This is a genomic window from Streptomyces sp. NPDC057702, assembly GCF_042799315.1.
In the GTDB taxonomy this organism is placed as follows: domain Bacteria; phylum Actinomycetota; class Actinomycetes; order Streptomycetales; family Streptomycetaceae; genus Streptomyces.
This window is the reverse complement of the sequence record NZ_JBHVJC010000015.1, coordinates 31,131-145,389: the sequence shown is the minus strand read 5'-3', so window position 1 is coordinate 145,389 and position 114,259 is coordinate 31,131. Positions and strand designations below refer to the sequence as shown.

Here is a 114,259-nt window from a genome sequence, read left to right as displayed (position 1 = left end):
CTCGGCCGCCGCCTTCGCCGGCGCCATGCTCGCCGTCGCGCTGGTCTTCGTCCTCGGCCAGACCGGGGGCCGCCTCGCCCCCACCCGCCTGGTGCTCTCCGGTGTGGCCGTGGGCTACCTCTTTCTCGCCGGCACCAGCTACCTCCAGCTCCAGGCCACGCCCACCGAGTTGCGCTCGGTCATGTTCTGGATGCTGGGCAGCGTCGCGGGCGCCCAGTGGGGTCAGCTGAGCCTGGTCAGCACCGTCGTGCTGACCAGCACGGTGTTCCTCTCGCTCTTCGGTCGCCAGCTCAACGCGCTGCTGGCCGGTGACGAGTCGGCCACCGCGCTCGGAGTGGACGTCCACCGGCTGCGGGCCGTGCTGCTCGTGCTGTCCTCGTTGCTTACCGGCACCGTGATCGCCGTGGCCGGCGGCATCGGTTTCGTTGGCCTGATGATTCCCCACCTGGTCCGGCTGGCGGTCGGCGCGGATCACCGCAGGCTGCTGCCGCTGGCGGCGGTGGTCGGGGCCATCTATCTCGTGGTGGTCGATCTGTTGTCGCGCACTGTTAACCGGCCAAATGAGTTGCCGCTGGGGATCCTTACCGCCCTTTTCGGGGCACCCTTCTTCCTGTGGCTGCTGCGTCGTAACAAGACGTTGGATGCCTCGTGAGTCGCGTGATGCGATCCAGGGCCGCCTGCCTGCCCCGGGCATGCGCGCCCCCGACCCCGGCCCGGCCGGCGGCCCCCGAGCGGGGAGCCGTACGGGCCTCGGCGAACGGGAGCCACCAGCTTGGACACCGTATGAGGAGCGTGAGGCCATGAAGCTCACCGTGGACGGGCTCCACGTCACCCTCGACAACCAACCCATCCTGCGCGACGTCAGTCTCGACGCCGAGCAGGGCGACATCGTGGGCCTCATCGGCCCCAACGGCAGCGGCAAGTCCACGTTGCTGCGCGCCGTCTACCGCTCGCTGCGCCCGGCGCGGGGCGTGGTGCGGGTGGCCGGCGACGACGTGTGGAAGCTGCCCGCCCGCACCGCCGCCCGACGTACCGCCGCCGTCCTCCAGGACGGCAACAGCAACGCGGCGGGCCTGTGCGTCCAGGAGATCGTCGCGCTGGGCCGCACCCCCCACCACGGGCTGCTCGGCCGCGACGGCACCGAGGACCGCCGGGCGGTGGAGGAGGCCATGGACGCCTGTGGCGCCCGTCCGCTGGCCGAGCGGGACTTCAGTTCCCTGTCCGGCGGCGAACGTCAACGTGTGCTGCTGGCCAGGGCGTTGGCCCAACAGCCGAAGCTGCTCGTGCTCGACGAACTGACCAACCACCTCGACATCCGGGCCCGGTTCGAACTCCTGGACCTGATCCGGGGCACCGGCACCACCACCCTGGCCGTCCTGCACGATCTCGACCTCGCCGCCCGGCTCTGCGACCACCTGGTGGTCCTGAACGACGGCGTGGTCGCGGCGGCCGGCCGGGTGCTCGAAGTCCTCACCAGCGACGTGCTCCGCGAGGTGTTCGGCGTGCGGGCCGTCGCGGAACGGCACGCCGACGGCGTCATCCGCATCACCTACGGCGCCGACCCGCTGGCCACTGGCCACCCGCCGGTGGCCGAGTCCGTGGCGGCGGCGGGGGAGCGCACGGCGCCACAGCCGGTCACGCCGGAGACCTCACCGTCCCTGGCGCCGGCCGACCACCAGAGCCAGACCCAGGCCCCGGTCCCGGGCTGACCCACCCCGCGCCATCGGGCCGCCCGACCGCGTCCACCCGGCCCCACGCCGCGCACCACCGCACCACCCCGGAGCCGCACCACCGCACCAACCGAAGAGCCGCACCACCGCACCACGGCACCGTCGCACCACCGCACGGCCGTACGAGCGCACCACGGCAAGGCCGCACCATCGCGAGGCCGCACGACCCGCACGTCCGTAAGTTCGGCGGGAGCGCATGTCCCGGTTCGGTCGGAATCCGCCGCGCCGCGCGTCCGCCTCCGCCGCGCATCCGCGAGGAACCGCGCCCCCGTGCCCGCCCGCCCGCGTGTCCCCACGCGCGGCCCACGGCCGGCCACGTCGTACCACCGGCACACCAGCGTCCGCCGCCCGGTCATGTTCCACTGCCCCACCGCGCGGCACCGCCGGCCCGTGCCCCGCTGTGCCCGTACGCCCCACCGCACAGCACCCGTACCACCGCACCCATCGCGTGACCGCACCACCGCACCACGCGCACCACCTACCGTCCCCCCATCACGAAAGCTGGTCTCCTTCCATGAACACCGTCACGAACACCGTCGCGCCCGTGAACGTCGGAGTGCTGTTCTTCGAGGAAGTCGAGGAACTCGACGCCGTCGGCCCCTGGGAGGTCCTCGGCTACTGGGCCCACCACGTCGCCGCCTTCCCCGTCCGGGTCTACGCGATCGGCCGCGAGCGCGGCGTGGTCCGCTGCTCCAAGGGCCTGGGTCTGACCATGGACTACGACGTGCGGGACGCCCCGCGACTGGACTTACTGGTGCACCCCGGCGGTGACGGCACCAACGTCCTCCAGGAGGACGCGGACCACCTGAAGTGGCTGCGCGCGCTGCACGGCGACGGCACCCTGATGGCGAGCGTGTGCACCGGCTCGCTGGTGTTCGCCGCCGCCGGTCTGCTGGCCGGCCAGCCCGCCACCACGCACTGGCGCTACGGCGACTTCTTCGCCGAACTCGACTCCTCGGTGGACGTCCGCGTCGAGGAGCGGTTCGTCGACAACGGCACCGTCGTCACCAGCGCCGGCGTCTCGGCCGGCATCGACATGGCGTTGCACCTGGTCAGCCGACTGGACAGCCCCGAGGCCGCCGAGACGGTGCGCCAGGGCATCCAGTACGCCGCCTGACCCTCCGGCGCCACGCCAGCCCGTCCGCCGCCCCACCCCCCACACCAGCACGGCGCTACGCCACGCCCCCGGCCGGGCACGCCCCGGCCGGGGGCACGGTCCCGCGCGCCGCGACCACATCCCGCGCGCCGCGCCCACCCCGGGTGCGTGGGCCGGCCGGGGCGCGGGTCGGCCGGCGGGGCGGCGGGGCAGACAAGTCGCTTGTGTGTGCGGCGAGTTCAGTCGCGCGAGCGCGCCAGGGCCTCGCGTACCGCCTCGTCCGAGCGGGCCACCACGGCCGTGCCGTCGTCCGCCGTGATGATCGGCCGCTGGATCAGCCTGGGGTGTTCGGCGAGCGCCGCGATCCACCGCTCGCGCCCGGCGGCGTCGCGCGGCCAGTCGCGCACGCCCAACTCCCTGGCCACGGCCTCCTGGGTGCGCGTGATGTCCCACGGCTCCAGGCCGAGGCGGTCGAGCACGGCCCGGATCTCGTCCTGGCTCGGTACGTCGTCGAGGTAGCGGCGAACGGTGTACTCGGCGCCCTCCGCGTCCAGCAGCGTCAGCGCGCCACGGCACTTGGAACAGGCCGGATTGATCCAGATCTCCATGCCGGCAACGGTACCGCCCCCACGCCTCCACCAACCCGCCCCGACCCCGTCTGGCCTGGGGCGATTGTCAGTGCCCTGACGTAAAATAAGGGAGTAAGAGAGAGGGCGAACGACCGCATCTGGAGGACGCTGATGGCCGTTGCCGCAACACCTCTTCCGTACCTGCCGGACCTGCCGAGCTTTCCCACGCTGCCGAAGAAGCGCGTGCCCGCCGGGCACCCGCGCGAGTGGTACGAGTCGCACCACCGCCGCCTGAAGGCCATGCGCCTGGCCATCGCCCTGCTGCACGCCGGGGTGTACCGCCCGGAGCAGGCGTCCAACCGCAAGATACGCACCATCGCGGCCCGGATCGGCGTGCACCCGCCGTCGGACACGACCTGCCACATGGTGCGCTCCCTCATCCACTTCGACGACTGACCCACCGCCGTCAGCGGCCCACCGCCCCGCGCGCCCAGCCGCGGGGTGGTGGGCCGTCGGCGTCGGGGCCGAGGCGCCCGGGCCGAGTCGCCGGACCCCGGGGCGCCGGGGGCGTGTGACGTGTCACAGACAAGACGCCGGCACGGTCGCACGCAACTCCGTTACCCGCCAGTGGAGTTGCCGGGGCCGAAGCGACGGAACGAGCGCCGCGAGCCGGGCGGGCGTGCCAGGGTGGGCGTCCGGGGCGGGCGCGCGGCGCCGGGCGTCGCGCCGGCCCGCACCGGCCGACCCGTACGTGGAGAGGACCCCCCATGGGCACTGCGCGAGCGACGTCGCTCGACCAGGTGGTCAACACGACCCGGTACCCCCTGTCGGACCTCGCGGCCCCCGCCGCCCGCGCCGTCGTGGACCGCGCCCGGCGTGAGCTGGCCGCGCACGGCTGCACCGTGTTGCGCGACTTCGTCCGCCCGGGGGCGCGCGCGGAGTTACGCCGGGAGTGCGCGGGGCTCGCGCCCCGGGCCCACACCGACGTGGAGACGGTCAACGTCTACAACATCCCCGTCACGGCCGACCTGCCCGCCGACCACCCCGGCCGGACGCTCTTCGAGCGCGGCAACGCCTTCGTCGCCCGGGACCACATCCCCGACGACAGCCTGATCAGCCAGCTCTACACGCACCGGGCGTTCCAACGCCTGCTCGCCCGCTGCTTCGGGCTGCCCGCGCTGCACGAACTCGCCGATCCGCTCGCCGGACTGGTGCTCAACGTCGTGGAGCCGGGCCGGGGCCACCCGTGGCACTTCGACACCAACGAGTTCACCGTGAGCATGCTGACCCAGGAGCCCCACGAGGGCGGCCTCTTCGAGTACTGCCCGCACATCAGGTCGGCGCGCGCGGAGAACCTCGACGCCGTCCGGGACGTGCTCGCCGGCCGGGGCGAACGGCTCGTGCGACGTCTGCCGCTGGGGCCTGGAGACCTCCAGCTCTTCGCCGGCCGGTACGCGCTGCACCGGGTGAGCCCGGTACGCGGCGCCCGCGCCCGGCACTCCGCGATCTTCGCCTACGGCCGACGCCCCGGCGTCGTCGGCAGCGTGGCCCGCACCCGCCAGCTCTTCGGCCGCGTCCTGCCGGTCCACCACGCGGCCGAGGCCACCCGCGACGACGAACTCCTCGACTGACGGCCCCGCCGCCCGCGCCGCCCCGCCCCCACCGTGCCACGGGCCGACCCGCCCGTGGCCGGCTCCGCGACGCGACACGAGGCCCACCCCGTCCGCGTAGGACGCGGCCTCGCCCCCCACGCGCGGACGACGGGCCCCCGGTGTGCCGACCACCGGCGGCCACCTCTAGCCTCACCACACCTGTGAGGCAAGCCAGTTGAGCACGCCCCGCGCTGCGATGCCCCACCGTCTCGCCGTACGCCCGTCCCGTACGGCCGTCCGTCTCCGTACGTCCGCCACCCCGCGTCCCGTCCGCACACCACCCCGACGACCGCCAGAACCGCCTCGCCCCCGCTCTCCCCGCCCCGTCGCCCCTCCCGTCCGACCCGCCGCGACCGTGCCGGTCGTTGTACTCCGTACGGGCCGCCGAGCCAGTGCCCCGGTCGCCGCTCGTACCGACCACGGCGCCCGCCGTGCGACCACCGCGTCTGAAGGAAGCAGCCCATGCACACCAGCCAGGAACCGGACCCCACCGCCGACGGCCGGCCGTCCGCGCCCGACCCGGCCACCGCGTCCACCTTCGCGTACGAGGACACCCTCCCGCGCGTCCCGCTGCCCACACTGGACGAGAGCTGCCAGCGCTTCCTCGACTGGTGCGCGCCCCTGCTGAGCGCGCGCGAACGGGAGGCCACCGAGGCGGAGGTGGCGGCGTTCGCCGCCGAGGGCGGCGTGGGGCGGACCCTCCAGGCGGCGCTCGCGGAGTACGACGCGTCCGAGGGCGTCCACAGCTGGCTCGACACCTTCTGGCCGTACCGCTACCTGGGCCGCCGCGACCGCATCGCGCTCAACGCCAACTTCTTCTTCCTCTTCCAGGACGTCGCCTTCCAGGACACCGCGCGACCGCAGGTGGAGCGGGCCGCCGGGCTCGTCGCCGGGGCCCTGCGCTACAAGGCCGAGCTCGACCGGGAGCGCGTGCCGCCGCTCCTCCAGCGCGGCCAGCCGCAGACGATGGAGCAGCACAGATACCTCTTCGGCACCACCCGGATTCCCGGCCTCGAACAGGACACCGTCCGCGCCCCGTACACCGCCGAGCGGCCCGGTCCGTGCCGGGCCCGGCACATCGTGGTCTTCTCCCATGGCACCGCGTTCCGGCTCGACGTGCTCGGCCCGGACGGGACACCACACAGCCTGGCGGACCTGGCCGAGGCGCTGCGCGCGGTACTGGCGGCCGGCGCCGAGCCGGCCGCGCCCGGGACGTCGGTGGGCCACCTGACCACCCTGGCCCGCGCCGAGTGGGCGACGGCGCGCACCACCCTGCTCGCCCACCCGGACAACGCGCGGGCCCTGGAGGAGATCGAGGCCGCGCTGTTCTGCCTGTGCCTGGAGGACTTCGCCCCCGCCGACGTCCAGCGGGCCTGTGACGAACTGCTCCACGGCGACCGGGGCAACCGCTGGTTCGACAAGGCGCTGTCCTTCGTCGTCTTCGCCGACGGCCGTGCGGGAGTCAACATCGAGCACTGCGAACTGGACGGCACGACCGTCCTCAGCTTCGTGGACGCCGTCCTTGGCACCCCGCCCGCCGAACACGCCCGCCGCTCCGGCGCCCGCACCCAGGGCGCGCCCACGCCCCACCCGATCCACTTCACGCTGGACGCGGCGCAGCGGGCCCAGATCCGCTCGGCCGCCGACTCCTTCGCCGCCTACGGCGCGCACACCGCCACCCGCGCCGTCTCCTTCGACGACTTCGGCGCCCGGGACGCCAAGGCCCTACGCGTCTCGCCGGACGCCTTCGTACAACTCGCGTACCAGCTCGCCCACCAGCGCGCCAAGGGACGACTGGGCACCACGTACGAGTCGATCGCCACCCGGCAGTACCGGCGCGGGCGCACCGAGGCGATGCGCGTGGTGACCCCGCGGACGCTGGAGTTCGTCGCGGCCATGACGGACCCGGCCGGCGACGCGCCGACCCGGCGCGCCGCGCTGCGCTCGGCCGCCGAGGCGCACGTGGCGCGGGCGCGGGAGTGCCAGGTGGGCCGGGCGCCCGAGCAGCACCTGTGGGAGCTGGAGCTGATCCAGCGCCGCCGTGGCCCGGACCTGGGCGTCCCCGAACAGCCGGCCCTCTACCGCAGCCCCGGCTGGCGGATCATGCGCGACGACTACCTGAGCACCAGTTCCGCGCCCTCGCGGCACATCCAGTACTTCGGTTTCGGCTCCACCAGCAGTCGCTGCGTCGGCGTCGCCTACGTCCTGCTGCCCGACCGCTTCCACGTCTACCTGAGCACCCCGCGCCCGGTCGCCGACCAGATGCACGCCTTCGCCGACGAGCTGCGGCGGGCGGTGGCGGAGATGCGGGAGCTGCTGGCCGAGCCGGCGGGGACCCGATGAGCGGGTCACCTCGGCGCGCGGGCCCGCCACCTGCCATCCGGGTGACCCCCGGCCGGCCCCTCGCGGGTGGGTAGCGCCGGGTCGGCCGGCGGGCCGGCCGGGCGCGCCGGGGCCCGTGCGGCAACGGCCGTGGGCGCGCGGAGGTCGGCCGACGTCGGCGCCCGCGCGGCCCCGGCCCCTCCACCCCCGCGTGCCACGCCCACCCCGGAGCGTGCCACGGTGGGGAGCGGCGATTCGGCCGCGAGATGACGGACACACGAGCTGTGGGTTAATTTTGCTCCCGGAGCGCCACGTATTCGATCATGCTCGTGCCCTTCAGCGGTTTCGAACTCCAGCGGTTTTGAACCCTCCGACGAGGGGCCCTCCCTGGCCGGACGGGGTCAGGGGTTCATCAGTCCACGACCCCACGGGTGGGCCGTGACCTCAGCAGCGGTGGGGGCACCACAGTGAAGATCGTTTTCCTGATCCACAACGCGTACGGCATCGGGGGGACCATCCGCTCGACGGTGAACCTGTCGACCGCCCTCGCGGCCCAGCACGACGTCGAGGTCGTCAGCGTGCACCGGGTCGCCGACGAGCCGCAGCTCAGCTACGGCCCCGGGGTGCGGCTCAGCTCGCTGATCGACATGCGTGAGGACACCGCCGGCTACGAGGGCGACCACGAGCTCACCCAGCGGCCCAACACGATGTTCCCCGACAAGGGCGTCGACTTCGGCCGGCTGCGCTACACCGCCCTGCACGACGAGCGCATCGCCGGCTTCCTCGCCCGCACCGACGCCGACGTGATCATCGCCACCCGGCCCATCCTCAACGGCTACCTCGCCCGCTACGGCCAGCCCCACCAGGTACGCATCGGCCAGGAGCACCTCTCGCTCGACGCGCACAGCGACCAGCTGCGCACCGACCAGAACGAGGCCCTCGGCCACCTCGACGCCTTCGTCACCGTCTCCGAGGCCGACGCCGCCCAGTACCGCGCGGCCCTCCCCGACGTCACCACCACCATCCTGGCCGTCCCCAACGGCGTCCCCGCGGCCCGGGTCGAACCCGCGACCCTGAGCTCGCGCGTCATCGTCTCGGCCGGCCGACTGGTCGCCGTCAAGCGCTACGACCGGCTGGTCAACGCGTTCGCCGCCGTCGCCGACGAGTTCCCCGACTGGACGCTACGGGTGTACGGGCGTGGCCCCGAGAAGGCCAAGCTGCGCCGGCTCATCGACCAACTCGGCCTGTACGACCGGGTGTTCCTGATGGGCGCCGTCTCGCCCATCGAGACCGAATGGGCCAAGGGCGCGCTGGCGGCGGTCTCCTCGGACATGGAGTCCTTCGGCATGACCATCGTGGAGGCCATGCACTGCGGCGTCCCGGTCGTCGCCACCGACTGCCCGCACGGCCCCGCCGAGATCATCAGCGACGGCCAGGACGGCCTGCTCGTCCCCCTCGCCCCGGCCGGCTCACCCGCCGGCACGGACGTCCGCGCCTACGCCGAGGCCCTGCGCGGCCTGATGTCCGACGACGCGCTGCGCCGCAAGCTGGGCGAGGGCGCCCTCGCGAAGGCCGCCACCTTCGCCCCCGAGGTCATCGGACGCCGCTACGAGGAGCTGTTCACCACCCTCGGCACCGGCCGTGCCCCCGCGCCCGGCCGCGACACCGCGCGCCGGGCCACGGCGCCGAGCCCGGACGCGCGACCGACCCCCGAGGCCGCGCGCGCGGCGGAGCCCGAGCGCAAGGCCGCGCGCGGCGGCCTGCTGCGGCGCATGCGGGCCGCGCTACGCGGCGAGGAGGCGACGGCGCCGGCCGCCGCGACCACCGACGCGCCGGGGGCGGACCCGGCGGCCGAGGCGGTCAAGCCCGTGGCCCACGCCCGGTCCGCCGCCAGCGGCGACGTCGCGATCCGGCTGACCGACACCCCGCCGGGCCCGCTGGACTTCGTCGCCCGCCTGCGCCGCGACCCGCAGCGCCGCGAGATCCGCGTCCCCGTCCCCGAGACGGGCGAGGCCGGCATCGTGCTGGGCCACGGCGAACACACCCTGGCCGAAGGCCGCTGGGACTGCTACGTCGCTCCGCGCGGCACCCACACCCGCACCCGCCTGACCGCCGCCCTGGCCGAGACGGCCCGCCTGATCGGCGAGCCCCCCGCCCGCGACGCCGCCGGCCTGGCCCCCTGGATCCCCTACGCCACCACCGACGGCTTCCTGGCCCTGCGGAGCTGGCAGCGCCCGGCCCACGCCGAGGTCACCCGCGTCACCGTCGATCCCGACGGGGCCACCGTCACCGCCCGCGTGCTCGCCCCCACCGGCCTGTCCCTGACCGGCGCCACGGCCCATGCCGCGTCCCGCGAGGACTCCGCCCACGACTTCGACGTCCCCGTCACGGACCTGGGCGAGGGCAACCTCACCTTCACCCTCCCCTACGCCGAGGCCCTCAGCCGCCGCACCGTCGAACACGACCTGTGGGACCTCACCGTGCGCACCCCCGACCAGGCCCCCATCCCACTGGGCCGCGTCACCGGCGACATCGTCGACCGCAAGAAGACCGACTACGCACCCCCCGCCCACCACGACCACCCCACCCGAGGCGCCACCCGCACCAAGCCCTTCTTCACCGCCACCAACAACCTGGCCCTCAGCGCCCGCGACGAGGCGACGGAGGAGGAGTAGGGGGGCGGGGTCGGGTGCCCCCCCTCGGCCCGGGGGAGTGGCTGACGCTGACGGCGAGGCCGGCTCACCCACGTTCCGGGCGGGCCGGCCTCGGGCTCGGCCTCCGGGGCGACCCGCGCGCACCGACGGACGACGGCCCCGCGCCGCCATCGCCGAGCGTCCCGGCCCGGCGAGGACGTGAACCGACCGATCCTGCCGTAAGTCCCGGTGACGCTCCGGCAGTTGGGCGGTTTCGCGTGGAGCGTCGGGTCGGAGGCGTAACAATGTGCGCATGATTGATGACTGGAAGCAACGTCTCGATGCCCTGCACGCCGACCTGGTCCGCCGGGACGACCCGGTCGCCTGGGTGACGGAGGCCGACGCGGTGAGCGCCTCGCGGCGGTACCCGTACACGGCGCTGCGGGGGCCCGTGTTCGGTGTCGCCGTGCAGGACCCGGCGGCGGGGCCGCGATGGCGGCTGCTGCGGCCGGTCGTGGACGACATGCCCCAACAAGCCCGCGACGGGTTGAACTCTCATCTGTGGTTCAAAGCCAAGGACGAGACCAGCGACCCCGTGGTGCGACGTGAACTGCTGGCCGCCGTAGCCGTGTTGGAGCGCAAGCCGGTCAACGAGATGGAGGCTCTCGGGCTGCGCTACCGGGTGGTGCGGGGGGACGAGTTCGCGCGCAGCGGCGAGGACGGGTTGGAGCCGCCCCGCCCCACCGACAAGGAGCCGTCCGACAGGTCCTGGGGCGGGCGCGCCCAGCGGATGTCCTTCCCGGACGTGGGGTACGTCATCGACCCGGGCGAGAACGACGGCCTGATCGCCGGCGCCACCAAACTGGGGCTGCGCGACTTCAGCTACACCGGCTCCCACTATCCGCCCGACGTGCGCGCCGACTCGAAGCGGGCAGCCGCCGCCTACCCGGACATCGCCCTGCTCCCCGTCGGGTTTCGGGTGGCGGAACGGTACGGGTTGGGGTGGCGCCCGCACGGCGCCATGATGCCCACGCCGCACGACGCGCGGGACCTCCTGTACGGCGCGATGGCCGAGACCTGGCCCGCGATGTACCGGTTCGACAAGCGCGAGAGGGCCGAGTACGCCGCGGCGGCCAGGAAGTTCAGGGCCGCCGGCCAGGCGAACGAAGCGCCCGTGGGTGATCGCCTCTTCCGCATCTGCCGCATCGAACGCCTCGTGCGCTGCGGCCCGGACGGCCCGGAGCCGCCCCGCCGCTCCGACGTCGACGACTACGGCCCCATGAAGCTCCACCCGACCATGGACGAGGACGGCGAACTGCACTACGACGACTGACGCACCCTCATCCCCGTCTGCCTGCCCACCCCACCCCCTCGCCGCGCCAGCGCACACGCGCCCCTGGCCAGAAGCGCCCACCGCACGGGGAACAGGCCCACCACCGCGACCCGGGCGGCGACCCCCACCCCTCTTCCGGGAACGCCCCCGACGCCCCGCGACGCACGGCGACAGCCAGGCCGGGGCGGCGGCCCTGAACCCGCCTCGCCTCACTGTCCGCCACGCTGCCCGCCCCGCCGAACGTCAGCGACAGGAACGCCAGTGACGGGAACACCCAGGGCGGCCACCCCCTCGCGGAGGTGGCGGCCCTGGGCCGCGAACGGCGGCGGGTCGGTCGGGCTCTGATCGGCGGTCGTGGAACGCGGTACGTGCGGCGATGGAAGAGCCGTCAGCTGATGCCCTACCTCGGGTGATGGCCCCGACGGGGAGCCCCTGCCGGGGCCAGCCGATGAGGGACGTGGGCGACGGGACCTCGTGGCGGACCCTGGAACGAACGCTGGACCTCATCGGGCTCCACCCGGTGAGCAGGTCCAAGGGCTAGCGGTCGAGTGCGTCGATGGCGCGGGTGATGAGCGCTCGGGCGTCGGCCCCGTACACGGCCATGCTGCGCAGCTGCTCGAACGCCTTCACGTACAGGGCGATCTCCGCCGGCTGAGCCACGTTCACCTGCGCGGACAGCAGCTCGACGGAGACCAGCGTGTCGTCGTACACGTGGAAGAGTTCCTGCGGCCACAGGATCCGGTCGGGGGTATCGGAGGGGATGATGCCGAGTGACACCGCGGGTATGGCGCCGACCGTCAGCAGGTAGCCGAGTTGAGCGGCCATCGCCGTATGGTCGCCGAGCTGGTAGCGCAGGGCGCCTTCCTCCATGACGAGCAGGAACCGGTGCCCGGCCCGGTGGATGATCCGGGACCGCTCGACGCGGGCCGCCGCGGCGGCATCCGCGTCATTGGGCACCTCCAACAGCTCCGCGTTCGCGCCGAGCAGGGCCCGCGCGTAGCCCTCGGTCTGCAGCAGGCCGGGCACGAGCGTCGGCGAGTACACGCGGAACAGGCGGGTGGCGCGGAACAGGTCGAGGTAGCTGTCCTGTAGTTGGCGCAGACCCTGCCGGGTGCGCTGGCGCCATTCCCGGTACAGGGACTCGGCGTTGAGGGACGACGCGATCAGGTCCGCGGCCTGGTCGACGGCCTCGCAGTGGGTGCACCACAGGCGGATGTCGGTCGGCGAGGGCGGCGTCCTGGCGTTCTCTATGCGAGACACCTTCGCGTGGTGCCATCCGCACCGGCCGGCCAGCTCCACGACCGTCAGCCCCGATGTCTTCCGTAGGGCGCGCAGGCGGCCGGCCAGGGCTTCGCGTGCTGCCTGTGCGGATGATGACGGGGAGATGGTCACAGGGGCTGGCCTATCCGGGGTCGTGCTTCAGCGGATCGTGTACTGGGCGTGCGGGGTGGCCCGGTCCCATATGGCTTCGTACGCGTCGACGCACCGCTTCACGAGGTCGGGTTCCTCGCGGAGCTCCAGGCCGGGCTCGGCCCAGTCGCCGGCACCGGTGAAGTGGTTGAACAGGACCCGCTGCCTGTCGAAGATCCACAGGTCGCAGCCGGGTACGAGCAGGTCGACGGCCTGGCGGCGCGGCAGCCAGCGTACGTCCTCGCCCGCGGTCACGTTGACGTCCGTACCGGCGTGCTCGTACCGGATGTAGGCCGTGACCGGTTCCGCGACGATCCGGGCCCGCCGCACCCGCACGCCGCGCGCGGTCGCGCGGGAGATCAGGTCGACCCACGGAGCCCAGTACGCGGACGCCGGGTCGGCGTCCCGCTCGCCCGTGCGCAGCCAGTGCTCGAAGTCGTCCGCCTCATCGCCGACCCCGTAGTCGTCGCGCATCTCCAGATGAACAGCCGACTGTGTGGTGGCCTCAAGCAGGTCGTTGAAGTTCAGCGCGCCGTTCGGCGGCATCGCATGCCTCCCTCAGCAGGTGGATGAGGTGGACCGGTACGCGGATCACCGTCTCGTGGGCGGGGATCCCTTTCGCGTGCCCGGGTGCGGTGCCCTCGACGCACTGGGCGCGCGTCGCCTCATCGGCGGTGTAGCTCTGCAGGACGATGTCGGCCGTCTCCGTGTCCACCCACGCCGTGGGAGATCCGGACTGCCCCGTGTTGGGGTCGATGCCGACGAACTCCAAGGCCATGACTGCCCTCGTCTCGTGAGCGGTGCTCAGATGTGCACGATCGTCTGCCCGTTGGCTGTGCGAGTCAAGGTCGTGTGCAGGCCACAGGTGCAGGCTGACGCGATTCATGCACATCGGTGCACAAGGATGGATGTGGCGCACATCGCGGCCCTGGCCTCCTCTTCAGCGGCAGCGACCACCGTCTCCAGCCATCGGGGCCGCCGCCCTCACAGACGGAGGAGCCCTCTCGCCCTCCGGGGGCGAGCTCCTCGCCCAGCTCCAGGCGCGACAGGCACTCACCCACTGGAGGATCAGTGACACTTGCACTCGAGCAACCCGCCACCACGATCAGCCGCGATCCCGAGTGGATCCTGAACGAGGTCGCCCCACACATCACCGAGCTGACCACCAACGTGTTCGACAGCGGTATGACGCTGTGGGACCGGGAGATCGCGCTGCTGCTCCGCGACCACATCATGGTCCGCGACATGGCCGAGCGGATCCTGGGCAACGCCGTCATGTACGTCATGGGCTCCATCGAGAACCCCGACGTCCACCTGGGCGTGGGCAAGCTGGTGGACATCGGGGTCCACCAGCTCATCCTCGACACGCCCGTCTGGTGGGGCATCTGCCGCCTCTACAACGGCGGCGCGTTCAAGCACCACGCCCCGTTCGTCGCGCGTCGTAGCGACGGCCTGTGTCTGCGTACCGGCGACTTCCTCAGGTCGCAGGGCTGGGCCATCGACACCGAGCTGTGGGCCATCGACGGCGCCGAGTGCTCGCCGTGCGACGACAAGGTCCCCGACAGCCACTGACCGCCGCTACGCTCGCCCCGCCCCCATCCAGCACCGTGGGGGCGGGGCCTCCGCACATCGACCCGAAGGACCTCCGTCATGCCGGTACCCCACGACATCGCCGCCGAGACCGACCTGTGGAACGCCTACGCCCGCAGCGCGTTCGAGGACGACATGGAGCCGACGTTCTGTTGGACGCAGTACGCCGGCCACGGCCCCGGCCGCGAGCTGCTCAAATCCCCCGACTCCGCCCTGGAGATCGGGTGCGGGACCGGCCGCGCCAGCGCCTACCTGGCCGAGCGGGGGGTGAGGGCCCGTGGCGTCGACCTGTCCCCCGTCATGGTCGAGAGGGCCCACGAGAAGTGGGAGTCGACCGGCGCCGAGTTCGTGTGCGGGGAAGTCCTCGACGTACTGGCCGACGACATCCAGACCTACGACGCGGTCTTCTCGATGTTCGGCGCGGCCTGGTTCGCCGACCCGACCCGCCTGTTCCCGCTCGTCCTCGACCGCCTGTGCCCCGGCGGCCGGTTCGTGTTCTCACAGCCTCCGGCCATCCCCGGCGCCTACGGCCCGCAAGGCATGTACAAGGGCGGGTTCGCCGGGAAGGCGCAGTTCACCTACCGGTACAGCTACAAGCCCGCGGTCTGGGAGCGGTTCCTTCTGCGTGCCGGATTCGCGACGGCCGAGGCCACCGTCGTCGAGGCACCCACGGTCGGCCACATCGGGACGCTCATCGTGAGCGCGCAGGCCCCGGTGCACGAGTTCACCGTCCCGGCCAAGGGCTGACCGAGCCCCGCCAGAGCCCCGGCCGGACACCCGACCGGGGCATGGTCGTAGCGTCGGGGGCCGAAAGGTGGTTCAGCGGCGACTGCGGCACGGTAAGGCGACCACGAGACTGGACACGTGTGGTCACCGGTGGCCCCACCCGGACCCGTCTACCGGGACAGCCGTCGAGCGCTCCATGGATGCCTCAAGCGAAAACATCGCGGACCCTCTACGGACTGTCGAAGAGTCCGTAGAGGGTCCGTCCAGCTCAGACGCTATTTGATCTTTACAGGTCGAAGTAGAGCTCGAACTCGTGCGGGTGGGGGCGGAGCTGGATGGGGGCGATTTCCTCGGTGCGCTTGTAGTCGATCCAGGTCTCGATCAGGTCAGAGGTGAAGACGCCGCCCTGCTGGAGGTACTCGTTGTCGGCCTCGAGGGCTTCCAGGACGGCCGGCAGCGAGGTGGGGACCTGGGGGACGCTCGCGTGCTCGTCGGGGGCGAGCTCGTAGAGGTCCTTGTCGATCGGCTCGGCCGGCTCGATCTTGTTCTTCACGCCGTCCAGGCCCGCGAGGAGCAGCGCGGCGAAGGCCAGGTACGGGTTGGACGACGGGTCCGGGGCGCGGAACTCGACGCGCTTGGCCTTCGGGTTGGAGCCCGTGATCGGGATGCGCATGGCCGCGGAGCGGTTGCGCTGGGAGTAGACCAGGTTGACCGGGGCTTCGAAGCCGGGGACCAGGCGGTGGTAGGAGTTGACCGTCGGGTTGGTGAAGGCCAGCAGCGACGGGGCGTGCTTGAGGATGCCGCCGATGTAGTAGCGGGCGGTGTCCGAGAGGCCCGCGTAGCCCTGCTCGTCGTAGAAGAGGGGCTCGCCACCGGTCCACAGGGACTGGTGGACGTGCATGCCGGAGCCGTTGTCGCCGAAGATCGGCTTGGGCATGAAGGTCGCGGTCTTGCCGTTGCGCCAGGCGACGTTCTTCACGATGTACTTGAAGAGCATCAGGTCGTCGGCCGCGGCCAGCAGCGTGTTGAACTTGTAGTTGATCTCGGCCTGGCCGGCGGTGCCCACCTCGTGGTGCTGGCGCTCGACCTGCAGGCCGGACTTCTCCAGCTCCAGCGAGATCTCGGCGCGCAGGTCGGCGAAGTGGTCCACCGGCGGGGCGGGGAAGTAGCCGCCCTTGTAGCGCACCTTGTAGCCACGGTTGTTCTCCACCGCACCGGTGTTCCAGGCGCCGGCCTCGGAGTCGATGTGGTAGAAGGACTCGTTCGCGGCGGTGTTGAAGCGCACGTTGTCAAAGACGTAGAACTCGGCCTCGGGGCCGAAGAACGCGGTGTCCGCGATGCCGGTGGAGGCCAGGTACGCCTCGGCCTTCCGGGCGATGTTGCGCGGGTCGCGGCTGTACTGCTCGCCCGTGATCGGGTCGTGGATGAAGAAGTTGATGTTGAGCGTCTTGTCCCGACGGAACGGGTCGAGACGCGCGGTGCTCAGGTCCGCGCGCAGCGCCATGTCCGACTCGTGGATCGCCTGGAAGCCACGGATCGAGGAACCGTCGAAGGCGAGCTCTTCGGAGGGGTCGAACGCCGTCGCCGGGATCGTGAAGTGCTGCATCACGCCAGGCAGGTCGCAGAAGCGGACGTCCACGAACTTGACGTCCTCATCCGCGATGAACTTCTTGGCGTCGTCGCCGTTCTGGAACATCCCACTCCTCCTAGCCCGGCCGGGAGCGGTCGGGGTTGCTTCGATAGCGCTGACCTGTGCGGTGGTGCGCCGGGCCCGACCATAGGTAGCCGGGATTTCCCGAGCATGACCCATTTGTTTCGCTGAGGTTAACCGGCGCGCGTGACCGGAATACGCCCTTCACGTTAGCTCGCGGCGGCCCGCCGCGTCGCCTCAGGTCCCCCTTCCCGCCCGGCTCCGCGAACCCTCTCCCGACCCGAGGGGCTGGGACGGGGCGCCGTCGCAGTACCGTGGTGGGGTGGATAACAGGCAAGTCATCGGTTCGTGGCTGTCCGGGCCGCGCGCGGCGGCCGAGGAGATGGGCGTCGACTTCGGCTACCGGGGTGAACGGCTCGGGCTGCCCGAGGAGGGCAGGGGAGCCGTCGCGCCGCCGGGTCGGCGCATGCTCGCCATCCTCATCGACTGGGGCCTGTGCCTCATGATCGCGTACGGCCTGCTGGCCGACCGGGACGCGGCGTCGGCCGGGAACTGGGCCCTGCCCGTCTTCCTGGTCATGTCCCTGTTCACGGTGAGCACGCTGGGCTGCACGCCGGGGAAGATGCTGCTGCGCATCCGCGTCGTCGGCCTGGACGGCAACCGCCTCTCACTGCCGCGCACGCTGCTGCGCTGCGTGCTGCTCGGCATCGTCGTCCCCGCCGTCATCTGGGACCGCGACTCCCGTGGCCTGCACGACCGGGCCGCGGGCGCCGTCCAGATCCGCCTCTGACCCCCGCCCCGACGCCGGACCCGGTGCCCTCGTCGCGGGCACCGGCCACCCGCCGGCCGCCGTTCACGCGCCCTCGCCGCCCCCGCCCGGGGGCCAGCGGGGGCGCGCGGCCGTTCTGGGACGTACGCCGCCGCTTCGGACCCCGAGGGTCCCGGCGTACCGGGTGTACGCCAGCACGTCATCGTGCCGCGCCGGGCCTACGCCACCGGGCCGGGTCGCGCCTACGGCGCCGTGCCGCGTGGGGGGTACGGCGCCGTGCCGCGTGAGGCGTACGCGCCGCGCCGCCGGGGGCGTACGGCACCGGCCACGTGGGGGCGCGGCGCCGCCGGCGGACGTGATCGACGGAGGGCGTGGTCGAGCCGGGCGCGGTCCGGTCGGGTCCGCCTCGAAGGCGCCGTCCGGGGGTGGGGTGGGCGCGCGCCCGCGACCGGGACTCGCACACGTGCGACGGGCGGCCCGAACGCGTGGTTCGGGCCGCCCGTCGCGGCGTCGTGTGCGGCGCGCTGCCGGTGGTGGGGCTCAGCGGCCCTTCGGCATGCGCAGGTTCTTCGGCATGGGGCCCTTGGGGATCGGCATGTTGCTCATCAGGTCACCGAGCGCCCGGAGGCGGTCGTTGACCACGGTGACCTGCGCGCCGGGCAGCACGCGCGGCAGCTTGAGCAGCTTCGTGCGGAGCTTGCTGATCGGGACCTCGCCCTCGCCGTCACCGACCATCACGTCGTGCACCGGCACGTCGGCCACGATGCGCGCCATCTTCTTCTTCTCGGCGGCCAGCATGGAGCGCAGCCGGTTGGGGTTGCCCTCGGCCACCAGCACGATGCCGGCCTTGCCGACGGCCCGGTGGATGACGTCCTGGTTGCGGTTCATCGCCACGGCCGGGGTCACCGACCAGCCACGACCCACGTTCTCCAGCACCGCCGCCGCCGCGCCCGGCTGGCCCTCCATCTGCCCGAAGGCCGCCCGCTCCGCCCGTCGGCCGAAGATGATGGCCATCGCGAGGAAGGCCAGCACGAAGCCCAGGATGCCCAGCAGGATCGGATGGTCGATCCACAGGCCGACCGCGAGGAAGACACCGAACGTGATGATGCCCACAGCCGCGACGACAAGACCGACCTTCGAGTCGACCTTCTTGGTCATCTTGTAGGTCAGGGCGATCTGTTTCAGCCGCCCGGGGTTCTCGGATGTTTCCTTCCTCGCCATGTACGGCAGTTTACGTCGCCTGCGGCGTGCGGGTCGCCACGGCCTCCATCAGGTGTTCGGCCTCGTGGCGGGCCTTGGCGCGGCGCCGGTCCTCCAGGACCGCCGTCCACGCGTTGCGCCGGGCCGTGCGCTGGCCGGCGCCCAGCAGCAGTCCCTCCAGCGCGCGCAGGGCCACGGTGACGGACGGGCGTACGGGCACGGCCAGCATGGTGGCGGTCTCCTTGGGGCGAATCGTGTTCACGCGCGAACGTTCGGTGCCTTGATGCTCGCTCTTCGGTGTTAGCAGGGGGTGTCGATCCGGTCAAACGCCCGTTGAACGCCGATGTGGCCCGCACGGACGCGCGGTGAGGCGGGTCGTACGGGCCACAGGGCGGTGCCGAAGCGGCTCAGAGCCGGTGCGACGTGGCGTCGCCGCCGTCGGTCAGGCGGTCCCGGCGGGCACCGCCGCGTTACGCCGGTCGACGGCCTGCTGGTAGAGCCGGCCGGCGCGGTAGGAGGAGCGGACCAGCGGGCCCGACATCACACCGGCGTAGCCGATCGCGTCGGCCTCGTCCTTCAGCTCGACGAACTCGTGCGGCTTGACCCAGCGCTCCACGGGGTGGTGCCGGGGGGTGGGGCGCAGGTACTGGGTGATGGTGATGAGCTCGCAGCCCGCCTCGTACAGGTCGCGCAGGGCCTGGCTGACCTCGGCCCGCTCCTCGCCCATGCCCAGGATCAGGTTGGACTTGGTCACCAGACCGGCCTCGCGGGCCTTGGTGATGACCTCAAGGGAGCGCTCGTAGCGGAAGCCGGGGCGGATGCGGCGGAAGATCCGGGGCACCGTCTCGACGTTGTGCGCCAGCACCTCGGGGCGCGAGGAGAAGACCTCGGCGAGCTGCTCGGGGACGGCGTTGAAGTCCGGGATGAGCAGCTCGACGCCGGTGTCCGGCATCGCCGCGTGGATCTGGCGCACGGTCTCCGCGTACAGCCAGGCGCCGCCGTCCTCCAGGTCGTCGCGGGCGACGCCGGTGATCGTGGCGTAACGCAGCTCCATCTGCTGGACGGACTCCGCGACCCGGCGGGGCTCGTCACGGTCGAGCGCCTGCGGCTTGCCCGTGTCGATCTGGCAGAAGTCGCAGCGCCGGGTGCACTGGTCGCCGCCGATCAGGAACGTCGCCTCGCGGTCCTCCCAGCACTCGAAGATGTTGGGACAGCCAGCCTCCTGGCACACCGTGTGCAGGCCCTCGGACTTGACCAGCTTCTGCAGCTGGTTGTACTCGGGACCCATCTTCGCCCGGGTCTTGATCCACTCGGGCTTGCGCTCGATGGGGGTCTGGCTGTTCCGGACCTCCAGGCGCAGCATCTTGCGTCCATCCGGTGCGACTGCGGACACGTCCGGCACTCCACTTCGCTTGGCGCGGCTTTCGAATCTTCGGCGAACACCAGGGTACGCCCGTACAACACGTGCTCTTCTGTCGAGACCAACCCGTGAGCTGCGGGGTGCATTCCTTATACGGCGCGCGGCAGCGGAACGCTTTCGGTGAGTACGTCCCGCAGGTGCCGCTCCACCAGGGGGAGCACCTCGGCCACCGTCACCTCGCGCCCCAGCTCGTGCGAGAGGGAGGTCACTCCGGCGTCGCGGATGCCACACGGCACGATGCGGTCGAACGACGTGTTGTCCGGGTCGCAGTTCAGCGAGAAGCCGTGCATGGTCACGCCCTTGGCGATCCGCACGCCGATGGCCGCCAGCTTGCGGTCCTCGCGGCGCTGGCCCGCGTTGGAGGGGGCGTACTCGGGGCCGTTGAGCCGGGCGTCGAACTCCTCGTCGGTCAGCCGGGGGTCGAAGTCCAGGCTGAGGCCGCCGATCGCCGGGCGCTGCTCGACGGGGTCGCCGAGCACCCACACGCCGCTGCGGCCCTCGATCCGGGTGGTCTCCACGCCGAGGTCGGCGCAGGTGCGCAGCAGCGCGTCCTCCAGGCGGCGCACGTGCGCGATGACGTCCACGGGGCGCGGCAGCTTCAGGATGGGGTAGCCGACGAGCTGGCCGGGGCCGTGCCAGGTGATCTTGCCGCCACGGTCCACGTCGATCACGGGCGTGCCGTCCAGCGGGCGCTCGTTGTCGGCCGTGCGCCGGCCCGCCGTGTAGACCTCGGGGTGCTCGAGGAGGAGGCAGGTGTCCGGGATCTCGTCGGCGAAGCGTGCCGCGTGCACCCGCCGCTGCTCCTGCCAGGCCGCCTGGTACTCGACCGCGTCCGCGCCGAATCCCAGGTGGACGAAGCGCAGCTCGCTCTGATCTCCGTGTGGCTGGGGAAGCCCCATGGCAGCTCCTTCGAACAAACTCGCAACCGTTCCGCCTCCGCCACTGTACGGCGGCGCGCACCGGGGTCGGTACGCGGCCGTCGGATGGGGCCGCCCCGCCCACCCCGCGACGTGCGCGCCCGAGGGCGCGGGGCGGTCGGGCGGGCGCTCGCGTGACCTCTCGGCGACCGGGTCGGGACATGGAGCGGGACAGGAGGTGACCCGGCGGTAGCCAGGGAGCGGGTCGGAGCGCGGGTGGGGGTGGACCCGTGGAGCGGGCGCGGGAGAAACGTGTCGGCATAGTGCGAGGAGAGGAGCAAGGGCGAGTTTGAGCCGGGTTTGGGGCGCTACTCGGCCGCGTCCCGACGGTGCCCGAGTGGTGGCTGGGACGGGGGCGCGCCAAAGCCGGAGGTGGGGCGGCGGGTGCGGAGGGGACGCGCACGGGCCTGCGCTGAAGCACGTGGCCGCGAGCTGTGCGTTACGTATCTCATCGCTTCTCACACGATCGGATGAATGTGGGGCGAAGCTGGCGAGCGGGGCTCTGTCAACCGCTAAATTCACGCCGTTCCACAGAGCGATGCGATCAGGGAGACCGGCAGGCTGATGACGGAACGATCCCCGCAGCACACGCCTAACCGTCAGCTCGCCGCGCTTATTGCCGAAGCCGGTTTCTCGCACGCGGGCCTCGCCCGGCGCGTGGACCAGTTGGGGCTTGAGCACGGCCTTGACCTGCGATACGACAAGACGTCGGTAACGCGCTGGCTACGCGGACAGCAGCCGCGTGGCACGACCCCGGCACTGATCGCCGAGGTCTTCACCCGCCGCCTCGGCAGGCGCCTGTCCGCCCAGGACCTGGGGCTCGACGCATGTGCCCCGGTCTACGCGGGACTGGAGTTTGCGTCCTCGCCCGAGGAGGCGGTGGACATTGTCAGCGGACTGTGGCGGAAGGACTCCGGCAGCCACAGCGAACTACGGAAGATCGCCTTCACCCCGGCCGGACTGGTCGTCCCCAGCCGGGACTGGCTGATCGGGCGGGCCGACGACCGGGTGGCCCGTGGCGTGCCCGCGCCCACCAGGCCACCGGGCCAGCCCGGCCCCGAGGGCCCCGGCCGGCCCGGACCCGGGGCGTCGCGCCCCGGCGTGCCGGGGCCGGGCGGCGTGGGGCGCCCCGGAGCACCGGGCGGGGCGCCGGCGGCGGGCCAGCCGGCGGTCGCCGGCACCGCCGGTGCCGTCACCGGCGTGGGCAGCGCGCGGGTGCCGCTCCAGAACCGGGTGGCGGTGCCGCGCCAGCGGCTCACCGACCGCACGGACCGCGGCCCCGGGCACCGGGTCACCTCCGGCGACATCGCCGCCCTGCGGTCGGTGGGTGAGCTCTTCCGGGCCCTTGACCACGCCTACGGCGGCGGGCACGCCCGGCAGGCGTTGGTGCGCTACCTGGAGCACGAGGGCGAGCCCATGCTGCGCGGCAGCTACGGGGAGTCCATCGGGCGCAGGTTGTTCGGCGCCGTCGCCGACCTGACCCGGCTGGCCGGTTGGACCTCGTACGACATCGCCGCGCACGGACTGGCCCAGCGCTACTTCGTGCAGGCCCTGCGGCTGACCCAGGCCGCGGGGGACCGGGCCTACGGCAGCTACGTGCTGGTCACGATGAGTCGGCAGGCCGTCTACCTGGGCCACGGGCGGGAGGCGGTGCAGCTCGCGCGGGTGGCCCAGCAGGGTGTGGGTTCCGGCGCGCCACCGGTGGTCCAGGCGCTGCTGCACGCCGCCGAGGCCCGTGGGCACGGGGTCCTCTCCGAGGCCCGTGCCTGCACGGCGTCGCTGGCGCGGGCGGAGCGGGCGCTGGAGACGGCGCGGCCGGGGGACGACGTCCCGTACTGGGCGCGCTTCTTCGACGAGTCGCAGCTCGCCGACGACTTCGGGCACTGCTACCGGGACCTCCAGCAGTACCGCACGGCGGCCCAGCACGCGGAGCGCTCGCTCCAGCTCCGGGGGGCGGGGTTCGCGCGCAGCCGCGTCTTCTGCCGGGTGGTGCTGGCCACGGCCCGGCTCGGGCTCGGCGAGCTGGAGCAGGCGTGCGCGCTGGGCGCGGAGGCGGCCCAGCAGGCGGCGGAGATGCGTTCGGTGCGCGCGGTGGAGTACGTGCGCGACTTCGAGCGGCGGCTTGAGCCGTACCGGGACGCGGCGCCGGTGCGCGGCTACCGGGAACGGGTGGCGGCCCTGGGGTGACTCCCGATCACGGCGGGCCGCCCGGTGCGGGCGCGCCCGCCACGAGAGAACGCCGAACGGGCGTCGCGCGTCCCGTTCGGCGTTCGCATGTCCGGTGGCTCCCGCGAGCCGGCCGCCGCCTCCTCGGCCGGCCCGCGGGCGATCAGGCCGCCGCGCTCAGCGGCGTGGGCTCACAGCCCGGGTTGAGACCGAAGTCGCGCAGCACCTCCCAGGCCGCGCGGCGGCCGGAGTGCAGCGCGCCCTGGGCGGAGCTCGTGTCGCGGTGGTCGCCGCACACGTACAGACCGTGTAGCAGGCGGACCGGGCGGCGCAGGTCGTGCGGCGCGGGCATGGCTGGCACCGCGTGCGGGTCGTGGAAGGCGGCGAGCTGGCGCCAGGCCGTGGTGCCGGTGGCGTAGATCCGCGCGAGCTGGGCGCGTACGGCGACGTCCAGCGCGGCGGGCGCCTCGGTCGCCGCCGTGCCGAGGGCGACCGCGGTGACCAGCGCCTGACCCGGTCGGGCGCGCGAGGGATCCACCTCGCTGGCGACCATCGTGTACGCGACGGGGCCGCGCCGGTCGCCGGACAGGACGAGCGCGGGCTCGCGCAGCGGCGCCGCCTCCGTCGCGTAGTGCAGCACCGTCACCGGGTGGAAGTCCGGCAGCCGCAGGCCGGGCAGCAGTTCGGCAGCGGCCTTGGCGTCGGTGGCGACCAGCACCGAACGACAGCTCAACTCGCCGTGTTCGGCGGTGGTCACGCGGGTGGTGGAGGCCGAGACGGCGCGCACGCCGGTGCGTACCGTGCCGGGCGGCAGCAGGGCCGCCAACAGCTCCGGGATCGTGGCGGCGCCGCCGGCGGGCAGACACAGCCGGCCGCGCGCGTACCCGCGCAACGCCAGGTCGGCGCAGCGGCTGGACGTGACCAGCTCGGGGTCGCCGAGCAGCGCGGTCAGCAGCGGGCGCAGGAAGCCGTCGATGGTGCGCGAGGGCAGCCCGCGCACGGTCAGGGCGGCGGCGGCCGGGCGTTCGGGCCGGGCGAGGAGCCGGTGTGTGGGCACCGTGGCGAGTCGGCTGAGCGCGGCGCCGAGCCGGGCCTGGTCGAGCCCGCCGGCGCGCGGCGCGCGGGCCGCGGTCGCCAGCGCGCGCGCCGTGGTGAACGCGCCGCCGGTGCCCCGGGGTTCGCCGACCCGGTACGTACGCCCCTCGCCGTGCACCAGCACACCCGGCGAGAACGGTCGCAGTGGCAGCTTCGCGAGCCCCGGCGTGCGCCGAAGCTCGGGGAAGGAGGTGTTGAGCAGTTCGCCGGTGCGATCGAGCCGGAAGCCGTCGACGTCATCGGTCGCCATGCGCCCGCCCACTCGGGTGGAGGCTTCCAGGACCGTGACCGTGAGGCCGGCGCTGGTCAGTTGGTGGGCCGCGGCGAGACCGGCGAGGCCGGCGCCGACGATGACGACATCCGTGTGGCGGGTGCTGCCGAGCATGTGCCCCTCCCCGAGGTCGCTGCGACGTGTCTGGGGCCTGATGCCCTCAACTGGTTGTGGGATGCGTGAACCGGGCTCGACGGTAGAAAGAAAGCCGGGCGAAGACAGTCGCGCATCGACCGAGCACGGTCGCACGCCGGTCGCACACGCGGCCGGCGGCGCCGGCGGCCGGCCCGGGTACCGGTGGTGGGACCGGGGGCGCGGACCTCTGTGGGCGTGAGCCCCGTGGCGCGGGCACGCGGCGCGCGAGGCCGGTGGCCCGATGTGACGCGGGGGGCACGTGCGGCGCGGGAGCGGGCGACGCGCGCACGCGGGGCGCGGACCGAGAGGGGTGCGCGCGGCGGATGGGTGGAGGGGGCGCGCGTGCGGGGCGCCCGTACGGCGGAGCGTGGGGGGTGCGGGCGCGAAGAGCGGGTGCCGGGTGGGCCCGGGCGGCGTGCGGACGCGGGTCGACTCGCGCGCGGGCGGGGTGGGTTGGGGCGCGGGGGTGGTGTGGAGGCCCGGGCCCGGCGCGCGGTCGGGCCCCCGCGGGTGGGCGTGGCCCGGGGCGGAGGCCGGGTCCGGTAGGTGGTCGGGCTCCCGCGGGTGGGCGTGGCCCGGAGCGTACGGGGGTGGGGCCGGGCTTGATGGGATGCGGGCGGGAGGCGGGCCGCGTGGGGCCGGAGCGGGGTCAGGGGTTCGTGGTGCGGGCGCTCTGATCTGCGCCGTTGCCCCAGGCGACGGAGATCGCGTCGTCGATGTGGGGGAAGCCGAAGCGGAAGCCGGAGTCCAGCAGGCGCCTGGGCAGCACGCGTTGGCTGGCCAGGACGTCGGTGGACAGCTCGCCCAGGGCCAGCTGCAGCGCGGCCCGCGGCACGGCCAGCTTCGTGGGGCGGCGCAGCACGCGCCCCATCGCGGCGGTCACCTCGCGGTTGGTGACCGGCTCGGGCGCGGTGAGGTTCACCGGGCCCGAGAGCGACGCGGTGGCGATGACGTGCCGCAGCGCCGCGACCTCGTCCCGGAGCGCGATGAAGCTCCAGTACTGGTCGCCGGCGCCCAGCCGGCCACCCAGCCCCAGCCGGAACAGCGGGAACATCCGCCCCCACGCCCCGCCCTCGCGCGCCACGACCAGGCCGGTACGGGCGTACGCGGTGCGGATGCCCGCCTCGACGGCGGGCTCGGCCGCCTCCTCCCACTCCTGGCACAGATCGGCCAGGAAACCGTGGCCCGGCGGGGTGTCCTCGTCCACGGGGCGGTCCCCGGTGTCGCCGTAGATGCCGATGGCGCTGCCGGAGACCAGCACCTCGGGCGGGGTGTCGAGCGACGCGACGGCCTCGGCGATGGCGGCGGTGCCCAGCACCCGGCTGTCCCGCAGCTCGCGCTTGCGCGCCGGGCTCCACCGCCGGTCCGCGATGCCCGCGCCGGCCAGGTGGACCACGGCCTGACAGCCGATGAGTCCGGAGGCGTCCACCCACTGCCGATGGGGGTCCCACTCCACCTCGTGATCCGTTCGTGGGGCGCGCCGCACGAGCCGTACGACGTGATGACCGTCGCCCCGCAACGCGTGGGCGAGCGCGGAACCGATGAGGCCGGTGGCGCCGGTGACTGCGATACGCATGGCAGCCATCCTGCCCCCGATCGGCCCGGGGATGTGCCCAGGCGGGCGGGGCGCGGCGCGGCGGGAGGCGGTCGGGTGTCGGGCGCGCGAAAAGGGGTTGCCGGGCGCGGCGCGCCGAGTGGCACAGTGACCGGCATGGTCCAACCCGCCTCCACCCCCGCTGACCAGCCGGCCGCCCCGCGACAGCCCGCCTCTGACGCGCCCGCCGCGCCGACCGGACCCGCTCCCTCGGACGCGCCCGCCGCGTCGGCCGGTCCTCCCGCCGCCGCCGATGCCGCCTTTGCCGATGCCGCCGCCGGCGTGGTGGTGCGGCTCGCGCGGTGGGACGACGACGCGACGTTGGCCGACCTCGACCGGCGCACGTGGTCCACGCTGCACTCCGTGCAGTCGCCACCGCGGCCGCCCTACGGGTCGTTCTTCGACGACCGGGCCACGCCCGCGCACCACCTGGTCGCCGTGGTGGACGGCCGGATCGCGGGCTACCTCCGGCTACGCCCGGCGCTGCCGCTGGCCTCCAACGCGCACGTACGGCAGATCCAGGGGCTCGCCGTCGACACGTGGGCCCGGGGGCGTGGCGCGGCCCGCGCCCTGCTGCGCGCGGCGTGCGCCGAGGCGCGGGCCCAGGGCGCGACGCGGCTGACGCTGCGCGTGCTGGGGCACAACACGGCCGCCCGCGCGCTCTACGCGGCGGAGGGGTTCGCCGTGGAGGGCGTGCTGCCGGGGGAGTTCCTCCTGGCGGGAGCGTACGTGGACGACGTGCTCATGGGCCGCGCGCTGTGAACCGCCGGTCCGCGCGCGTCGGTAGGGCCGGCGGTGAGACGGGCCGGCGACGAGAGACCGGCGGTGCGGCGGGCCGACCCGGCCCGGCGCGGGTGCCGCGGCGCGCGCGTCAGGCTCCCGTGCGCCGGTAGCGCTCCCACAGCAGGGGGAATCGGTCGGCCAGGGCCCTGTGGTCGCGGAGGGGCAGGGCCGGCCCCTCGGGCTCGGCGGGCGGTTCGGCGAGCCCGAGATCGGGCGTCTCGACCCCGGTGAGCTGTTCGTACGCCTCGTCCGCCGCGTATCCCAGGTCCTCCGCGTCGCCGTCCGTACGCGGGTCGAAGTCGTCGAGCAGGCGCGCGAGGTCGTCGGGTTCGTGCAGCGCCCCCTCGAAGACCTCCCGGCCCTGACCGATCAGCCAGCAGCGGAAGTCGTCGAAGACGTCCTCGCTGGCGTCGTCCAGGAGCACGGTGGCCGCGCCCCACAGGTCCCAGCGGTAGGCCCGGTGGTAGCGCGCCTCGAAGTGGCGGGCGAAGTCGGCCACGGAGTCCGGGTCGAGTCGCAGCAACCGGTCGATGAGCAGGTCCGCCTGGTACTCGGGGTCGCCGTCGGCGCCCTCGCGCGAGGTGTCGATGAGCGCCCAGAACTCCGTCTCGTCCATCACAGGGACCAGCATCGGCCCTGCGCCTGGGCCGTGCACGCCGAGCGCCCCGGATGCCGCTGTGTCGTTACCCCCACAGGTCAGCCCGTTGTTCCGCAGCTCGTACGACTGTCGTGACCACACGGGGCGGCCGGCGGTGGGCGGTGCGGGGGACACCGGGCGAGGTTCCCGGCAATCACGACAGAAGATGACGCCTTTCCCCGGCACAGTCGTCCTCGCACCACCGCAGGGCATCGACGGAAGGGACACAGCACGTGAACACCCAGGGCGAACGCCCCCTGTCAGACACGGTCGCACTGGTCGCGGGGGCGACCCGAGGCGCGAGCCGGGCGATCGCCGTCGCGCTGGGGGAGGCGGGCGCGACCGTGTACGTCACCGGACGCACCTCGCGCGCCGCCGACCCGGGCGGCGCCGCGGTCCGTACCAGCGAGGTCGGTCGGACGACGGAGACCATCGAGGAGACCGCGGAGCTGGTCACCGCGGCCGGCGGCACGGGCATCGCCGTGCGCGTCGACCACCTGGAACCCGACCAGGTACGTGCCCTCGCGCACCGCGTCGACGAGGGGCACGGGCGGCTCGACATCCTGGTCAACGGCCTGTGGGGCGGTGACCGGCTGATCGAGTTCGACACCAGGGCGTGGGAGGTGGACCTCGACAAGGGGCTGCGCATGCTGCGGCTGGGCATCGACACGCACCTCATCACCAGCCACTTCCTGCTCCCGCTGCTGATCCGCCGGCCCGGCGCGCTGCTGGTCGAGATGACGGACGGCACCGCCGACTTCAACAAGACCTACCGGGGCAACCTCTTCTTCGACATCGCCAAGAACGTGCCGATCCGCGCCGCGTTCGGGATCTCACGGGAGCTGACCGAGTACGGCGGCACGGCCCTCAGCATGTCGCCCGGGTTCCTGCGGTCGGAGGAGATGCTCGACCACTTCGGGGTGAGTGAGGAGAACTGGCGCGACGCGGTCGCCCAGGAGCCGCACTTCGCGATCGCCGAGTCCCCGGCGCTGATCGGCCGGGCGGTCGCCGCGGTCGCCGCCGACCAGGACCGGGCCCGCTGGAACGGCGCCTCCCTCTCCAGCGGCGAACTGGCCAGGGTCTACGGCTTCCGCGACACCGACGGGTCCCAGCCGGACTGCTTCGGCTACTTCCGCGACATCGTCTACGGCGGCAAGGAGGGCACGGCCGAGGACTACCGGTAGCCACCACCGAGCCACCTCGCGCGCGGTGCCCCCACCCCGCACACCGACGGGCGGGCGCCGCGCGCGGTGGCGTTCTCCTCGCGTGCGCGACCGCGCGTCGCGTGCCCTGACCCGAGCCCGAGCCCGAGCCCGAGCCGCCGCCGCACCCGCCCAGCCACCTCTGGCCCAGCTCGGTCGTCCCAGCCCGGTCCCCCCCGGCCCCGCCTGGCGGCCTTGCCTGGCTCCGCCCGGCCCGGCCGCCCGCGTCAGGTGTCGTACAGCGACGCCGCGCGGGTCAGGGCGGCGGCCATGCGCGCGCGCAGCGCGGGCGGCTCGATGACCTCGCACTCCGGGCCGAGGCCCATGAGCTGGTCGTAGGCGACGTCCAGGGTCTCGACGGGCAGGGTGACCGTGATCCAGCCCCGTGAGTCGGGGTCGGCCGCCGCGGCCACCGCCTCGCGCGCCGTGCGCGGGTCCGTCCGGTGGGGCAGCAGCCGCGCGCCGCGCTCCGAGAGCCGCAGGACGACCCGCGCGCGCAGGATCGACCGCAGGAAGTCCGCCGCGCGCTCCGCCCAGAAGGCGGGCAGCTCGAAGGACGGGTCGCGCGCGAACCGCTCCCCGGACGGCTCGACGGCCGCGAACCGGTCCACGCGGTAGACCCGCCAGGTCGTCTCCACCCGCGCCGCCAGGTACCAGATCCCCGCTTTCAGCACGAGCCCGTACGGCTCCAACGTCCGCTCCACCTCGGCGCCGCCCCGGCGGTAGCGGCCGGTGATCCGCTGGTCGTCCCAGACCGCGTCGGCGATCGCCGGCAGCAGCGCGGGGACGCTCGGCTCCTGGTACCAGGCCGGCGCGTCCAGGTGGAACCGCTGGGCCGCGCCCTCCGCGGCGTCGCTCAGCTCGGGCAACAGCGCGGCCGACACCTTCAGTCGCGCGGCGGAGGCGGCGTCCGCCAGCCCCATCTCGCGCAGCGCCGACGGCACCCCGGACAGGAACAGCGCCTCCGCCTCCGTACGCCCCAGACCGGTGAGCCGGGTGCGGTACCCGCCGATCAGTCGGTACCCTCCGGCCCGGCCCCGGTCCGCGTACACCGGCACGCCGGCCTCGGACAGGGCCAGCACGTCCCGGGCCACCGTCCGCTCCGACACCTCCAACCGCTCCGCCAGTTCGGCCCCCGTCATCAGGGCCCGGGACTGGAGCAGCAACACCATCTTGATCAGTCGGGCCGCGCGCATGGGGTCATCATGCACGCGACCACTGACAGTCGGACCGGTGTGGCGGCCCCGGCCGGGGAGCCCGGGGGAGCCGACGGCGGCGGCCGTCGGCTCCGGTGGTCAGCGGCCGTAGCGCTCCGCGGCCTCGCGAACCGTCTCCGGCTTGACCTCGCCCCGCTTGGCCAGCGCGGCGAGCGCCGCGACGGCCACCGACTGGGGATCGACGCCGAAGTGGCGGCGGACGGCCTCACGACTGTCGGAGAGCCCGAAGCCGTCCGTGCCGATCGAGGACCAGTCCTGCTCCACCCAGGGGGCTATCTGGTCGGGAACCGCGCGCATCCAGTCGCTGACGGCGAGGACCGGGCCCGGTGCGCCTGCCAGGGCACGGGTGACGTACGGGGCCCGATCCTCCCCCTTGAGCTGCGCCGCGTCACAGGACAGGGCGTCGCGGCGCAGCTCGGTCCAGGAGGGTGCCGACCACACGTCGGCGGCGACTCCCCAGTCCTCGGCCAGCAACCGCTGAGCGTCCAGGGCCCAGTGGATGGCGGTGCCGGAGGCGAGGAGTTGCAGGCGCAGCGGGGTGCCGTCGGCGGAGGCGGTGGCCGCGGTGGTGGAGAGGGTGGCGAGGTCGGCCTGTCGGTAGCGGTAGAGACCCCGGATGATGCCCTCCTCGACGCCCTCCGGCATCGGCGGCTGCGCCTTGGTCTCGTTGTAGACCGTCAGGTAGTAGAAGACGTCCGGGTCCTCGCCCGCCTCCGGGCGGTACATCCGGCGCAGCCCCTCCTTGACGATCACCGCGACCTCGTAGGCGAACGCGGGGTCGTACGAGAGCGCCGCCGGGTTGGTGGACGCGATCAGGTGCGAGTGGCCGTCGGCGTGCTGGAGGCCCTCGCCGGTCATCGTCGTACGGCCCGCGGTCGCGCCGACGACGAAGCCGCGTCCCAACTGGTCGGCCAGCGCCCAGAACTGGTCCGCCGTGCGCTGCCAGCCGAACATCGAGTAGAAGATGTAGAACGGGATCATCGGCTCGGCGTGCGTGGCGTACGAGGTCGCCGCCGCGGTGAAGTCGGCCAGCGAGCCCGCCTCGGTGATCCCCTCGTTGAGGATCTGACCGTCCCTGGCCTCCTTGTAGTACAGAAGCTGGTCGCGGTCGACCGGGTCGTAGGTCTGGCCGACCGGCGAGTAGATCCCGGCCGACGGGAACAACGACTCCATACCGAACGTGCGGGCCTCGTCCGGCACGATCGGCACCCAGCGGTGGCCCGTCTCCTTGTCCCGCATGAGGTCCTTGACCAGCCGGACGAACGCCATCGTGGTGGCGATCTCCTGCGTGCCCGAGCCCTTGTACAGCGCCTCGAAGGGCTTGTCGGCCGGGGCCGGCAGCGGCTTGGCGACGACCTTGCGGGCCGGGGCGGGGCCACCGAGGGCGGCCCGGCGCTCGCGCAGGTAGCGCAGCTCGGGGGAGTCCTCGCCCGGGTGCGCGTACGGCACCAGCTCGTCGTTCAGGGCGCTGTCCGGGATGGGCAGTTCGAGCAGGTCCCGCATGGCGCGGAACTCCTTGCCCGTCAGCTTCTTCATCTGGTGGTTGGCGTTGCGGGACTCGAAGCCGGGGCCCAGCGTGTACCCCTTGACCGTCTGCGCCAGGATCACCGTCGGCGCCCCCCGGTGCTCGACGGCCGCGCGGTAGGCCGCGTACACCTTGCGGGGCTCGTGGCCGGCGCGCGAGGTCCGGAAGAGCTCCAGGAGCTTGGCGTCGCCCAGCTCGCGCCCGAGCGCGGCCAGCGCGGGATCGGCGCCGAAGAAGTGCTCGCGCACATAGGCCGCGTCGCGCGTCGCGTACGTCTGGAACTGGGCGTCGGGCACCTCGCGCAGGCGGCGCGACAGCGCCCCCTCGGTGTCCCGGGCCAGCACCTCGTCCCACGCGGCGCCCCACAGCGCCTTGACGACGTTCCACCCGGCGGCGCGGAACTGCGCCTCAAGCTCCTGCACGATCTTGAAGTTGGGCCGCACCGGGCCGTCGAGGCGCTGGAGGTTGCAGTTGATGACGAAGGTCAGGTTGTCCAGGCCCTCCCGGCCGGCCAGCGCGAGGGCGGCGGTGGACTCGGGCTCGTCCATCTCGCCGTCGCCCAGGAAGGCCCAGACGCGGGAGGCGGAGGTGTCCTTGATGCCCCGGTGCTCCAGGTACCGGTTGAACCGCGCCTGGTAGATCGCCGAGAGCGGGCCCAGGCCCATGGAGACGGTGGGGAACTCCCACAGCCAGGGCAGCCGGCGCGGGTGCGGGTAGGAGGGCAGGCCGCCCGTGGCGCCAGTGCCCGCCTCCTGCCGGAAGCGGTCCAGCTGCGCCTCGGTGAGCCGGCCGTCGAGGAAGGCGCGGGCGTAGATGCCGGGGGAGGCGTGGCCCTGGAGGTAGAGCTGGTCGCCGGACTGGTCGCCCTCCTTGCCCCGGAAGAAGTGCTGGAAGCCGGTCTCGTAGAGCCAGGCGGCGGAGGCGAAGGTGGCGATGTGCCCGCCGAGGCCGAACCGGGCGCCCCGGGAGACCATCGCGGCGGCGTTCCACCGGTTCCACGCCGTGATCCTGGCCTCCATCGCCTCGTCGCCCGGGTAGGCGGGCTCGGCGGCGGTGGGGATCGTGTTGACGTAGTCGGTCTCCAGGAGCGGGGGCAGACCCGCGCCCCGACCGGTGTCCGCGCGCGAGGCGTGCTCCAGCGTGCGGCGCAGCAGATACGCCGCGCGGTGCGGGCCCGCCGCCCGCGCCACGGCGTCGAACGACTCGCGCCACTCCGCGGTCTCCTGCGGGTCCCGGTCCGGGAGCTGGTCGAGCTGGCTGTACGGCGGGCGTACGGCGTCGGGCATGGGTGGCCCCTTTCCGGACGTGTGAGAGCGGGAGCGGCAGGCAGGGGTCGCACCCCGCGTTCGACGATACGACTGTGATCGATGATCGATCAATGTTTCTCGGGCGAAACCGCAAAAGTCGGCACGCGGTGTCGCCAACGCCGGCACTCCGTGCCGAAATACGGGCCGCATTCCGGGCGTTGCGGCCCCCGACTCCGACCCCGACCCCAGCCCCCGCCTACCGGCTCCCACCGCACCGACGACCCACCCCGGGTGCCCCCGCGCCCCCGATCTCGCGTCCCCACACCCCGCGCCCCGCGTGCTCGACGCCCGGTGGGCCCGACGACCCGGCGGGCTCAGCGGCGCGGGGGAGTGACCAGGCCCCACTCGTACGCGGTGATCACCAGATGTACCCGGTCCCGGGCGCCCAGCTTGCTGAACAGCCGGGCCACGTGCGCCTTGGCGGTGGCGACGGCGATGCGCAGCTCGTCGGCGATCTCCGCGTTGGACAGCCCCCGGCCCACGAGGGTGAGCACCTCGCGCTCCCGGTCGGTGACGCCAGCCGGTGGCCGGGCCGGCGGCGCGGGCTCGGGGCGGCCCGCGAACTCGCCGATCAGCCGGCGGGTGACGCTCGGCGCGATCAGGGCGTCGCCGGCGGCGACCACCCGGACGGCCTCCAGGATGCTCTCCAACGCCATGTCCTTCACGAGGAACCCGCTCGCCCCGGCCCGCAGCGCGGCGTACACGTAGTCGTCGTCATCGAAGGTGGTGAGGATGAGGCTGCGGACCTCCGGGTGGTCGGCCGTGAGCCGGCGGGTGGCCTCGATGCCGTCCAGGTCGGGCATGCGGATGTCCATCACCACCACGTCCGGGCGCAGCGCGGCGGCCCGTTCCACCGCCTGGGCGCCGGTCGCGGCCTCGCCCACCACGTCGATGTCCGGCGTGTCGGCCATGAGTACCCGCAGCCCCGCCCGTACCAGCGGCTGGTCGTCGGCCAGCACCACGCGCACGCTCATCGCGCCTCCTCGGCCACCGTGGTCCGCACGGTCGCCGCCTCGGCCGGTATCGGCAGCTCGGCCGTCACGCGGAAGCCGCCCCCGGGCCGTGGACCCGCCGTGCACCAGCCGCCCAGCAGGCCGGCCCGCTCGCGCATGCCGACGATGCCCAGCCCGTCGCCGGGGCGGACCTCCCCGCCCCGGCCGGCGTCGGTGACCTCGACCGTCACGGCCCCCTCCCGGTGCATGACCGTCACCTGGCAGGTGTCGGTGCGCGCGTGCCGGATGACGTTGGTCAGGGCCTCCTGGACGATCCGGTACGCGGCAAGGTCGATGTCGCCCGGCAGCGGCCCGGCCGCGCCGCGCCGGCACACCTCGACCCGTACGCCCGCGGCGGCCGTGGTCGCCGCGAGCCGCTCCAGGTCGGCCAGGCCGGGGGCGGGTTCGCGGGGGCCGGCCAGGCCGTCGGGCGCCGGTTCGCCACGGCGCAGCGCGACCAGCGTCCGGCGCAGCCCGGCGAGCGTCTCCCGGCTGGTGGCCTCGATGACGGACAGGGCCCGGCGGGCCTCGGCGGGCTGGGTGTCGATGACCCGGCCGCCCACGCCCGCCTGGATGGCGATCACCCCGATGCTGTGCGCGACCATGTCGTGCACCTCGCGGGCGATCCGCAGCCGCTCGGCGGTGACGGCGCGGGCGGCGGCCTGGTCGCGGAGCACGGCCGCGTGCCCCCGGCGCTCGCGCAGCGCCCGCCCGCTCGTCCAGGCGGCCAGGGCGGCCACCACGCACAGTATCGCCGCGTTGGGCGTGTCACCGTTCGCGGGCGGACCGGTCAGCACGACGGTGACCTGCGTCAGCAGGGTCAGCGCGGCCAGCGGCAGGCTGGTGCGCCGCGAGCACACGGCCACGACGTAGGCCAGGGTCGCGTTGTCCACCAGGAGCAGCAGGTAGACCAGCGCCCAGGAGATCTCCGGCGGCGTCAGGGCGGCCAACGCGCCCACCAGCATCAGCGTCAGGGCCGCCGCCGGCCACCGGCGCAGCAAAGTCCCCGGCAGCACCGTGGCGACCAGCACCAGGGCCAGGCCGGTCGGCTGGGCCAACGAGCGGTTCGCCGACTCCTGCGCCGCGATGAACAGGATCAGCGGGTAGACCAGGGCCCCGGCCCAGGCCAGCGCCGAGGCGGCGGCCGGCCGGACGCGCCGGTCCGTCGCCGTGGGCGCGGCCCCGGCCCCGGCCGGCGCGGGGCGGAGCGGGCGAGGGCGCTCGCGGTGCGCTGTCTTGGGCATGGGCGGATCGTACGGCCGCACTCGCCCGCCGGCATCGGCCCCGGGGCGTACACCCGGGGGCTGCCCGGAGGGCCACACCTTGTCGCCGACGGCCCGATGCCACGCGGGGGCCCGCCGCGACAGCGTGGGCCGGGCCCGTACCCCGATCCAAGGAGTGCCCATGGTCTGGCTGTTGCTCGCGGCGATCATCGCCATGGCCCTCGTCCACGGGCGCGCGCCCTGACCGCTGGCGCTCCCGGCAGGCCCGACTCGCGCGGGGCGGGCCACCACGCCCGCCCCGCCCCGTCACAGGCGCGGGGCGCAGCTCAGGACGTGGGTGCGCAGCAGCTCGCCGATGGCGGGGTCGCGGCGACGGAAGGCGTCCACGAGCTCCTGGTGCTCCTGGGCGTGGGAGCGCGGTTCGGGGCTCAGCCAGCGGATGGACAGCGTCGTCCACACCTCGACCCCCAGCGACTCCCAGGTGTGCAGCAGGACGCTGTTGCCGGCGGCCAGCACGATCTCGCGATGGAAGGCCACGGTGTGCCTGACCTGCGCCTCGCCGTCCGGGGCGCGGTCCGCGGCGCACAGCGCGGCCACCTCGCGCTCCAGGGCCGTGGTGTCGGCGGCCAGCCGGGAGGCGGCCAGCTCGGCCGCCACCTGCTCCAGCCCGGCCCGTACGGGATAGCTCTCCTTGAGGTCGTTGGCGGTCAGACTGCGGACCCGTACGCCCTTGTTGGGAGCCGACTCGATCAGACGCAGCGACTCCAGCTCCCGCAGGGCCTCGCGGACGGGTGTCTGACTGACCGCCAGTTCGACCGCGATGTGCCGCTCCACGATCCGCTCGCCCGGCTGCCAGCGCCCGCTCATGATCCCTTCCAGGATGTGCTCGCGGATCTGCTCGCGCAGCGAGTGGACGACTGGCGGGGTCATGACGGTGCTCCTCGGGTTCACGCACCGCGCGCCGTAGGAAGGGGGCGCGCGGTGGACGACGGCCATTATCGCGGTATCGCGCTGGCGAGCGGAGCCCCCACGGGGTACCGGACGCCGGTTCCGGCTGCGCCGGCGCGCTCGGCACACGGCTCGTACGACGCCGGCCCGGGCCGCTACGGGGCCGGTCACCGGCTCGCGTCGTAGCGGGTCCGGGCCGCCTGGACCTCGTCCATGTGCTGCTCCGCCCATGCCTTGATCGCCCGCATGACGGGGATCAGGCTCTCGCCCAGAGGCGTCAGCGCGTAGTCGACCCGGACCGGGACGGACGGGGTGACGGTGCGGGTGACCAGACCGTCCCGTTCGAGGTTGCGCAGGCTCTGGGTGAGCATCTTCTGGCTCACGCTGACCAGTCGCCGGGCCAGTTCGGTGTAGCGCATCGGGCCGTCGGCGAGCGCGTTGACGATCAGGCTGACCCACTTGTCGCTGATGCGGTCCAGCAGGTGTCGGGCGGGGCACGCGGCGAGGTAGGCGTCGTAGTCGGCGCGGGCCCCAGCTGGCGGGGTCGAGGGCGTCATGGCTCTCCTTCGGGTGCGGTAGCCACCTTGACGTGCCTACTTCCCGATGGAGAGTAGCTCCCTCTAGGTTTTCGGATGATCAGTGGAGCCGAACGGGAGGAGTCGCGCATGCGCGCGGTCGTGGTGCGGACGGTGGGCGGGCCGGAGGCGTTGGAGGTCGCGGAGGTGCCGGTACCGCCGACCGGGGTCGGGCGGGTACGGGTGCGGGTGGAGGCCGCCGGGGTCAACCCGGTCGACGCGGCCACCCGCTCCGGGGCCCTCATCGCCGCCGGGCTGATGGCGCCCCGGGAGACCATCGGCATCGGCTGGGACGTCGCCGGGCGCGTCGACGCGGTGGGGCCGGGGGTGAGCGGGTACGCGCCCGGCGACCGGGTGATCGGGGTGCGGGACCGGCTGGACCTCTCGCTCGGCACCTACGCGGAGTTCGTCGAGCTGGACGCCGCCGCCCTCGCGCCCGCCCCCGCCGGCCGCTCGGCCAGCGAGGCCGCCACGCTGCCGCTGAACGGGCTCACCGCACTCCAGGCACTGGACCTGCTGTCGGTGGAGCCGGGCGGGACGCTGCTGGTGACCGGGGCCGCCGGGGCCGTGGGCGGCTTCGCGGTGGAGCTGGCCGCGCTGCGCGGGATACGGGTGGTGGCCTGTGCCGGGGCCGGGGACGAGGCGTTCGCCCGCGCGGTGGGAGCCCGGTGGTTCGTGCCCCGCACGGCCGATCTCGCCCAGGCCGTGCGCGAGCGGGTGCCCGGCGGTGTGGACGCGGCCCTGGACGCCGCCGTGCTCGGGCTGCCCGCGCTGGGTGCGGTCCGCAACCGGGGCGCCTTCGTCTCCGTGGTGGCCGGCGCCGCGCCGCCGCCGCTGCGCGGCATCACCGTGGCCGAACAGTGGATCGCGGCCGACCCGACCGCCCTCGCCCGTCTCGCCACGCTCGCGGCGACGGGGCGGCTGACCCTGCGGGTCGCGGACACGCTGCCGCTGCACGAGGCGGTCCGGGCCCATCAGCGGCTGGCGGCGGGCGGCCTGCGCGGCCGACTGGTCCTGACCGCCTGACCGCGCCTGCCTGGCCGCCTGAGCCCGCGCCCGTCGGACGGGGCTGGCCTGGCCGCGCCCTCGTGTGATCGCGCGCTCCGCGGCCGGGACCGGCCGGGAACGCCGACGGCCCCGGTTCACCGTGGTGAACCGGGGCCGTCGGGGCTACCGCGTCAACGCGGCGCGAGTCACAGGCCGAGCTCGACCTCGAACTCGCCGGCCTCCAGGATCGCCTTCACGGCCCCCAGGTAGCGGGCGGCGTCGGCGCCGTCCACCAGGCGGTGGTCGTAGGAGAGCGTCAGGTAGGCCATGTTGCGCACGGCGATGGTCTCGCCGAGCTCCGGGTGGTCGATGACCACCGGGCGCTTGACGGTCGCGCCGATGCCCAGGATCGCCACCTGGTTCGGCGGCACGATGATCGTGTCGAACAGCGCACCGCGCGAGCCGGTGTTGCTGATCGTGAACGTCGCGCCCGCCAGGTCGTCCGGGCTGATCTTGTTGGCCCGCACGTTGCCCGCCAGCTCCGCCGTCCTACGGGCGATGCCGGCCAGGTTCAGGTCGCCGGCCCCCTTGATGACCGGGGTCATCAGGCCCTTCTCGGCGTCCACCGCGATACCCACGTTCTCGGTGTCGAAGTAGGTGATGGTGCCGTCGGCCGCGTTGATCCGAGCGTTGACCGTCGGGTACGCCTTCAGCGCCTGGACGGCGGCCTTGACGAAGAACGGCATCGGCGAGAGCTTGACGCCCTCACGCTGCGCGAACGCGTCCTTCGCCCGGGCCCGCAGCTTCATGATCCGGGTGACGTCCACCTCGACCACGCTGGAGAGCTGCGCCTGCTCGTGCAGGGCCTTCATCATGTTGTCGCCGATGACCTTGCGGATGCGCGGCATCTTGACGGTCTGCCCGCGCAGCGGGGAGACCTCAAGGGCCGGAGCCTTCGGCGCGGCGGCGGCCGGAGCCGCGGCCGGGGCGGCCTGCGCGGCCTTGGCGGCAGCGGCGGCGTCCACGACGTCCTGCTTGCGGATGCGGCCACCGACGCCGGTGCCCTTGACCGTGGACAGGTTGACGCCACTCTCCGCCGCGAGCTTGCGCACCAGCGGCGTGACGTACGCGCCCTCGGCGTCCCCACCGGCGGCGGGAGCCGGAGCGGCGGGAGCGGCGGCCGGGGCCGGCGCGGGCACCGGAGCGGCCGGAGCCGGGTCCGGGGCGACCGGGGCCGGGGTCGCGGCCTGCGGGGCGGGAGCCGACGGGGCCTGCGGGGCCGGCTGCGCCTGCGGGGCGGGCGCCGGGGCCGGCTCGGCGGACTTCGCCGGGGCGGCGGCCGGGGCCGCGCCCGCGGCGCCGATGACGGCCAGCTTGGCGCCGACCTCGGCGGTCTCGTCCTCGCCGATCACGATCTCCAGCAGCGTGCCGGAGGTCGGTGCCGGGATCTCGGTGTCGACCTTGTCGGTGGAGACCTCAAGGAGCGGCTCGTCCTCCTCGACGGAGTCGCCGACCGACTTGAGCCAACGGGTGACGGTGCCCTCGGTCACGGACTCGCCGAGCGCCGGGAGCGTGACGGGGGTGCCCTCGGCGCCACCCGCGGGGGCGGCGGCCGGGGCCTCGTCCTGGGCCGGCGCGGACTCCTGGGCCGACTCCTCGGCCGGCGCCGACTCCTCGGCGGGGGCCGGCTCCGGCGCGGCCTCGGCCGCGGGGGCCTCGGCGGGAGCGCCGGAACCGTCGTCGATCACGGCCAGCTCGGCGCCGACCTCGACGGTCTCGTCCTCGGCGACCTTGATGGAAGCCAGGACACCCGACGCGGGCGCCGGGATCTCGGTGTCGACCTTGTCGGTCGAGACCTCAAGCAATGGCTCGTCGGCCTCGACGCGCTCACCCTCGGCCTTCAGCCAGCGGGTGACGGTGCCCTCGGTGACGCTCTCGCCGAGCGCCGGCAGGGTTACGGAAACCGCCATGGTTTCGGTTGCTCCTAACGATCTTGCGGATGTGGTCGCGCCCGGTGCTTCTAGTCGTGCGAGTGCAGCGGCTTGCCGGCCAGGGCCAGGTGGGCCTCGCCGAGGGCTTCGTTCTGCGTGGGGTGTGCGTGGATGAGCTGCGCCACCTCGGCGGGCAGCGCCTCCCAGTTGTAGATGAGCTGGGCTTCGCCGACCTGCTCACCCATGCGGTCACCGACCATGTGGACGCCGACCACGGCGCCGTCGCGCACCTGGACGAGCTTGATCTCGCCCGTGGTCTTGAGGATGCGGCTCTTGCCGTTGCCACCCAGGTTGTACTTGAGGGCGACGACCTTGTCCGCGCCGTACAGCTCCTTGGCCTTCTCCTCGGTGATGCCGACGGAGGCGACCTCGGGGTGGCAGTAGGTGACGCGCGGCACGCCGTCGTAGTCGATCGGCACCGTCTGCAGACCGGCGAGCCGCTCCGCGACCAGGATGCCCTCGGCGAAGCCGACGTGCGCGAGCTGGAGGGTGGGGACCAGGTCACCGACGGCCGAGATGGTCGGCACGTTGGTGCGCATGTACTCGTCGACCAGGACGTAGCCACGGTCGGTGGCGACGCCGGCCTCCTCGTAACCCAGGCCCTGCGAGACCGGGCCACGGCCGACGGCCACCAGCAGGAGCTCGGCCTCGAAGGTCTTGCCGTTCTCCAGCGAGACCTTGACGCCGTTCGCGGTGTACTCGACGCCGGAGAAGCGCGAACCGACGGAGAACTTGATGCCGCGCTTGCGGAAGGCGCGCTCCAGCAGCTTGGAGCTGTTCACGTCCTCGACCGGGACCAGGTTCGGCAGCGCCTCGACGATGGTCACGTCGGTGCCGAAGGACTTCCACGCGGAGGCGAACTCGACGCCGATGACGCCGCCGCCCAGCACGATCGCGGACTCCGGCACGCGGTCCAGGACCAGCGCGTGGTCGGAGGAGATGACGCGGTTGCCGTCGATCTCCAGGCCCGGCAGCGACTTCGGCACGGAGCCGGTCGCCAGCAGGACGTGCCGGCCCTCGTAACGCTGGCCGTTCACGTCGACGGAGGTCGGCGAGGACAGCCGGCCCTCGCCCTCCACGTAGGTGACCTTGCGGCTGGCGATCAGGCCCTGCAGGCCCTTGTACAGGCCGGAGATCACGCCGTCCTTGTACTTGTGCACGGCCGCGATGTCGATGCCGTCGAAGGTGGCCTTGACACCGAACTCGGCGCTCTCGCGGGCCTGGTCGGCGATCTCACCGGCGTGCAGCAGCGCCTTGGTGGGGATGCAGCCGTTGTGCAGGCAGGTACCGCCGACCTTGTTCTTCTCGATCAGGGCGACGTCCAGGCCAAGCTGCGCTCCGCGCAGGGCAGCGGCGTAGCCACCGCTGCCGCCCCCGAGGATCACTAGGTCGAAAACAGTGCTGGCGTCGTTCGCCACGTCACGTCCTCCATGCATGGGTACGCCGGAGCCGGTCACTCCGCTGCGCTTCGTTTCGCTGTTGTCTCCAACAGAGCCTACGGAAGCAGAGCCCGTGACCGGGCGGCGGCTGTTGTTCGGCCGCTGTCTACTCGGCCCTGCGGTCTGGCTCGATGGGTGAGCCGGGGCCCTGTCCTGCCGAGACAACATCTTCGCACTTGTTCGCGGACGGCGGGACGCCGGGCCGGTCGGTGAGGTGGCGGAAAGCGCCCGTACGGCCCGAATCCCGGGCTGGCGGGGCGCTCGGCGCCGTATCTACCGATGAGTAGATCGCTGTCAGCGAACGCGCCACGGCCCCGTGCGCGCACGCACGGGGCCGTTGGTCACGCTCTGGTACGGGCCGCGTTCATCCGGGGGACGGCCGCTCGACGGGTGGGCCGTCTGGCGGCCCGCACCCCCGGATCACCGCGACCCGCCCGCTCAGCCCAGGTCGCCCGCCGCGGTGCGCTCGGCCAGCCGCACCAGCGTCCGCACCGCGGAACCCGTCCCGCCCTTGTGCGTGTAGCCGTACGGCGCGCCCTCGTGGAAGGCCGGCCCGGCGATGTCCAGGTGCGCCCACGTGATGCCCTCGCCCACGAACTCCTCCAGGAACAGGCCGGCGACCAGGCCGCCGCCCGCCCGCTCGCCCATGTTGGCGATGTCGGCGATCGGGGAGTCCATGCCCTTGCGCAGCTCGCGGGGCATCGGCATGGGCCAGGACTGCTCGCCCACCTCCTGCGCGATCTCGTGCAGGGAGGCGCGGAAGGCGTCGTCGTTCGCCATGATGCCGAAGGTGCGGTTGCCCAGCGCGAGCACCATGGCGCCGGTCAGCGTCGCCACGTCCACGATCGCGTCCGGCTTCTCCTCCGAGGCGCGGGTGAGCGCGTCGGCCAGCACCAGCCGGCCCTCGGCGTCGGTGTTGAGCACCTCGACGGTCTTGCCGCTGTACATGCGCAGCACGTCGCCGGGGCGGGTCGCCGAACCCGAGGGCATGTTCTCGGCGAGCGCGAGCCAGCCGGTGACGTTGACCTTCAGGCCCAGCTTGGCGGCGGCCACGACGGCGGCGAAGACGGCGGCGGCACCGCTCATGTCGCACTTCATCGTCTCGTTGTGGCCGGCCGGCTTGAGCGAGATGCCGCCCGAGTCGTAGGTGATGCCCTTGCCGACCAGCGCCAGCGTCTTGCCCGCCTTGGCGTGCCTGTACGCGATCTTCACCAGCCGGGGCGGGTTCTCCGAACCCTGGCCGACGCCCACCAGGCCGCCGTAACCGCCCTTGGCCAGCGCCTTCTCGTCCAGCACCTCGATGGTGAGGCCGAACTCCTTGGCCGCGGCCTGCGCCTGCGCGGCGAAGGACTTGGGGGTCAGGTCGTTGGAGGGGATGTTGATCAGGTCGCGGGCGCGGTTGACCTCGGCGGCCAGCGCCTCGGCCCGCTCGACGGCGGCCTTGTACGCCTTGTCGCGGGGCTTCCCGCCCAGGAGCACGACCTCGGCCAGCGGGGCGCCGGCCTCGGCGGCCTTCGCGTCCTTGCCCTTGCCGTTGCCGCCCCGGTAGGCGGTGAACGCGTACGCGCCCAGCAGCGCGCCCTCGGCGACGGCCGCCGCGGACTCGACGTCCGCCAGCGGCAGCGCGAACGCGGCCTTCTTCGAGCCGGCCAGCGCGCGGGCGGCGGTGCCGGCGGCCCGGCGCAGCAGCTCGGCGTCGAAGCCGTCGTCACCCTTCGGGTTGTCCCCGAGGCCGACCGCGAGGACGACCGGGGTCTTGACGCCGGACGCGGAGGGCAGCTTGGTGACCTCGCCCTCGCCGCCACTGGCGCCGAGGGTTTCCAGGACGGCGGCCAGCTTGCCGTCGAACGCCTTGTCGATGGCCTCGGCGCCCGGCACGACGACGGGGCCCTTGGCGCCCTTCGCCACACCGACGACGACGGCGTCCGCACGCAGTGTGGTCGCACTGGACGTGCTGAGAGTCAGAGCAGTCACGGTGGTGGGGTCTCTCTTCCGTTGGGATGTGGGCCGTTGGGTGGGCCGGCCGCGCCGTGGGCATCGTATGCGCCGGTCCCACGAGGGGCACGGCCCGGTGCGGTGGTCGTGGTGGCCATCGCGAGCCTAACTCGCGCTGTACGGGGCGTGTTGTGCGCGTATCGGCTGACCTGGTCGATGGGCCAGGGAAGGGGCCGCGCGGGCCCGGGCCGCGGGCCGGGCGCGGACGTCATCCGCCGCTCGCCGCCCGGGTGTTGACCCGCGCGCGGCGCGCCCCGACGGACGCGTGGCCGGGCCGGCCCGGCCACGCACGCGGCGTGCCCGGTGATCAGCCCAGCGTCAGCACGACGAGCGCCGCCGTCGCCGCCGACTCGGCCAGCGCCCCGAACACGTCCCCGGTCACCCCGCCGAAACGGCGTCGGCAGTGTCGGAGCAGCAGCTCGGCCACACCGAGCGCGACGAGCACGGCCAGGCCGCCGCGCAGCGCCCCGACGGGGCCGTCCGCCGCGCCCGCCGCCGCGCCGGCGGCGACCGTCAGTGCCGCCACGGCCAGCGCGGCCCGCACGGGTACGACCCCGGCCACCGCGGCGCCCAGCCCCTCGGGCCGCGCGGCCTCCACCCCGGCGCGGCTGGCCAGCGTCAGGGCGCAGCGCGCGACCAGCCCCGCGACGGCCACCGCGAGCGCGCCGGCGGCCCAGTGGTCGGCGTACAGCTCCCGTACGGCGGCGACCTGGGCGAGCAGGACGAAGAGCATCGCGAGGACGCCGAAGGGGCCGATGTCGGAGCGCTTCATCACGCGCAGCGCCTCCGCCGGCGGCTTGGCGCTACCCAGCCCGTCGGCGGTGTCGGCCAGGCCGTCCAGGTGCAGGGCGCGGGTGGCGAGCGCGGGCACCGCCACGGTGGCCACGGCGGCCAGCAGCGGCCCGCCGCCGCCCAGCAGCAGCAGGCCGCCGGGGACGGCCGCGCACAGGCCCACCACGAGGCCGGCCAGCGGCGCGCAGAGCATGCCCGCGCGCGCGGTGGGCCGGTCCCAGCGGGTGACCCGCACCGGGAGCACGGTGAGGGTGCCGAAGGCGAACCGCAGGCCGTGGGCGAGCGTGCTGGCGCGTCGCCCCGTACGGCCGGGACGGTCGGCGCGGGGCGGGCGTGCGGGGGACGGGGGCGGCGTGGTGTCCATCGCGCCGCAGGTTATCGCGCAGGGTGAGGGGCCATGGGGCACTGGTGGCAGCGGAACATCGTCGAGCCGGGCAAGCTGCCGCTGCTGCTGGCGCTGGCCTCGTTCGTGCTGGCCTTCGTGACCGCCCGGCTGGTCACGCGGCTGATCCGGGCCGGCAAGGGGCCCTTCGGGAACGTCACGGCGGGCGGGTTGCACGTGCACCACGTGGTGCCGGGCGTGGTGCTCACCGTGGTCGGCGGGTTCGGCGCGGTGGCCAGCGGCCAGCGGGGCGCGGGGGCGGCGGTGTGCGCGGTGCTCTTCGGGCTCGGGGCGGGGCTGGTCCTGGACGAGTTCGCGCTGGTGCTCTACCTGGACGACGTGTACTGGTCGGAGCAGGGCCGCAAGAGCGTGGAGGTCGTCGTGATCACGGCGGCCCTGGTGGCGCTGGTGCTCGGCGGCTTCCTGCCGTTCGGGGTCAACGACCTGACGGCCGACGAGCGGCACGACCGGCGCCTGGTCGTGGCCAACGTGACGGGCAACTTCCTCTTCTCGCTGGTGGCCCTGGCCAAGGGCAAGCCACGGATGGCGGTGCTCGGTGTGCTGGTGCCCTTCGTGGCCCCGTTCGGCGCGCTGCGGCTGGCCCGCCCCGGCTCACCGTGGGCCAGGCACTGCTACCGCCGCCGGCCCCGGGCCGAGGCCGCCGCGCGGCGGCGGGCCCGCGCTCACGACGCCCGGTGGAGCGGCCTGCGGCGCAGGGTCCAGGACTGGTTGGGCGGTTTCTCGGAGTCGTGATCGCCCTCCGCGCCCGGCACGGCCGCCGGCCGCCGGGCGCCCGACCGGCGCGGGCGCGAGGCCCGCGCGGACCGCACCGGTGTGGGCGGGCCCACCCGGTGGCGGGGGACGCGCAGCCGGGCGACGGCGTACGCGAGGCGGGCGCGCGGCGAGAGCGGGGGTGTGGTCGCGCGGGCGGTGTGGGGCAGCAGGCGTCGCCGCCGCTCCACACGGGTGGCCACGGCGCACACCAGCAGGATCGCCGCGATGGCCACCAGGTGCTCGCGGCCGGCCAGGTTCGGCTTGGCGTGCACCTCCAGCACCATCGAGGCGATGACCAGGGCGCCGGTGAGCCAGGCGCGGTAGCGCCAGCACACGTAGACCGACAGGCCCACCACGGCCGCCGACGGGCCCGTGTCGTGCACCTGCGCGGTCTCCGGGGGCAGCCCGAGCACGCCGAGCGTGCCGCCCTCGCCCAGCGCCATGCCCAGGCGCGCGTACGTGGTGCCCGCCAGCGTGGCCACGTACGCGACGACCAGCGTGCGCCGCCAGCCCAGCGCGCACTCGCAGATGCCGAAGACGACGAAGATCTGGAGCAGCCCGCCCCACACGGGCAGGTCGGGGGCGGGGACGAAGAGCGAGAGCGGGGTGCGCAGCAGCGAGTCCCACCAGGGCTGGTCGGCCTGGACGTAGCCGAGCCGGGCGATGGGACCGTGGCCCCAGGGCTGGTTCTGGATGTACTGGCAGACGACGATCAGGGTCACGGCCGTGACCGTCACGACGAGCGAGGCGGCCCGGTGGCGTACCAGGCCCGCCCGGATCGCCCCGCCCAGCGGCCCCCACTCGGCGCGCACCGCGCGACGCACCGGCCCGGGTATCAGGCGGGTCAGCCACGGCGGGGTCACTTGGTGGTCTCCAGGTGCTTGCGGTTGAGCCACTTGGGCAGGCCGGGGGCCTCCAGGAAGCCCTCGGCGCGGGCGCTGGCCAGGCCGATGCGCAGCAGGTCGGTGCTCTTCTCGAAGAGCAGGTAGCGCGGCTCCCAGATGGGCCGGTACTTGGCGTTGGCCCGGTACAGAGACTCGATCTGCCACCAGCGCGAGCAGAAGCTGAGCAGCGAGCGCCACAGCCGCAGCACCGGGCCGGCGCCCAGCTTGGCGCCGCGCTCGAAGACCGAGCGGAACATGGCGAAGTTCAGCGAGATCTGACTGACGCCGACCTCCTTCGCGCGCTGGATCAGCTCCAGCACCATGAACTCCATCAGCCCGTTGTCGGAGTCACGGTCCCGGCGCATCAGGTCCAGCGAGAGGCCGCGCGGGCCCCAGGGCGCGAAGCTGAGCAGCGCCTTGGGCGCGCCCTCGGCGTCGAAGCACTCCAGCATCACGCAGCGCCCGTCGTTCGGATCGCCCAGGCGGCCCAGCGCCATGGAGAACCCGCGCTCGGTCGCCCCGTCGCGCCAGTCGTCGGCCAGCCGCACCAGCTCGGCCAGCTCCCGCGCGGGAATCTCCTCGTGCCGCCGGATGCGCACCGTGTACCCGGCCCGCTTGACCCGGTTGTACGCCTGGCGCACCGTGCGCATCGCCCGGCCCTCCAGGGTGAACTCGGCGGTGTCCACCAGCGCCTCGTCACCCAGCTCCAGCGCGTCCAGGCCGTGTCGCGCGTACACCGTGCCGCCTTCCTCGCTGGCGCCCATCACGGCCGGGGCCCAGCCGTGCTCACGGGCCTCGGCCAGCCAGCGGTCGATGGCGCCCGGCCACGCCTCCAGGTCGCCGATCGGGTCTCCGGAGGCCAGCGAGACGCCGCCGACCACGCGGTAGGTGACGGCGGACTTGCCGGAGGGGGACCAGATGACGCTCTTGTCGTGGCGCAGCGCGAAGTAGCCGAGCGAGTCCCGCTCGCCGTGCCGGTCCAGCAGGGCGCGCAGCCGCTGCTCGTCGTCGGGGGTGATCGGGTCGACGGCGCGCCGCGAGCGGAAGGCGGCGTAGAGCACGAGCAGCAGCAACAGCGTGCTCATGATGTTGATGATCACGTCCACCCAGCCGGGGGTGACGATGCCCGCGAACCGGTCCTCGTCGGCGGCCAGCGAGATCAGCCGCATCACGCCGTAGCGCCAGCGGGTCAGGAAGGTGGAGCGCTCGTCGTCGCCGGCGGTGTTGGCGACCGTGACCAGGGTCGCGGCCAGCAGCGAGCCGATCAGCAGCCCGCCCACCGCCACGGCGGCGGCGAGCTTGGGGTTGGAGCGGTCGCCCTTGGCGTAGAACTCGCGCCGCCCTACCAGCAGCGCGGCCACGAACAGCACGGTCAGCAGCAGCGAGACCCAGTTCTGCGCGTGCTGGCGGAACTCGTGGAAGGGCATCACCAGCGCGAAGAGCGCCAGCAGCAGCACGCTGAGCACCAGGTTGAGGATCCACGCGGCGCGCTTGCGGCGTCGCATGGTCACCGCGAGGAACAGGGAGAGCGCCGCCGAGAAGAAGCCCGCCGTCAGCAGGTAGGGCGTGATGTACTCGTCGACGTTGTGGCGGCGTACGTCGTTGCCGAAGGACACCCACACGCCGCTCAGCAGGTTCACGAACGTGACGGCGCGCAGGTACCAGACCGCGAACGACGCGCCCCGCTGAGCCCAGGGGCCCCGCTGCTTGCCTTCATCCGGACTCAAACGGACTTCTCCCATGAAAGTAGAGCATATGAGGGAGGGGCGTTTTATCCGAATTTCGGGCGGTTGTGCGCACGCGGCACCGCGTGACCAGGGCGTACGGCACGCCCCGCGCGGACCGCGGCGTACGCCACCGGCGCACCGAAGTACCTGTTCGGCGCGCACCGGTCCGTGCGACGTCGCGGATCCGCGCTCGGCGGCCCGGCGTGCGGGCCCCCGTCAGTCGCGCAGCGGAAGCTCCGCCGCCAGGGCCGCAGCCGCCTGCACCATCGGCAGGGCCAGCAGCGCCCCGGTCCCCTCACCCACACTGACGCCGTGGTCCAGAAGAGGGTTGAGCGCGATCCGATCCAGCGCCTTGGCCTGCGCGGGCTCCCCGCTGGCCTGGCCGGCCAGCCACCAGTCCGGCGCCCGGAAGGCGACCCGCTGCGCCACCAGCGCGCACGCGGCCGAGACCACTCCGTCCAGGATCACCGGCGTGTGGCGAACGGCACTTTGCAACAGGAAGCCGGTGATGGCGGCCAGGTCCGCGCCGCCCGAGGTCCGCAACAGGTCCAGCTGGTCGCCCAGGACGGGACGGGCCCGCCGCAGCGCGTCCCGGATCGCCGCGCACTTGCGCATCCACGCCAGGTCGTCGATGCCGACCCCGCCACGCCCGGTGACCACCGAGGCGTCCGTACCGCACAGCGCCGCGATCAGGGTGGCGGCGGCGGTGGTGCCGCCCACGCTCAGGTCGCCCAGGACCACCAGGTCGGTGCCGGAGTCGGCCTCCTGGTCGGCGACGGCCATGCCGGCCCGGAACGCCCGCTCGACCTCCTCGGCGCTGAGCGCGTCCTCGATGTCGATCCGGCCCGAGCCGCGCCGCACCCGGTGCTCGGTGACCTCGGCCGGCAGCTCGGACGGGTCGCAGTCCACCGCGACGTCCACCACGCGCAGCCCGGCCCCGTAGCGGCGGGCGAGGATGGCCACCGCGCTGGTGCCCTCCAGCGCGGCCCGCACCAGGTCCCCGGTGGAGCCCGCCGGGCGCCCGGAGACGCCGAGCTCGGCGACACCGTGGTCGCCGGCGAACAACAGCACCCGCGCCCGCTCGATCGGCCTGACCGGCACGCTCGCCTGCGCGGCGGCCAGCCACTCACCCAGCTCGTCGAGCCGCCCCAGCGCACCGGGGGGCGTGGCGAGCCGGGCGCGGCGCTCCTCGGCGTCACGGCGGACACCGCCGTCGGGGCGCTCGATCAGGTCGACGAAGTCATCGAGGTGTAGACCGCTCATCCGCCGAACCCTATCGCCCCCACCGCCCCACGGGACCCCCAGCCCCACCCCGCGCCCCACGGCCGCCCGAGCGCCGCGAGGAGGGCGCGCGGGCGGCGCCGTACGGCAGCGACACGGCGCCGCCACGGGGTGGTCGGCGGGGTGGCCACGGGCCGACCGTGGGGCGACCACGGGGCGGCGGCGCGGTGCTACCCCCCGTGGGCACGGTCGCGCGTGGCGCCCGCCCCGTGCGCGCGGCCGTCACCCCGCCGTCCGCTCAGCGCAGCGTCAGCGGCTGGCCGGCCACCACCAACAGGACGTGCTCGCACTCGGCGGCGACGGCCGCGTTCAGCCGGCCCAGCTCGTCGCGGAAGCGGCGGCCGGACGCCGTCGCGGGCACCACCCCGGAGCCGACCTCATTGCTCACGGCAACCAGCGGGCGCCTGGTGGCGCGCACCGCGCCGACCAGCTCCGCCACACGTTCGCGCAGCGCCCGCTCGCCCCCGTCGGCCCACCGCTCGTCCTCCCACGCGCCGACCGAGTCCATCGCGTCCGTCAGCCACAGCGACAGGCAGTCCACGAGCAGCGTCGGCCCGTCGGCGGCCAGCAACGGCACCAGGTCGCACGTCTCGGCCGTACGCCAGCTGCCCGGCCGCCGCTCGCGGTGCGCGGCCACCCTGGCCGCCCACTCCGCGTCGCCCTCACGGCGGCCACCGGTCGCCACGTACAGCACGTCCGGGAAGGCCGCCAGCCGCCGCTCGGCCTCCCACGACTTGCCCGAGCGCGCGCCGCCCAGCACCAGCGTGCGCCGGGGCAGGTCGGGCACCGCGTGGTACTCGCCGACGACCAGCGTCTGCCCGTCCGCGACCGCCCGGGCGCCGGCCGCCGCGAGTCGGCGGTCCAGCTCGGGACCCGGCGGCACGGTGTGGTCCAGGTGCACGGCCAGCACATCCGTGGTCGGCGCCACCAGGCCCACCGCCCGCAGCCGGGCCAGCGCGTCGGGCCGCCCCAGCACGTCGAGCAGCACCATGTCGTAGGGGCGGGTGCCGGCGCGCGCCGACGCCTGCTCGGGCAGCCCGGCGGGGGCGGCGCCCGGCGGCAGGTACAGCAGCCGCTCGCCGTCCGGGCCGGTCACCTCGTACCCCGTGCCGGGGGCGTCCAGCGCGGTCGCCCGCACCCGGTGCCCGCTGAGCAGCGCCAGCTCCCGCCCGTCGGCGGCCCGGCCGGGCGCCGGCAGCCCGGCCGGCACCTCGACGGCGGGCCCGTCGTGCGGGTGCGAGAGCAGGACCTGGCGTACGCCGGTCAGCGAGCGGCCCGCCCGCGCGGCGGCCAGCGCCGGGCCCGGGGTCAGGTCGAGCAGCAGCGCGTCGTCGATGAGCAGTGCCGTCGCGGCCCGCGCGGAGGCGCCCACGGCGGTGGCGCAGGCGGCGCAGGGGCAGTCGGGCCGGGGCAGCCCGCCCGGGGCGCCGGTGCCGAGGAGAGTCAGTTCCACGCCCCGATCGTCTCGCGTCCCGGGTCGGGCAGCGCGCGGGGCCACCCCCGACCGGGGGGTGCCCCGGGCTACGCTGCGCTCACCAGGCCGCACCGCGCGCGCCCCGCCGCCCCGCGACGGGAGCCGTGCGCGGTGGCGCGGGCCGTGGCGCGCGCTCCCGGGCGGGCGTCGCGCACCCGGGCCGCGCGGCGACACGGCGGCAGAGACGGAGCGGACATGGCGTGGACGTGGCGGTTCGAGAAGGCCGATGGGACCGAGACGGCTCCCCCGGTCGAGCCGGAGGACTTCCCGACCCAGGGTGACGCGGAGTCGTGGCTGGGCGAGGTGTGGAAGGACCTGGTGGACGGCGGCGTGGACCAGGTACACCTGTCCGAGGACGACACCAAGATCTACGGGCCGATGAGCCTGCACGCGGACCAGGCCGAGGCGACCGGCTGACCGCCCCCGCCCCACCGACGGCGCCCACCCCACCCGGGGCGGGCGCCGTCCCGCGTCGGCGGCGTGGACGGTCGTACGGGGGAGGAGACCCCGTGGGCCGGCCGCGCCGTCGCGGGGAGGCGCCGGGACGGCCGGGTGCGACACGGGGCGGGCGGGGTCAGAGCTCGCCCAGGGTCACGGTGGCCGTGCGCCGCGTGCCCTGGCGGTCGTACGCCAGCGTGACCCTGTCGCCCGGCACGTGCCGGGCCAGGACGTCGGACAGGGCGGCCATCGTGTCCGTCGTCGTGTCGGCGACGGAGACGATCCGGTCGCCGGCCCGCAGCCCCGCCCCGGCCGCCGCGCCACCCCGGGTGACCTCGACGATCGCGATCCCGGCCGGTTGGTAGTCCGGGCCGAGCACCGTGCGCCCGGTGATGCCGAGCGCGGCCTTGCCCGACTGGGTCACCCGACCGTGCCGGATCATCTGGTCGGCGATGCGGGTGGCGGTCGCGGCGGGGATGGCGAAGCCGATGCCGGCGGCCTGGTCCCCGCGTGCGGGGTCGGCCGCGGCCAGCGTCGGGATGCCGACCACCCGGTGATCGAGGGTGACCAGGGCTCCGCCGCTGTTGCCCGGGTTGATCGCGGCGGACGTCTGCACCAGGTTGCCGATGGTCGCCCCCGTGCCACCACCACCCCGGCCCTCGCCCACGGTGCGGTCCACGGCCGAGACGATGCCCTGGGTGACGCTGCCCGACAGGCCCAGCGGGCTCCCCATGGCCAGCACGAGCTGTCCGATGCGTACCTCGCCCGAGTCGCCGAACGTCGCGGGCTTGAGATCCTTCGGGGGCCGCTCCAGTTGGATGACGGCCAGGTCCTGGGGCGGGAAGCTGGCCACCAGGCGGGCGGGCAGCGTCGCGCTCCCGGTGGCCAGGGTGACGTCGAAGGACCGGGCGTCGCCCACCACGTGCGCGTTGGTGACGATGTGGCCGCGCCCGTCGTAGACCACCCCCGACCCCAGGCCGCCGTCGGTGGTGATCTGGACCACCGACGGCAGCACGGCCCGCACGGTCTCCTCGTACGCCCGTTGCACCTCGGGCCCCTCACCCCCGACCCTCGGCGTGGCCTTGTCGGGTGTCCGGGTGGCCCGCGCGGAGTCCGCCCCCGACGCGGTGTCCGGTCCCGGGCCGGAGCCGGCGTCGGAGCTGCACCCGGCCAGCAGGGCCACCGCACAGGCGACGGCCGGCGCCACCCGGCGCAGCCGTCGCGCCAGACCGCGCACACGCGAGACGCTCATGCCGGAAGTGTCCCGTCCCGACCGGCCGTCGGCCTGCCGGGAGAGGCCGCTCGGGTCACCCGCCCCCACTTCGCCACGGGCCGACCCCGCCCCGGCCTCCCCGGCCCCGTCGCGCCGTACGCCCCGCCCCGCGCCCCGGTACGCCCCGGCCCGCCCGCTGGCCCGGCCACGCGTGGCCCCGTCGCTCGCGCCACGGGGCCCGCCCGGCCGGGGCTACGGCGCCGTCGCCAGGAGCTGGGCCGCCGCCAGTTCGCCGTACAGCGGGTCGGCGGCCACCAGCTCCGCGTGGGTGCCCACCGCTCGCACCCGGCCGCCGTCCATCACCACGATGCGGTCGGCGAGGGTGACCGTGGACAGCCGGTGCGCGACCACCAGGATCGTGGTCTCGCGGGCCGCCAGCGCCACCGTGTCCCGCAGCGCCATCTCGTTGACCGCGTCGAGCTGCGAGGTCGCCTCGTCCAGGAGCAGCAGCCGGGGGCGGCGCAGCAGCGCCCTGGCGATCGCCACCCGCTGCCGCTCGCCGCCCGACAGCTTGCTCCCACGGTGGCCCACGACCGTCTCCAGGCCGTCCGGCAGCCGTTCCACCAGCGCGTCCAGCTTCGTCCGGGCGAGCGTCTCGCGCAGGTCCGCCTCGCTCGCCCGTGGCTGCGCGAAGAGCAGGTTGTCGCGCAGCGTCCCGGCGAGCACCGGCGCGTCCTGTTCGACGTACCCGATGGCGGCCCGCAACGCGTGCAACGGCCACTCCGTGACCGGCCGCCCGTCCACCAGCACCCGGCCGCCGGTGGCCTCGTAGAACCGCTCGATCAGCCCGAAGACCGTGGTCTTGCCGGCGCCCGAGGGCCCGACGAACGCGGTCAGCCCGCCGCCGGGGACGGCGAAGCTGACGCCGTGGTGGACGTACGGCAGGTCCTCCCGGTAGCGGAAGGTGACCTCCTCGAAGGCCACGGTCGCCGGGCGTACGGCGACCCGACCAGCGCCAGCACCCCCCTCCGCGCCCGAGGCCGGCCCGACGTCGGCCCGCGCGCCGTCACCGGGCGTCCGGCCATCGGCGCCCGCGCCCCCCGGCTCCCTGTCCCCGGCCACCCCGTCGCCCCCCGCGGCGCGCGGCGGGCTCACGGGCTCGGTCTCCAGCCGCTCCGCCTCGCTGATCCGAGCCACGGCAGCCGCCCCGACCTGGTACTGGGAGACGGCCTCCACGAGCTTGCTGACCGGGTCGATCAGGTAGAAGAGGAAGAGCAGGAAGGCGATCAGGGTGCCCACGTCGGTCGCGCCGGACGCCACCCTGGCCCCGCCGATGCCGAGCACCGCGAGGAAGGAGACCTGCACCGCGAAGCCCACCGACGACCACGCCAGCGCCCCCCACTTGGCGGCCCGTACGCCGTGCCGCCAGGCGTCCCGCGCCGCCGCGTCCACCGCCGCGTTCTCCCGCTCCTCGGCGCCGGACGCCTTGATGGTGCGGAAGGCGCCGAAGGAGCGCTCAAGGACGGTGGAGATCGCGCCGACCGCTTCCTGGGCGGCCTTGCTGGCCTGGGCGATACGGGGCATGACCAGCCCCACCGCGCTTCCGATGAGCACCATCACGGCCAGCGTCACCAGTAGCAACACCGGCTCCATCAGACCCATCAACACGATGGTGGCCACCAGCGTCAGGGACCCCGTGATGGCCCCGACCAGCGACTGTGTGGCCACCGCGCGCAGCAGCGTGGTGTCGGAGGTCACCCGCGACATCAGGTCACCGGGCTGGGTGCGCTCCACCTCGGGCACCCGCAGCCGCAGCAGCCGCCCCACCAGCCGACGGCGGGCGGCCAGCACCACGGACTCGGCCGTGCGCTCCAGGAGGTAGGCGCCGAACGCCTCGATGGCCGTGCCGAGCACCACCAGCAGGGTCAGCACGACCAGCATGCCGGCGATCGACTCGTCGTCCCCGAGCCGGTTGACCAACTCCCTGGCGGCCAGCGGCTGTGCCAGCCCGGTCGCCGCGCCGATCAGCGCGAACAGCGCGGCCAGGGCGATCGTCCAGCGGTGCGGGTGGATGTGCCCGCGCAGGATGGCCCACGTCTGGCGCGCGGGCAGCTTGGTGGGGGCCGCCGCGTCCGCCGGCCCCCCGTCACCCGGCCCCGGCATCGCCGTGGCTCCGTCACCCGACCCCGAACCCGACCCCGGTGTCGCCGGGGTCGCGCTCTCACCCCGCTCCCCGGTAGCCGACGCGGGAGGCGGGGGCGCGGGTCTCGCCGGCGGCGCGGCGTCCTGCTCGGCGGACACGTCTCCTCCTGGGCTCCGGGACCAACTGCCGAAGGACAGGACGCGGCGCGCCCCGTCCTACCTGACCGCGTGTCCCGACCGACTCGCCCGCCGACCTTCCGCCGGCCGCCCCGGCGCCCGAGGTACGAGCGCGCGTCGGGACTCCCCGGCGTCCCGCGGCCACGCGCCGGGTGGGCCTGCGCGGCCCGGACAGGGGAACGAGGTCACGCCCGGCCGCCCCGGCCCGACGGGCCGCGCCCGCGCGCGGCGGTGGAGAGGGCGGTCAGCCCCGGACACCGCACAGGTGCAGCAGTGCCGCCAGGGACCGGTACGGATCGGTGCGACCGGCGCGCTCCTCCGCGTCCAGCAGCCGCGCCAGCTCCCCGGCGGCCGGGGGCCGCGTCCCGTCGGCGGCGCCGTCGGTGAACAGCCGCACGCCGTACCAGGCCCGTACCGGCGCGCCGATGCCCGCCAGGGTCGCCGCCAGGTCCGCCTGGCGGTCGGCGCGCACCGTCAGGCCCAGCCGGTTGACGTAGGCGGGGGAGTCGAAGGCGGCCAGCGCTCCGGCCCAGTCGCCGGCGAGTCCGGGGCGCAGGGCGAGCGCGTCGGCGTTACGGACGACCAGCGAGAGCAGCCCACCGGGCGCCAGCACCCGGGCCAGGCCGGCGAGCATCGGATCGGGCTCGGCCACGTACATGAGCACGCCGTGGCACAGCACGACGTCGAAGGCGCCCGGCAGGAAGTGCGCGCCGGTGTCCCGGCCGTCCCCCCGCACCAGGCGCACCCGCTCCCGGACGAACCGTGCCTCGCCCTCCAGGGCCTCCCGCACGGCGGCCAGCATCGCCGGATCCGACTCCAGACCGGTCACCTCGTGCCCGGCGCGCGCCAGGCGCAACGCCTGGGTGCCCTGGCCAAGGCCCACGTCCAGCACGCGCAGCCGCTGCCCGGCCGGGTAGTGCCGGGCGATCTGCTCGTCGAGCTGTCGGGCCACCAACTCCTGTCGGACGGTGTGACGCAGCCCGTCCAGGCCACCGAGCCAGCTCTGCGCGCCGCGCGCGAAGGCAGCGCTCCCGCTCAGGGCCGCTCTCCGCGCTTGACCTGCGGCTTGGGCAGGCGCAGGCGGCGCATCTGGAGGCTGCGCATCAGGGCGTACGGCACGGCGCCGCGCAGCTTCTCGTCGGGGAAGCGCTGGCGCAGCTGACGCTTGAGGGAGACGCCGATGATCACCGAGTTGATGACGATCAGGAAGATCACGATCATCCACAGCAACAGCACGTACTGCTGCATGGCCCCGGCCTGCACCAGGCTGAGAACCAGGATGATCACCGCGAGCGGCAGGAAGAACTCCGCGATGACGAACCGGGAGTCCACGTAGTCCCGGGCGAAGCGCCGGATGGGGCCGCGGTCGCGGACCGGCAGGTAGCGCTCGTCGCCGTTGGCGAGGGCCTCGCGCTGCTTGGCGAGGTCCGCCCGCCGGGCCTCCCGCTGCCGCCGGGCGGCGTCCTTGCGGGACGTCGGCGTGTTGGCCAGGCTGCGGCGCTGCGTCTGGGCCTCGCTGCGCTTGGGCGTGGGGCGGCCCTTGGGCGCCTGCGGGTCACGGGTTGGCTGCGGCTCGCCCGCGGTCGCCTGAGAGGGCGCGGACTGCTCATCCTTCGAACGGCTTCGGAACACGAAACCCAAGGGTACGGGGTGCGGGGACGTGGGCGAGCGCCCCGGTGGGAACGATCCGGCAACGGCCACGCGTCTCACCTGCGTGTAGCGGCGTTTCCCCGGGCGCCACCTACTCCTCGGGCTGGAGGTCGCCCGGTCGCGATCGTCCTGCAGGAGGAGTCGGGGAGCGTCCGAACAGTGCGGTAATAGAAGCAGGGCCCGTACGCTGGGGTCTGTAGAGGTGTGCTGGAGCCGAAGTCCGTCAGAAGGGGGCGCGCGAGGCCCATGAGCGGTGTCATGAAGCGTATGGGGATGATCTTCCGCGCGAAGGCCAACAAGGCCCTGGACCGGGCCGAGGACCCGCGCGAGACCCTTGACTACTCGTACCAGAAGCAGCTTGAGCTGCTACAGAAGGTGCGACGCGGGGTCGCGGACGTGGCCACGTCACGCAAGCGACTGGAACTGCAGCTCAACCAGTTGCAGGGCCAGTCGTCCAAGTTGGAGGACCAGGGACGCAAGGCGCTCGCGCTCGGGCGCGAGGACCTGGCCCGGGAGGCGCTCTCGCGTCGGGCCGCGCTCCAGCAGCAGGTCACCGACCTGGAGACGCAGCACCAGACGCTGCAGGGCGAGGAGGAGAAGCTCACCCTGGCCGCCCAGCGGCTGCAGGCCAAGGTGGACGCCTTCCGCACCAAGAAGGAGACCATCAAGGCCACGTACACCGCCGCCCAGGCGCAGACCCGCATCGGCGAGGCGTTCTCCGGCATCTCCGAGGAGATGGGCGACGTCGGCATGGCGATCCAGCGCGCCGAGGACAAGACCGCGCAGCTCCAGGCGCGGGCCGGGGCCATCGACGAACTGCTCGCCTCGGGCGCGCTCGACGACCAGTCGGGCATCGCGGCCAAGGACGACATCGCGGCCGAGCTGGACCGGATCTCCGGTGGCACGGACGTGGAGATCGAGCTCCAGCGGATGAAGGCCGAGCTGGCCGGCGGCAGTGGGGCGCCGGCCATCGAGGGTGGACAGGCCGCGCCGGGCAGCCAGGTGCAGCCCGTGGACCGGCAGAAGCCGCGCTTCGAGAAGTAGCGAGGACACCGGCGCCCGGCCCGACGGGCCGCGCGCCGGGGCAGACCCCGAGCGAGACCGAGCAAGGAGGCCGTCATGATCGTACGGATCATGGGGGAGGGACAGGTGGAGCTGGACGACGTCCACTTCGCCGAACTCGACCGGCTGGACGACGAGTTGCTCGCCGAGATAGAGGGCGGCGACCACGACGGCTTCCGACGCACCCGCACCGCGCTCCTGGACGCCGTGCGGCGGCTGGGCAAGCCCGTGCCCGACGACGCGCTCCAGCCGTCGGAGCTGATCCTTCCCGGGCCCGACGCCACCTTCGAAGAGGTCAGGGAGATGCTCAGCGACTACGGCCTCATCCCCGGCTGAGCCCCACCCGACCGCGCCCCAGGCTCCCGCCCGACCTCACCCGCCACCCGCACCCCGCCCGTACCCGGGCGTCCCGCCGCTCGTGCGCGGGACGCCGACCAAGGACGCGCGCACGCCCGGCACACCCGCCACCCGGAGGGAGGACCTCCCGGTGACGCAGGTGTCCCGGTCCGCCAGGTGGCTGGGGAAGGGGGCGCGGGCCCCGTACCGTGAGATGCCGTGACTCTTCCCGCCGCAGGACCGAGCGCCCCGAGACCGGAGCCGGTCCCGGTCTGCTGGCTTCGCGCCCACGCGTTGACCGTGGACGCCCTGATCGCCGCCGGCGTCTTCGTCTGCATCCTGGTGAGCTCGGTGACCGGGCCCGCCAAGAACGAACCCGAACTCGGGCCGCCGCTCGTCGGCCTGGCCGCGCTGTGCAGCGCCGCCCTCGTCTGCCGACGGCGGCAGCCACGGGTGGTGCTCGCGGTGACCACCCTGCTCAGCGTGGTGGGCATCGCCTGGTCCCGGGACGGTGCCGTGCCCCCGTCCCAGCTGGCCATCAGCGTCGTCGTCGCCCTCTACACCGTCGCCGCCTCCACCGACCGGCACACCACCTGGCGCACCGGCGCGGGCACCGTCGCCCTGCTCACCGGCACCGTGATGATCTTCGGTGTCCAGCCCTGGTACGCGCAGGAGAACCTCGGCATCTTCGCCTGGACCGGCATGGCGGCGGCCGCCGGCGACGCGGTGCGCAGCCGCCGGGCGTTCATCGCGGCGATCGAGGAGCGCGCGGTGCGCGCCGAGCGCACCCGTGAGGAGGAGGCCAGGCGCCGGGTGGCCGAGGAGCGGCTGCGTATCGCGCGCGAGCTGCACGACGTGGTCGCCCACCACATCGCCCTGGTCAACGTGCAGGCAGGCGTGGCCTCACACGTCATGGACAGCCGCCCGGACCAGGCCAAGCAGGCCCTGGCGCACGTCCGCGAGGCCAGCCGCTCCGCGCTGGGCGAACTGCGCGCCACCGTCGGCCTGTTGCGCCAGTACGGCGATCCCAAGGCCCCCACCGAGCCGGCGCCCGGACTGGGCGTGCTGGACCAGCTCATCGACGGCTTCGTCCGAGCCGGGCTGCGGGTCACCGTCGAGGCGGCCGGCGAGCGCGAGCCGGACTCGCGGGCCACCGACGCGGCGGGCGTCGCCGAGGTCTCCGGCGCCCTGCCGACGGCCGTCGACCTCACCGCGTACCGCGTCATCCAGGAGGCGCTGACCAACGTGCACAAGCACGCCGGCCCACACGCCACGGCCGAGGTGCGCGTGGTGCGACAGCGGGACGAGCTGGAGATCACCGTCGTGGACGACGGTGGCGGGGCGGACACCCACGAGGCGCCCGCCGCCGGCACGGCGCTGGCCGGCGGCAGGGGTGGCCGGCCGACACCGGTGCCCGCGCGCGCCGCGCAGGGCAGGGCGGGCGCGGCGGGCGGCAGGGCGCAGGGCGGGGGCCGCGCCGGCGCCGACCGCGCCCCGGCGGCCGGCGCCGCCTCTCCCGTCGCAGCCCAGCGCGCGGAGAGCGGCGGCGGACACGGCCTGATCGGCATGCGCGAGCGGGTGGCCGCGCTGCGCGGCGACTGCGAGGCGGGCCCCCGGCTTGAGGGCGGCTTCCGGGTGCGCGCGACACTTCCGGTACGGGGCCGCACGGGAGGGGACGAGAACGGATGACGATCAAGGTGGTGCTCGCGGACGACCAGGCGCTGTTGCGCAGCGCGTTCCGCATCCTGGTGGACTCCGAGCCGGACATGGAGGTCGTCGGCGAGGCGTCCGACGGCAACGAGGCCGTCGAGCTGACCCGTGCGCGCGGCGCCGACGTGGTGCTGATGGACATCCGGATGCCCGGCACCGACGGCCTCGCCGCCACCCGCGTGATCAGCGCGGACCCCGCGCTGGCGGACGTCCGCGTGGTGATGCTGACCACCTTCGAGGTGGACGAGTACGTCGTGGAGTCGCTGCGCGCGGGCGCCAGCGGCTTCCTCGGCAAGGGTGCCGAACCCGAGGAGCTGCTGGCCGCCATCCGGGTCGCGGCGGCGGGTGAGGCCCTGCTGTCGCCGGTGGCCACCAAGGGGCTGATCGCCAAGTTCCTCGCCCAGGGCGGGGGCGCGAGCGAGGAGGACGGCGGATACGCGGCGGCGAAGCTGGAGGCGCTGACGGTGCGCGAGCGCGAGGTGCTGGTGCACGTCGCCGGCGGGCTGTCGAACGACCAGATCGCCGAGCGGCTCCAGGTCAGCCCGCTGACCGTGAAGACCCACGTGAACCGGACGATGGCCAAGCTCGGCGCCCGCGACCGGGCCGGCCTGGTGGTCATCGCGTACGAGAGCGGTCTGGTGCGCCCACGGGCCGAGTGAGCGCGGCGGGGCGGGCGCGGTGAACGTCCCGGCCCGACACCGAAGCGGTGCCGGGCCGGGTGCGTCGTACCCGTGTCGGGGCGGGTGCCCGGGGCCGTTACGGCAGGGACAGCATCCGCTCCAGCGCCAGTTTCGCGAAGTGCTCGGTCTCCGGGTCGACCTCGATGCGGTTGACCACCTTGCCGTCGGCCAGCGACTCCAGGGTCCAGACCAGGTGTGGCAGGTCGATGCGGTTCATCGTCGAGCAGAAGCACACGGTCTTGTCGAGGAAGACGATCTCCTTGTCCTCGGCGGCGAACCGGTTGGCCAGCCGGCGGACCAGGTTCAGCTCGGTGCCGATGGCCCACTTGGAGCCGGCCGGCGCGGCCTCCAGGGTCTGGATGATGTGTTCGGTGGAGCCCACGTGGTCGGCCGCCGCCACGACCTCGTGCTTGCACTCGGGGTGCACCAGCACGTTCACGCCGGGTATGCGCTCGCGCACGTCGCGCACCGACTCCAGCGAGAAGCGGCCGTGCACCGAGCAGTGGCCGCGCCACAGGATCATCTTCGCCGCGCGCAGCTCCTCGACGCTCAGCCCGCCGTTCGGCTTGTGCGGGTTGTAGACGACACAGTCCTCCAGGGACATCCCCAGGTCGCGTACGGCCGTGTTGCGCCCCAGGTGCTGGTCGGGCAGGAAGAGCACCTTGGTGCCGGGCCCGGCGTCCGCGCCCGGCTCGCCGTCGGCCTGTGCGGCGTCACCCTGGGCGAAGGCCCACTCCAGGGCCCGCCGCGCGTTGGACGAGGTACAGATGGTGCCGCCGTGCCGGCCGGTGAACGCCTTGATGTCGGCGGAGGAGTTCATGTACGAGACGGGTACGGTCACCTCGGCCACGCCGGCCTCGGTCAGCACGTCCCAGCACTCGGCGACCTGCTCGGCCGTGGCCATGTCGGCCATCGAGCAGCCGGCGGCCAGGTCCGGGAGGATGACCTGCTGGTCGGCGCCGGTCAGGATGTCGGCGGACTCGGCCATGAAGTGCACGCCACAGAACACGATGAACTCGGCACCGGGCCGGGCGGCGGCGTCCCGGGCGAGCTTGAAGGAGTCCCCGGTGACGTCCGCGAACTCGATGACCTCGTCGCGCTGGTAGTGGTGGCCGAGCACGAAGACGCGGTCGCCGAGCCGTTCCTTGGCCGCGCGGGCGCGGGCCACGAGGTCGGGGTCGGAGGCGGCTGGGAGGTCGCCCGGGCACTCCACGCCGCGCTCGCTCCTGGGGTCGGACTCACGACCCAGGAGAAGCAGGGCCAGAGGCGTGGGCTGGACGTCGAGAGTTTGGGCGGTGGTCACTGCACGCACCCTTTCTGTTTCCGCAGACAAGCCTTTTCGTCTGATTGACGCTATTTATCATAACCGCTTCGCGTCACGGTGACGATGCCCCTCGCGTCGATGTGACGCATCCCCGGTTCGGCGACCCGTGTCCGCTCGAACGCCGGTGTGCGAGCATGAAGACGGAAGACGCGCGCCAGAGCCGGAATGAATTCGGCGCGGCGTGGGTTGCAGCCGAGGGCAAGCAGTCCGTACAACCCGGGAGAGAAGCAGATGACGGTTCAGGACGACACCACCACGAGTGACGGCATCCTCCTGTCCGATGCCGCCGCGGGCAAGGTCAAGGCGCTGCTGGAGCAGGAAGGCCGCGAGGACCTCGCGCTGCGCGTCGCAGTTCAGCCTGGTGGCTGCTCCGGCCTGCGCTACCAGCTCTTCTTCGACGAGCGTTCGCTCGACGGCGATGTCGTGAAGGACTTCGGCGGCGTCAAGGTGGTCACCGACCGCATGAGCGCCCCCTACCTCGGTGGCGCCTCCATCGACTTCGTGGACACCATCGAGAAGCAGGGCTTCACCATCGACAACCCGAACGCCACGGGCTCCTGCGCCTGCGGTGACTCCTTCAGCTAACTCGCCCAAGGTCCCGAGGCCGCGCGGGCGCGATCGCCCGCGCGGCCTCGGGACCTGACGAGGTCGCCGAGCGCGCACCACGCCCCGGCCGCACGCCCGCCGGCACACCACCCGCGCGGGCCGCGCGCACGTCCGGCCCCGGCGGGACACGACGAAGGCGGCGACTCCCGACCTGGCCGCCCAGCCAGGACCCACAGGAGTCGCCGCCTTCGCCGTGCTCGGGCCGCGCCCGCCGCCGCACGATTCACCCGGTCGGCCCAGGCACGGGACCCCCAAGCGGCGGCAGCGCCCGGGAGCGGTGGGGCCGCGCTCTCGGAGCTACCTGCCCGCCTTCGCGTCCTCGGGTACGGACTTGCCGGTCGTGGCGTCCACCACCGTGCGGTCGCCCACCGGCTTGTCCAGCGTGATCTTCCGCTCGAACTCCTCGGCGACCAGGACGCACTTCGTACCCGGCTTCTTCTCCTTGCTCGTCACCCGCACGGTGACCGTCGAGGAGGAGACGTCCGCGTTGGCCGTGTGCGTCGAGCACACCCCGCCCCAGAACCGGACGATCAGTTCCGTGCCCTCGGCGCGGTAGGACTCGACCTGCTTGCCCGGCCGCGTGCCCTCCCCGGACCCGCTGTCCGAGTCCTCGTCAGCCGGCGCGCCGGGGCCGGACTTGGCGCCCGTCACGTACTTCGGGTCCACGGCCGGGTGAGTGACGGTGAAGTCGGCCTCGCCGTCCTTGGCGTCCGCCGGGCGGACCGTGAAGATCCACGAGGGCACCAGCACCTGCCGGCCCTCCTCGAACCGCATGCCGAGTCCGAACGTCGCCTGCCGTACCTCGTGCGCGACGGTCTTGCCGGAGCTCGGCGCGCACGGCGCGATCTCCCGCTTGCCGGCATCGCCCCCACGGGGGCCGGCCTTGCCCTTCTCGTCCACGTCGGGCGCCGATGGCGTATCCGGCTGGCAGTGGAGCTCGGGCTGGCCTTCCCCGTTGAGCGCCTTGAGCGCCTGGTCCGCGTCGATCAGCGGGTACTCGTCGCCCTTGGTCAGCTTGGTCAGGAAGCCGCTGGCCCCGTCCAACTCGCCGTTCACGCCGACCTCCAGCGTGGTCTGCCAGCCGTAGCTGGGCAGCCCGTCGAGGGCGGGGTTGGCGGTCACCGAGCGGACCGCGCCGTAGGTGCGGCTCGCGTCCAGCTTCGCGTCCTGCTGGCCGACGGCCTCCAGGACCGGTCGCGCCGCCTTCTCGGCCTCGGCGACGGAGACCGGGGCCGAGCCGCCGTCGGGTATCGCCGGCGCGTCCTTGGGCCCCTTCGCGTCGCGGCTGCGCCCGGCGTCCCTGGTGCCGTTGCCGTGGGTGCCGTCGCGCAGCGAGCCGCAGCGCGGGCTGGCGGGGCTGGACGTGGCGTCGTCCTCGCCCATGGTGTGCGGCGGCTCCAGACAGCCGTCGCCGCCCGGCGCGCCGAACCTGGTGAATGACCAGCCGCCCGCGCCCGTCTCCTTCACGCGCAGCGTCGGCGTCATCCGCTCCGGGCTGCCGCCGACCTTCCACACGCCGCGCTCCAGCCGGGGCTGGCCCGTCACGTGCAGCGCCCTGGCCAGCCGCTCCACCTCCGCGCGGGAGACCTTGGGCGCGGTGCGGTAGACGGGGGCCGTCTCCCGTGGGGCGCTCGGCAGGTCACCGGGTGCCTGGTAGCGGGCCCGGGTGGGGTCCGGCTCGCCGGGGGCGATGCCCTCGTCGGTGTCGCCGGCCCGCTCGCCGATGGCCAGGGGCGCCGGGTCGCCGGTGTCGCTCGACCGGCCGCCGTCGTGCGAACCGCCGTCGTCGGAGGCCGACGACGCCCAGTAGGCGCCGCCACCACCGACGACCATCACCGCCGCGGCCACCGTCGCGATGGCCAACGGGGAGCGACGCTTGCGTGCGGTCTTCGTACCGGTGTGGCCGGGAGTCTCCTCGGAGAGGTCCTCGGGGGTGTCCTCGGTGCTCACGGTGTTACTCCTTCGGCTCCGCTCTTTGGTTCGGCTCCATCCCCGGGGTGGGGACGCCGATGGGACGGAGCGGGGGAGCGGTCGGTTCCACGGCGGCGGCGCGTGGCGAGCCGTGAACCAGGCGTGGGCCGCCGCCCGCGGAGGTGGCGCACGGCGGCCCGCGCGGGTGAGCCAGGAGTACCGGAAGGGGTGGGCGGGCGGCGGCTGGCCTGGGCCGACGGGCCGCTCGCCCGGGGGCGTGCGGCCCGTCGTGGGCCGGGCCGCGCCGGTTGGTCAGTTGCCGTAGTCGGGCATCCCGGCCACCAGGTGGGCGGAGGCCGACGGGACCCGGACGCCACGGATCTGGGCCGGGGCCACCGGGGGCGCGAGGCGGGCACTGCCGTGGATCGTCCAGCGCGGCGCCATGCGCGCGCAGTCGGCGCGCAGCTCGTCGAACGACTCGGGTTCGGTGGCGTGGAGGGGAACGTCGGGGGTGGCGTCCTGAGGCATGGGCTCTCCCGGTCCGTGGGGTGGCTGGCGTCCACCCCGGCTAGGCGCACCGTATGCACGCCGCGCGGCGCGAAGAAAGCCCTACTATTGGGTAGTTTTGCCCGTTCGGCGCGGGGCCGCGCGGGCGGTAGCGTGAAGCGACCGTCCTCACCACCGTCCTTGTCGTCGCCCGCAGGAGCAGACTCGCCGTGCGCATTGCTGTTACCGGCTCCATCGCCACCGACCATCTGATGACCTTCCCCGGCCGCTTCGCCGACCAACTGGTCGCCGACCAGTTGCACACGGTGTCGCTGTCCTTCCTGGTCGACGCCCTCGACATCCGCCGCGGCGGGGTCGGGCCCAACATCTGCTTCGGCATGGGCGCGCTCGGCCTGCGCCCGGTGCTGGTCGGCGCGGCGGGCGAGGACTTCGCCGAGTACCGCGCCTGGCTCGAGCGGCACGGCGTCGACACCGAGTCCGTGCGCATCTCGGAGCTGCTGCACACCGCGCGCTTCGTGTGCACCACCGACACCGACCACAACCAGATCGCCTCCTTCTACACCGGCGCCATGAGCGAGGCCCGCCAGATCGAGCTCGAGCCCGTCGCGCAGCGCGTCGACGGCCTCGACCTGGTGCTGATCGGCGCCGACGACCCCGAGGCGATGGTCCGGCACACCGACGAGTGCCGCACGCGCGGCTACGCGTTCGCCGCCGACCCCTCGCAGCAGCTCGCCCGGATGGAGGGCGAGGACATCCGCCGTCTGGTCGAGGGCGCCACGTACCTGTTCACCAACGAGTACGAGAAGGCGCTCATCGAGAGCAAGACCGGCTGGAGCGCGGAGGAGATCCTCGGCAAGGTCGGCACCCGCGTGACCACGCTGGGCGCGCGCGGGGTACGTGTCGAGCGCGTCGGCGAGCCGACCATCGAGGTGGGCGTGCCCGAGGAGAACGCCAAGGTCGACCCGACCGGCGTCGGCGACGCCTTCCGCGCCGGCTTCCTCGCCGGTCTGTCCTGGGACCTGTCCCTGGAGCGGGCGGCGCAGGTCGGCTGCATGCTGGCCACGCTGGTCATCGAGACGCTCGGCACGCAGGAGTACGAGCTGCGCTCCGGCCGCTTCGTCGAGCGCTTCGAGAAGGCGTACGGCACGGAGGCGGCCGCGGAGATCACCCCGCACCTGCCGGCCGAGCTGGTCTGACCCGAGCGGTCCGGCCCCGGACGCGGGAGCGCCCGGCCCCCTGGGCCGGCCCCCGCGCCCGGCCCCGCCGACCGCCCCGCGCCGGTGGGGCCCGGCCGTTCCCGGTGGCCGGCCGTGGCCGCCGGTCCCTGTCGTACGCCGCGCGCCCCGGCGCCACGTCGGACGCCGCGCGCACGGCCCCGGCTGCCGTGGCGCGGCTACACGCGGCGGACCCAGTACGCGGCCCCGCGCTCGGCCGGGCGCTCGCCCACGTACGTGTGGCCGCGCATGCCGCACCAGGCCGGGATGTCCAGGCGGGCCGCGTCATCGTCGGCCAACACCGCGACCACCGCGCCGACGGGGACGTCGTCGATCACCTTGGCCAGCTCGATGACCGGCAGCGGGCACCGCTTGCCGAGCGCGTCCACGGTCAGCGCCGGTGCCGCCTCCCCGTCCCTTCCCCCGGGCGGGTCCGCCTCACCCGCCACCTCACCGGCATGCGGCGCCTGGCCGCCAGGTCGGGGCCCGGAGGCCGGTGCCGCCTCGCGGGCGGTCGGCGCGCCCAGCTTCTGACGCACTTCCGCCACGATCCCGGGGAGCAGCTCCAGGAAGCGCTCCACGTCGCCCTCGGCCGTGCCCACCGGGAGCGAGACCCGCACATTGCCCTCCGAGAGCACGCCCATCGCCCGCAGCACATGACTGGGGGTCAGCGTGCTGGACGTGCACGAGGAGCCCGAGGAGACGGCGAACTCCGCCCGGTCCAGCCCGTGCAGCAGGCTCTCCCCGTCGACGTAGAGGCAGGAGAAGGTGACCAGGTGCGGCAGCCGTCGCGTCGGGTCGCCGACCACCTCCACGTCCGGCACCAACTCCGGCACCCGGGCCCTGATCCGGTCCACCAGCCCGCGCAGCCGTAGCGCCTCGGACTCGGCCTCGGCGCGCACGGCCCGCAGCGAGGCCGCGGCGGCGACGACGGCCGGGATGTTCTCGAAGCCCACCGACCGCCCCGACTCCCGCTCGTCCACCGGTCCCTGCGGCGCGAACCGCACGCCCTTGCGCACCACCAGCAGCCCCACGCCGGCCGGCCCGCCCCACTTGTGCGCGCTCGCGGTCAGCAGCGACCAGCCGCCCTCGACCCGGCCCCAGGCCAGTGACTGGGCGGCGTCCACCAGGAGCGGTACGCCCGCCGCCCGGCAGACCTCGGCGACCTCGGCCACCGGCTGCTCGGTGCCCACCTCGTGGTTGGCCGACTGGAGGCAGGCCAGGGCGACGGGTTCGGCGGCCTCGCGCAGCGCGTCGGCGTACGCGGTGGGCGCGACCCGCCCCGTACGGTCCACGGCGATCTCGGTGACGGTGCCACCGGCGACCGTGTGGGCGGTGGCCGCGTGCAGGACGGAGGAGTGCTCGACGGCCGAGACGACCAGCCCCCGCCCGACCCGCCGCCGCCCGGCGAGCGCGCCCGCCACGCCCTGGTGGACCGCGCGCGTGCCCGAGCCGGTGAAGACCAGTTCGTCCGGGCGGCAGCCGACCGCCTCGGCGGCGGTCTGCCGCGCGGCGTCCAGCAGGAGGCGGGCCCGCCGGCCCTCCCGGTAGAGCCGGGCCGGGTCGCCCCACCCCTCGTCCAGGGCGGCGAGCAGCGCCTGCCGGGCCACGGGGTGCGGGGGAGCGGAGGAAGCCGCGTCGAAGTAGGGCACGCGAAAACGCTAGACGACCGGCGGGCGGGGCGCCGTAGCGCGGCTCACGCCACGTCGCCCGGCCGGCCCACGCCACGAGCGGTAGCCGAGCCTGGCCACCCGACCACCCCACACGGCCGCGCCGCCGCCCCCCGACCACCACCCGCCACACCCGCGGCCCCCTCGACCCCGGCGGGCCCGACCCACCCGGTCGCCCAACCCAGAAGCGTGAGCCCGACCCACACCCGGCTGCCCACCCACACCCGGACCCCCACCCCCACCACGGGGCCCGCCTCGGGCTCGCGACCCACCCGACCACCCCCCGCCACACCCGCGGCCCCCTCGCCCCCGGCGAGCCCGCCCCACCCGGTCGCCCAACCCAGAAGCGTGAGCCCGGCCCACCCGGCGGTCCGACACGCCCAGCCGGTCCCGGCCGGCGACCGCGCTCGCGACGTGCCGCCACCCGGGCCCGGCCCCGCCCACCGGGGCCCGCCACGTACCCGTCCGTTGGCCCCGCGCGGACCGTGTCCGGCCGGGCCCCGTCGTGCCCCCGACCCGTGCGGCGCCTCGCCGCCGCCCCGTGTGGCGTGCCGTTCACGGGGCCGCTGGGAAGGCGGCGCGGGGGCGCTGTCAGCACACCGTCAGATGCCGTCCGGAGCCGGCCGTTCCACCCCTTCGGGGTCCGGACCGGCGCGTTGGGCACCCTCCCCGCGCGACCTCAAATAGCGTCCAGTAGGGTTTGGTCCGCATAAACATCCAAACCCCTGCCCGCAGCGGGCCGGCGACCGACCAGCGAGACGGCCGCAGCCGGCCGCACGGGCGAGACTCTCGGGAAGGCGCTACGTGAGTCCCAACGGCTCCGACCGCTCGTCGCGGCGCCCGATGCGGCGGAAGCTGCCGCAGGCGCTGGCCGCGGGCCTGGTCCTCGCGACCGCTACCGGTTGCACATCCAAGGACTTCCCCCGCCTCGGAATGCCCACCCCCGTCACGGAGGAGGCGCCGCGGATTCTCTCCCTGTGGCAGGGCTCCTGGGCGGCAGCACTCGCCACAGGCGTGCTGGTCTGGGGCCTGATCCTGTGGAGCGTCATCTTCCACCGGCGCAGCAGGACCAAGGTCGAGGTTCCCCCGCAGACGCGGTACAACATGCCCATCGAGGCGCTGTACACCGTCGTGCCGCTCGTCATCGTCTCGGTGCTCTTCTACTTCACCGCGCGCGATGAGAGCGAGCTCCTCAAGACCTCCAAGAAGCCCGACCACGTCATCAACGTCGTGGGCTACCAGTGGAGCTGGGGCTTCAACTACATGGAGAACGTGGACGGTGACCTGTCCACACCCGCGAAAACCCCCAAGGAGGTCGCCGGCATCCCGGACCGGATGCTCAAGGCCGTGCCCAAGGGCGCCGAGGGCGTGTACGACCAGGGCGTCCCGGGCGACCGTGACCCGGACAAGGGCTGGCCGGGCCCGACGCTGTGGCTGCCGAAGGGCGAGACGGTCCAGTTCGTGCTCACCTCGCGTGACGTCATCCACTCGTTCTGGGTGATCCCGTTCCTGATGAAGCAGGACGTCATCCCGGGGCACACGAACCGATTCGAGGTGACTCCGAACAAGGAGGGCACCTTCATGGGTAAGTGCGCCGAGCTCTGCGGCAAGGACCACTCCCGGATGCTCTTCAACGTCAAGGTGGTCTCCCCCGAGGAGTACCGGAAGCACCTGAAGGACCTGGCGAAGAAGGGTCAGACCGGATACCTCCCGGCAACCATCAAGCAGACGGACGCCGCCAAGAACGCGGAGACCAAGAACCAGTGAGCATCCTCAACGAACCTCAGGGTGCCGCCGCCGATACGGCAAAGGCAGCACCACCCGAGTACCGGAAAGCCCCCGGCAGTGCCGTGGTGAAGTGGCTGACCACGACCGATCACAAGACGATCGGCACGATGTACCTGGTCACCTCGTTCGCGTTCTTCTGCATCGGCGGCGTCATGGCGCTCTTCATGCGCGCCGAACTCGCTCGTCCCGGCACGCAGATCATGTCGAACGAGCAGTTCAACCAGGCGTTCACGATGCACGGCACGATCATGCTGCTGATGTTCGCGACGCCGCTGTTCGCCGGCTTCGCCAACTGGATCATGCCGCTGCAGATCGGCGCGCCCGACGTGGCGTTCCCGCGGCTGAACATGTTCGCCTACTGGCTGTACCTGTTCGGCTCGCTCATCGCGGTCGGCGGGTTCCTCACCCCCAACGGCGCGGCCGACTTCGGCTGGTTCGCCTACTCCCCGCTGTCGGACGCGGTCCGCTCGCCGGGTGTCGGCGCCGACATGTGGATCATGGGTCTGGCCTTCTCCGGCTTCGGCACCATCCTCGGCTCGGTCAACTTCATCACCACGATCATCTGCATGCGCGCTCCCGGCATGACGATGTTCCGGATGCCGATCTTCACCTGGAACGTGCTGCTCACCGGTGTGCTGGTGCTGCTCGCCTTCCCCGTGCTCGCCGCCGCGCTGTTCGCGCTGGAGGCGGATCGGAAATTCGGGGCACATATCTTCGACGCGGCCAACGGCGGCGCACTGCTATGGCAACACCTCTTCTGGTTCTTCGGCCATCCAGAGGTGTACATCATCGCCTTGCCGTTCTTCGGCATCATTTCCGAGGTCATTCCGGTCTTCAGTCGCAAGCCGATGTTCGGTTACATCGGTCTGGTGGCCGCGACGATCGCCATCGCCGGTCTTTCGGTAACGGTCTGGGCGCACCACATGTACGTCACAGGCGGCGTGCTCCTACCGTTCTTCTCCTTCATGACCTTCCTTATCGCGGTGCCAACCGGTGTGAAGTTCTTCAACTGGATCGGCACCATGTGGAAGGGCAGTCTGAGTTTCGAGACACCCATGCTGTGGGCGGTCGGCTTCCTGATCACCTTCACCTTCGGTGGCCTGACCGGCGTCATCCTGGCCTCGCCGCCGATGGACTTCCACGTCTCCGACTCGTACTTCGTCGTCGCGCACTTCCACTACGTCATCTTCGGCACCGTGGTGTTCGCGATGTTCTCCGGCTTCCACTTCTGGTGGCCGAAGTTCACCGGCAAGATGCTGGACGAGCGGCTCGGGAAGATCACGTTCTGGACGCTGTTCATCGGCTTCCACGGCACGTTCCTGGTGCAGCACTGGCTGGGCGCCGAGGGCATGCCCCGCCGGTACGCCGACTACCTGGCGGCGGACGGCTTCACCACGCTCAACACCATCTCCACCATCAGCTCGTTCCTGCTGGGCCTGTCCGTCCTGCCGTTCTTCTACAACGTGTGGAAGACCGCGAAGTACGGCAAGAAGGTCGAGGTCGACGACCCGTGGGGCTACGGCCGTTCGCTGGAGTGGGCGACCTCCTGCCCGCCGCCGCGGCACAACTTCCTCACGCTGCCGCGTATTCGCTCCGAATCCCCGGCGTTCGACCTGCACCACCCGGAGATCGCCGCGCTCGACCAGCTGGAGAACGTCGAGCACACCGAAGAGAAGGCCCTCGCGGGTGGCAAGGAGGCCGGCAAGTGAAGATCCAAGGCCGGATGTTCATCTGGCTCGCCGTCTTCATCCTCGCCATGGCGATCGTCTATGGCGTCTGGTCGAAGGAGCCGGTCGGCACGACCGCGCTGTTCCTGTCCTTCGGTCTGAGCATCATGATCGGCTACTACCTGGCGTTCACCGCGCGCCGGATGGACACCGGTGCGCAGGACAACAAGGACGCCGATGTCGCTGACGACGCCGGTGAGCTGGGCTTCTTCAGCCCGCACAGCTGGCAGCCGCTGTTCCTGGCGGTCGGTGGCGCGTTCGCCTTCCTGGGCGTCGTGTTCGGCTGGTGGCTGATGTACTTCTCGGCCCCGATCATCCTGATCAGCATCTTCGGCTGGGTCTTCGAGTACTACCGCGGCGAGAACCGCACCCAGTAGGGAGCACCCGCGCCGCCCGAGGCCCGGACACCCCATCGGGGGAGTCCGGGCCTCACGCGTGTCCCACCCGGGGCACGCCCCTCGTTTGCGCCGCTGCGCGCGCCGAATCCCGCCGCCGTTCTTAGCGTGTGGACATGAGCCACACCTCTCGCACCCGAATACCCATCCGCTGCGCCCTCCTGGTGACGCCGCTGGCGATAGGCGCCGTGGCGTGCGGCGGCTCCTCCCCCGACCCACTGGCGGACAAGCCCTACGACGCCGCCGAACAGGTGGCCTTCAGCGGCGACCCGGACGGCCGCGCGGCCGACCCCGACCGGCCCCTGGAAGTCACCGCCAAGGGCGGCGGCAGCCGGATCACCGACGTCACCGCCACCGACGCCACCGGCCGCTACCTGCGCGGCGAACTCACCGCCGACGGCAAGCGGTGGCGCTCCACCGCCCCGCTGGCCGCAGGGGCCCACTACACGCTCCGGGTGAGCACCGAGAACGCCGACGGCCGGCCCGGCCGCAAGACCATCGGCTACGACACCGCGCCAGCCGACAAACTGCTCCGCGTACGCTTCGGCCCCGACGGCGGCACCTACGGCGTCGGCCAGCCGATCACCGCCGAACTCAGCGCCCCGGTCAGGGCCCGCGCCGACCGGGCCACCGTCGAACGCGCGCTGCGCGTCAGCTCCCGGCCCACCGTCGAGGGCGGCTGGCACTGGATCGACGACCGCACCCTGCACTACCGCCCGCGCGCCTACTGGCCCGCCCGGTCCACCGTCACCGTGCGCAGCCTCCTGGACGGCATCAAGGTCGCGGGCGGGCTGTACGGCGGCCCCGCCAAGCCCCTCACGCTGCGTACCGGCGCTCGGATCGAGGCCGTCACGGACGCCTCGGCGCACCAGATGACCGTGCGTCGCGACGGCAGGGTGCTGCGCACCATCCCCGTGACCACCGGCAAGCCCGGCTTCGACACGCGCAACGGAGTCAAGGTCGTGCTCGCCAAGGAGTCCTTCGTCCGCATGCGCGGCACCAGCATCGGCATCGCGGAGGGCAGTTCGGACTCGTACGACCTGCCGGTGCACTGGGCCACCCGGGTCACCTGGAGCGGCGAGTACCTGCACGCCGCGCCCTGGTCGGCCGGCTCGCACGGAGCCGCCAACGTCAGTCACGGCTGCACCGGCATGAGCACCGCCAACGCGCGCTGGTTCTTCGACACGGTGCGCCCCGGCGACCTGGTCACCGTCACCGGCAGCGGCGGCACCACCATGACACCGTTCGACAACGGCTTCGGCGACTGGAACCTGTCCTGGGACAAGTGGCGTCAGGGCAGCGCCCTGACCGCGGGCCTGCGCCAGGACGGCGGCCCGGCCGACGCGGCCCGGCTGCGCCCGGCGATCTGAGGCCACCGCGCCGGGCACGTACCCGCCCGAGCACGCCGAAGGGGGCCCGGCGACACCGCGTGCCGGACCCCCTCACTCCGCTGGGCGTACGCCGCCCGTCAGGCGCTGACGGCCCGCTTCGCGCGCAGCAGCCCGGCCAGCGCGTCGGCCAGGGCCACCGGGTCCACCGGCAGCGTCACGGCGGCCTCGGCACGGCTCCAGGTGGCCAGCCAGGCGTCCTGTGGGCGGCCCATCAGCAGCAGCACCGGCGGGCAGGCGTAGATCTCGTCCTTGATCTGCCGGCACACGCCCAGGCCGCCCGCAGGCGCCGTCTCGCCGTCCAGCACGCACGCGTCGATCCCGCCGACCTCCAGCGCCTCCAGCACGGCCGGCAGGGTGGCGCACTCCAGGTACGTGACCTCGGGGACGTCGGCCGCCGGCCGTCGCCCGGCCGCCAGTCGCACCTGCTCGCGGGTGCCCGCGTCATCGCTGTAGACCAGCACCGTGGCAGTGGGCCGCATCTTTCCTCCAGGCAGGTGGACGGCACGAAACGGAGTGGGTCCGTGGGGCGGATGCTACTGCGCCGGGGCCCCTCGCGAGGAGAGGTCGTACGCATCCACGCCGTACGGCTCCCCGGGCCGAACCGGCCCGACCCGGCCCCGCACGCCCCGACCAGGGGCCGCCGGAGGCCGACGGGGCGTCAGGAGGGCGGGCGAGCGGAACCCGTTGCGGAGCCGGGCATACCGTTTCGCTCCTTCGGGGGACCGCTGGAATAGGCCGTACGAGCCGCTTGAACAGCCTTGACACTCCGAACGGGACCCCCCGAGGTGAGGGCGGGATAAGCGACCGACATAATGTCGGTCGTGGCGACAGCAACAGCAACAGATACCGGGCACGCGCACCCGTCGGTCAACCGGCCGAACCTCACCAGCGTCGGAACCATCATCTGGCTGAGTTCCGAGCTGATGTTCTTCGCGGCCCTCTTCGCGATGTACTTCACCCTCCGATCGGTGACCGGAGCAGAGCACTGGAAGGAAATGGCCGATGCGCTGAACTTCCCGTTCTCCGCGACGAACACCACGATCCTGGTGCTCTCCTCCCTCACGTGCCAGCTCGGCGTCTTCGCCGCCGAGCGCGGTGACGTGAAGAAGCTGCGCATGTGGTTCGTGGTCACCTTCGTGATGGGTGCGATCTTCGTTGGCGGTCAGGTCTTCGAGTACACCGAACTGGTCAAGCACGAGGGTCTCTCGCTCTCGTCCGACCCGTACGGCTCGGTGTTCTACCTGACCACCGGCTTCCACGGGCTGCATGTGACGGGCGGACTCATCGCGTTCTTGCTGGTCCTGGGCAGGACGTACGCGGCCAAGAGGTTCACCCACGAGCAGGCGACGGCGGCCATCGTCGTGTCGTATTACTGGCACTTCGTCGACGTTGTCTGGATCGGCCTCTTCGCCACGATCTACATGATCAAGTAACCGGTCCCGCACCGGACCCGCGTTTCACCAGAGACGCAGCCAGAAGCATCGACGCAGAAGATCCTGACACCGGGGTAATCCGTGAAAAAGCTCTCCGCACGACGGCGCCATCCGCTGGCGGCGCTCGTCGTCCTACTCTTCGCGCTGGCGGCCACGGGGGGGCTTTACGCCGCGTTCGCGCCGGCGGACAAGGCCAAGGCCGACGAGGCCCAGACCTCCCTCGCCATCGACGAGGGCAAGAAGCTCTACGCCGTTGGCTGCGCCAGTTGCCACGGCACTGGCGGCCAAGGCACATCTGACGGTCCGAGCCTGGTCGGCGTCGGCGCCGCCGCCGTGGACTTCCAGGTGAGCACCGGCCGCATGCCGGCTCAGCAGAACGGTGCCCAGGCCCCGAAGAAGCCCAAGGTCTACACGGCCGGCGAGACCGAGCAGCTCGCGGCGTACGTCGCCTCGCTCGGCGCCGGTCCAGAAACGCCGACCAAGGGTCAGTACAGCCTCGACGGTACGGAGGACGCCGCCAACGGTGGGCAGCTCTTCCGTTCGAACTGTGCCCAGTGCCACAATTTCTCGGGCAAGGGCGGGGCGCTGAGCAACGGCAAGTACGCGCCCCCTCTTGACGGTGTGAGCCCGAAGCACATCTACGAGGCCATGCAGACCGGCCCGCAGAACATGCCGTCTTTCCCCGACTCGGTCATGCCGGAGAAGGAAAAGAGGGACATCATCGCCTACCTCAACAAGGTCAACAGCGACGACACCGAGAGCCCCGGTGGTTTCCAACTGGGTGGACTCGGCCCGGTGGCTGAGGGCTTGTTCGCCTGGGTGTTCGGCCTGGGCGCTCTGGTCGCCATCACCATTTGGGTCGCAGCCCGGACCACGAAGGCCAAGAAGTCATGAGCAGCCAAGACAACTCAGAAGAGAACCTGCCACAGCAGCAGGACGACGCCGACGGCGGCGCGCTGGCGACACGGGAGGACCCGTTCGCCAACCCGGGGCTGCCACCCCACGAACACCGTGTGCAGGACATCGACGAGCGGGCCGCCAAGCGCTCCGAGCGCGTGGTCGCCGGCCTCTTCACGCTGTCGATGCTGTCCACGATCGGCTTCATCGCCTCGTACGTCTCGTTCCCGGTCGACAAGATCGTCTACGTCTTCCCGATCGGGCACGTCAGCGCGCTGAACCTCTCGCTGGGTCTGACGCTCGGACTGGCGCTGTTCTGCATCGGCGCCGGTGCCATCCACTGGGCCCGCACGCTGATGACCGATGTCGAGGTGCCCGAGGAGCGGCACGACATCGAGGCCTCGCCCGAGGTGCGCGAGGAGGTGCTCGCCGGGTTCAAGGACGGCGCCCGCGAGTCCGACCTCGGCCGCCGCAAGCTGGTCCGCAACACGCTGATCGGCGCGGTGGCCATGGTCCCGCTGACCGGTCTGGTGCTGCTGCGTGACCTGGGCCCCATGCCGGGCACGATGCTCCGGCACACCAAGTGGGCCAAGGGCAAGATGCTCATCAACGAGAACACGCACGAGCCGCTGCGCCCCGAGGACATCGCGGTCGGTTCGTTGACGTTCGCGATGCCCGAGGGTCTCAGCGAAGAGGACCACGACTTCAACAACCAGATCGCCAAGGCGGCGCTCATGATCGTCCGGCTCCAGCCGGAGAACATCAAGGACAAGCGCGAGCTGGACTGGTCGCACGAGGGCATCGTCGCGTTCTCGAAGATCTGCACGCACGTCGGCTGCCCGATCAGCCTCTACGAGCAGCAGACTCACCACGTGCTGTGCCCGTGCCACCAGTCGACCTTCGACCTGACCGACGGCGGCCGAGTCATCTTCGGCCCGGCGGGCCACGCCCTGCCGCAGCTTCGGATCACGGTCAACGACAAGGGCTACCTTGAGGCGATGGGCGACTTCGCGGAGCCCGTCGGTCCTGCCTACTGGGAGCGCGGATGAGTACTGCAACCGACACTCGGCGCAAGAAGGCTCCAGCGGGCGAGCGCGTCGCCGACTGGGCCGACAGCCGGCTGGGCATCTACGGCCTGGCCAAGGCCAACATGCGCAAGATCTTCCCCGACCACTGGTCGTTCATGTTGGGTGAGGTCTGCCTCTACAGCTTCATCATCATCATCCTCACGGGTGTGTACCTGACGATGTTCTTCAACCCCAGCATGGGCGAGATCGTCTACGACGGTCCCTACGTCCCGATGCAGGGGATCCGGATGTCGGAGGCGTACGCCTCGACGCTGGACATCAGCTTCGAGGTCCGTGGCGGTCTGCTGATCCGGCAGATCCACCACTGGGCCGCGCTGATCTTCGTCGGCAGCATGTTCGTGCACATGATGCGCGTGTTCTTCACCGGTGCGTACCGCAAGCCGCGTGAGATGAACTGGGTCTTCGGCTTCCTGCTGCTGGTGCTCGGCCTCTTCACCGGCCTCACCGGCTACTCGCTGCCGGACGACCTGCTCTCCGGCACCGGTGTCCGCTTCACCCAGGGCGCCATCCTGTCGGTGCCGCTGATCGGTACCTACCTGTCGATGTTCCTCTTCGGAGGCGAGTTCCCCGGACACGACTTCGTCGGCCGGTTCTACTCGATCCACATCCTGCTGCTGCCGGGCATCATGCTCGGCCTGGTCGTGGCGCACCTGATCATGGTGTTCCTGCACAAGCACACCCACTGGGCCGGGCCCGGCAAGACCAACACCAACGTGGTGGGCACCCCGTTCCTGCCGGTGTACATGGGCAAGGCCGGCGGCTTCTTCTTCCTGGTCTTCGGTGTCATCGCGGCCATCGCGGCGGTAGCCACCATCAACCCGGTGTGGGCCATCGGTCCCTACCGACCAGACCAGGTGTCCACCGGCGCACAGCCGGACTGGTATCTCGGCTTCGCCGAGGGCCTGATCCGGGTGATGCCTGGCTGGGAGATCAACGCATGGGGTCACACCCTGGTGCTGGGTGTGTTCATCCCGCTGGTGATCTTCCCGCTGGTGCTGCTCGCCATCGCCGTGTACCCGTTCATCGAGTCCTGGGCCACCGGCGACAAGCGCAACCACCACCTGCTGGACCGGCCGCGCAACACGCCGACCCGGACCGGTTTCGGCGTCGCCTGGATCACCACGTACCTGACGATGCTGATCGCCGGTGGAAACGACCTGTGGGCCACCCACTTCCACCTGTCGATCAACTCGATCACCTGGTTCTCGCGCATCGCGTTCTTCGTCCTGCCGGTGCTGTCGTTCATCGTCACCAAGCGGATCTGCCTGGGTCTGCAGCGACGCGACAAGGACAAGGTGCTGCACGGCCGCGAGTCGGGCATCATCAAGCGCCTGCCGCACGGCGAGTTCGTCGAGGTCCACGAGCCGCTGTCGCAGGACCAGCTCCACACCCTCACGGCGCACGACCAGTACGAGCCGCTGGAGCTTGAGGCCGGAGTCGACGAGAACGGCGTGGAGCGCAAGGCCACCCGTTCCGAGAAGCTGCGCGTCAAGCTCTCCAAGGGCCTGTACGGCGAGGACAACCAGATCGCCAAGCCGACCGTCGAGGAGTACAAGGAGATCACGAGCGGCCACGGCCACCACTGATCCCACCTGATCACCCGCTGATCGCCACAGCGAAGAGTCCCGTCCAATGTCTGGACGGGGCTCTTCGTGGTTCCCGGCCCTCGATAGGCTGGCATCACACCCAAAACCACCACCAGGAGCGTGGACCATGAACGTTGTGACCCCGGTAGGCGGCGACAGCGCGACGGCCCACACCTGGCCGGGTATCCTGCGCACCCTCCTCGCCGGCCAGGACCTGAGTGCCGACGCCTCCGCCTGGGCGATGGACCGCATCATGCGCGGGCAGGCCAGCGACACCCAGATCGCGGGCTTCGCGGTCGCCCTGCGGGCCAAGGGCGAGACGGTCGACGAGGTCGCCGGCATGGTCCGCACGATGTACGAGCACGCCAACCTCATCGAGGTGCCCGGGCCCACCGTGGACATCGTGGGCACCGGTGGCGACGGGGCCAAGACGGTCAACATCTCCACCATGTCCTCGATCGTCGTCGCCGGCACCGGCGCTCGGGTCGTCAAGCACGGCAACCGGGCGGCCTCCTCGGCCAGCGGGGCGTCCGACGTACTGGAGAAGCTCGGCGTCAACCTGGACCTGACGCCGGCACGGGTGGCCGAGGTCGCCGAGGAGGCGGGCATCACCTTCTGTTTCGCCGTCAAGTTCCACCCCTCGCTGCGGCACGTGGCGGCGGCCCGCCGCGAGCTGGGCATCCCCACCACGTTCAACTTCCTGGGGCCGCTGACCAACCCCGCCAAGGTCACGGCCCAGGCCACCGGCGTGGCCGACGCCCGGATGGCGCCGATCCTGGCCGGCGTGCTGGCCGGCCGCGGGTCCAGCGCGCTGGTCTTCCGTGGCGACGACGGCCTGGACGAACTGACCACCACCGCCACCTCACGCGTGTGGGAGGTGCGCGACGGGGCCGTGCGCGAGCAGACCTTCGACCCCCGCGACGTCGGCCTGGAGATGGTGCCCGTGGAGGCCCTGCGCGGCGCCGACGCCTCGTACAACGCCGACGTCGCCCGGCGACTCCTGGCGGGGGAGACCGGACCCGTCCGGGAGGCGGTGCTGCTCAACTCGGCGGCGGCGCTGGTGGCCCTGGACGGGCTGCGCGCGGAGTCGGCCGCGGAGTCGGCCGGCCGCTTCGAGGTGGGTGCCCCGGCGGCCGAGTTGCCGCCGCTTCCCGACCGGATCGCGGCGGCGTTGGGCCGCGCCGCCGAGTCCATCGACTCGGGCGCGGCCCAGCGCACCCTGGACCGCTGGGTGGCCGCCAGCCAGGCGTAACCGCGACAGGATCAGGTCAGGGCGCGTCCCCGCGCGGGGGCGCGCCCTGGCGTTCTTCTGCCCGCCGTACGCGCCGTTCCGCGCTGGTCACGGGGGTGTGCCACGAGGGCTCGGGGTGGGCGCGGAGTGGCTGGTTCGATGCCCTGTTCGGGCCGGGTGGGGGAGGGCGGCGTTTGCGGTGGGGCCAGGGTGTGGCATGATGCTTCGCAGGTCACGAGTGACAGCGATTCAGGCCCCGGCCCGCTGTCCGGCAACCCTCCGTCCGTGGCGGGGTGCCCCGGGTGATGACCAGGCCGTAGGCAGCGAGGTCTACGGCAAGCGCGGACCCCTCCGCACTCGTTTCGAGTGAGACATCCAGGGGTCCTGGTGGTCGAGGGAGAAGCTCCGTGAGTCAGCGAATGCGCTAGGGCCCAGCGGCCCCTGTTCCTCCTCCGGTTCTCTCCGGATGTTCCGGCCCATCCTCCGTGCCCTTCGCCGGGCGCTTCCCGGGCCGTTTTCCGCACCTGTCGACGGGTCACCCGTCAGCCGTGCGTTTCCCAAGCCCTGATGCTTCCCTTCGTGTGAAGCCCTGCCCTGCCGGGAGATCTCGCCATGTCCACGCGCCCCTTCGCCGCCGCCCCCACCGCCTTCGCCCCCGCCACCACGGACGCCCCCGGCGCCACCGCCGAGGTCACCGCCGCCGGCGCGGCGCCGGCCGAGCCCGCCTGTGACGCCGTGGCGGAGGCGGCGCCGCTGCCCGTGCTGGGCGACGAGGTGCGGGTTCCGCTGGTCACCGGGGGCGAGGTCACCTACGCCGCGCTCGACTACGCCGCCAGCGCCCCCGCGCTGCGCCGGGTGTGGGACGACGTCGCCGCGTACGCCCCGTACTACGGCAGCGTGCACCGTGGGGCGGGCTACCTCTCGCAGCTGTCGACCGACCTCTTCGAGACCAGCCGCGCGGACGTGGCCGCCTTCCTCGGCTGCCGCGAGGACGACCAGGTCGTCTTCACCCGCTCGACCACCGATTCGCTGAACCTCCTGGCCGCCGTGCTCCCCGCCGGCACGCGGGTGTTCGTCTTCGAGACCGAGCACCACGCCGCGCTGCTGCCCTGGGAGCGGCAGGAGGGCGTGAGCGTGACCTACCTCAGCGCGCCCCGCTCGCCCGCCCAGGCCGTGCGGACCCTGACGGACGCGCTGGCCGAACGGGCCGCGTCCGAGGGGCCCGCGCTGGTCTGCGTGACCGGCGCCTCGAACGTCACCGGCGAGCTGTGGCCGGTACGCGAACTGGCGGCGGCGGCACACGCGCACGGCGCCCGGATCGTGCTGGACGCGGCCCAGCTCGCGCCCCACCACCCGGTCAGCGTCGCCGAGTTGGACGTGGACTGGATCGCCTTCTCCGGCCACAAGCTGTACGCGCCCTTCGGCTCCGGCGTGCTCGCCGGCCGCGCGGACTGGCTGACCGAGGCCGAGCCCTACCTCGCCGGCGGCGGCGCCAGCCGCACCGTGACCCGCGCCGAGGACGGCGGCGTCGACGTGGCCTGGCACACCACCGCGGCCCGGCACGAGGCGGGCTCCCCGAACGTGATCGGCGTGTACGCCATCGCCTCCGCCTGCCGGGCGCTGACCGAGGCCGGCTTCGACACGCTGGTGGCCCGCGAGCAGCGGCTGATCACCGCCGTACGAGAGGGGCTCGCGGACGTTCCGCAGGTGCGCTTCCTGTCGCTGTTCGGCGACGACGCGCCCCGGGTCGGCGTGCTCTCCTTCGTGGTGGACGGCTGGAACAGCTCGCACTTCGCCGCCGCGCTCTCCGCGGAGTACGGCATCGGCGTACGCGACGGCCTCTTCTGCGCCCACCCGCTGGTGCGCACCCTGCTGGACAGCGAGCCGACGGAGCCGGGGGAGTGCGGCGCGCCGGACCAGGCCACGGGCGGCTCGGGCGCGCTGAACGCGATCCGGGTCAGCTTCGGCGCCGGCACGCCCGACGAGCACGTCGAGCGGTTCGTGCGCGCGGTACGCGAGCTGGTGAGCCAGGGCGCCCGTTGGAGCTACCGCACCGAGGGTGGCCGCTGCGTGCCGGACCGCGGGGCGGGCGCGCGCTGACCCGTCGGCTTCCACCTGCCCGGCGCGCGAGGTCGCCGCACTCGGCCGGGGCGGCTCAACTGGCGTGGGGCGCCGATCCGTCGCGCTCGGCCAGCCCGTAAGCCGCCCCCGCGCCGCTCGTGGCGGAGCCCGGGTCTCAGCCCGACGCGAGGGCCGGCCCCGGCAGCGGGGCGGGCCGAGCCGGGGGCGGCGGACAGGCCGGGGTGCCGGCCAGCCGGGTGCCGATGAGGATCATCCGCAGGGCCGCCTCCGCCGCGTCCGCGAGGAACTCGCCGCCCCGGCCCAGGGCTTCGGCGAGCGCCACCGGCCTGGGCAGGATGCCGTGGTAGGCGTCCACCCCGGCCCCGCGCACCTCCCGGGCGCCCTCGCCGATGGTGCCCGCGAGGGCGAGCACGGGCCGGCCGTGCGCCGTGGCCCGGCGCGCGACCTCGGCCGGGATCTTGCCCCGCGTGGTCTGCCGGTCGAGCGCGCCCTCGGCGGTGACGACGAGATCGGCGCGGGCCAACCGGGCGTCGAGGTCCAGGCCGTCCAGGAGGACGTCGAAGCGGGGGAGCAACTGCCCGCCGAGCGCCGCCAGTCCCGCGCCCAGGCCGCCGGAGGCACCGGTTCCGGGCCCGTGGCGCAGATCGAGTCCGGCCGGGGCGGGGTCGACGGATACGAGGCTCAGCCGTGGCGGAGCGAGCGCGGGGTGACCCGGAGCGTGCCCCGTCGGGTGGCCGGTGGTCTCGCGGCCGGCCCGGGGCCGGCCGCGGGCACGCCGGGCGAGGCGGGGCTCGTGGACGTCGCGCGTCAGCACCAGGGCCCAGCGGTCCAGCGCCGCCGACAGCTCCTCGACCTGTTCCGGGGTGGCGCCCTTCTGCGGGCCGAAGACCCGGGCCACACCGTGCGGACCGGCCAGCACGTTGAACGGGTTGCAGGCCACCTGGAGTTCGACGTCGGCGAGCCGGGGATCGAGGCCGCTCGCGTCGATCCGGGCCAGCCGGGTCAGGGCCCGGCCACCGGGCGGGAGCTCGCGACCGTCCGCGTCCAGCAGTCGGGCGCCCAGCGCCTGGAGCGCGCCCGCGCCGCCGTCGGAGGTGCCCGAGTCGCCACAGCCGACCAGGACGCGACGGGCCCCGTGGTCCAGCGCGGCCCGGACGAGTTCGCCGACGCCGCGCGTGGTGGTGGCGCCCGGGTCGCGCCGGCCGGGTGGCACCAGGGCCAGCCCGGCGACGGCGGCCATCTCGACCACGGCGGTACGCGCCCCGTGACCCGCGCGGGCGCCGGGGCCGAGCAGCGCGAAGTGGGTGGGCACCGGGTCGCCGACCGGCCCGGTGGCGATGCGGTGGTGCAGGGCGCCACCGCTGGCGGCGGCCAGCGCCTCGGCGGTCCCCTCACCCCCGTCCACCAGCGGTATCAGGTCGGTCTCGGCATCCGGTACGACGCGCTGCAGCCCCTCGGCGATGGCCTCGGCGGCCTCGCGCGCGGACAGCGACTCCTTGAAGCCGCTGGGGGCCACGGCACAGCGCAGCGGGCGGGAGGTGTGGGCGTTCATGGTGCTCCGTGAGTGCGGGTGCGGGTGGGTGAGGTGGGACGAGGGATGTCGGCGGCGCGGCGGCCGGGGCGTGGGGTGACGGGAGTGGCGGGGCGCGGCGCGGTCCCGGTGTGACGCCGGAGGGCGAGGGCCGGCCTGGTGCGGGGGGTCGGTGTGGCGCGTCACCCGCCCGGGGCGGGGCGCGGGTCAGAGTGGTACGCCGAGGAGGGGCCAGACGGCGAGGGCGAAGACCAGGACCAGGGCCGCCGTCAGCGGGGCCAGGACCAGGGAGAGGCGGAGCAGGTCGCGCGGGGTGTAGGTGGGGGTATCCGGCAGGCCCGCGTACAGGGCGACCGGTTTGGCCGAGGCCGGCAGGGTGTGGCAGAAGCCGGCCGCCGCCGTGGAGGCCAGGGCGGCGGCGACCGGGTTGACGCCCGCCTCGCCGGCGGCGGCCACCACCAGCGGGACCAGCACGCTGGAACGGGCGGAGCGGGACTGGAGGACCAGGTGGGCCGCCGTGCTGACCGCGACGACCACGCCCAGGAACAGCCAGGGCGGTACGCCGTCGCCGGGCAGGCCCGACACCAGCCAGCGGGCCGCGCCGGAGGTGGCGAGCGCGATGCCCATGGCCATGGTGGCCGCCATGAACAGCAGCAACGACCACGGCACGGTGCCCAACGCGTCCTTGAGCCGCACCGTCCCCAGCGCCGGCGAGGTGGCCACCAGCGCGCCGATCAGCGCCACGACGGCCGGCGGCACCTGGTGCAACGGCTCGGCGCACCACAGCAGGACGACCGTGCCGAGCAGCAGCGCGCAGCGGGCCTCCGCGGGTGTCAGCGGGCCGCTCACCGGCTGCGGGGTGTGCTCCCGCAACTGCTCGACGGTGATGCGTACCGGCCCCTCGCGGTCGGCCCGCCGCGTCGTGGTCACCAGCACGACCTCGGCCGCGAGATGAGCGGAGGCGACCGCGAGCGGCAGCCCGAGCAGCAGCCAGCGGGCGAAGCCGATCTCCTCGCCGGTGCTCTCCCACAGCACCGAGACGGTGATCAGGTGAGCACCGGCGCCGATCAGGGTGGCCACGGCCGAGAGCAGGATGACGGTGGGGAAGAGCAGCGCGAGCATCACCACCACGCGCTTCCGGTCGGCCAACACCCTGGCCAGCGCCAGGAACACCGGCAGCGCCAGAGCCGCCCGGCCGGAGGTGGCCGGGATGGCGAAGGCGGTGGCCACCAGGGCGGCCGTGGTGAGGTGGGCGAGTTGGCGTACGCTGCGCGCCCCGCTCACCAGGAACGCGGCGGCCCGGCCGGCGAGCCCGCTGCGACCGACCGCCGCCGCCAGGACGAAGGCGCAGATCAGCAGCCACACGGTGGCGTCGCCCAGGGTGCCGAACAAGGTCTCGCCGCTGATCACGCCGGTCACCGTCAGGGCCAGCCCCGCACCGAGGGCGACGTAGGTGTCGTCGATCGGGGTGGCGATCCAGGCGCAGGTGGCGAACGCGAAGACGGCCAGGGTGATCCTGGCGTCGACGGCGAGCCCGGGGAGGTTGCCCGGCACGGCCAGCACGGCGCACGCGCTGAGAGCGGCGCACCAGGCGGCGGCCTGACGGTGGGTGAAGGTCACTCCGTCAGTCTCAAAAGCGCCGGTGAGCCGCTGATGAGCGCGCGATGAGAGGAACTTCATGCGACGCCCGGGGCGCGCGCCGGATGGGTGTCGGGTGCGCGCGAACCCCCGACCCGGGCGCGGCCCCGGGCTCGCGCGGGGCGTCGGCGACGGGTGCCCCGGACCGTCGGTCAGGGTAGCCGGTAGCCCATGCCGCGCACGGTCTCCACGCGCGCGGCGCCCAGCTTCCTGCGCAGGGCCCGGACGTAGACGTCCACGATGTTGGAGCCGGGATCGAAGTCGTAGCCCCAGACGTGGGAGAGGATCTGTTCGCGCGAGAGCACCTGGCCGGGGTGGCGCAGGAACAGTTCGAGGAGGACGAACTCGCGCGCCGTCAGGTCCACCGACCGGGCACCCGAGCGGGCCCGGCGGGTGCGCAGGTCCAGCGTCAGGTCCCCGCTGCGCAGCACCGTCACCTCCGGGACCCGGGCGGCCGTGCGCAGCCGCAGCCGCACCCGGGCCAGCAGTTCCTCGAACCGGAAGGGCTTGGTCATCCAGTCGTCCGCGCCGCCTTCGAGGCCGGCCACCGTGTCCCGTACGGAGTCGCGCGCGGTCAGCACGATCACCGGGGTGCTCACCCGGTCCTCGCGCAGCCCGCGCAGCACGGTGAAGCCGTCCTGGCCCGGCAGGCCGATGTCGAGGATGATCAGGTCGAAGCCGCCGGTGCGGGCGTAGTCGGCCGCGGTGTCGCCGTCGGCCGCGATGGTGGTGACGAAGCCGCTGGCCCGCAGGCCCTTCTCGACGAAGGCGGCGATACGCTCCTCGTCCTCGGCGATCAGGATGCGCTTCATCGCGGGGTCTCCTCCCACAGCAGGACGAAGGTGGCGCCGGCCCCGTCCCCGGGCTCGGCCGGGGACGGGCGGCGGGTGGCGGCCCCCGGGGCGGGGGCGGCAGGGGCCGTGGGGGCGGGAGCGTGCCAGTCGCCGGGGCGCAGTTCGACGCGGCCCCGGTGGCCCTCGGCGATGGCCTTGACGATCGACAGGCCAAGGCCCGCGCCGCCGCCGTGACTGTCGGTGGCCGCCCCCGGGCCGCGCGCGCCGCGCCGCGCGGTGCCCCGCCGGAACCTCTCGAAGATCAGCTCGGCGTCCTCGGGTCGTACGCCGGGCCCGGTGTCCGCGACGTACAGCTCCACCCGGCCCGCGGCGCGCCGGGAGCCGATGCGCACGCGCTGGCCGACCGTGGTGTGCTGCACCGCGTTCTGCGCGAGCTGCACCATGGCCTGGGTGATGCGCTGGGCGTCCAGCCACGCCTCGCCCTCGGCGACCTCGGTCAGCTCCCAGCGGCGTTCGCCCAGCGTGCGGGCCTTGACGAAGACGTCGGCCGTCAGCTCGGCGAGCTGCACCGGGGCGGGCGTGACGAAGTCGGGGCGTTCGGCCTTGGCCAGCAGCAGCAGGTCCTCGACGATGCGGCTCATCCGGTCCAGCTCGTCGGTGACCAGCCGGATGGTCTCCTCGCGCTCGGCCGCCCCGTGCGGGCCGGTGTGCATGAGCTCCAAGTGGCCGCGCACGATGGTGATGGGGGTGCGCAGTTCGTGCCCGGCGTCGTCCACGAACTGGCGCTGGGCGCCGAACGCCCGCTCCAGCCGGTCCAGCATCGCGTTGAACGTCTCGGCGAGCGCCGACACGTCGTCGCGGCCCCGCACCAGGATGCGCCGGGTCAGGTCCTGCTCGGTGAGCTGGGCCGCGGTGGCGCGCACCAGGCGCACGGGGGCCAGGATGCGGCCGGCGACCACCCACCCGATGCCGCAGGTCATCAGCAGTGCGACGCCCGAGATGGCCAGCAGGGTGCGGAACACGTCGTCGGCCCGCTCCTGTTCGCGGTCCGCGTGGAAGGCCACCACGAAGGTGCCCGTGGGGCCGGCGCCGCCGGGCCGGATGGCGACCTTGGCCCAGCGCACCTCGCCCGCGGCCCGGTCCAGGGTGCCGGTGCTGCGCTGCGAGCAGGCGATTGCGGCGAGCGCCGCGTCGTCGCGGTACAGCGGGAGGTCGACGGGGACGGCGCGCTTCTGCCGGACCACCGAGGGCGGCCTGGAGTCGTGGACCAGACCGAGCAGTTCCTCGTAGGGGTCGGCGTACTGCCGCTCCAGGAAGACCTTGAGCAGCCGGCGCGGCTCGGTGAACGGGGCGCCGGTCCGGGGGTCCCGTCCGCGCTCGACGAAGTGGGCGAACTCCCCGGCCTCCTGGGCGAGCAGCTCCGTCGTGCGCTCCTCGACGTCGCGCAACAGGATCGAACGGGTGGTGGTGGCGACGGCGGCCAGCGCGACGGTCATCACCAGGAGCAGCCACAGCAGGATGCGTACCCGGGCCGAGACGCGGCGGCCCGGGGTCGGCGGCGCCGCGTCAGCCGTCGTCACCGGGGCCGTCGTCGCGGTCGTCCGCGCCGTCGTCGTCGCGTTCGGCGGTGTCGTCTGCGGTGTCATCGGCCATGCCGTCGGTCGCTGGCGGTGGGGGGACGGCCTCGTCGCCGGGGGAGGCGGGGGAGGTGCGCGCGGGCGGTGGCGCGGGGGGTGAGCCGGTCGGGCCGGGCGAGGGGGAGCCGGACTCCAGCTCGACCTTCGCGGGGGCCCGGGGGGCGTCGGGGGCGTCGGTCAGCAGATAGCTGGTGACGGCGATGCCGAGCGGGATCGCGACGACGGCCGTGAGGGTGGCGAGCCGGTGGGTGAGGGGCATGGGGCCACGGTGGGCGCGCCACCCGCGAGCGGTGATGAAGACGTCATGAGGAGTTCTTCATCCGCCCTGGTCGCCTGGCCGGGTCGGGCCGCCCGTGGGTGGCCCGAGCCCGGCGGGCTCACGCGTCCAGGCCGATCGCGAACGCCGCCTCCAGGTCGTGCTGCGAGTACGTGCGGAAGGCGATGTGCGTCTCCGTCGAGGCCACGCCGGGCACCTTGCTGATCCGGCCGGGGATGACGTCCGCGAGGTCGTCGTGCTGGGCCACGCGCACCAGGGCGATCAGGTCGTGCGCGCCGGTGACCGAGTAGACCTCGCTGACCCCCTCCAGCGAGGCGATCTTCTCGGCGATCTCGGGGATCTGGTCCACGCTGGTCTTGATGAGCACGATTGACGTGATCACGGCTGGCTGTCTCCCTCGCTGGCCTGAACGGGCCCTTTCACTTTAGCCGCAGCGCGAGCCCCCGCCCCGGGGTCCGTCCCGGCCCCCAGGCCCGCTCCGGCGTCCGCGTTCGCCCGGGTGCGGGCGCCGGTCTCCTCGCCCGCGGGGGCCCCGCCCGCACCTGGGTCCGGCCGGCCGCGCGGCAGGGCCAGGGCGTACAGGAAGCCGATGCCGAAGCCGATCAGGTGGGCCAGGTAGGCGACGCCCGGCCGGGGGCCGCCGTGCCGGGCCGCCAGCCACTGGAGCGCGCACCAGAACGGCAGCACCAGCCAGGCGGGGAAGCGCAGCGGCAGGAAGAACAGGAACGGGAGCAGGCTGGTCACCCTGGCCCGGGGCAGCAGGACCAGGAAGGCGCCGAGCACCCCGGAGATCGCCCCGGACGCCCCGACCAGCGGCTGGGGGGAGTCCGCGTACGCCAGGGCGAAGCCGGCCAGCGCCAGGTAGCCGGTGACCAGGTAGCACAGCAGGAAGCGCGGCCGACCCATCCGAGCCTCGGCCAGAGTCCCGAAGACCTGGAGGAAGAGCATGTTGCCCAGCAGGTGCGGCCAGCTTCCGTGGACGAACAGCGCGGTCAGCGGGGCGAGGGCGGCCCGTGGGAGGTCGTCGGCCCACCGGGCCGGCACCACGCCCCACCGCGCGAAGTAGTCCTCCCGCGCGCGCACGAGTTCGATTCGCTCCCCGTCCGGGGGAGCGAGTCCGGCGGCCGGGCTGGCGAGAAAGAGCAGACAGCAGGCGATGATGAGCGCATATGTCAGGAGAGGGCCGTCGCGCATCGCCGCCTTCTTGAACATGTTCAGATCATCCCGTATCGCTATGAACCGCGCAGATCGCCTCGCCGGGCCCGGGGTGTCGCCGCGCACCCCACCCGGCGACCGTCAGGCCGTAGGGTTACCGAAAGCACTCCCGCAGTCCGACGGCGCACCGCGGTGGGGTCCGGGCGCTCCCGGGGGGCAGGTGGCAGTCGTACGCGGCGTACCGCGCCCGGTGCGACGCGTGTGGTCGCGGCGCACCGGGTGTACGCGGCCGGGCACAAGGCCACGTGGACCGCGAACGAACGCGTAGCAGACGTGAAGGACGACACGATGGCCGTTCCCCAGCCGACAGCAGGCACCCGTTGGCGCTGCACCCTGTGCGGCAACCTCACCCGGTTCGACGTGACGCGCTCGACCAGGGCCGTCGAGTACGTGCACCTGGACCTGGCCGGGGAGCCCAGCACGGAGGAGCGCGAGGTGGTCAGTGAGACCATTGAGTCAGTGCGCTGCCGCTGGTGCAACGCGGTCGACCAGATCGAGCTCGTGGACCGCCCGGGCGCGAGCGCCTGAGAACGGAAGCGGTGACAGGTGGTGGAGCGGACGAGCGGCCCGGATGCCGCCCACGACGCCAGCGACGCGCACGGCGTCGCGGGCGCCGACGGCCCGAGCGGCCCCGACGGCGGTGTGGGTGAGCCCGCCGAGTCGCTCGACCGCCCCCTGCCCGAGGCCGTCAGGCACCGGGTGGTGGCCCTGGTGGCCGACGCCTTCGGCGCCCTGACCGTCGGGGAACTGCCGACCCAACTGCGGCAGTACGCCCGCTTCACCCCCACCCGGCGGGCCAAGTTCGCGGGCAACGCCATGGCCGCCGCCATCGCCACCGCTCCCGCCTTCCGGCAGCGGATCGCCGCCCGCCTCCGTGAGACACAGGTCGAGCTGGCCGAGACCGTCGAGGCCGGCTCGCCGCCCGCCGCGGCCGACCCGGTGGACGTGGCGGCCCTGGCGTACGTGCTGCGGCCCACCGGCTGGGTCAAGCTCGTCGAGGCCGCGGGCGAGGAGGCCCAGCGCGCCAACGCCGAACGCGCGGGCACCCGGGCCCTGGAGGAGCTGCGTCGGCTCCGCGAGGAACTGGACCAGACGCGCGCGGCGGCCCGTGGCGACGCGGAGCGCTCGCGTGCGGAACTCGAGGCGGCCCGCAAGGAGACCGACGTCCTCCAGCGCAAGCTGCGCAGCGCGCTCAGCGACGTGCGGCGCGGCGAGGCGGCCCTGCGCAAGGCCACGAACGAGCTGGAGGCGCAGCGCGGCGCGGCGGTGGCCGAGCAGGCGCGGGCCGACGGCGAGGCGCGGCGGCTCAAGGCGCGGCTGGCCGAGACCGAGGCCGCGCTGGAGGCCAGTCGGCGCGCGGTGCGCGAGGGGCGCAGCGTGGAGGACATGCGGCTGCGGCTGCTGCTGGACACGATGCTCGACGCGGCCCAGGGGCTGCGTCGCGAACTGGCCCTGCCGCCGGCCTCGATGCGCCCGGCCGACACCGTGGACGCGGTCGAGCCCGGCAAGATGACGCCGAAGGACATCGCCACCCGCGCGCTGTCCGACCTGGACCCCGCGCTGCTCGACCAGCTCCTGGCGCTGCCGCAGGCCCATCTGGTGGTCGACGGCTACAACGTCACCAAGACCGGCTATCCGACGATGCCGTTGGAGAAGCAGCGGCTGCGGCTGCTGGGTGGTCTGGCGGTGCTGGCGGCGCAGACCGGGGCCGAGATGACCTGCGTCTTCGACGGGGCCGAACTGGCCGCCCCGGTGCTGCTCGCGCCGCCGCGCGGGGTGCGGGTGATGTTCAGCAAGCCGGGCGTGACGGCGGACGAGCTGATCCGGCAACTGGTGCGGGCCGAACCGCCGGGCCGCCCCGTGGTCGTGGTCTCCACCGACCGTGAGGTCGCGGACGGCGTGGCCAAGGCCGGGGCCCGCCCGGTGGCCTCCGCGCTGTTGCTCAAGCGCCTGGCGCGCACCTGAGGCGGTCACGCGCGCCCGTCCCGCGCCGGACGGGCCGACGTGTTCCCGCCATGCGCCCGCCGGCCTTCCGACGGGTTCGCGCCACGGGTCCGGCGCGGTGTCCGACGCTCGCCGGCTCCTGTGACCAACGCCTCGCCCGGGGCCGCCCCGTGGCGACCGCCGGCGCTCGCGCGGCGCGTCCCCACGGCGTACGCGACCGGCCGTCGGGAGCCGTCGGGGGCCGTCGCATCCGGCCTGATAGTCGCTCATCTGCCGGCATCTTCGTGGGAACCGGTCAACTCGCGTCAGAAGGCCGGCAACAGGCACATACTCATCGATCAATCGTGAGCAGTGTGTCAGCTTGGCGTCACGGATTGTGTGATGTTGGTAAAGGATGGGCTCCGGAGCCAAGTTTTTCCCCTGTGAGTTTGAACGGATCACGGCGAGGTCACTAAGGTCGGGCCCCGAACCTTCGCGCGGTTGATCACTCATCCGGAGTGGCAGCGGAGGTACCGCCGAGTCCGTCGTGCTGACCTCCCGCCCCGGAGGTCGCGTAGCGGAGCCGGGGTGAGCGACCCGTCACCCGGTAGGCGGCTGGAGGAAGAAGGAGCTCGCCCCCTGTGGCGTCCCACCGTCGACCCAAGCAGCCGAGCCGCACTCGGGTAACCGTCCTCACCGCGACCGCCGCCGCTGCCGTCGCCCTCACCTCGCAGGCCGCTCAGGCCGACCCGAAGCCGACCAAGAAGGACGTCAAGGCTCAGGTCGACAAGCTGTACGAAGAGGCGGAGGTGGCCACCGAGAAGTACAACGGGGCCAAGGAGAAGCAGGACACCCTCGAAGAGCAGGTGGACGGCCTCCAGGACAAGGTCGCGCGCGGCCAGGAGGAGCTCAACAAGCTCCGTAACGGCCTGGGCTCGATGGCCACCGCCCAGTACCGCTCCGGCGGCGTGGACCCCTCCCTCCAGCTCATCCTCTCGTCCGACCCGGACGACTACCTGGACAAGGCCTCCACGCTCAACCAGGTCACCAGCAAGCAGGCGGGCTCGCTCAAGAAGATCGCCGACAAGCAGCGCACCCTCAAGCAGCAGCGCGAGGAGGCCGGCCTCAAGCTCAAGGACCTGGCCGAAACGCGCAAGGCGCTGGGTGACAAGAAGAAGGACATCCAGGGCAAGTTGAGCGAGGCCCAGGCCCTGCTGAACACCCTGACGGCCAAGGAGCGGGCCGACCTGGCCAAGGCCGAGGAGGAGCGCGCCAACCGCTCCAACGCCGAGCGGTCCGGCCTGGGCGACTCCGAGAAGGACAGCGACAAGGGCGGCGAGACCGACACCGGCAGCGAGGCGCCCACCTCGGGCCGCGCCGGCGCCGCGCTGGCCGCCGCGAAGACCAAGATCGGCTCCCCGTACGTGTGGGGCGCCACCGGTCCCGGCTCCTTCGACTGCTCCGGCCTCACCTCCTGGGCCTACGCCCAGGCGGACGTCCGGCTCGACCGCACCTCCGAGGCGCAGGCCAACAACGGCACCCGCATCGGCCGCAGCGCCCTCCAGCCCGGCGACCTGGTGCTCTTCTACGGCGACCTGCACCACATCGGCCTCTACGCCGGCAACAACCAGGTGCTGCACGCGCCCAAGCCGGGCGCCAACGTGCGCTACGAGTCGATGGACAACATGCCGTTCCAGTTCGGCGTCCGCATCTGACGCGCATCCGACGCCTTCACTCCGGCGCCCGTGGTCGTACCCCGACCCGGGCGCCGGTGGCCTATCCCGCGCCCAGCGCTCGCCCCCCGGTGTGTCGCCGCCGGGCCTCGACCGCCGCCCACGCGGCGGTGGTTGACCCCGTACCGGGCCGGTCGCGAGCGGGCGAGGTCGTTGGCGAAGCCCTCGCGCCGGTGTCGGTCCGGCTGGTGGCACCCGACTTCCACGCCTCCGACAGCGGCCGTCGCCCGGCCACCGCCGCCCCCACCGTCAGCCCACCACGCCCCGCCGGGGCGGACCGGGCGCCCGTTCGGGGGAATCGACTGACCTCCCGTTGACCGCCCGCCCCGTCGGTGACCTGCGCCTTGAGGCGTCGCCGCCGGTCGTGGTCGATACATGGCGCGACCCACGGTTATTGGACGCTCCGTGGTCGTGCGGCTACTCTCTGCCGCGCGCGGTCCCGCCCTGTCGTACGCCTGTCCGTGGGCGCGGGGGACCGCCGCCAGCGGAAGGGGACGGGCTCCAGTGGCCTCCCATCGCCGTACCTCGCCCTCGGCCCACGACCGGCCGACCCGGGTGGCCATGCTGTCCGCCGCGCTGGCCGCCTCGGCGGTCGCGCTGACCGCCGCCCCGGCCGGCGCCGACCCGGTGGCCCCGCCGCCCGACGCGCGCAGCAGCGACGCGCGCGGCGGCGCGTCCAGCGAGCAGAGCGCCAGCTCCGCCCGGCGTACCGTCGAGCGCCTGTTCCGGGACGCCGAGCGGGCCACCGAGAAGTACAACCTGGCCAAGGAGCGGGCCGACGGGCTCCGCGAGCGGGTGGGCGCGCTCCAGGGCAGCGTCGCCCGCGGCCAGGAGCGGGTCAACCGGCTGCGGGGCGCGCTGGCCGCCGCGGCCGGGGCCCAGTACCGCTCCGGCGGCGTCGACCCCAGCCTGACCCTGCTGCTGACCGAGGACCCGGACGGCTTCCTCGCCAAGTCCGCGACGCTCGACCGCATCTCGCACCGCCAGGCGGGCCAGCTCCGCCTCCTGCGCGCGGCCCAGCGGGACCTGCGCCAGGAGCGTACGGAGGCCACCGACAAGCTCGTCGAACTCGAACGCAGCCGTGAAGCCGTCTCCCGACACAAGCGCGAGGTGACCGCCAAGCTCGCCGCCGCCCGCACGGTCCTCAACCGGCTCACCGAGGCCCAGCGCGCCGCGCTGCGCCGCGCCGCGCAGCCCCGGCCGGGCGCGGGCGACGGACGGAGCGCTCCGGGCGCCCGCCCGCCCGGGGGCTCCACCGCGGCCTCCCCGCGCGCCGCGACGGCGGTGCGGGCCGCCCAGGGCGCCCTCGGCGCCCCCTACGGCTGGGGCCAGACCGGCCCCGGCTCCTTCGACTGCTCGGGGCTGACCCAGTGGGCGTGGCGGCAGGCCGGGATCTCGCTGCCGCGCACCTCGCAGGGCCAGGCCGGCGCCGGCCGACGGGTGCCGCTGAGCCAGGCGCAGCCCGGCGACCTCGTGGTCTACCGCGACGACGCCAGCCACGTCGGGATGTACGTGGGGGGCGGCCAGGTGATCCACGCCCCGCACCCCGGCGCCCAGGTCCGCTACGACCCGGTCCAGATGATGCCCGTCTCCTCGGTCAACCGCCCCTGAGGCGCGGCCGGTCGGCCGGAGTGGGGCTGCTGGCGCCCGCGTCCACCCCGTACGATCGACGACGTGGCGGGCAGGTTGCGGCGGGGTGGACGGTGGGCGGTCAGTGGTGTGGTGGCCGCCCTGGTGGTGCTCACGGCGCTGCTCAGCACCCTGGCCACGATGGCCGGCTGGGGGCGCGGGCCCGACGGGCCCGACCCCGACGCCCGCGCCATCCAACGCCTGTTGGAACGGCGTGCCGACGCGGTGCGCGAGCGTGACGAGGGCGCGTTCCTGGCCACCGTGGACCGCGTGTCCGACCGCCATCGCGCCGCGCAGCGGCGGATGTTCGACAACTTGTCCGAGGTGCCCCTCAGCTCGCTGAAGTACCGTTTCGTCCGCAAGGGCGGCTTCGTGCCCGTCGAGGGCACCGGCCGCCGGATCGCGGCCCAGGTCGAACTGCGCTACCAGCTCGCCGGATACGACACCGCCCCCGTCGTCGCTCCCCAGCGCGTCACCCTCGCCCAGCGCGGCCACCGCTGGTACGTGGCGGCGATCCAGACGCCACCCGGCACCGCCCCCGGGGCCGCGCCGGAAGCCGCCGGGCGCGGTGGCGCGCAACTGTGGGACCAGGGCCGGGTCTCGGTCGTCCGTGGCCGCCACAGCCTGGTGCTCGGCGTCGGTCAGGACCGCCACTACCTGCGTGGCGTCGCCGACACCGCGGACTCCGCCGTACCGGCCGTGCGCCGGGCCTGGCCCGCGCCCTGGGCCGGTCGCGTGGTGGTCCTGGTACCCGGCTCGCTCGGCGACATGGCGGCGCTGCTCGGTGGCTCCGCCTCCGGCTACCGGGGCATCGCCGCGGTCACCACCGGCGAGATCGGCGGCGCGGGCACCGTGCCCGCGGACCGGGTGATCATCAACCCCGACGCGTACGACGCCCTCGGCGACCTGGGCCGCCAGGTCGTCATGACGCACGAGGCCACTCACGTCGCCACCCGCGCCCACACCTCGACCAGCACCCCGCTCTGGCTCTCCGAGGGCCTGGCCGACTGGGTCGGCTACCGCGAGACCAGGACCTTCCCCCGCCAGGTCGCCCCCGAGCTGACCCGCGCCGTCGAGGGCGGCCAGATCCCCCACGCCCTGCCGGGCGACGACGACTTCGGCTTCGCGGGGGACGGGAACGTGCTGGCGCAGGCGTACGAGCAGGGCTGGCTCGCCTGCCGCATGATCGCCGAGCAGTGGGGCGAGCGGAAGCTGGTCGCCTTCTACCGCGCGGTCGGCGCCGCACCCGACCGCGACAGCGCCGTCCGGGTGGCCCTGCGCACCCAGCTGCACGTGTCCGAGGCCGAGTTCACCCGCCGCTGGCGCGGCTACCTGAAGCAGCAACTCGCCGCGCCCCCCATCCCCAGGGCGGTGTCCTAGCGGGCGCGCGCGTGACGCGGCGGGCGGGGCGGGGCCCGACCGGGCCGCCCCGGTACTGTCGGCGGCGATGGACAAGACCCTGATCGTCACGAACGACTTCCCGCCCCGGCCCGGTGGCATCCAGACCTTCCTGCACAACATGGCGCTGCGGCTGGACCCGGACCGGCTCGTCGTCTACGCGAGCACCTGGAAGCGCGGGACGGAGGGGGCGCGCGCCTGCGCGGCCTTCGACGCGCGGCAGCCCTTCACGGTGGTACGGGACCGGACGACCATGCTGCTGCCCACGCCCCGGGTCACCCGGCGTGCGGCGCGCCTGCTGCGCGAACACGGCTGCGGATCGGTGTGGTTCGGCGCCGCCGCGCCGCTCGGGCTGATGGCGCCCGCGCTGCGCGCGGCGGGCGCGCGCCACCTGGTGGCCACCACCCACGGACACGAGGCCGGCTGGGCGCAGCTTCCCGCCGCCCGACACCTCCTGCGCCGGATCGGCGAGGGCACCGACACCCTCACCTACCTGGGCGAGTACACCCGCTCCAAGATCGCCACCGCGCTCACCGAGGAGGCCGCGGCCCGGATGGTCCAACTCCCGCCGGGCGTGGACGAGAAGACGTTCCACCCGGACTCCGGCGGCGACCGGGTCCGGGCCGGGCTCGGGCTGAGCGACCGGCCGGTGGTGGTGTGCGTCTCGCGGCTCGTGCCGCGCAAGGGACAGGACACCCTCATCCGCGCGCTGCCCCGCATCCTGCGCCGGGAGCCGGACGCGGTACTGCTGGTCGTCGGCGGCGGCCCCTACCGCGCCGACCTGGAGCGGCTGGCCCGGGAGACGGGGGTCGCGCACGCGGTGCGCTTCACCGGCCCGGTGTCCGCCGAGGAACTGCCGGCCCACTACGGGGCGGGCGACGTCTTCGCCATGCCGTGCCGCACCCGGCGCGGCGGGCTCGACGTGGAGGGCCTGGGCATCGTCTACCTGGAGGCGTCGGCGACCGGGCTGCCCGTGGTGGCCGGCGACTCCGGCGGCGCCCCCGACGCCGTGCTGGACGGCGAGACGGGCTGGGTCGTCCGGGGCACCTCGGTCGAGGAGTGCGCCGACCGCGTCACCGCGCTGCTCGCCGATCCGGAGCTGCGCCGGCGCATGGGCGAGCGGGGCCGCGCCTGGGTCGAGGAGCGGTGGCGCTGGGACCTGCTGGCCGAGCGCCTGACCACCCTGCTCTGACCCGGCCTCCCTCGCGTACGAGGGCGCCGCCCGCGTACGGCGCCGGGCGGCGACCGGGCTGCGGGTGGTCGCCACGGCGGGTGGTCGGCCCGCGGGTGGGCGGGGCGCGGCGGGGGCGGTCGGTGTCGGGTCAGGTGCGGTAGATGGCCTCGATCTCGTCCGCGAAGTCCTTGGCCACCACGTTGCGCTTGAGCTTCAGCGAGGGGGTGACGTGTCCGGAGTCCTCGGTGAACTGGGTGGCCAGGATGCGGAACTTGCGTACCGACTCGGCCTTGGAGACCGCCGCGTTCCCGTCGTCCACCGCGCGCTGGATCTCGGCCAGCAGTTCCGGGTCGGAGCGCAGCTCGGCCGCGCTGGCCCCGGCGGGCTTGCCCCGCTCGGCCGCCCAACGCGGCAGGAACTCGTCGTCCAGCGTGATCAGGGCGCCGACGAACGGCCGCGCGTCGCCCACCACCATGCACTCGGCGACCAGCGCGTGCGCCCGGATACGGTCCTCGATGACGGCGGGGGCGACGTTCTTGCCGCCGGCCGTCACGATGATCTCCTTCTTGCGCCCGGTGATGGTCAGGTACCCGTCCGCGTCCAGCGTGCCCACGTCACCGGTGTGGAACCAGCCGTCGGAGAGCGCGTCGGCGGTGGCGGCCTCGTTGTTCCAGTAGCCGCTGAACAGGTGCTCGCCGTGCAGCAGCACCTCGCCGTCGTCGGCGATGCGCACCACCGAGCCGGGCATCGGCTGACCGACCGTGCCGATCTTCTGCCGGTCCCAGGGGTTGAAGGTGGTGGCCGCGCAGGACTCGGTCAGCCCGTAGCCCTCCAGGACCGTGATGCCGATGCCACGGTAGAAGTGCCCGAGCCGCTCGCCCAGCGGCGCGCCGCCGGAGATGGCGTGCGTGGCCCGGCCGCCGAGCACGGCGCGCAGCTTGCGAAAGACCAGCCGGTCGAAGAGCTTGTGCCGCAGGCGTAGGCCGAGCGACGCCCCACCGGGCTCGTCCAGGGCGCGGCTGTACGCGATGGCGCACGCGGCGGCCCGGTCGAAGATCTTGCCCTTGCCGTCCGCCTGGGCCTTGGCGCGCGCCCCGTTGTAGACCTTCTCGAAGACGCGCGGGACGCCGAGGATCAGCGTCGGGCGGAACGCGGCGAGCTCGTCGGTCAGGGTCCTGATGTCGGCGACGTGGCCGAGCTTGACCGGCGCGAGTACGGAGGCCACCTGGATCAGCCGGCCGAAGACGTGGGCCACCGGGAGGAAGAGCAGCACCGACGACGTGTCCGTACGGAAGATCGGCTTCAGCCGCTCGACGGCGTTGCCGCACTCGGCGAAGAAGCTGCGGTGGGTGAGCACGCAGCCCTTGGGGCGACCGGTGGTGCCGGAGGTGTACACGATCGTGGCGGGGGAGTCGGCGGTGGCCTCGGCGCTGCGCTCGTCCACGGCCTGGTCGCTGACGCCCCCGCCGAGCGCCTCGAGCGTCGCCACGGCGCCGTCCTCGATCTGCCACACGTGGTCGAGCGCGGGCAGCCGGTCGCGCACGGACTCCACGATCCGCTGGTGCTCGGGGGACTCCACCAGGCAGGCCACGGCGCCCGAGTCGCCCAGAATCCACAGCACCTGTTCGGCCGAACTCGTCTCGTACACCGGCACGGTCACCGCGCCCGCGCTCCAGATCGCGAAGTCGAGCAGCGTCCACTCGTACCGCGTACGCGACATCAGCCCGACCCGGTCGCCGCGGCGCACCCCGGAGGCCATCAGCCCTTTGGCGGCGGCGCGCACCTCGGCCAGGAAGTCCACCGCCGTGACGTCCTCCCAGCCGCCGGCGACCTTTCGCCCCAGAACGGGAACGTCCGGGTGCTGGGCGGCGTTGCGCCGGATGAGGTCCGTCAGATTGCCGTCGGCCGGTACTTCATAGAGGGCCGGGAGGCTGAACTCGCGCAAGACTGCTGCTCCTCGTCGGGCGCCGGCGCCACATCGCTGTGGCGTGCTGCGTCGGCTGCGGTCCATCAGGCAGAGGTGTAGGACTGCCCGGACGTTACCCATCGGTACGGCTAGGGGGATAGGGGTCACGCCTAGATGTTTGATGCGTCACACACTAGGAAGCTGGCTTCGCGCACAGTAGTCCCAAACTGGGGTGACGCGGAAGTAACCGCAGGTGGGGGCACTTCCGACGAGCCGCTTAACGAGCATAAGGTGAGACTCATGCGAGTTCACGTGGTCAGTGATGTGCATGGAAACGCTCAGGATCTGAGCAAGGCGGGCACCGGTGCTGACGCCCTGATCTGCCTCGGCGACCTCGTCCTCTTCCTCGATTACGCCGATCACGCGCGCGGCATCTTCCCCGACCTGTTCGGCGTCGAGAACGCGCACCACATCGTCGCCCTGCGCACCGCCCGCCGGTTCGACGAGGCCCGCGACTTCGGCCGCGCCCTCTGGGCCGAGCTGGAGGAACGCACCGGCGGCAGCCGCGACCGGGCCATCGAGGACGCGGTACGCACGCAGTACGCCGAGCTCTTCGCGGCCTTCCCCACCCCGACCTACGCCACGTACGGCAACGTCGACATCCCGACACTGTGGCCCGACTACGTCGCCCCGGGCACCACCGTCCTGGACGGCGAGCGAGTGGAGATCGGCGGCCGGGTCTTCGGCTTCGTCGGCGGCGGGCTGCGAACCCCTATGCGGACCCCCTACGAGATCGACGACGAGACCTACGCGGCCAAGATCGCCGCCCTGGGCGAGGTGGACGTGCTGTGCACACACATCCCGCCCGACGTGCCGGAGCTGTGCTACGACACGGTCGCCCGACGCTTCGAGCGCGGCAGCTCCGCGCTGCTGGAGGCCATCCACGCGACCCGGCCGGCGTACGCCCTGTTCGGGCACGTCCACCAGCCGCTGGCCCGCCGGATGCGGGTGGGCGCCACCGAGTGCGTCAACGTCGGCCACTTCGCCTCCTCGGGCACGCCCTGGGTGATGGAGTGGTGAGCCGCCCGGCCCACGCCGCGAGCGCGCCTCGGGCGCCCACCCGACGGGGGACGGCCGCCCCCTCACGCGGCGCTCACCGGGCGGTCGGGGCGGCGGGCGGCGCGCGATAGCCTTCACCGCAGGCGCACCAGGCGGCGGACCGGTACGGAGGAGCCACGGCGATGGCGGAACACACCAGCTCAAGCATCACGATCGACGCGGCCCCGGCCGACGTGATGGGGGTGATCGCCGACTTCGACCGCTACCCCGAGTGGACCGGAGAGGTCAAGGAGGCCGAGGTCCTGGCGACCGATCCGCAGGGCCGCGCCCAGCAGGTGCGCCTGCTGCTGGACGCCGGCGCCATCAAGGACGACCACACCCTGGCGTACACCTGGTCCGGAGAGCGGGAGGTGAGCTGGTCGCTGGTCAAGTCCCAGATGCTGCGCTCGCTCGACGGTTCCTACCGGCTCGACCCCGTCGACGGCGGGGGTCGTACCGAGGTGACCTACCAGCTCACCGTGGACGTCAAGATCCCCATGCTGGGCATGATCAAGCGCAAGGCCGAGAAGGTCATCATCGACCGGGCGCTGGCCGGGTTGAAGAAGCGCGTGGAGACCGGCGCGACCGGCTGACCCGCGTGCGCACCGTTCTGATCACCGGCGCCGGCGGCAGCGGGCGCACCACCGTCGCCGCCGCCACCGCGCTCGCCACCGCCCGCGCCGGGCGGCGCACCCTGCTGCTCAGCACCGACCGCGCCGGCGTGTTCGACGAGATCCTCCACCCGGTCGGCCCGGCGCCCGCGCCCGACCCCGCGCCGGGCGATGCCGCGCCGGCAGCCGTGCCGTGGACGCCGCCCACCGAGGTGGCCCCCGGACTGTGGGCGGCGCGGATCGCGACGTCGGAGTACTTCCGGGCCGAGCTGGCCGCCGTGCAGGAGCGCGGGCGCGGGGTCCTGGACTTCCTCGGCGCCCACGCCGTGGCGGCCGAGGAGGCCACCGAACTGCCCGGCGCCGAGACCTTCGCCCTGCTGGCGGCCCTGCGCGCGGCACACGCCGGCGAGCCGCGGCCCGCGGGCGAGAGCGCAGGCCCGTGGGACGCGCTGGTCATCGACATGCCACCGGCGCCCGAGACGATCCGCGCGCTGGCGCTGCCCGAGCAGCTCGGCCGCTACCTGCGCCGGCTGCTGCCCGCCGAGCGACAGGCATCGCGCGCGCTGCACCCCATGCTGGCCCAGCTCGCCGGCGTACCGATGCCCGCGCAGCGGCTGTACGAGACCGTCGAGCGCTGGCAGGACGACCTGGCGCGGGTGCGGCGCGTCATCGACGCGGACTCCGTGACCGTGCGGCTGGTCACCGACCCCGGCCCGCTGGCGGCGCGGGCGCTGCGCGCCGCGCGCGCCGGCCTGGCCCTGCACGGCTGCCGGGTGGACGCGGTGATCGCCAACCGGCTGCTGCCCACGGGCTCGGCCGATCCGTGGCTGGCCGCGACCTCGGGCCAACAGCAGGCGGCGCTCAAGGAGTTGCGCGAGGAGTGCGCGCACCCGGCGCGACCGGTGCCGGCCGCAGCCGGTCGGCCCGACCCCGCCACCGGCGGGCACCCGGCGGCCGGGCCGGCCACGGACGCCACCCCCGCCACGCGACCCCTGGTCGGCCTCCCCGTGTGGGAGGTCGCGCACGCCGGCCGGGACCCGCGTGGGCTGGCCGACCTCGGGCCGCTCGCGGACGCCCTCGAAGCCCTGGACGCGCGCCCGGAGCGGGCCGCCGACCCGCCGTGGACGGTCGAGGACCGGTTGGCGGACGAGGGGCTGCTGGTGTGGCGGCTGCCGCTGGCGGGGGCCGAGCGCGGCGAGCTGTCCCTGGTGCGGCGCGGAGACGAACTGGTCGTCACCGTGGGGGAGTTCCGCCGCGTGCTGCCGCTGCCCTCCGCGCTGCGCCGGTGCACCGTCTCCGGCGCGGGGCTGCACGAGGGCGCCCTGCGGGTGCGCTTCACGCCCGATCCCGAGCTGTGGCCCCGCGGCCTCTGAACGGCACACCGCCGTTCGGGTACCGTCGAACGAGCCGACCAGACCAGGCCGGGCCGATCGCGCCGGAGGGGCCGATGGGCCCGCCGCACCGCAGGAGTCCGCCATGAGTGATGCCAGCGAGCGTCCGCACGAGCCCGACAGCGCACCCGGTCACGACGGCGCGGACGGGGAACGCGCCCGCGCCACCCACCAGGAAGCGGGGCGGGGCGCGTCGCGCCCGGCGCCCGACCCCGGTGCCTGGGAGCAGGCGTGCGCCGAGGACCTCGACGCCGAACGCGCCCGGCGACGGGCCGCCTACGGACCGCAGCAGGTCAGCGCCGCCGAGGAGTTCCGTAAGTTGGCGGAAACGGTGACCGAAAAGCTCTCCTCACTTCAAGGCCCGATCGCGGGCGCCGCCGCGCAGACCGTCGTACGACAACTCATCGGACAGGCGCGGTCGGTGGTCGAGCCCGTCATCGAGCGCAATCCCGACATCTTCGACCACCTGGCGACGGCCGGAACCGAGCTGCTGGCCGCCGCCCGCGCGGCCGTCGCCGGCCAGGAGCAGCGCTGGACGCGCGGGGACGACCAGGCGGCGCGCGCCCAGGCCCCGGAAGCGGCCGGGGAGCGCGAGGGCGACGACCGCCGAGACGATACGCCTCCAGGAAGTGAACGCATCGACCTCGACTGAGCCCGCCCTCCGGTACGGTTAGCCGCGGCGGGGTTCGACCTGGAGACTGAGGGACACATGGGACTCACCATCGGCGTCGACATCGGCGGCACCAAAATCGCGGCAGGCGTGGTGGACGAGGAGGGCACGATCCTCGACACCTGCGAGGTGGCGACCCCCCCGACCCCCGAGGCCCTGGTGGACGCCCTCGCGGAGGCGGTGCGCACCGTCGGCGCGCGGCACCAGGCGGAGGCGGTCGGCATCGGCGCCGCCGGTTACGTGGACGACAAGCGCGCCACGGTGCTGTTCGCCCCCAACATCAACTGGCGCCACGAGGCACTCAAGGACAAGGTCGAACAGCGCGTCGGGCTGCCGGTCGTGGTGGAGAACGACGCCAACGCCGCCGCCTGGGGCGAGTACCGGTTCGGTGCCGGCCAGGGCCACGAGGACGTCATCTGCATCACGCTGGGCACCGGCCTCGGCGGCGGCATCATCATCGGCAACAAGCTGCGGCGCGGCCGGTTCGGCGTGGCCGGCGAGTTCGGGCACATCCGGGTGGTCCCCGACGGCCTGCTGTGCGGCTGCGGCAGCCAGGGCTGCTGGGAGCAGTACGCGTCCGGGCGCGCCCTGGTGCGGTACGCGCGCCAACGGGCCGCCGCGACGCCGGAGAACGCGACGGTGCTGCTCGGCCTCGGCGACGGCGACCCCGCCGGCATCGAGGGCAAGCACGTGAGCCAGGCCGCCCGCGCCGGCGACCCGGTGGCCGTCGACTCCTTCCGCGAGCTGGCCCGGTGGGCCGGCGCCGGCCTCGCCGACCTCGCCTCGCTCTTCGACCCGTCGGCGTTCATCGTCGGCGGCGGCGTCTCCGACGAGGGCGACCTCGTGCTCGACCCCATCCGCAAGTCCTTCCGACGCTGGCTGGTCGGTGGCGGATGGCGACCCCACGCCCAGGTGTTGGCCGCCCAACTCGGCGGCAAGGCGGGCCTGGTCGGCGCGGCGGACCTGGCCCGTCAGGGCTGAGCGCCCACCCCGGATCCGAGCCCGCCGAGCGTACGCCGCCGCCCCCTGGTCTCGCGCCTGCCCCCTCTCCGCGCCCGCCTCGTCCGCACGGGCCCACCCTGTCCACGGCCGCGCGTCCCAGCGCCCCGGGCACGGCGCCGGCGCGCGGCCTTCGGGTGCGGACGGTCCGCGACGGCCCTCCCGCGTGCCCACGCGAGCCGAAGCCGGGCCTCGCGGGCGTATGGCCCCGTGGGCGTACGGGACCTGAAGCCGCCTCACCCGCGCTGGCGCGCACCACCAGGGCGTGCGCCCGCGCGGCCCGACACGGACGGTCCGACACCGCCCCGCACCGCCGAGCCGCACCGTTGGCCCGGCGCGATCGGCGGCCAGGCTTCCGTCGGCACGGGCTGGGGCCGGCCCGACCGGCGGGGGTCCGGCGGCATGGCGTACCGTCCCGCCTCGGGGGAACGCCACCCCGGCCGGCGGACACGTGCGGACGCCCGGCGCCCCGGCGCGCGGGTGCGGTGGCCGATGACGCGGTGTCGCGACGTCGACCCGGTCGGCCGGGAGACGTCGCCGGCAGCCAGGTCCCGGGTGAGGGGGGTACGGGTCCGGCCGCCCAGCGGGAGGTGGTGGCGACCGGCGCTCCACGGCGGGAACTTCCCTCACACCAGCATCGTCGGCACCATGGGGCACGCATCATCAGTGCCACCAGCACCATCTGTCTCACCAGCAGCACCGGTGTCAGCCTGGCAGCGACGGGCGGCACCGTACAGAAGAACATCGGGTCCGGTCTCAGTTCTGGAGTGGCGACGTGACGCTCGCGGCCGTACGGAGTGAACAGCACGACCTGCCCGCATCGCGGAGGGAGCCGGACGGCTCCGTCGTGGTGCGGGTGCTCAGCTACAACGTCCGCTCGTTGCGGGACGCGCCGGGTCAGCCGCCCGGCACCGCCCGGCGCGCGGTGGCCCGGGTCATCCGCGCCACCGCCCCGGACGTGGTGTGCGTCCAGGAGGCGCCGCGCTTCTTCCGCTGGCGCAAGGCGCTCGCCCGGCTGGCCCGCGACGCCGGTCTGGTGCACGTGGCGGGTGGCGCCACCACCTCGGGGCCGGCGATCTTCAGCACCCTGCGGCCCCATGTGGAGCACACCGCGGAGACCCTGCTCCCCCGTGCGCCCGGCGCGCGCCAGCGCGGCGTGGCCGCCGCCGTGCTGCGCTTCGGCGACGTCCGGCTCGGCGTCCTGAGCTGCCACCTCGGCCCCGAGGCCACGGAGCGCCAGGCCCACGCGGGCGCGCTGCTGGCCGGAGTGGCCGGCCTCGACGCCCCGTACGCCGTGGCCGCCGGAAGCCTGGGCGAGGCGCCGGACGGCCGGGCCTTCCAGCGCCTGGCCAACGGTCCGCTGCGGGACGCGTGGGCCGCGCGGCCGTGGGGCGGGGAGCACACCGCGCCGCCGGCGGGGCCGCACCAGCGCGTCGACGCCGTCCTGACCACCGAGGGCGTACAGGTCCTGGGCTGCGGCGTGCCGAGCGAGCTGCCCGGTGTGCACCCCGCCGACCTGCGGCTGGCCGCCGATCACCTGCCCGTGCTGGCCGCGCTCCGGCTGCCGCACCCCGCGCCGGCGCGGCACTGACGAACACCGGCCCCGGCCGGCGCGTACGGGGCGCGCGGCCGGGGCCGGTGCGGGGTATCGGGGCGCCGGAGCGCCGGGCGACGCGTGCCGTGCCTCGGACGGGAGCCGGGGCGGGCGGTCAGACGACCGCGCCCCGCCCGGGGTCCTCGTCCTCCTCGTCCTCGTCGGTCCGCATGCGCGTCACCAGCGTCGCGAAGCCGCCGAGGAAGCCACCGATGCCCAGGGTGGCGATCCACCAGGTGATCTCCTGGCGCAGCACCACCATGACCAACAGCAGCAGCGGGCCGCCGAGCACCGCCAGCCAGGCGAAGCGGGCCGTGGTGTCGGCGTGCGGCAGCGGCGGTGGCTCCGGCGGTACGAAGTGGCCCTCGTCGCTCGCGTCGAAGTCGTCGTCCGACGGCTCGGCCGGCGACCAGTCGCGCGGGCCGACGCCCGGGGCGAAGACCACCGAGCCGCCGAGCGCCCGGACCGGCTCGGCCGGCGGCTCGTCCGTCTCGCGGCCGGCCCCGCCCACCTTGCCCAGCGTCTTGTCCGGCTTGCCCGGCGCGATCTCCCGCGCGGGCCCGGTGGCCGGCTCGGTCAGCGTCCCGGTCGAGCGCCAGGGGGCCACGCCCGGCGGGTCCGGTGGCTCGTCCCCGTACCCCGCGACGATCTCGGCCCACGCGGCCTCCTCGGCCGAGCGCCGGGCCTCGGCGTCGCCGTCCGTGGCGTCGACCGCGCCGCCGCTGGCCTTCGCCCGCTCGGCGCCCGACAGAGCGCCCGCCCCGGTGGCCGGCCCGGCGGCGTCCGGCCTGGCGTCGGGTCCGGTGCGCGCGTCGTGGCCGGCGGCGCCGTCGCGGGTCGCGAGGTCGCCGGTGGTGCGGTGGGTGTCGCCGGGCGGCTCGTCGCCGCCGGGACGCGCACCGCTGTGGCTCGCGCCGGCCTGGTGCGTGCCGCCCTGGCTCGTACCGGCCCGCTCCGCGCCGGACGCGTCCTCGGCCGCTCGCTCCGCGCCGTCCTCGCCACGGACCTCCCGCGCCGGCGCGTCGGCCGGCGTGTCGGTGTCGGCGCCGGTGTCGCCGGCGTCCGGGGTGGCGGTGTCCGGGGTGGCGGGGACGGCGGGCTGCCCGCCCGGGGTGTCGGGCAGTGTCGCGTCGCCGGTGTGGGCGCCGGTCTCCGGTCCGTCGTCGGTGTGTGCGTCGCGCTCGGGCACCGGTCCCTGACCTGCCTCTCCCTCGGCCCGTGGCATGGCTAGGCCACCCGATCCGGGCGCGGCGTGTCGACGCTGGCCGTGAGGCGGTTGATGAACGCGTGGGTGTCGGCGAAGATCAGGTCCGCGTCGTGGTCCAGCGTGGCCACGTGGAAACTGCGCTCCAACAGTCGCTCGGTCAGGTCCGTGGAGGAGACCCGGGCCATGATGCGCGCCGAGTCCACGGGCGAGACCACGTGGTCCTGTGGGCTGTGCAACACCAGGAGTGGCTGGGTGACCTGCGCCAGTTCCGCGTCCACGATGCGGAAGAACCGCCGCAGCGAGTGCGCGGCCTGCAACGGCACCCGGTCGTAGCCGAGCTCGTACCGCCCCGGCTTGGCGATGTCGCTCACGATGCCCTTGACCGAGGACACCAGGTGGCGCGCCACGGGCAGCAGCGCGGAGCCCGTGTCGCGCATCCTGTTCGCCGGGTTGACCAGCACCAGCCCGCTGATGGCCGCTCCGTGCCGGGCCGCCAGGCGCAGCGCCAGCGTGCCGCCCATGGACAGGCCGCAGACGAACACCCGCTCACAGCGCTCGGTGAGCCGGCCCAGCTCGCGGTCCACCTCGGCGTACCAGTCCTGCCAGCCGGTGACCGCCAGGTCCTGCCACCGGGTGCCGTGACCGGGCAGCAGGGGCAACGAGACCGTGTACCCGCGTGCGGCGAGCGAGTCGGCCCACGGGCGGACGGACTGGGGAGAGCCGGTGAAGCCGTGGCAGACGAGGACGCCGACGTCGTTTCCGGTGTGGTGGAACGGCTCGGCTCCGGGGGACAGCGGCACCGGGGTCTCCGTTCGGTCAGGGGCCAGGCGCGGCCGGACGGTTGGGACCTCAGCCTACGCGGAGCACCGCACGTGGGATAGGCCGATCGGTGCGATCCGGGCCCCTGGCGTCCGGGGCGGACACCGGGTGGCGGGGCCGGGCCGGGGACCGGGCGCACCGCCTCGTGCGCGCCCGAACGCCGGGCGAGAGCCGCGCCGCGCCTCGGGTTAAGGTCTCCTCGTCAGCTACAGGAGGTCCTCGGTTGTTCTACGGCGCAATGAAGCTTTCCATCGGTGGGTCGCTGAAGCTTGCCTTCCGGCCCTGGGTGGAGGGCCTGGAGAACATTCCGGCCGAGGGCCCCGCGATCCTGGCCAGCAACCACCTCTCCTTCTCGGACTCCTTCTTCCTGCCGGCGATGCTCGACCGGAAGGTCACCTTCATCGCCAAGGCGGAGTACTTCACCTCGCCCGGTCTCAAGGGCCGGATGACCGCGGCCTTCTTCAAGGGCGTGGGCCAGCTCCCGGTGGACCGCTCGGGCGCGCGGGGTGCCGGCGAGGCCGCGATCAAGAGCGGCATCGAGGTGCTGGAGCGCGGCGAGCTGTTCGGCATCTACCCGGAGGGCACCCGCTCCCCGGACGGCCGGCTCTACCGGGGCAAGCCCGGCGGCCTGGCCCGCGTCGCGCTGGCCACCGGGGCACCGGTGATCCCCGTCGCCATGATCGACACGGAGAAGATCCAGCCCCCGGGCAAGGTCATGCCCAAGCTGATGCGCCCCGGCATCCGGATCGGCAAGCCGCTGGACTTCAGCCGCTACCACGGCATGGACGGCGACCGCTTCATCCTGCGCTCGGTCACCGACGAGGTGATGTACGAGATCATGAAGCTCTCGGGCCAGGAGTACGTGGACATCTACGCGACCGCCGCCAAGCGCCAGCTCGCCGAGGCGGCCAAGCAGCAGGAGAAGGACGAGAAGGCGGCCAAGGCGGCCAAGGACGAGCAGGCCAGGGCCGACGCCAAGGGAGAGCGGGACCAGCGCGACGGAGCGGACCGGGACGCGGCCGACTAGCCGGCCGTCGCCGTCCGAGCACGGCGCCCAGCGGGGGGTGGGAGATGGTTCAGCAGCCGGTGCGCGAGAGCCCGGCGCGCGAGCGCGTGGCGCGGATGTCGGTCGAGCTGCCCCTGTGGCGCGCCCTCACCGGCTACCGCGTCCTGACCGCGCTCTACGCGATCGCCCTGTACGCGCACGCCTACGGCGAGTACGAGCACCCGCTCGGCGCCGGCGCCTACATGCTGCTGCTCGCCGGCTGGATGGCGTTCAGCTGGCGGATGGTGAGCTCGGCCGAGCGGTGCACCAAGCGCTTCCTGATCGCCGACCTGAGCGTGGCGATCGTCGGCATCCTGCTGACGCCGCTGGTCGACGCCCACGAGCGGATCATCGACGGCGGGCCCACACTCCCCTCGATCTGGACCGCGGGCGCCGTGCTCGGCTTCGCCATCAAGGGCGGCTGGCGCTGGGGCGCGGTGGCCTCGGCGATAGCCGGCGCGGCCAACATCGTCGAGCGCGGGGCCTTCGCCCAGAACACCGTGCACAACGTCATGCTGGTCTGGGTGGCCAGCGTCGCGATCGGCTACGTGGTCGAGGTGGCCCGCGCCAGTGAGCGCACCCTCGCGCGGGCTTTGCAGATCGAGGCGGCCACCCGGGAGCGGGAGCGGCTGGCCCGCGACATCCACGACAGCGTCCTCCAGGTGCTGGCCATGGTGCAGCGGCGTGGCGTGGCCATCGGGGGCGAGGCGGCCGAGCTGGGCCGGATGGCGGGCGAGCAGGAGGTGGCGCTGCGCACCCTGGTCTCCGGCGGCCTGGGCGGGCCGACGCCCGCGCCCGGACCCGCGGGTTCCCTCGCGCCGTCGCCCGCCGGCCTCCCCGACGCGGCGCCGGGTGACGCGGAGGAGCCGTGCGACCTGCGGACGCTGCTGGCGCCGTACGCGGGGGCCAGCGTCTCGCTCGCCGAACCGGGCGCCCCGGTTCCGCTGCCGGCCCACGCCGCTCGGGAGCTGGCCGACGCCGTGGGCGCGGCCCTGGACAACGTTCGCCGGCACGCGGGGGACGGCGCGCGGGCGTGGATTCTGGTCGAGGACGAGTCGGACGCCGTGCTGGTCACCGTCCGCGACGACGGGCCGGGCATCCCGGCGGGCCGGCTCGCGGACGCCGAGCGCGAGGGTCGGCTGGGAGTCGCCCTGTCGATCCGGGGCCGGCTGCGCGACCTGGGCGGCGGCGCGGAGCTGACCTCGGTGCCGGGGCAGGGCACCGAGGTGGAGTTGAGAGTCCCACGGGGGAGGAAGAACGCGACATGAGCGAGGCACGTGCCGTACGGGTGATGGTGGTCGACGACCACCCCATGTGGCGGGACGCGGTGGCCCGCGACCTGGCCGAGGCCGGGTTCGACGTGGTGGCCACGGCCGGCGACGGGCCGCAGGCCGTGCGCAGGGCGACCGCCGTCCGGCCCGAGGTGCTGGTGCTCGACCTCAACCTGCCGGGGCTGCCCGGGGTGCGGGTGTGCAAGGAACTGGTGGGGGCCAACCCGGCGCTGCGGGTACTGGTCCTGTCGGCCAGCGGCGAGCACGCGGACGTGCTGGAGGCCGTGAAGTCGGGCGCCACGGGCTATCTGGTCAAGTCGGCCGGGGCCGCCGAACTCCTGGACGCGGTACGCCGGACGGCCGCCGGCGACGCGGTGTTCACACCGGGCCTGGCGGGCCTGGTCCTCGGCGAGTACCGCCGACTCGCCACCGAGCCGGCCCCGGCCGCGGTGGACGAGCCCGGCGCGCCCCGGCTCACCGACCGGGAGACCGAGGTCCTGCGCCTGGTCGCCAAGGGCCTTTCGTACAAGCAGATCGCGGAGCGGCTGGTCATCTCGCACCGCACCGTGCAGAACCACGTCCAGAACACCCTGGGCAAACTGCACCTGCACAACCGCGTCGAGCTGGTGCGGTACGCCATAGAGCGCGGCCTGGACGACGACGGCGACGCCTAGCCGCGCACCCGACCGCGCGCCACCCACCGCGCGTCGCCACGGGCCCGCGCCCCTCGTACGAGTGAACGCGCCGCGCCAACTGCCCGACGGCGTACCGGAATTCGCCTTCCGCCTCATCCCGTGTGACCTGTATCACCATTAGCGTGGCTGCCCTATCGGGTCATTCACGGGAGAAGGGAAGAAGCGATGCGGGTCGGAGTGCTGACCGGTGGCGGTGACTGCCCCGGGCTCAACGCGGTCATCCGCGCGGCCGTCCGCAAGGGCGTCCAGGAGTACGACTACACCTTCACCGGCTTCAGGGACGGCTGGCGCGGGCCGCTGGAGGGCGACATCGTGCCGCTCGACATCCCCGCGGTCCGCGGCATCCTGCCGCGCGGCGGCACCATCCTCGGGTCGTCGCGGACCAACCCCCTCAAGGCGGACCACGGCATCCGCCGGATCAAGGAGACCCTCGCCAAGCACGAGGTCGACGCGCTCATCACGATCGGCGGCGAGGACACCCTCGGCGTCGCGGCCCGCCTGTCCGACGAGTACGGGGTGCCCTGCGTGGGTGTGCCCAAGACCATCGACAACGACCTGTCCGCCACCGACTACACCTTCGGCTTCGACACGGCCGTCAACATCGCCACCGAGGCCATCGACCGGCTGCACACGACCGCCGAGTCCCACATGCGGGTCCTGGTGGTGGAGGTGATGGGCCGGCACGCCGGCTGGATCGCCCTGCACTCGGGACTGGCCGGCGGGGCCAACGCGATCCTCATCCCGGAACAGCGCTTCGACGTGGAAGAGGTCTGCCGCTGGGTGGAGTCCCGGTTCAAGGTCCGGTACGCCCCCATCGTCGTCGTCGCCGAGGGCGCGACCCCCGCGGACGGCGAGATGGTCCTCAAGGACGGTTCGCTGGACTCCTTCGGCCATGTGCGGCTCTCGGGCGTGGGCGAGTGGCTGGCCAAGGAGATCGAGCGGCGTACCGGCAAGGAGGCCAGGACCACCGTGCTCGGCCACGTCCAGCGCGGCGGCACCCCCAGCGCCTTCGACCGCTGGCTGGCCACCCGCTTCGGCCTGCACGCCATCGAGGCCGTACGCGACGAGGACTACGGCGTGATGGTCGCGCTGCGCGGCACCGACGTGGTGCGCGTGCCGCTGGCCGAGGCGACGGCCAAGCTCAAGACCGTGGACCCACGGCTGTACGCGGAGGCCGGCGTCTTCTTCGGCTGAGCGCGGGGCGGGCCGGCCGGCTAGACCCGGGGCACCGTCCGCCGGGCCAGTGTCAGCTCCTGGGCCACCAGCGCGGCGCCGCGCAGGGTCAGCACCGACTCCGGGTGGAACTGGAGCCCGCCGAACCCGGGCCCGCGCACCGCGTGCACCTCGCCGCTGGCCGCGTCCCGGCTCACCTCGATGTGGTGCGAGGCCAGTTCGGCCTCGGCCTCGGCGTCGCAGTGGGCCGTGAACGTGTTGTAGAAGCCGACGGTCTCCGCCCGGCCGAAGAGGTCGATCCGCTCCTGGGCGCCCTGGGCCGGCTCCCGCTTGCGGACGATCTCCAGGCCCAGTTCGGCGGCGATGAGCTCGTGGCCCAGACACACCCCGAGCAGCCCGTGCCGGTGCTCGCGCAGCAGGTCGGCCGTGAGCGCGCGCAGCAGCCGCATCTTCGGGTCCGCCGCGTCGTTGGGGTCGCCCGGACCCGGGCCGAGCACCACCGGACCCGGATGCGCGAGCGCGGCCTCCCGCAGCCCCGGCTCGGCGAACCCGCGCACCTCCACCCGCAGCCCCGAGGTGGCCAGCAGATGCGCCAGCATGGCCGTGAACGTGTCCTCACCGTCGACGACCAGCACCCGCCCCGCGTCGCCCGCGCCCGGCTCGGGCGTGTTCATCCGCAGCCAGAACGGCGCCAGGTCGGCGCGCCGGGCGTCCAGCGCGGCCCGCACCCGCGGATCGTCGGCGAGGCGCGCGACGGGCGCCCCGGCCGGGCGGGCCGGCGCCTGGCGTACGCCGAGGGCGGTGAGCACGCCGGCGGCCTTCGCGTGCGTCTCGGCGACCTCGCCCGCCGGGTCGGAGTGGCGCACCAGGGTCGCCCCGACCGGTACCCGCAGCCGCCCGCGCGCGTCGATGTCGGCGGTGCGGATGAGGATGGGCGAGTCCAGCGTGCGGGCACCGCCGGCGTCCCGGCCGATCAGCGCCAGGGCCCCCGCGTAGTAGCCGCGCCCCCGGCCGTCCGTGCCGGGCGGCTCGTGCCGGGCGATGACCCGGCAGGCGTTCTGTACGGGCGAGCCGGTCACGGTCGCCGCGAACATCGTCTGCCGCAGCACCTCGCGCACGTCCAACGTGCTGCGCCCGCGCAGCTCGTACTCGGTGTGCGCCAGGTGGGCCATCTCGCGCAGCCGGGGACCGATCACCACGCCGCCCCGGTCGCCCACGGCGCACATCATCTTCAGTTCCTCGTCCACGACCATCGACAGCTCCTCCACCTCCTTGCGGTCCCGCAGGAAGGCCAGCAGGCCCTCGGCGTCCGGGCCCTGCGGCGGGTAGCGGTAGGTGCCGCTGATCGGGTTCATCACGACGGTCTCGCCCGACATCCGCACGTGTACCTCGGGGCTCGCGCCCACCAGCGTCCGCTCGCCCGTGTGCACCACGTACGTCCAGTACGCGCCCCGCTCGCCGGCCAGCAGGCGGCGGAAGAGGGCGAGCGCGTCACGGGTCGCGAAGCCGGGGATCTCGCCCTCGAAGGTGCGCCGGATGACGAAGTTGGCGCCCTCGCCGGTGCCGATCTCCTCGTCGATGACGCGCCGCACCACGCCCGCGTATCCGGCGTCGTCGATGTCGAACGCGCCGTCCTGGACCCGTACCCGGTGCGTGGGCAGCGCCGCCAGCAGCTCCTCCAGCGGCAGCGCGTACGCCTCGTCGGGCCGCAGCACCGCCAGTGGCGTGCCGTCGTCGTGCGCGGTGAAGCCGCGCTCGCGGATCTGCCGGAAGGGCACCAGCGCCAGCGCGTCCGACACGGGTCGGCCGTCGTGCGCGGCGCCCGGCTCGGGCAGCGGGATGTCGGCGAGGTGGGTCACCTCGCTCACCGGCCCGATCAGCACCTCGACGGTGTCCGCGTCGTGCCCGGGAGCGCGGCGGCGCAGCAGCGCGTACGGCGGGCAGTCGGCGGCCAGCAGGCGACGTACGAGGGAGGGCGCGGTGACGGGGGAGGCGCCGGGGGTGGTGGGGGAAACGGGGCCGGGAGGGGTGGGGGGAACGGGGCCGGGAGGGGTGGGGGAAACGGGGCCGGGGGTGGTGGGGGGAACGGGGTCGGGGGCGCTGCCCGGTGCGGTCTGCTGCGGCATGGGGTTCCTTCCAGCGGTCGTGGTCCACGGGCTGGGGTGGACCTACGGGGGGAGGAACGGCCCGCATACGCAGCGAAGGCCGCCCCTCGGGCGGCCTTCGCGTGGTGTTCTGGCAGAACGCGCGCTCAGTGGGCCGCCGGATGAGCGGTCCACCACCAGAAACGGTTGAGCTGCGCGAACATGGGCGGCACCCTACCCGACGCGGGGCGCCCGGGGGCCGGGAGGCGTCCAGTCCGTGGCGGGCGTCCGACCGGGCCGGTCGGTGCGGCGGCGGCTCGCGCGGCGCGTGGCGCCGGTGCGCGAGCCCGGGCGGGCGAGGCGGCCGTGCGTGCGGTGGTGCGGCGCGAAGGCCCGCACGGGGGGTGGGCCGGGGGCGCGTCGCGGGCGGGGCCGGCGGGCGGCCGGCCGGGCGAAGCGGACCGGCCGCGGCCGGTCGTGGAGCCCTCGACCGCAGGTCACGGAGGTATCGGCAACCGGTCAGGAACCGACCGGAAACCGTCTCATCCAGTGGGCGCCGGCGTGGATGCCCGGAAAGACCCCGTAATGTTGACAGCGTGACCGTGAACGCTGAAACCCACGCCGGTGGCCACACCTGGCGCTCCCTGCCCGCGGCGCAGCAGCCTGACTGGCCGGACCACGAGGCTCTGCGCGATGTGATCGCCGAGCTCGAGTCCTATCCGCCGCTCGTCTTCGCCGGGGAGTGCGACCAGTTGCGTGCCCGGCTGGGCGCGGTGGCCCGTGGCGAGGCGTTCCTGCTCCAGGGCGGTGACTGCGCGGAGGCGTTCGACGCCGTCGGCGCCGACCAGATCCGCAACAAGCTCAAGACGCTGCTGCAGATGGGCGCCGTCCTGACGTACGCCGGCTCGGTGCCGGTGGTCAAGGTCGGGCGCATCGCGGGTCAGTACAGCAAGCCCCGCTCCAAGCCGACCGAGACCCGCGACGGCATCACCCTGCCGACCTACCGGGGCGACTCCGTCAACGGCTTCGAGTTCACCGAGGCGGCCCGCATCCCGGACCCGCAGCGGCTCAAGCGGATGTACCACGCCTCGGCCGCCACCCTCAACCTGGTGCGCGCCTTCACCACCGGCGGCTACGCCGACCTGCGCCAGGTGCACGCCTGGAACCAGGACTTCGTCAAGTCCTCGCCGTCCGGGCAGCGTTACGAGGCGCTGGCGCGCGAGATCGACCGCGCGCTGAACTTCATGAACGCCTGCGGGGTGGACCCGGAGGAGTTCAAGACCGTCGAGTTCTTCGCCTCCCACGAGGCCCTGGTGCTCGACTACGAGTCGGCGCTGACCCGCGTGGACTCGCGTACGGGAGACCTGTACGACGTCTCCGGGCACATGGTGTGGATCGGCGAGCGCACCCGGCAGCTCGACGGCGCCCACATCGAGTTCGCCTCGAAGATCCGCAACCCGCTCGGCGTGAAGCTCGGCCCGAGCACCACGGCCGAGGACGCCCTGACCCTGATCGAGCGGCTGGACCCGAACCGCGAGCCGGGGCGGCTCACGTTCATCACCCGGATGGGCGCGGACACGGTGCGGGACAAGCTGCCCACGCTGGTCGAGAAGGTCACCGCCTCCGGCGCCCAGGTCGCGTGGATCTGCGACCCGATGCACGGCAACACCTTCGAGGCGGCCTCCGGGCACAAGACGCGGCGCTTCGACGACGTGCTGGACGAGGTCAAGGGCTTCTTCGAGGTCCACAAGGGCCTGGGCACCCACCCGGGCGGCATCCACGTGGAGCTGACCGGCGACGACGTCACCGAGTGCGTGGGCGGCGGCGACGAGATCTTCGTGGATGACCTGCACCAGCGCTACGAGACGGCGTGCGACCCGCGCCTGAACCGCAGCCAGTCTCTTGACCTGGCGTTCCTGGTCGCGGAGATGTACCGGGACCAGTAGTCGACCGGGCGGGAAACGGCCAGTGGGGGGCGGGGGGTTGTATAGCGGCCCCCCTTGCGGTCCCCCATCGGTTGACCCCAGGGGGTTGGGGGGATGGTATGGGTAACGAGGCGTGGCAGTAGACGGTGT

Annotated in this window: 97 protein-coding genes and 1 riboswitch (1 of these 98 running past the window's edge); of the genes, 50 read left to right on the top strand and 47 right to left on the bottom strand. The window is 73.8% G+C overall.

Going from position 1 to position 114,259, the window contains the following annotated elements; genetic code table 11:
• From ACFVFR_RS14085 to ACFVFR_RS14075, 3 genes are all read left to right on the top strand, one after another.
• Window positions 1-652: the 3' portion of a FecCD family ABC transporter permease gene (locus ACFVFR_RS14085; protein ID WP_383701067.1), read on the top strand. The gene continues 314 nt to the left of window position 1, outside the view; only the last 652 of its 966 coding nucleotides appear in the window; its start codon lies off the left edge, out of view; it ends in the stop codon at window positions 650-652.
• 148 nt (window positions 653-800) lie between these two features.
• Window positions 801-1,709: an ABC transporter ATP-binding protein gene (locus tag ACFVFR_RS14080; RefSeq protein ID WP_383700948.1), complete on the top strand. Its 909-nt coding sequence runs from the start codon at window positions 801-803 to the stop codon at window positions 1,707-1,709.
• 535 nt (window positions 1,710-2,244) lie between these two features.
• Window positions 2,245-2,847, top strand: coding sequence for a DJ-1/PfpI family protein (locus ACFVFR_RS14075; RefSeq protein WP_383700945.1), 603 nt, complete (start codon window positions 2,245-2,247; stop codon window positions 2,845-2,847).
• Between the two features lie 218 nt (window positions 2,848-3,065).
• Here ACFVFR_RS14075 and ACFVFR_RS14070 read toward each other — a convergent pair whose 3' ends face one another.
• The gene (locus ACFVFR_RS14070) at window positions 3,066-3,434 is read right to left on the bottom strand and encodes an arsenate reductase family protein (RefSeq protein ID WP_383700942.1); all 369 of its coding nucleotides are present in this window, start codon (window positions 3,432-3,434) and stop codon (window positions 3,066-3,068) included.
• A 132-nt stretch (window positions 3,435-3,566) separates the two neighbouring features.
• On the opposite strand from ACFVFR_RS14070, the gene ACFVFR_RS14065 reads away from it, so the two are divergent.
• The 5 genes from ACFVFR_RS14065 (at window position 3,567) to ACFVFR_RS14045 (ending at window position 11,335) form a co-directional block, all read left to right on the top strand.
• Complete coding sequence (locus ACFVFR_RS14065; protein WP_383700940.1) at window positions 3,567-3,851, top strand: hypothetical protein; 285 nt, start codon at window positions 3,567-3,569, stop codon at window positions 3,849-3,851.
• A 311-nt stretch (window positions 3,852-4,162) separates the two neighbouring features.
• Window positions 4,163-5,026 carry an arpA protein gene (locus ACFVFR_RS14060; protein WP_383700938.1) on the top strand — a complete coding sequence of 288 codons (864 nt, stop codon included), beginning with the start codon at window positions 4,163-4,165 and terminating at the stop codon, window positions 5,024-5,026.
• Window positions 5,027-5,509: 483 nt separating this feature from the next.
• Window positions 5,510-7,390 carry a choline/carnitine O-acyltransferase gene (locus ACFVFR_RS14055; RefSeq protein ID WP_383700936.1) on the top strand — a complete coding sequence of 627 codons (1,881 nt, stop codon included), beginning with the start codon at window positions 5,510-5,512 and terminating at the stop codon, window positions 7,388-7,390.
• A 446-nt stretch (window positions 7,391-7,836) separates the two neighbouring features.
• A complete protein-coding gene (locus ACFVFR_RS14050) occupies window positions 7,837-10,044 on the top strand; it encodes a glycosyltransferase (RefSeq protein WP_383700934.1) in 2,208 nt (735 codons plus the stop codon).
• A 271-nt stretch (window positions 10,045-10,315) separates the two neighbouring features.
• Entirely contained in the window at window positions 10,316-11,335 is a 1,020-nt protein-coding gene (locus ACFVFR_RS14045; protein ID WP_383700932.1) for a DUF5954 family protein, read from the top strand.
• A 537-nt stretch (window positions 11,336-11,872) separates the two neighbouring features.
• Here the strand turns inward: ACFVFR_RS14045 and ACFVFR_RS14040 are convergent.
• Genes ACFVFR_RS14040 through ACFVFR_RS14030 form a run of 3 tightly spaced genes read right to left on the bottom strand, consistent with a single transcriptional unit; the run spans window position 11,873 to window position 13,523 of the window.
• A complete protein-coding gene (locus tag ACFVFR_RS14040; RefSeq protein WP_383700930.1) occupies window positions 11,873-12,727 on the bottom strand; it encodes a helix-turn-helix domain-containing protein in 855 nt (284 codons plus the stop codon).
• 27 nt (window positions 12,728-12,754) lie between these two features.
• A complete protein-coding gene (locus tag ACFVFR_RS14035; RefSeq protein ID WP_383700928.1) occupies window positions 12,755-13,291 on the bottom strand; it encodes a DUF6879 family protein in 537 nt (178 codons plus the stop codon).
• Window positions 13,251-13,523: a hypothetical protein gene (locus tag ACFVFR_RS14030; RefSeq protein WP_383700926.1), complete on the bottom strand. Its 273-nt coding sequence runs from the start codon at window positions 13,521-13,523 to the stop codon at window positions 13,251-13,253. Before ACFVFR_RS14030 ends, ACFVFR_RS14035 begins: the two co-directional genes overlap by 41 nt.
• 293 nt (window positions 13,524-13,816) lie before the next feature.
• On the opposite strand from ACFVFR_RS14030, the gene ACFVFR_RS14025 reads away from it, so the two are divergent.
• Complete coding sequence (locus ACFVFR_RS14025; protein WP_383700924.1) at window positions 13,817-14,317, top strand: hypothetical protein; 501 nt, start codon at window positions 13,817-13,819, stop codon at window positions 14,315-14,317.
• A 78-nt stretch (window positions 14,318-14,395) separates the two neighbouring features.
• On the top strand, window positions 14,396-15,082 hold the full coding sequence (locus ACFVFR_RS14020; RefSeq protein ID WP_383700922.1) for a class I SAM-dependent methyltransferase: 687 nt from the start codon (window positions 14,396-14,398) through the stop codon (window positions 15,080-15,082).
• Between the two features lie 265 nt (window positions 15,083-15,347).
• On the opposite strand, the gene glnA is transcribed toward ACFVFR_RS14020, so the two are convergent.
• On the bottom strand, window positions 15,348-16,757 hold the full coding sequence (gene glnA, locus ACFVFR_RS14015; protein ID WP_383700920.1) for a type I glutamate--ammonia ligase: 1,410 nt from the start codon (window positions 16,755-16,757) through the stop codon (window positions 15,348-15,350).
• A gap of 277 nt (window positions 16,758-17,034) precedes the next feature.
• Between glnA and ACFVFR_RS14010 the strand changes: the two genes are divergently transcribed.
• On the top strand, window positions 17,035-17,502 hold the full coding sequence (locus ACFVFR_RS14010; protein ID WP_383700918.1) for an RDD family protein: 468 nt from the start codon (window positions 17,035-17,037) through the stop codon (window positions 17,500-17,502).
• A gap of 519 nt (window positions 17,503-18,021) precedes the next feature.
• Here the strand turns inward: ACFVFR_RS14010 and ACFVFR_RS14005 are convergent.
• The 4 genes from ACFVFR_RS14005 to lipB form a co-directional block, all read right to left on the bottom strand.
• A complete protein-coding gene (locus ACFVFR_RS14005; protein ID WP_383700916.1) occupies window positions 18,022-18,702 on the bottom strand; it encodes a DUF4191 domain-containing protein in 681 nt (226 codons plus the stop codon).
• A gap of 10 nt (window positions 18,703-18,712) precedes the next feature.
• The gene (locus ACFVFR_RS14000) at window positions 18,713-18,910 is read right to left on the bottom strand and encodes a hypothetical protein (RefSeq protein ID WP_383701065.1); all 198 of its coding nucleotides are present in this window, start codon (window positions 18,908-18,910) and stop codon (window positions 18,713-18,715) included.
• A gap of 213 nt (window positions 18,911-19,123) precedes the next feature.
• On the bottom strand, window positions 19,124-20,074 hold the full coding sequence (gene lipA, locus ACFVFR_RS13995) for a lipoyl synthase (protein WP_383700914.1): 951 nt from the start codon (window positions 20,072-20,074) through the stop codon (window positions 19,124-19,126).
• A gap of 116 nt (window positions 20,075-20,190) precedes the next feature.
• Entirely contained in the window at window positions 20,191-21,000 is an 810-nt protein-coding gene (gene lipB / locus ACFVFR_RS13990; protein WP_383700912.1) for a lipoyl(octanoyl) transferase LipB, read from the bottom strand.
• 582 nt (window positions 21,001-21,582) lie between these two features.
• Here lipB and ACFVFR_RS13985 point away from each other — a divergent pair.
• Entirely contained in the window at window positions 21,583-23,205 is a 1,623-nt protein-coding gene (locus ACFVFR_RS13985) for a regulator (RefSeq protein ID WP_383700910.1), read from the top strand.
• 142 nt (window positions 23,206-23,347) lie between these two features.
• On the opposite strand, the gene ACFVFR_RS13980 is transcribed toward ACFVFR_RS13985, so the two are convergent.
• Window positions 23,348-24,664 (bottom strand): NAD(P)/FAD-dependent oxidoreductase, encoded by a 1,317-nt coding sequence (locus ACFVFR_RS13980; RefSeq protein ID WP_383700908.1) that lies wholly within the window; start codon window positions 24,662-24,664, stop codon window positions 23,348-23,350.
• A gap of 670 nt (window positions 24,665-25,334) precedes the next feature.
• Complete coding sequence (locus ACFVFR_RS13975; RefSeq protein WP_383700906.1) at window positions 25,335-26,270, bottom strand: TIGR01777 family oxidoreductase; 936 nt, start codon at window positions 26,268-26,270, stop codon at window positions 25,335-25,337.
• 291 nt (window positions 26,271-26,561) lie between these two features.
• Here ACFVFR_RS13975 and ACFVFR_RS13970 point away from each other — a divergent pair, with 291 nt between their 5' ends.
• Entirely contained in the window at window positions 26,562-27,041 is a 480-nt protein-coding gene (locus ACFVFR_RS13970; RefSeq protein WP_383701062.1) for a GNAT family N-acetyltransferase, read from the top strand.
• 109 nt (window positions 27,042-27,150) lie between these two features.
• Here ACFVFR_RS13970 and ACFVFR_RS13965 read toward each other — a convergent pair whose 3' ends face one another.
• Window positions 27,151-27,678: a DUF4240 domain-containing protein gene (locus tag ACFVFR_RS13965; protein ID WP_383701059.1), complete on the bottom strand. Its 528-nt coding sequence runs from the start codon at window positions 27,676-27,678 to the stop codon at window positions 27,151-27,153.
• A 254-nt stretch (window positions 27,679-27,932) separates the two neighbouring features.
• Here ACFVFR_RS13965 and ACFVFR_RS13960 point away from each other — a divergent pair, with 254 nt between their 5' ends.
• Window positions 27,933-28,883 (top strand): SDR family oxidoreductase, encoded by a 951-nt coding sequence (locus tag ACFVFR_RS13960; RefSeq protein WP_383700904.1) that lies wholly within the window; start codon window positions 27,933-27,935, stop codon window positions 28,881-28,883.
• 245 nt (window positions 28,884-29,128) lie between these two features.
• Here the strand turns inward: ACFVFR_RS13960 and ACFVFR_RS13955 are convergent, their stop codons facing one another.
• The 6 genes from ACFVFR_RS13955 to ACFVFR_RS13930 all read right to left on the bottom strand — a co-directional run bounded on the left by ACFVFR_RS13955 (window position 29,129) and on the right by ACFVFR_RS13930 (window position 36,670).
• Entirely contained in the window at window positions 29,129-30,097 is a 969-nt protein-coding gene (locus tag ACFVFR_RS13955) for a helix-turn-helix transcriptional regulator (RefSeq protein WP_383700902.1), read from the bottom strand.
• Window positions 30,098-30,196: 99 nt separating this feature from the next.
• Window positions 30,197-32,929 (bottom strand): pyruvate dehydrogenase (acetyl-transferring), homodimeric type, encoded by a 2,733-nt coding sequence (gene aceE, locus ACFVFR_RS13950; RefSeq protein ID WP_383700900.1) that lies wholly within the window; start codon window positions 32,927-32,929, stop codon window positions 30,197-30,199.
• A 335-nt stretch (window positions 32,930-33,264) separates the two neighbouring features.
• Entirely contained in the window at window positions 33,265-33,924 is a 660-nt protein-coding gene (locus ACFVFR_RS13945) for a response regulator (protein WP_383700898.1), read from the bottom strand.
• Entirely contained in the window at window positions 33,921-35,186 is a 1,266-nt protein-coding gene (locus ACFVFR_RS13940) for a sensor histidine kinase (protein ID WP_383700896.1), read from the bottom strand. The genes ACFVFR_RS13945 and ACFVFR_RS13940 overlap by 4 nt, the downstream gene beginning before the upstream one ends.
• Window positions 35,187-35,471: 285 nt before the next feature.
• Window positions 35,472-36,095 (bottom strand): GntR family transcriptional regulator, encoded by a 624-nt coding sequence (locus ACFVFR_RS13935; protein ID WP_383700893.1) that lies wholly within the window; start codon window positions 36,093-36,095, stop codon window positions 35,472-35,474.
• Between the two features lie 185 nt (window positions 36,096-36,280).
• Window positions 36,281-36,670 carry a winged helix-turn-helix transcriptional regulator gene (locus tag ACFVFR_RS13930; RefSeq protein WP_383700891.1) on the bottom strand — a complete coding sequence of 130 codons (390 nt, stop codon included), beginning with the start codon at window positions 36,668-36,670 and terminating at the stop codon, window positions 36,281-36,283.
• A gap of 75 nt (window positions 36,671-36,745) precedes the next feature.
• On the opposite strand from ACFVFR_RS13930, the gene ACFVFR_RS13925 reads away from it, so the two are divergent.
• Window positions 36,746-37,714 carry an NADP-dependent oxidoreductase gene (locus ACFVFR_RS13925; RefSeq protein WP_383700889.1) on the top strand — a complete coding sequence of 323 codons (969 nt, stop codon included), beginning with the start codon at window positions 36,746-36,748 and terminating at the stop codon, window positions 37,712-37,714.
• Between the two features lie 167 nt (window positions 37,715-37,881).
• Here the strand turns inward: ACFVFR_RS13925 and sucB are convergent, their stop codons facing one another.
• The 4 genes from sucB to ACFVFR_RS13905 all read right to left on the bottom strand — a co-directional run bounded on the left by sucB (window position 37,882) and on the right by ACFVFR_RS13905 (window position 44,256).
• Window positions 37,882-39,645, bottom strand: a complete 1,764-nt coding sequence (gene sucB, locus ACFVFR_RS13920) for a 2-oxoglutarate dehydrogenase, E2 component, dihydrolipoamide succinyltransferase (RefSeq protein ID WP_383700887.1) — start codon at window positions 39,643-39,645, stop codon at window positions 37,882-37,884.
• A 50-nt stretch (window positions 39,646-39,695) separates the two neighbouring features.
• Complete coding sequence (gene lpdA / locus ACFVFR_RS13915) at window positions 39,696-41,084, bottom strand: dihydrolipoyl dehydrogenase (RefSeq protein WP_383700885.1); 1,389 nt, start codon at window positions 41,082-41,084, stop codon at window positions 39,696-39,698.
• A gap of 459 nt (window positions 41,085-41,543) precedes the next feature.
• Complete coding sequence (locus tag ACFVFR_RS13910) at window positions 41,544-43,079, bottom strand: leucyl aminopeptidase (protein ID WP_383700884.1); 1,536 nt, start codon at window positions 43,077-43,079, stop codon at window positions 41,544-41,546.
• Window positions 43,080-43,407: 328 nt separating this feature from the next.
• Window positions 43,408-44,256 (bottom strand): adenosylcobinamide-GDP ribazoletransferase, encoded by an 849-nt coding sequence (locus ACFVFR_RS13905; RefSeq protein WP_383700882.1) that lies wholly within the window; start codon window positions 44,254-44,256, stop codon window positions 43,408-43,410.
• A gap of 33 nt (window positions 44,257-44,289) precedes the next feature.
• Here ACFVFR_RS13905 and ACFVFR_RS13900 point away from each other — a divergent pair, with 33 nt between their 5' ends.
• On the top strand, window positions 44,290-45,027 hold the full coding sequence (locus ACFVFR_RS13900) for a hypothetical protein (RefSeq protein ID WP_383700880.1): 738 nt from the start codon (window positions 44,290-44,292) through the stop codon (window positions 45,025-45,027).
• Here the strand turns inward: ACFVFR_RS13900 and ACFVFR_RS13895 are convergent.
• The 4 genes from ACFVFR_RS13895 to ACFVFR_RS13880 form a co-directional block, all read right to left on the bottom strand.
• The gene (locus tag ACFVFR_RS13895) at window positions 44,958-45,911 is read right to left on the bottom strand and encodes a hypothetical protein (protein WP_383700878.1); all 954 of its coding nucleotides are present in this window, start codon (window positions 45,909-45,911) and stop codon (window positions 44,958-44,960) included. The genes ACFVFR_RS13900 and ACFVFR_RS13895 overlap by 70 nt on opposite strands.
• Window positions 45,908-47,674, bottom strand: a complete 1,767-nt coding sequence (locus ACFVFR_RS13890) for a phosphatidylglycerol lysyltransferase domain-containing protein (RefSeq protein WP_383700876.1) — start codon at window positions 47,672-47,674, stop codon at window positions 45,908-45,910. Before ACFVFR_RS13890 ends, ACFVFR_RS13895 begins: the two co-directional genes overlap by 4 nt.
• A 201-nt stretch (window positions 47,675-47,875) precedes the next feature.
• Window positions 47,876-48,922, bottom strand: coding sequence for a nicotinate-nucleotide--dimethylbenzimidazole phosphoribosyltransferase (gene cobT / locus ACFVFR_RS13885; protein ID WP_383700874.1), 1,047 nt, complete (start codon window positions 48,920-48,922; stop codon window positions 47,876-47,878).
• Window positions 48,923-49,178: 256 nt separating this feature from the next.
• Window positions 49,179-50,393, bottom strand: coding sequence for a bifunctional adenosylcobinamide kinase/adenosylcobinamide-phosphate guanylyltransferase (locus ACFVFR_RS13880; protein WP_383700872.1), 1,215 nt, complete (start codon window positions 50,391-50,393; stop codon window positions 49,179-49,181).
• A gap of 216 nt (window positions 50,394-50,609) precedes the next feature.
• On the opposite strand from ACFVFR_RS13880, the gene ACFVFR_RS13875 reads away from it, so the two are divergent.
• Complete coding sequence (locus ACFVFR_RS13875; RefSeq protein WP_383700870.1) at window positions 50,610-50,831, top strand: hypothetical protein; 222 nt, start codon at window positions 50,610-50,612, stop codon at window positions 50,829-50,831.
• Window positions 50,832-50,988: 157 nt separating this feature from the next.
• On the opposite strand, the gene ACFVFR_RS13870 is transcribed toward ACFVFR_RS13875, so the two are convergent.
• The 4 genes from ACFVFR_RS13870 to ACFVFR_RS13855 all read right to left on the bottom strand — a co-directional run bounded on the left by ACFVFR_RS13870 (window position 50,989) and on the right by ACFVFR_RS13855 (window position 56,094).
• On the bottom strand, window positions 50,989-52,104 hold the full coding sequence (locus ACFVFR_RS13870) for a S1C family serine protease (protein ID WP_383700868.1): 1,116 nt from the start codon (window positions 52,102-52,104) through the stop codon (window positions 50,989-50,991).
• Between the two features lie 213 nt (window positions 52,105-52,317).
• Window positions 52,318-54,228 carry an ABC transporter ATP-binding protein gene (locus ACFVFR_RS13865; protein WP_383700866.1) on the bottom strand — a complete coding sequence of 637 codons (1,911 nt, stop codon included), beginning with the start codon at window positions 54,226-54,228 and terminating at the stop codon, window positions 52,318-52,320.
• Window positions 54,229-54,628: 400 nt separating this feature from the next.
• Window positions 54,629-55,363 carry a class I SAM-dependent methyltransferase gene (locus ACFVFR_RS13860; RefSeq protein WP_383701056.1) on the bottom strand — a complete coding sequence of 245 codons (735 nt, stop codon included), beginning with the start codon at window positions 55,361-55,363 and terminating at the stop codon, window positions 54,629-54,631.
• Between the two features lie 56 nt (window positions 55,364-55,419).
• The gene (locus ACFVFR_RS13855; protein ID WP_383700864.1) at window positions 55,420-56,094 is read right to left on the bottom strand and encodes a DUF3043 domain-containing protein; all 675 of its coding nucleotides are present in this window, start codon (window positions 56,092-56,094) and stop codon (window positions 55,420-55,422) included.
• 186 nt (window positions 56,095-56,280) lie between these two features.
• Here ACFVFR_RS13855 and ACFVFR_RS13850 point away from each other — a divergent pair, with 186 nt between their 5' ends.
• The 4 genes from ACFVFR_RS13850 to ACFVFR_RS13835 all read left to right on the top strand — a co-directional run bounded on the left by ACFVFR_RS13850 (window position 56,281) and on the right by ACFVFR_RS13835 (window position 59,801).
• Complete coding sequence (locus tag ACFVFR_RS13850; protein WP_383700862.1) at window positions 56,281-57,078, top strand: PspA/IM30 family protein; 798 nt, start codon at window positions 56,281-56,283, stop codon at window positions 57,076-57,078.
• A 75-nt stretch (window positions 57,079-57,153) separates the two neighbouring features.
• On the top strand, window positions 57,154-57,432 hold the full coding sequence (locus ACFVFR_RS13845; RefSeq protein WP_383700860.1) for a hypothetical protein: 279 nt from the start codon (window positions 57,154-57,156) through the stop codon (window positions 57,430-57,432).
• Window positions 57,433-57,651: 219 nt separating this feature from the next.
• The gene (locus tag ACFVFR_RS13840) at window positions 57,652-59,121 is read left to right on the top strand and encodes a sensor histidine kinase (RefSeq protein ID WP_383700858.1); all 1,470 of its coding nucleotides are present in this window, start codon (window positions 57,652-57,654) and stop codon (window positions 59,119-59,121) included.
• Window positions 59,118-59,801, top strand: a complete 684-nt coding sequence (locus ACFVFR_RS13835; RefSeq protein ID WP_383700856.1) for a response regulator — start codon at window positions 59,118-59,120, stop codon at window positions 59,799-59,801. Before ACFVFR_RS13840 ends, ACFVFR_RS13835 begins: the two co-directional genes overlap by 4 nt.
• A 97-nt stretch (window positions 59,802-59,898) precedes the next feature.
• Here ACFVFR_RS13835 and nadA read toward each other — a convergent pair whose 3' ends face one another.
• Window positions 59,899-61,134, bottom strand: a complete 1,236-nt coding sequence (gene nadA / locus ACFVFR_RS13830; protein ID WP_383700854.1) for a quinolinate synthase NadA — start codon at window positions 61,132-61,134, stop codon at window positions 59,899-59,901.
• A gap of 243 nt (window positions 61,135-61,377) precedes the next feature.
• On the opposite strand from nadA, the gene ACFVFR_RS13825 reads away from it, so the two are divergent.
• Entirely contained in the window at window positions 61,378-61,731 is a 354-nt protein-coding gene (locus ACFVFR_RS13825; RefSeq protein WP_176161209.1) for an iron-sulfur cluster assembly accessory protein, read from the top strand.
• Between the two features lie 318 nt (window positions 61,732-62,049).
• Here the strand turns inward: ACFVFR_RS13825 and ACFVFR_RS13820 are convergent, their stop codons facing one another.
• Both ACFVFR_RS13820 and ACFVFR_RS13815 read right to left on the bottom strand, forming a co-directional pair.
• Entirely contained in the window at window positions 62,050-63,702 is a 1,653-nt protein-coding gene (locus tag ACFVFR_RS13820; RefSeq protein WP_383700852.1) for a hypothetical protein, read from the bottom strand.
• A gap of 273 nt (window positions 63,703-63,975) precedes the next feature.
• On the bottom strand, window positions 63,976-64,191 hold the full coding sequence (locus ACFVFR_RS13815; protein WP_383700850.1) for a hypothetical protein: 216 nt from the start codon (window positions 64,189-64,191) through the stop codon (window positions 63,976-63,978).
• Between the two features lie 188 nt (window positions 64,192-64,379).
• Here ACFVFR_RS13815 and ACFVFR_RS13810 point away from each other — a divergent pair, with 188 nt between their 5' ends.
• Entirely contained in the window at window positions 64,380-65,366 is a 987-nt protein-coding gene (locus tag ACFVFR_RS13810) for a carbohydrate kinase family protein (RefSeq protein ID WP_383700848.1), read from the top strand.
• Between the two features lie 197 nt (window positions 65,367-65,563).
• Here the strand turns inward: ACFVFR_RS13810 and ACFVFR_RS13805 are convergent, their stop codons facing one another.
• Window positions 65,564-67,036, bottom strand: coding sequence for a cysteine desulfurase/sulfurtransferase TusA family protein (locus ACFVFR_RS13805; RefSeq protein ID WP_383700846.1), 1,473 nt, complete (start codon window positions 67,034-67,036; stop codon window positions 65,564-65,566).
• An 822-nt stretch (window positions 67,037-67,858) separates the two neighbouring features.
• Between ACFVFR_RS13805 and coxB the strand changes: the two genes are divergently transcribed.
• The 4 genes from coxB to ACFVFR_RS13785 all read left to right on the top strand — a co-directional run bounded on the left by coxB (window position 67,859) and on the right by ACFVFR_RS13785 (window position 72,334).
• Window positions 67,859-68,821: a cytochrome c oxidase subunit II gene (gene coxB / locus ACFVFR_RS13800; RefSeq protein WP_383700844.1), complete on the top strand. Its 963-nt coding sequence runs from the start codon at window positions 67,859-67,861 to the stop codon at window positions 68,819-68,821.
• On the top strand, window positions 68,818-70,551 hold the full coding sequence (gene ctaD, locus ACFVFR_RS13795) for a cytochrome c oxidase subunit I (RefSeq protein ID WP_383700842.1): 1,734 nt from the start codon (window positions 68,818-68,820) through the stop codon (window positions 70,549-70,551). Before coxB ends, ctaD begins: the two co-directional genes overlap by 4 nt.
• Window positions 70,548-70,946 (top strand): cytochrome c oxidase subunit 4, encoded by a 399-nt coding sequence (locus ACFVFR_RS13790; RefSeq protein WP_383700841.1) that lies wholly within the window; start codon window positions 70,548-70,550, stop codon window positions 70,944-70,946. Before ctaD ends, ACFVFR_RS13790 begins: the two co-directional genes overlap by 4 nt.
• A gap of 134 nt (window positions 70,947-71,080) precedes the next feature.
• Window positions 71,081-72,334 (top strand): Ig-like domain-containing protein, encoded by a 1,254-nt coding sequence (locus tag ACFVFR_RS13785; RefSeq protein WP_383700839.1) that lies wholly within the window; start codon window positions 71,081-71,083, stop codon window positions 72,332-72,334.
• Between the two features lie 98 nt (window positions 72,335-72,432).
• On the opposite strand, the gene ACFVFR_RS13780 is transcribed toward ACFVFR_RS13785, so the two are convergent.
• A complete protein-coding gene (locus ACFVFR_RS13780) occupies window positions 72,433-72,834 on the bottom strand; it encodes a hypothetical protein (protein ID WP_383700837.1) in 402 nt (133 codons plus the stop codon).
• 333 nt (window positions 72,835-73,167) lie between these two features.
• Between ACFVFR_RS13780 and ACFVFR_RS13775 the strand changes: the two genes are divergently transcribed.
• From ACFVFR_RS13775 to ACFVFR_RS13750, 6 genes are all read left to right on the top strand, one after another.
• Complete coding sequence (locus ACFVFR_RS13775; protein ID WP_383700835.1) at window positions 73,168-73,788, top strand: heme-copper oxidase subunit III; 621 nt, start codon at window positions 73,168-73,170, stop codon at window positions 73,786-73,788.
• Between the two features lie 81 nt (window positions 73,789-73,869).
• Window positions 73,870-74,682: a c-type cytochrome gene (locus ACFVFR_RS13770; protein WP_383700833.1), complete on the top strand. Its 813-nt coding sequence runs from the start codon at window positions 73,870-73,872 to the stop codon at window positions 74,680-74,682.
• A complete protein-coding gene (locus tag ACFVFR_RS13765) occupies window positions 74,679-75,734 on the top strand; it encodes a Rieske 2Fe-2S domain-containing protein (protein ID WP_383700831.1) in 1,056 nt (351 codons plus the stop codon). The genes ACFVFR_RS13770 and ACFVFR_RS13765 overlap by 4 nt, the downstream gene beginning before the upstream one ends.
• Window positions 75,731-77,359: a cytochrome bc complex cytochrome b subunit gene (locus ACFVFR_RS13760; protein WP_383700829.1), complete on the top strand. Its 1,629-nt coding sequence runs from the start codon at window positions 75,731-75,733 to the stop codon at window positions 77,357-77,359. Before ACFVFR_RS13765 ends, ACFVFR_RS13760 begins: the two co-directional genes overlap by 4 nt.
• Window positions 77,360-77,486: 127 nt before the next feature.
• Window positions 77,487-78,611 carry an anthranilate phosphoribosyltransferase gene (trpD, locus tag ACFVFR_RS13755; protein WP_383700827.1) on the top strand — a complete coding sequence of 375 codons (1,125 nt, stop codon included), beginning with the start codon at window positions 77,487-77,489 and terminating at the stop codon, window positions 78,609-78,611.
• Window positions 78,612-78,820: 209 nt separating this feature from the next.
• Window positions 78,821-78,938, top strand: a riboswitch (SAM riboswitch).
• Between the two features lie 264 nt (window positions 78,939-79,202).
• Window positions 79,203-80,690, top strand: a complete 1,488-nt coding sequence (locus ACFVFR_RS13750; protein ID WP_383700825.1) for an aminotransferase class V-fold PLP-dependent enzyme — start codon at window positions 79,203-79,205, stop codon at window positions 80,688-80,690.
• Between the two features lie 136 nt (window positions 80,691-80,826).
• Here the strand turns inward: ACFVFR_RS13750 and ACFVFR_RS13745 are convergent, their stop codons facing one another.
• From ACFVFR_RS13745 to ACFVFR_RS13715, 7 genes are all read right to left on the bottom strand, one after another.
• Window positions 80,827-82,224: a glycerate kinase gene (locus ACFVFR_RS13745; RefSeq protein WP_383700823.1), complete on the bottom strand. Its 1,398-nt coding sequence runs from the start codon at window positions 82,222-82,224 to the stop codon at window positions 80,827-80,829.
• A gap of 186 nt (window positions 82,225-82,410) precedes the next feature.
• On the bottom strand, window positions 82,411-83,823 hold the full coding sequence (locus ACFVFR_RS13740) for an SLC13 family permease (protein WP_383700820.1): 1,413 nt from the start codon (window positions 83,821-83,823) through the stop codon (window positions 82,411-82,413).
• A 170-nt stretch (window positions 83,824-83,993) separates the two neighbouring features.
• On the bottom strand, window positions 83,994-84,653 hold the full coding sequence (locus ACFVFR_RS13735) for a response regulator transcription factor (RefSeq protein WP_383700818.1): 660 nt from the start codon (window positions 84,651-84,653) through the stop codon (window positions 83,994-83,996).
• Window positions 84,650-86,215, bottom strand: coding sequence for a sensor histidine kinase (locus ACFVFR_RS13730; RefSeq protein WP_383700816.1), 1,566 nt, complete (start codon window positions 86,213-86,215; stop codon window positions 84,650-84,652). The genes ACFVFR_RS13735 and ACFVFR_RS13730 overlap by 4 nt, the downstream gene beginning before the upstream one ends.
• Window positions 86,202-86,531, bottom strand: a complete 330-nt coding sequence (locus ACFVFR_RS13725) for a small secreted hydrophilic protein (RefSeq protein ID WP_383700814.1) — start codon at window positions 86,529-86,531, stop codon at window positions 86,202-86,204. Before ACFVFR_RS13725 ends, ACFVFR_RS13730 begins: the two co-directional genes overlap by 14 nt.
• Window positions 86,532-86,649: 118 nt before the next feature.
• Window positions 86,650-86,931 (bottom strand): Lrp/AsnC ligand binding domain-containing protein, encoded by a 282-nt coding sequence (locus ACFVFR_RS13720; protein WP_383700812.1) that lies wholly within the window; start codon window positions 86,929-86,931, stop codon window positions 86,650-86,652.
• A complete protein-coding gene (locus tag ACFVFR_RS13715; protein WP_383700811.1) occupies window positions 86,928-87,761 on the bottom strand; it encodes a rhomboid family intramembrane serine protease in 834 nt (277 codons plus the stop codon). Before ACFVFR_RS13715 ends, ACFVFR_RS13720 begins: the two co-directional genes overlap by 4 nt.
• A 291-nt stretch (window positions 87,762-88,052) precedes the next feature.
• Here ACFVFR_RS13715 and ACFVFR_RS13710 point away from each other — a divergent pair, with 291 nt between their 5' ends.
• The 6 genes from ACFVFR_RS13710 to ACFVFR_RS13685 all read left to right on the top strand — a co-directional run bounded on the left by ACFVFR_RS13710 (window position 88,053) and on the right by ACFVFR_RS13685 (window position 95,639).
• Complete coding sequence (locus tag ACFVFR_RS13710) at window positions 88,053-88,292, top strand: hypothetical protein (protein WP_383700809.1); 240 nt, start codon at window positions 88,053-88,055, stop codon at window positions 88,290-88,292.
• Window positions 88,293-88,310: 18 nt separating this feature from the next.
• Window positions 88,311-89,729: an NYN domain-containing protein gene (locus tag ACFVFR_RS13705; RefSeq protein WP_383700807.1), complete on the top strand. Its 1,419-nt coding sequence runs from the start codon at window positions 88,311-88,313 to the stop codon at window positions 89,727-89,729.
• Between the two features lie 599 nt (window positions 89,730-90,328).
• Window positions 90,329-91,402: an NlpC/P60 family protein gene (locus ACFVFR_RS13700; protein ID WP_383700805.1), complete on the top strand. Its 1,074-nt coding sequence runs from the start codon at window positions 90,329-90,331 to the stop codon at window positions 91,400-91,402.
• A gap of 522 nt (window positions 91,403-91,924) precedes the next feature.
• Entirely contained in the window at window positions 91,925-93,031 is a 1,107-nt protein-coding gene (locus ACFVFR_RS13695) for an NlpC/P60 family protein (RefSeq protein WP_383700803.1), read from the top strand.
• Window positions 93,032-93,094: 63 nt separating this feature from the next.
• On the top strand, window positions 93,095-94,429 hold the full coding sequence (locus ACFVFR_RS13690; RefSeq protein WP_383700801.1) for a hypothetical protein: 1,335 nt from the start codon (window positions 93,095-93,097) through the stop codon (window positions 94,427-94,429).
• A gap of 67 nt (window positions 94,430-94,496) precedes the next feature.
• Window positions 94,497-95,639 carry a glycosyltransferase family 4 protein gene (locus tag ACFVFR_RS13685; RefSeq protein WP_383700799.1) on the top strand — a complete coding sequence of 381 codons (1,143 nt, stop codon included), beginning with the start codon at window positions 94,497-94,499 and terminating at the stop codon, window positions 95,637-95,639.
• Window positions 95,640-95,769: 130 nt separating this feature from the next.
• On the opposite strand, the gene ACFVFR_RS13680 is transcribed toward ACFVFR_RS13685, so the two are convergent.
• A complete protein-coding gene (locus ACFVFR_RS13680) occupies window positions 95,770-97,566 on the bottom strand; it encodes an AMP-dependent synthetase/ligase (RefSeq protein WP_383700797.1) in 1,797 nt (598 codons plus the stop codon).
• Window positions 97,567-97,827: 261 nt separating this feature from the next.
• On the opposite strand from ACFVFR_RS13680, the gene ACFVFR_RS13675 reads away from it, so the two are divergent.
• From ACFVFR_RS13675 to ACFVFR_RS13650, 6 genes are all read left to right on the top strand, one after another.
• Window positions 97,828-98,607 (top strand): metallophosphoesterase, encoded by a 780-nt coding sequence (locus ACFVFR_RS13675; protein ID WP_383700795.1) that lies wholly within the window; start codon window positions 97,828-97,830, stop codon window positions 98,605-98,607.
• Window positions 98,608-98,768: 161 nt separating this feature from the next.
• Entirely contained in the window at window positions 98,769-99,218 is a 450-nt protein-coding gene (locus tag ACFVFR_RS13670) for an SRPBCC family protein (protein ID WP_383700793.1), read from the top strand.
• 5 nt (window positions 99,219-99,223) lie between these two features.
• The gene (locus ACFVFR_RS13665; protein ID WP_383700791.1) at window positions 99,224-100,609 is read left to right on the top strand and encodes an ArsA family ATPase; all 1,386 of its coding nucleotides are present in this window, start codon (window positions 99,224-99,226) and stop codon (window positions 100,607-100,609) included.
• Between the two features lie 103 nt (window positions 100,610-100,712).
• Window positions 100,713-101,279, top strand: a complete 567-nt coding sequence (locus tag ACFVFR_RS13660) for a DUF5304 family protein (RefSeq protein ID WP_383700789.1) — start codon at window positions 100,713-100,715, stop codon at window positions 101,277-101,279.
• Window positions 101,280-101,336: 57 nt separating this feature from the next.
• The gene (locus ACFVFR_RS13655) at window positions 101,337-102,278 is read left to right on the top strand and encodes an ROK family glucokinase (RefSeq protein ID WP_383700787.1); all 942 of its coding nucleotides are present in this window, start codon (window positions 101,337-101,339) and stop codon (window positions 102,276-102,278) included.
• A gap of 793 nt (window positions 102,279-103,071) precedes the next feature.
• Window positions 103,072-103,887: an endonuclease/exonuclease/phosphatase family protein gene (locus ACFVFR_RS13650; RefSeq protein WP_383700785.1), complete on the top strand. Its 816-nt coding sequence runs from the start codon at window positions 103,072-103,074 to the stop codon at window positions 103,885-103,887.
• Window positions 103,888-104,005: 118 nt separating this feature from the next.
• Here ACFVFR_RS13650 and ACFVFR_RS13645 read toward each other — a convergent pair whose 3' ends face one another.
• Window positions 104,006-104,641, bottom strand: coding sequence for a hypothetical protein (locus ACFVFR_RS13645; RefSeq protein WP_383701053.1), 636 nt, complete (start codon window positions 104,639-104,641; stop codon window positions 104,006-104,008).
• Window positions 104,642-105,117: 476 nt separating this feature from the next.
• On the bottom strand, window positions 105,118-105,897 hold the full coding sequence (locus ACFVFR_RS13640; protein WP_383700783.1) for an alpha/beta hydrolase: 780 nt from the start codon (window positions 105,895-105,897) through the stop codon (window positions 105,118-105,120).
• Window positions 105,898-106,154: 257 nt separating this feature from the next.
• On the opposite strand from ACFVFR_RS13640, the gene ACFVFR_RS13635 reads away from it, so the two are divergent.
• From ACFVFR_RS13635 to ACFVFR_RS13620, 4 genes are all read left to right on the top strand, one after another.
• The gene (locus ACFVFR_RS13635) at window positions 106,155-106,943 is read left to right on the top strand and encodes a lysophospholipid acyltransferase family protein (protein ID WP_383700781.1); all 789 of its coding nucleotides are present in this window, start codon (window positions 106,155-106,157) and stop codon (window positions 106,941-106,943) included.
• 44 nt (window positions 106,944-106,987) lie between these two features.
• Window positions 106,988-108,229, top strand: a complete 1,242-nt coding sequence (macS, locus tag ACFVFR_RS13630; protein WP_383700779.1) for a MacS family sensor histidine kinase — start codon at window positions 106,988-106,990, stop codon at window positions 108,227-108,229.
• Window positions 108,226-108,906 (top strand): response regulator, encoded by a 681-nt coding sequence (locus ACFVFR_RS13625; RefSeq protein ID WP_383700777.1) that lies wholly within the window; start codon window positions 108,226-108,228, stop codon window positions 108,904-108,906. Before macS ends, ACFVFR_RS13625 begins: the two co-directional genes overlap by 4 nt.
• A gap of 186 nt (window positions 108,907-109,092) precedes the next feature.
• On the top strand, window positions 109,093-110,121 hold the full coding sequence (locus ACFVFR_RS13620) for a 6-phosphofructokinase (protein ID WP_383700775.1): 1,029 nt from the start codon (window positions 109,093-109,095) through the stop codon (window positions 110,119-110,121).
• A gap of 20 nt (window positions 110,122-110,141) precedes the next feature.
• On the opposite strand, the gene ACFVFR_RS13615 is transcribed toward ACFVFR_RS13620, so the two are convergent.
• Window positions 110,142-112,226, bottom strand: coding sequence for an anthranilate synthase family protein (locus tag ACFVFR_RS13615; protein ID WP_383700773.1), 2,085 nt, complete (start codon window positions 112,224-112,226; stop codon window positions 110,142-110,144).
• A gap of 125 nt (window positions 112,227-112,351) precedes the next feature.
• Complete coding sequence (locus ACFVFR_RS13610; RefSeq protein ID WP_383701050.1) at window positions 112,352-112,408, bottom strand: trp operon leader peptide; 57 nt, start codon at window positions 112,406-112,408, stop codon at window positions 112,352-112,354.
• A 378-nt stretch (window positions 112,409-112,786) separates the two neighbouring features.
• Between ACFVFR_RS13610 and ACFVFR_RS13605 the strand changes: the two genes are divergently transcribed.
• Window positions 112,787-114,130, top strand: coding sequence for a class II 3-deoxy-7-phosphoheptulonate synthase (locus ACFVFR_RS13605; protein ID WP_383701047.1), 1,344 nt, complete (start codon window positions 112,787-112,789; stop codon window positions 114,128-114,130).
• Window positions 114,131-114,259 lie beyond the last annotated feature (129 nt).

What these genes read in the sequence shown, in the direction of transcription:
- ACFVFR_RS13725 (WP_383700814.1), bottom strand. Translation starts at nt 86,531, where the DNA reads ATGCCCCTCACCCACCGGCTCGCCACCCTCACGGCCGTCGTCGCGATC.
- ACFVFR_RS14035 (WP_383700928.1), bottom strand. Translation starts at nt 13,291, where the DNA reads ATGCCGCCGAACGGCGCGCTGAACTTCAACGACCTGCTTGAGGCCACC.
- ACFVFR_RS13870 (WP_383700868.1), bottom strand. Translation starts at nt 52,104, where the DNA reads ATGAGCGTCTCGCGTGTGCGCGGTCTGGCGCGACGGCTGCGCCGGGTG.
- ACFVFR_RS13745 (WP_383700823.1), bottom strand. Translation starts at nt 82,224, where the DNA reads ATGAACGCCCACACCTCCCGCCCGCTGCGCTGTGCCGTGGCCCCCAGC.
- ACFVFR_RS13620 (WP_383700775.1), top strand. Translation starts at nt 109,093, where the DNA reads ATGCGGGTCGGAGTGCTGACCGGTGGCGGTGACTGCCCCGGGCTCAAC.
- ACFVFR_RS13780 (WP_383700837.1), bottom strand. Translation starts at nt 72,834, where the DNA reads ATGCGGCCCACTGCCACGGTGCTGGTCTACAGCGATGACGCGGGCACC.
- ACFVFR_RS13765 (WP_383700831.1), top strand. Translation starts at nt 74,679, where the DNA reads ATGAGCAGCCAAGACAACTCAGAAGAGAACCTGCCACAGCAGCAGGAC.
- ACFVFR_RS13625 (WP_383700777.1), top strand. Translation starts at nt 108,226, where the DNA reads ATGAGCGAGGCACGTGCCGTACGGGTGATGGTGGTCGACGACCACCCC.
- ACFVFR_RS13865 (WP_383700866.1), bottom strand. Translation starts at nt 54,228, where the DNA reads ATGCCGGGGCCGGGTGACGGGGGGCCGGCGGACGCGGCGGCCCCCACC.
- ACFVFR_RS13965 (WP_383701059.1), bottom strand. Translation starts at nt 27,678, where the DNA reads ATGGACGAGACGGAGTTCTGGGCGCTCATCGACACCTCGCGCGAGGGC.
- aceE (WP_383700900.1), bottom strand. Translation starts at nt 32,929, where the DNA reads ATGCCCGACGCCGTACGCCCGCCGTACAGCCAGCTCGACCAGCTCCCG.
- ACFVFR_RS13845 (WP_383700860.1), top strand. Translation starts at nt 57,154, where the DNA reads ATGATCGTACGGATCATGGGGGAGGGACAGGTGGAGCTGGACGACGTC.
- ACFVFR_RS13750 (WP_383700825.1), top strand. Translation starts at nt 79,203, where the DNA reads ATGTCCACGCGCCCCTTCGCCGCCGCCCCCACCGCCTTCGCCCCCGCC.
- trpD (WP_383700827.1), top strand. Translation starts at nt 77,487, where the DNA reads ATGAACGTTGTGACCCCGGTAGGCGGCGACAGCGCGACGGCCCACACC.
- ACFVFR_RS13935 (WP_383700893.1), bottom strand. Translation starts at nt 36,095, where the DNA reads ATGACCCCGCCAGTCGTCCACTCGCTGCGCGAGCAGATCCGCGAGCAC.
- ACFVFR_RS13735 (WP_383700818.1), bottom strand. Translation starts at nt 84,653, where the DNA reads ATGAAGCGCATCCTGATCGCCGAGGACGAGGAGCGTATCGCCGCCTTC.
- ACFVFR_RS14070 (WP_383700942.1), bottom strand. Translation starts at nt 3,434, where the DNA reads ATGGAGATCTGGATCAATCCGGCCTGTTCCAAGTGCCGTGGCGCGCTG.
- ACFVFR_RS14075 (WP_383700945.1), top strand. Translation starts at nt 2,245, where the DNA reads ATGAACACCGTCACGAACACCGTCGCGCCCGTGAACGTCGGAGTGCTG.
- ACFVFR_RS13900 (WP_383700880.1), top strand. Translation starts at nt 44,290, where the DNA reads ATGGGGCACTGGTGGCAGCGGAACATCGTCGAGCCGGGCAAGCTGCCG.
- ACFVFR_RS13975 (WP_383700906.1), bottom strand. Translation starts at nt 26,270, where the DNA reads ATGGCTGCCATGCGTATCGCAGTCACCGGCGCCACCGGCCTCATCGGT.
- sucB (WP_383700887.1), bottom strand. Translation starts at nt 39,645, where the DNA reads ATGGCGGTTTCCGTAACCCTGCCGGCGCTCGGCGAGAGCGTCACCGAG.
- ACFVFR_RS13930 (WP_383700891.1), bottom strand. Translation starts at nt 36,670, where the DNA reads ATGACGCCCTCGACCCCGCCAGCTGGGGCCCGCGCCGACTACGACGCC.
- ACFVFR_RS13710 (WP_383700809.1), top strand. Translation starts at nt 88,053, where the DNA reads ATGGCCGTTCCCCAGCCGACAGCAGGCACCCGTTGGCGCTGCACCCTG.
- ACFVFR_RS13890 (WP_383700876.1), bottom strand. Translation starts at nt 47,674, where the DNA reads ATGGGAGAAGTCCGTTTGAGTCCGGATGAAGGCAAGCAGCGGGGCCCC.
- ACFVFR_RS13945 (WP_383700898.1), bottom strand. Translation starts at nt 33,924, where the DNA reads ATGAGCGTGCGCGTGGTGCTGGCCGACGACCAGCCGCTGGTACGGGCG.
- ACFVFR_RS13955 (WP_383700902.1), bottom strand. Translation starts at nt 30,097, where the DNA reads ATGCGCGCGGCCCGACTGATCAAGATGGTGTTGCTGCTCCAGTCCCGG.
- ACFVFR_RS13675 (WP_383700795.1), top strand. Translation starts at nt 97,828, where the DNA reads ATGCGAGTTCACGTGGTCAGTGATGTGCATGGAAACGCTCAGGATCTG.
- ACFVFR_RS13635 (WP_383700781.1), top strand. Translation starts at nt 106,155, where the DNA reads ATGAAGCTTTCCATCGGTGGGTCGCTGAAGCTTGCCTTCCGGCCCTGG.
- ACFVFR_RS13775 (WP_383700835.1), top strand. Translation starts at nt 73,168, where the DNA reads ATGTCGGTCGTGGCGACAGCAACAGCAACAGATACCGGGCACGCGCAC.
- ACFVFR_RS14045 (WP_383700932.1), top strand. Translation starts at nt 10,316, where the DNA reads ATGATTGATGACTGGAAGCAACGTCTCGATGCCCTGCACGCCGACCTG.
- ACFVFR_RS14060 (WP_383700938.1), top strand. Translation starts at nt 4,163, where the DNA reads ATGGGCACTGCGCGAGCGACGTCGCTCGACCAGGTGGTCAACACGACC.
- ACFVFR_RS13655 (WP_383700787.1), top strand. Translation starts at nt 101,337, where the DNA reads ATGGGACTCACCATCGGCGTCGACATCGGCGGCACCAAAATCGCGGCA.
- ACFVFR_RS13940 (WP_383700896.1), bottom strand. Translation starts at nt 35,186, where the DNA reads ATGCCCAAGACAGCGCACCGCGAGCGCCCTCGCCCGCTCCGCCCCGCG.
- ACFVFR_RS14020 (WP_383700922.1), top strand. Translation starts at nt 14,396, where the DNA reads ATGCCGGTACCCCACGACATCGCCGCCGAGACCGACCTGTGGAACGCC.
- ACFVFR_RS13660 (WP_383700789.1), top strand. Translation starts at nt 100,713, where the DNA reads ATGAGTGATGCCAGCGAGCGTCCGCACGAGCCCGACAGCGCACCCGGT.
- ACFVFR_RS13850 (WP_383700862.1), top strand. Translation starts at nt 56,281, where the DNA reads ATGAGCGGTGTCATGAAGCGTATGGGGATGATCTTCCGCGCGAAGGCC.
- ACFVFR_RS13760 (WP_383700829.1), top strand. Translation starts at nt 75,731, where the DNA reads ATGAGTACTGCAACCGACACTCGGCGCAAGAAGGCTCCAGCGGGCGAG.
- ACFVFR_RS14005 (WP_383700916.1), bottom strand. Translation starts at nt 18,702, where the DNA reads ATGGCGAGGAAGGAAACATCCGAGAACCCCGGGCGGCTGAAACAGATC.
- ACFVFR_RS14000 (WP_383701065.1), bottom strand. Translation starts at nt 18,910, where the DNA reads ATGCTGGCCGTGCCCGTACGCCCGTCCGTCACCGTGGCCCTGCGCGCG.
- ACFVFR_RS13615 (WP_383700773.1), bottom strand. Translation starts at nt 112,226, where the DNA reads ATGCCGCAGCAGACCGCACCGGGCAGCGCCCCCGACCCCGTTCCCCCC.
- ACFVFR_RS13670 (WP_383700793.1), top strand. Translation starts at nt 98,769, where the DNA reads ATGGCGGAACACACCAGCTCAAGCATCACGATCGACGCGGCCCCGGCC.
- ACFVFR_RS13925 (WP_383700889.1), top strand. Translation starts at nt 36,746, where the DNA reads ATGATCAGTGGAGCCGAACGGGAGGAGTCGCGCATGCGCGCGGTCGTG.
- macS (WP_383700779.1), top strand. Translation starts at nt 106,988, where the DNA reads ATGGTTCAGCAGCCGGTGCGCGAGAGCCCGGCGCGCGAGCGCGTGGCG.
- ACFVFR_RS14030 (WP_383700926.1), bottom strand. Translation starts at nt 13,523, where the DNA reads ATGGCCTTGGAGTTCGTCGGCATCGACCCCAACACGGGGCAGTCCGGA.
- ACFVFR_RS13980 (WP_383700908.1), bottom strand. Translation starts at nt 24,664, where the DNA reads ATGCTCGGCAGCACCCGCCACACGGATGTCGTCATCGTCGGCGCCGGC.
- cobT (WP_383700874.1), bottom strand. Translation starts at nt 48,922, where the DNA reads ATGAGCGGTCTACACCTCGATGACTTCGTCGACCTGATCGAGCGCCCC.
- ACFVFR_RS13835 (WP_383700856.1), top strand. Translation starts at nt 59,118, where the DNA reads ATGACGATCAAGGTGGTGCTCGCGGACGACCAGGCGCTGTTGCGCAGC.
- ACFVFR_RS14080 (WP_383700948.1), top strand. Translation starts at nt 801, where the DNA reads ATGAAGCTCACCGTGGACGGGCTCCACGTCACCCTCGACAACCAACCC.
- glnA (WP_383700920.1), bottom strand. Translation starts at nt 16,757, where the DNA reads ATGTTCCAGAACGGCGACGACGCCAAGAAGTTCATCGCGGATGAGGAC.
- ACFVFR_RS13825 (WP_176161209.1), top strand. Translation starts at nt 61,378, where the DNA reads ATGACGGTTCAGGACGACACCACCACGAGTGACGGCATCCTCCTGTCC.
- ACFVFR_RS13985 (WP_383700910.1), top strand. Translation starts at nt 21,583, where the DNA reads ATGACGGAACGATCCCCGCAGCACACGCCTAACCGTCAGCTCGCCGCG.
- ACFVFR_RS13905 (WP_383700882.1), bottom strand. Translation starts at nt 44,256, where the DNA reads ATGGACACCACGCCGCCCCCGTCCCCCGCACGCCCGCCCCGCGCCGAC.
- ACFVFR_RS13815 (WP_383700850.1), bottom strand. Translation starts at nt 64,191, where the DNA reads ATGCCTCAGGACGCCACCCCCGACGTTCCCCTCCACGCCACCGAACCC.
- ACFVFR_RS13715 (WP_383700811.1), bottom strand. Translation starts at nt 87,761, where the DNA reads ATGTTCAAGAAGGCGGCGATGCGCGACGGCCCTCTCCTGACATATGCG.
- ACFVFR_RS13875 (WP_383700870.1), top strand. Translation starts at nt 50,610, where the DNA reads ATGGCGTGGACGTGGCGGTTCGAGAAGGCCGATGGGACCGAGACGGCT.
- lipB (WP_383700912.1), bottom strand. Translation starts at nt 21,000, where the DNA reads ATGGGGCTTCCCCAGCCACACGGAGATCAGAGCGAGCTGCGCTTCGTC.
- ACFVFR_RS14065 (WP_383700940.1), top strand. Translation starts at nt 3,567, where the DNA reads ATGGCCGTTGCCGCAACACCTCTTCCGTACCTGCCGGACCTGCCGAGC.
- ACFVFR_RS14055 (WP_383700936.1), top strand. Translation starts at nt 5,510, where the DNA reads ATGCACACCAGCCAGGAACCGGACCCCACCGCCGACGGCCGGCCGTCC.
- ACFVFR_RS13785 (WP_383700839.1), top strand. Translation starts at nt 71,081, where the DNA reads ATGAGCCACACCTCTCGCACCCGAATACCCATCCGCTGCGCCCTCCTG.
- ACFVFR_RS13685 (WP_383700799.1), top strand. Translation starts at nt 94,497, where the DNA reads ATGGACAAGACCCTGATCGTCACGAACGACTTCCCGCCCCGGCCCGGT.